The sequence below is a fragment of the Streptomyces sp. NPDC048370 genome, assembly GCF_043200825.1.
Classification (GTDB): Bacteria; Actinomycetota; Actinomycetes; order Streptomycetales; family Streptomycetaceae; genus Streptomyces.
Genome location: NZ_JBICYI010000006.1, coordinates 331,125 through 433,460 on the forward strand (window position 1 = coordinate 331,125; position 102,336 = coordinate 433,460).

At 71.3% G+C, this 102,336-nt stretch carries 94 protein-coding genes and 1 pseudogene (1 of these 95 cut by a window edge); 56 read left to right on the top strand and 39 right to left on the bottom strand.

Annotated elements, in window-relative coordinates:
• Nucleotides 1-544, top strand: the 3' portion of a protein-coding gene (locus ACGFYP_RS16590; protein WP_393493215.1) for an FG-GAP-like repeat-containing protein. The gene continues 677 nt to the left of window position 1, outside the view; only the last 544 of its 1,221 coding nucleotides appear in the window; the start codon falls outside the window, past its left edge; it ends in the stop codon at nucleotides 542-544.
• A 91-nt stretch (nucleotides 545-635) separates the two neighbouring features.
• Here the strand turns inward: ACGFYP_RS16590 and ACGFYP_RS16595 are convergent, their stop codons facing one another.
• Nucleotides 636-1,079, bottom strand: coding sequence for a subtilase-type protease inhibitor (locus ACGFYP_RS16595; RefSeq protein WP_361960811.1), 444 nt, complete (start codon nucleotides 1,077-1,079; stop codon nucleotides 636-638).
• Between the two features lie 316 nt (nucleotides 1,080-1,395).
• On the opposite strand from ACGFYP_RS16595, the gene ACGFYP_RS16600 reads away from it, so the two are divergent.
• Nucleotides 1,396-2,607 (top strand): FG-GAP-like repeat-containing protein, encoded by a 1,212-nt coding sequence (locus ACGFYP_RS16600; RefSeq protein WP_393493219.1) that lies wholly within the window; start codon nucleotides 1,396-1,398, stop codon nucleotides 2,605-2,607.
• Nucleotides 2,608-2,673: 66 nt separating this feature from the next.
• Here ACGFYP_RS16600 and ACGFYP_RS16605 read toward each other — a convergent pair whose 3' ends face one another.
• The 3 genes from ACGFYP_RS16605 to ACGFYP_RS16615 form a co-directional block, all read right to left on the bottom strand.
• On the bottom strand, nucleotides 2,674-4,305 hold the full coding sequence (locus ACGFYP_RS16605) for a transporter (protein WP_393493222.1): 1,632 nt from the start codon (nucleotides 4,303-4,305) through the stop codon (nucleotides 2,674-2,676).
• The gene (locus tag ACGFYP_RS16610; protein WP_393493225.1) at nucleotides 4,302-5,150 is read right to left on the bottom strand and encodes an ABC transporter ATP-binding protein; all 849 of its coding nucleotides are present in this window, start codon (nucleotides 5,148-5,150) and stop codon (nucleotides 4,302-4,304) included. Before ACGFYP_RS16610 ends, ACGFYP_RS16605 begins: the two co-directional genes overlap by 4 nt.
• A 73-nt stretch (nucleotides 5,151-5,223) precedes the next feature.
• Nucleotides 5,224-5,901, bottom strand: coding sequence for a bifunctional DNA primase/polymerase (locus tag ACGFYP_RS16615; RefSeq protein ID WP_393493228.1), 678 nt, complete (start codon nucleotides 5,899-5,901; stop codon nucleotides 5,224-5,226).
• 279 nt (nucleotides 5,902-6,180) lie between these two features.
• Here ACGFYP_RS16615 and ACGFYP_RS16620 point away from each other — a divergent pair, with 279 nt between their 5' ends.
• A complete protein-coding gene (locus tag ACGFYP_RS16620) occupies nucleotides 6,181-7,563 on the top strand; it encodes a transcriptional regulator (protein WP_393493231.1) in 1,383 nt (460 codons plus the stop codon).
• Nucleotides 7,564-7,566: 3 nt separating this feature from the next.
• Here the strand turns inward: ACGFYP_RS16620 and ACGFYP_RS16625 are convergent, their stop codons facing one another.
• Complete coding sequence (locus tag ACGFYP_RS16625) at nucleotides 7,567-8,331, bottom strand: helix-turn-helix domain-containing protein (protein WP_393493234.1); 765 nt, start codon at nucleotides 8,329-8,331, stop codon at nucleotides 7,567-7,569.
• A 231-nt stretch (nucleotides 8,332-8,562) separates the two neighbouring features.
• Here ACGFYP_RS16625 and ACGFYP_RS16630 point away from each other — a divergent pair, with 231 nt between their 5' ends.
• Both ACGFYP_RS16630 and ACGFYP_RS16635 read left to right on the top strand, forming a co-directional pair.
• Nucleotides 8,563-9,234, top strand: coding sequence for a DUF4097 family beta strand repeat-containing protein (locus ACGFYP_RS16630; protein WP_393493237.1), 672 nt, complete (start codon nucleotides 8,563-8,565; stop codon nucleotides 9,232-9,234).
• A gap of 165 nt (nucleotides 9,235-9,399) precedes the next feature.
• Entirely contained in the window at nucleotides 9,400-10,983 is a 1,584-nt protein-coding gene (locus ACGFYP_RS16635; protein ID WP_393493240.1) for a hypothetical protein, read from the top strand.
• Nucleotides 10,984-11,022: 39 nt separating this feature from the next.
• Here ACGFYP_RS16635 and ACGFYP_RS16640 read toward each other — a convergent pair whose 3' ends face one another.
• Nucleotides 11,023-12,318, bottom strand: coding sequence for an ABC transporter substrate-binding protein (locus tag ACGFYP_RS16640; RefSeq protein WP_393493243.1), 1,296 nt, complete (start codon nucleotides 12,316-12,318; stop codon nucleotides 11,023-11,025).
• Between the two features lie 203 nt (nucleotides 12,319-12,521).
• On the opposite strand from ACGFYP_RS16640, the gene ACGFYP_RS16645 reads away from it, so the two are divergent.
• Nucleotides 12,522-12,968 (top strand): hypothetical protein, encoded by a 447-nt coding sequence (locus ACGFYP_RS16645; protein ID WP_361960984.1) that lies wholly within the window; start codon nucleotides 12,522-12,524, stop codon nucleotides 12,966-12,968.
• A gap of 46 nt (nucleotides 12,969-13,014) precedes the next feature.
• The gene (gene purU, locus ACGFYP_RS16650) at nucleotides 13,015-13,866 is read left to right on the top strand and encodes a formyltetrahydrofolate deformylase (RefSeq protein ID WP_361960830.1); all 852 of its coding nucleotides are present in this window, start codon (nucleotides 13,015-13,017) and stop codon (nucleotides 13,864-13,866) included.
• Nucleotides 13,867-13,908: 42 nt separating this feature from the next.
• Here the strand turns inward: purU and ACGFYP_RS16655 are convergent, their stop codons facing one another.
• Nucleotides 13,909-15,210: a zf-HC2 domain-containing protein gene (locus ACGFYP_RS16655; RefSeq protein WP_393493247.1), complete on the bottom strand. Its 1,302-nt coding sequence runs from the start codon at nucleotides 15,208-15,210 to the stop codon at nucleotides 13,909-13,911.
• On the bottom strand, nucleotides 15,207-15,788 hold the full coding sequence (locus ACGFYP_RS16660) for a sigma-70 family RNA polymerase sigma factor (RefSeq protein WP_361960834.1): 582 nt from the start codon (nucleotides 15,786-15,788) through the stop codon (nucleotides 15,207-15,209). Before ACGFYP_RS16660 ends, ACGFYP_RS16655 begins: the two co-directional genes overlap by 4 nt.
• Before the next feature lie 218 nt (nucleotides 15,789-16,006).
• On the opposite strand from ACGFYP_RS16660, the gene ACGFYP_RS16665 reads away from it, so the two are divergent.
• Both ACGFYP_RS16665 and ACGFYP_RS16670 read left to right on the top strand, forming a co-directional pair.
• The gene (locus ACGFYP_RS16665) at nucleotides 16,007-16,381 is read left to right on the top strand and encodes an STAS domain-containing protein (protein WP_393493251.1); all 375 of its coding nucleotides are present in this window, start codon (nucleotides 16,007-16,009) and stop codon (nucleotides 16,379-16,381) included.
• 54 nt (nucleotides 16,382-16,435) lie between these two features.
• Nucleotides 16,436-16,948 carry an EF-hand domain-containing protein gene (locus tag ACGFYP_RS16670; RefSeq protein ID WP_361960838.1) on the top strand — a complete coding sequence of 171 codons (513 nt, stop codon included), beginning with the start codon at nucleotides 16,436-16,438 and terminating at the stop codon, nucleotides 16,946-16,948.
• Here the strand turns inward: ACGFYP_RS16670 and ACGFYP_RS16675 are convergent.
• On the bottom strand, nucleotides 16,935-18,515 hold the full coding sequence (locus tag ACGFYP_RS16675; protein ID WP_393493254.1) for a class I adenylate-forming enzyme family protein: 1,581 nt from the start codon (nucleotides 18,513-18,515) through the stop codon (nucleotides 16,935-16,937). The two genes, ACGFYP_RS16670 and ACGFYP_RS16675, sit on opposite strands and share 14 nt — an antisense overlap.
• 163 nt (nucleotides 18,516-18,678) lie before the next feature.
• Between ACGFYP_RS16675 and ACGFYP_RS16680 the strand changes: the two genes are divergently transcribed.
• The 4 genes from ACGFYP_RS16680 to ACGFYP_RS16695 all read left to right on the top strand — a co-directional run bounded on the left by ACGFYP_RS16680 (nucleotide 18,679) and on the right by ACGFYP_RS16695 (nucleotide 22,767).
• Nucleotides 18,679-19,881 carry an amidohydrolase family protein gene (locus tag ACGFYP_RS16680; protein ID WP_393493257.1) on the top strand — a complete coding sequence of 401 codons (1,203 nt, stop codon included), beginning with the start codon at nucleotides 18,679-18,681 and terminating at the stop codon, nucleotides 19,879-19,881.
• Complete coding sequence (locus ACGFYP_RS16685) at nucleotides 19,881-21,014, top strand: acyl-CoA dehydrogenase family protein (protein ID WP_393493260.1); 1,134 nt, start codon at nucleotides 19,881-19,883, stop codon at nucleotides 21,012-21,014. Before ACGFYP_RS16680 ends, ACGFYP_RS16685 begins: the two co-directional genes overlap by 1 nt.
• Before the next feature lie 8 nt (nucleotides 21,015-21,022).
• Nucleotides 21,023-21,901: an acyl-CoA dehydrogenase family protein gene (locus ACGFYP_RS16690; RefSeq protein ID WP_393493263.1), complete on the top strand. Its 879-nt coding sequence runs from the start codon at nucleotides 21,023-21,025 to the stop codon at nucleotides 21,899-21,901.
• Between the two features lie 410 nt (nucleotides 21,902-22,311).
• A complete protein-coding gene (locus tag ACGFYP_RS16695) occupies nucleotides 22,312-22,767 on the top strand; it encodes an ATP-binding protein (protein ID WP_393493266.1) in 456 nt (151 codons plus the stop codon).
• 260 nt (nucleotides 22,768-23,027) lie between these two features.
• On the opposite strand, the gene ACGFYP_RS16700 is transcribed toward ACGFYP_RS16695, so the two are convergent.
• A complete protein-coding gene (locus ACGFYP_RS16700; RefSeq protein ID WP_393493269.1) occupies nucleotides 23,028-24,050 on the bottom strand; it encodes a cyclase family protein in 1,023 nt (340 codons plus the stop codon).
• 102 nt (nucleotides 24,051-24,152) lie between these two features.
• Between ACGFYP_RS16700 and ACGFYP_RS16705 the strand changes: the two genes are divergently transcribed.
• Both ACGFYP_RS16705 and ACGFYP_RS16710 read left to right on the top strand, forming a co-directional pair.
• Nucleotides 24,153-25,067, top strand: a complete 915-nt coding sequence (locus ACGFYP_RS16705) for an SDR family oxidoreductase (protein ID WP_393493272.1) — start codon at nucleotides 24,153-24,155, stop codon at nucleotides 25,065-25,067.
• Nucleotides 25,068-25,231: 164 nt separating this feature from the next.
• Nucleotides 25,232-26,290, top strand: coding sequence for a Zn-dependent alcohol dehydrogenase (locus tag ACGFYP_RS16710; protein ID WP_361960854.1), 1,059 nt, complete (start codon nucleotides 25,232-25,234; stop codon nucleotides 26,288-26,290).
• A 38-nt stretch (nucleotides 26,291-26,328) separates the two neighbouring features.
• Here the strand turns inward: ACGFYP_RS16710 and ACGFYP_RS16715 are convergent, their stop codons facing one another.
• The gene (locus tag ACGFYP_RS16715; protein ID WP_393493275.1) at nucleotides 26,329-27,363 is read right to left on the bottom strand and encodes a GlxA family transcriptional regulator; all 1,035 of its coding nucleotides are present in this window, start codon (nucleotides 27,361-27,363) and stop codon (nucleotides 26,329-26,331) included.
• Nucleotides 27,364-27,489: 126 nt separating this feature from the next.
• On the opposite strand from ACGFYP_RS16715, the gene ACGFYP_RS16720 reads away from it, so the two are divergent.
• The 3 genes from ACGFYP_RS16720 to ACGFYP_RS16730 all read left to right on the top strand — a co-directional run bounded on the left by ACGFYP_RS16720 (nucleotide 27,490) and on the right by ACGFYP_RS16730 (nucleotide 30,459).
• Nucleotides 27,490-28,719, top strand: coding sequence for an MFS transporter (locus ACGFYP_RS16720; RefSeq protein WP_393493484.1), 1,230 nt, complete (start codon nucleotides 27,490-27,492; stop codon nucleotides 28,717-28,719).
• Between the two features lie 129 nt (nucleotides 28,720-28,848).
• On the top strand, nucleotides 28,849-30,138 hold the full coding sequence (locus tag ACGFYP_RS16725) for an MFS transporter (protein ID WP_393493278.1): 1,290 nt from the start codon (nucleotides 28,849-28,851) through the stop codon (nucleotides 30,136-30,138).
• Nucleotides 30,139-30,162: 24 nt separating this feature from the next.
• Nucleotides 30,163-30,459, top strand: coding sequence for a hypothetical protein (locus tag ACGFYP_RS16730; protein WP_393493281.1), 297 nt, complete (start codon nucleotides 30,163-30,165; stop codon nucleotides 30,457-30,459).
• On the opposite strand, the gene ACGFYP_RS16735 is transcribed toward ACGFYP_RS16730, so the two are convergent.
• The 4 genes from ACGFYP_RS16735 to ACGFYP_RS16750 form a co-directional block, all read right to left on the bottom strand.
• A complete protein-coding gene (locus ACGFYP_RS16735; RefSeq protein WP_393493487.1) occupies nucleotides 30,456-31,046 on the bottom strand; it encodes a flavin reductase family protein in 591 nt (196 codons plus the stop codon). The two genes, ACGFYP_RS16730 and ACGFYP_RS16735, sit on opposite strands and share 4 nt — an antisense overlap.
• Before the next feature lie 72 nt (nucleotides 31,047-31,118).
• Entirely contained in the window at nucleotides 31,119-31,922 is an 804-nt protein-coding gene (locus ACGFYP_RS16740) for an enoyl-CoA hydratase/isomerase family protein (RefSeq protein WP_393493490.1), read from the bottom strand.
• Complete coding sequence (locus ACGFYP_RS16745; protein ID WP_393493284.1) at nucleotides 31,913-34,144, bottom strand: acetate--CoA ligase family protein; 2,232 nt, start codon at nucleotides 34,142-34,144, stop codon at nucleotides 31,913-31,915. Before ACGFYP_RS16745 ends, ACGFYP_RS16740 begins: the two co-directional genes overlap by 10 nt.
• 187 nt (nucleotides 34,145-34,331) lie before the next feature.
• Nucleotides 34,332-35,486, bottom strand: coding sequence for a flavin-containing monooxygenase (locus tag ACGFYP_RS16750; RefSeq protein ID WP_393493287.1), 1,155 nt, complete (start codon nucleotides 35,484-35,486; stop codon nucleotides 34,332-34,334).
• A gap of 213 nt (nucleotides 35,487-35,699) precedes the next feature.
• Here ACGFYP_RS16750 and ACGFYP_RS16755 point away from each other — a divergent pair, with 213 nt between their 5' ends.
• Nucleotides 35,700-36,152, top strand: a complete 453-nt coding sequence (locus ACGFYP_RS16755; protein WP_393493290.1) for a DoxX family protein — start codon at nucleotides 35,700-35,702, stop codon at nucleotides 36,150-36,152.
• Nucleotides 36,149-36,553, top strand: a complete 405-nt coding sequence (locus ACGFYP_RS16760; protein ID WP_393493293.1) for a Zn-ribbon domain-containing OB-fold protein — start codon at nucleotides 36,149-36,151, stop codon at nucleotides 36,551-36,553. The genes ACGFYP_RS16755 and ACGFYP_RS16760 overlap by 4 nt, the downstream gene beginning before the upstream one ends.
• On the opposite strand, the gene ACGFYP_RS16765 is transcribed toward ACGFYP_RS16760, so the two are convergent.
• Nucleotides 36,542-38,530, bottom strand: a complete 1,989-nt coding sequence (locus tag ACGFYP_RS16765) for a protein kinase (protein ID WP_393493296.1) — start codon at nucleotides 38,528-38,530, stop codon at nucleotides 36,542-36,544. The two genes, ACGFYP_RS16760 and ACGFYP_RS16765, sit on opposite strands and share 12 nt — an antisense overlap.
• A 265-nt stretch (nucleotides 38,531-38,795) precedes the next feature.
• Here ACGFYP_RS16765 and ACGFYP_RS16770 point away from each other — a divergent pair, with 265 nt between their 5' ends.
• Nucleotides 38,796-39,188, top strand: coding sequence for an SSI family serine proteinase inhibitor (locus ACGFYP_RS16770; protein WP_393493299.1), 393 nt, complete (start codon nucleotides 38,796-38,798; stop codon nucleotides 39,186-39,188).
• Nucleotides 39,189-39,292: 104 nt separating this feature from the next.
• On the opposite strand, the gene ACGFYP_RS16775 is transcribed toward ACGFYP_RS16770, so the two are convergent.
• From ACGFYP_RS16775 to ACGFYP_RS16785, 3 genes are all read right to left on the bottom strand, one after another.
• Nucleotides 39,293-41,566, bottom strand: a complete 2,274-nt coding sequence (locus ACGFYP_RS16775; protein ID WP_393493302.1) for an FG-GAP repeat domain-containing protein — start codon at nucleotides 41,564-41,566, stop codon at nucleotides 39,293-39,295.
• A gap of 120 nt (nucleotides 41,567-41,686) precedes the next feature.
• Nucleotides 41,687-41,932 carry a DUF397 domain-containing protein gene (locus ACGFYP_RS16780; RefSeq protein ID WP_393493309.1) on the bottom strand — a complete coding sequence of 82 codons (246 nt, stop codon included), beginning with the start codon at nucleotides 41,930-41,932 and terminating at the stop codon, nucleotides 41,687-41,689.
• The gene (locus ACGFYP_RS16785) at nucleotides 41,929-42,792 is read right to left on the bottom strand and encodes a Scr1 family TA system antitoxin-like transcriptional regulator (RefSeq protein ID WP_393493312.1); all 864 of its coding nucleotides are present in this window, start codon (nucleotides 42,790-42,792) and stop codon (nucleotides 41,929-41,931) included. The genes ACGFYP_RS16780 and ACGFYP_RS16785 overlap by 4 nt, the downstream gene beginning before the upstream one ends.
• A 91-nt stretch (nucleotides 42,793-42,883) precedes the next feature.
• Here ACGFYP_RS16785 and ACGFYP_RS16790 point away from each other — a divergent pair, with 91 nt between their 5' ends.
• Complete coding sequence (locus tag ACGFYP_RS16790; protein ID WP_393493315.1) at nucleotides 42,884-43,333, top strand: ATP-binding protein; 450 nt, start codon at nucleotides 42,884-42,886, stop codon at nucleotides 43,331-43,333.
• Here ACGFYP_RS16790 and ACGFYP_RS16795 read toward each other — a convergent pair.
• Nucleotides 43,288-45,525 (bottom strand): FG-GAP repeat domain-containing protein, encoded by a 2,238-nt coding sequence (locus ACGFYP_RS16795; protein WP_393493316.1) that lies wholly within the window; start codon nucleotides 45,523-45,525, stop codon nucleotides 43,288-43,290. The genes ACGFYP_RS16790 and ACGFYP_RS16795 overlap by 46 nt on opposite strands.
• A gap of 227 nt (nucleotides 45,526-45,752) precedes the next feature.
• Entirely contained in the window at nucleotides 45,753-46,106 is a 354-nt protein-coding gene (locus ACGFYP_RS16800) for an FG-GAP repeat domain-containing protein (RefSeq protein WP_393493493.1), read from the bottom strand.
• 98 nt (nucleotides 46,107-46,204) lie between these two features.
• Between ACGFYP_RS16800 and ACGFYP_RS16805 the strand changes: the two genes are divergently transcribed.
• Nucleotides 46,205-46,420, top strand: coding sequence for a hypothetical protein (locus ACGFYP_RS16805; protein WP_393493319.1), 216 nt, complete (start codon nucleotides 46,205-46,207; stop codon nucleotides 46,418-46,420).
• Here ACGFYP_RS16805 and ACGFYP_RS16810 read toward each other — a convergent pair.
• Both ACGFYP_RS16810 and ACGFYP_RS16815 read right to left on the bottom strand, forming a co-directional pair.
• Nucleotides 46,405-46,884 (bottom strand): PaaI family thioesterase, encoded by a 480-nt coding sequence (locus tag ACGFYP_RS16810; protein WP_393493322.1) that lies wholly within the window; start codon nucleotides 46,882-46,884, stop codon nucleotides 46,405-46,407. The two genes, ACGFYP_RS16805 and ACGFYP_RS16810, sit on opposite strands and share 16 nt — an antisense overlap.
• Nucleotides 46,885-46,921: 37 nt before the next feature.
• Nucleotides 46,922-47,539, bottom strand: coding sequence for a LysE family translocator (locus ACGFYP_RS16815; protein WP_393493325.1), 618 nt, complete (start codon nucleotides 47,537-47,539; stop codon nucleotides 46,922-46,924).
• Between the two features lie 112 nt (nucleotides 47,540-47,651).
• Here ACGFYP_RS16815 and ACGFYP_RS16820 point away from each other — a divergent pair, with 112 nt between their 5' ends.
• A complete protein-coding gene (locus ACGFYP_RS16820; RefSeq protein ID WP_393493328.1) occupies nucleotides 47,652-48,107 on the top strand; it encodes an Lrp/AsnC family transcriptional regulator in 456 nt (151 codons plus the stop codon).
• 186 nt (nucleotides 48,108-48,293) lie between these two features.
• Here ACGFYP_RS16820 and ACGFYP_RS16825 read toward each other — a convergent pair whose 3' ends face one another.
• From ACGFYP_RS16825 to ACGFYP_RS16835, 3 genes are all read right to left on the bottom strand, one after another.
• Complete coding sequence (locus tag ACGFYP_RS16825; protein ID WP_393493331.1) at nucleotides 48,294-48,809, bottom strand: DinB family protein; 516 nt, start codon at nucleotides 48,807-48,809, stop codon at nucleotides 48,294-48,296.
• Nucleotides 48,810-48,825: 16 nt separating this feature from the next.
• Entirely contained in the window at nucleotides 48,826-49,254 is a 429-nt protein-coding gene (locus tag ACGFYP_RS16830) for a DUF1992 domain-containing protein (protein WP_393493334.1), read from the bottom strand.
• Nucleotides 49,255-49,438: 184 nt separating this feature from the next.
• A complete protein-coding gene (locus tag ACGFYP_RS16835) occupies nucleotides 49,439-49,642 on the bottom strand; it encodes a cold-shock protein (protein ID WP_008738468.1) in 204 nt (67 codons plus the stop codon).
• A gap of 270 nt (nucleotides 49,643-49,912) precedes the next feature.
• Between ACGFYP_RS16835 and ACGFYP_RS16840 the strand changes: the two genes are divergently transcribed.
• Nucleotides 49,913-50,785, top strand: coding sequence for a menaquinone biosynthetic enzyme MqnA/MqnD family protein (locus tag ACGFYP_RS16840; protein ID WP_393493338.1), 873 nt, complete (start codon nucleotides 49,913-49,915; stop codon nucleotides 50,783-50,785).
• Between the two features lie 37 nt (nucleotides 50,786-50,822).
• Here ACGFYP_RS16840 and ACGFYP_RS16845 read toward each other — a convergent pair whose 3' ends face one another.
• Nucleotides 50,823-51,884, bottom strand: coding sequence for an alpha/beta hydrolase (locus tag ACGFYP_RS16845; RefSeq protein WP_393493341.1), 1,062 nt, complete (start codon nucleotides 51,882-51,884; stop codon nucleotides 50,823-50,825).
• Nucleotides 51,885-52,177: 293 nt separating this feature from the next.
• Here ACGFYP_RS16845 and ACGFYP_RS16850 point away from each other — a divergent pair, with 293 nt between their 5' ends.
• From ACGFYP_RS16850 to ACGFYP_RS16870, 5 genes are all read left to right on the top strand, one after another.
• Entirely contained in the window at nucleotides 52,178-53,956 is a 1,779-nt protein-coding gene (locus tag ACGFYP_RS16850) for a serine/threonine-protein kinase (RefSeq protein WP_393493344.1), read from the top strand.
• Between the two features lie 68 nt (nucleotides 53,957-54,024).
• The gene (gene mqnC, locus ACGFYP_RS16855) at nucleotides 54,025-55,224 is read left to right on the top strand and encodes a cyclic dehypoxanthinyl futalosine synthase (protein ID WP_393493347.1); all 1,200 of its coding nucleotides are present in this window, start codon (nucleotides 54,025-54,027) and stop codon (nucleotides 55,222-55,224) included.
• Nucleotides 55,225-55,231: 7 nt separating this feature from the next.
• Nucleotides 55,232-55,831, top strand: a complete 600-nt coding sequence (locus ACGFYP_RS16860) for a hypothetical protein (protein ID WP_393493350.1) — start codon at nucleotides 55,232-55,234, stop codon at nucleotides 55,829-55,831.
• Nucleotides 55,832-56,159: 328 nt separating this feature from the next.
• The gene (locus ACGFYP_RS16865; RefSeq protein ID WP_361960908.1) at nucleotides 56,160-56,852 is read left to right on the top strand and encodes a demethylmenaquinone methyltransferase; all 693 of its coding nucleotides are present in this window, start codon (nucleotides 56,160-56,162) and stop codon (nucleotides 56,850-56,852) included.
• A 107-nt stretch (nucleotides 56,853-56,959) separates the two neighbouring features.
• Complete coding sequence (locus ACGFYP_RS16870) at nucleotides 56,960-58,246, top strand: geranylgeranyl reductase family protein (RefSeq protein ID WP_361960910.1); 1,287 nt, start codon at nucleotides 56,960-56,962, stop codon at nucleotides 58,244-58,246.
• Here the strand turns inward: ACGFYP_RS16870 and ACGFYP_RS16875 are convergent.
• Complete coding sequence (locus tag ACGFYP_RS16875) at nucleotides 58,212-59,207, bottom strand: helix-turn-helix domain-containing protein (RefSeq protein WP_393493355.1); 996 nt, start codon at nucleotides 59,205-59,207, stop codon at nucleotides 58,212-58,214. The genes ACGFYP_RS16870 and ACGFYP_RS16875 overlap by 35 nt on opposite strands.
• A 95-nt stretch (nucleotides 59,208-59,302) precedes the next feature.
• Between ACGFYP_RS16875 and ACGFYP_RS16880 the strand changes: the two genes are divergently transcribed.
• A complete protein-coding gene (locus tag ACGFYP_RS16880; RefSeq protein WP_393493358.1) occupies nucleotides 59,303-60,193 on the top strand; it encodes an NAD(P)-dependent oxidoreductase in 891 nt (296 codons plus the stop codon).
• 79 nt (nucleotides 60,194-60,272) lie between these two features.
• Here the strand turns inward: ACGFYP_RS16880 and ACGFYP_RS16885 are convergent, their stop codons facing one another.
• Nucleotides 60,273-61,109: a C40 family peptidase gene (locus tag ACGFYP_RS16885; RefSeq protein ID WP_361960916.1), complete on the bottom strand. Its 837-nt coding sequence runs from the start codon at nucleotides 61,107-61,109 to the stop codon at nucleotides 60,273-60,275.
• A 679-nt stretch (nucleotides 61,110-61,788) separates the two neighbouring features.
• Between ACGFYP_RS16885 and ACGFYP_RS16890 the strand changes: the two genes are divergently transcribed.
• Genes ACGFYP_RS16890 through nuoN form a run of 14 tightly spaced genes read left to right on the top strand, consistent with a single transcriptional unit; the run spans nucleotide 61,789 to nucleotide 77,548 of the window.
• The gene (locus ACGFYP_RS16890) at nucleotides 61,789-62,148 is read left to right on the top strand and encodes an NADH-quinone oxidoreductase subunit A (protein WP_030494815.1); all 360 of its coding nucleotides are present in this window, start codon (nucleotides 61,789-61,791) and stop codon (nucleotides 62,146-62,148) included.
• Between the two features lie 17 nt (nucleotides 62,149-62,165).
• On the top strand, nucleotides 62,166-62,720 hold the full coding sequence (locus ACGFYP_RS16895) for an NADH-quinone oxidoreductase subunit B family protein (RefSeq protein ID WP_010041554.1): 555 nt from the start codon (nucleotides 62,166-62,168) through the stop codon (nucleotides 62,718-62,720).
• Nucleotides 62,717-63,448, top strand: a complete 732-nt coding sequence (locus ACGFYP_RS16900) for an NADH-quinone oxidoreductase subunit C (RefSeq protein ID WP_393493364.1) — start codon at nucleotides 62,717-62,719, stop codon at nucleotides 63,446-63,448. The genes ACGFYP_RS16895 and ACGFYP_RS16900 overlap by 4 nt, the downstream gene beginning before the upstream one ends.
• Nucleotides 63,448-64,770 (top strand): NADH-quinone oxidoreductase subunit D, encoded by a 1,323-nt coding sequence (locus tag ACGFYP_RS16905; protein ID WP_393493367.1) that lies wholly within the window; start codon nucleotides 63,448-63,450, stop codon nucleotides 64,768-64,770. The genes ACGFYP_RS16900 and ACGFYP_RS16905 overlap by 1 nt, the downstream gene beginning before the upstream one ends.
• Complete coding sequence (nuoE, locus tag ACGFYP_RS16910) at nucleotides 64,767-65,510, top strand: NADH-quinone oxidoreductase subunit NuoE (RefSeq protein WP_393493370.1); 744 nt, start codon at nucleotides 64,767-64,769, stop codon at nucleotides 65,508-65,510. Before ACGFYP_RS16905 ends, nuoE begins: the two co-directional genes overlap by 4 nt.
• The gene (gene nuoF, locus ACGFYP_RS16915; protein ID WP_393493373.1) at nucleotides 65,510-66,859 is read left to right on the top strand and encodes an NADH-quinone oxidoreductase subunit NuoF; all 1,350 of its coding nucleotides are present in this window, start codon (nucleotides 65,510-65,512) and stop codon (nucleotides 66,857-66,859) included. The genes nuoE and nuoF overlap by 1 nt, the downstream gene beginning before the upstream one ends.
• Nucleotides 66,856-69,336 (top strand): NADH-quinone oxidoreductase subunit G, encoded by a 2,481-nt coding sequence (locus ACGFYP_RS16920; RefSeq protein ID WP_393493376.1) that lies wholly within the window; start codon nucleotides 66,856-66,858, stop codon nucleotides 69,334-69,336. The genes nuoF and ACGFYP_RS16920 overlap by 4 nt, the downstream gene beginning before the upstream one ends.
• Nucleotides 69,333-70,694 (top strand): NADH-quinone oxidoreductase subunit NuoH, encoded by a 1,362-nt coding sequence (nuoH, locus tag ACGFYP_RS16925; protein WP_393493379.1) that lies wholly within the window; start codon nucleotides 69,333-69,335, stop codon nucleotides 70,692-70,694. Before ACGFYP_RS16920 ends, nuoH begins: the two co-directional genes overlap by 4 nt.
• Nucleotides 70,669-71,265 (top strand): NADH-quinone oxidoreductase subunit NuoI, encoded by a 597-nt coding sequence (nuoI, locus tag ACGFYP_RS16930; RefSeq protein WP_352188842.1) that lies wholly within the window; start codon nucleotides 70,669-70,671, stop codon nucleotides 71,263-71,265. The genes nuoH and nuoI overlap by 26 nt, the downstream gene beginning before the upstream one ends.
• A complete protein-coding gene (locus ACGFYP_RS16935) occupies nucleotides 71,262-72,089 on the top strand; it encodes an NADH-quinone oxidoreductase subunit J (RefSeq protein ID WP_361960932.1) in 828 nt (275 codons plus the stop codon). Before nuoI ends, ACGFYP_RS16935 begins: the two co-directional genes overlap by 4 nt.
• Nucleotides 72,086-72,385, top strand: a complete 300-nt coding sequence (gene nuoK, locus ACGFYP_RS16940) for an NADH-quinone oxidoreductase subunit NuoK (RefSeq protein ID WP_069927518.1) — start codon at nucleotides 72,086-72,088, stop codon at nucleotides 72,383-72,385. Before ACGFYP_RS16935 ends, nuoK begins: the two co-directional genes overlap by 4 nt.
• 11 nt (nucleotides 72,386-72,396) lie before the next feature.
• On the top strand, nucleotides 72,397-74,292 hold the full coding sequence (gene nuoL / locus ACGFYP_RS16945) for an NADH-quinone oxidoreductase subunit L (protein WP_393493386.1): 1,896 nt from the start codon (nucleotides 72,397-72,399) through the stop codon (nucleotides 74,290-74,292).
• Between the two features lie 5 nt (nucleotides 74,293-74,297).
• A complete protein-coding gene (locus ACGFYP_RS16950) occupies nucleotides 74,298-75,890 on the top strand; it encodes an NADH-quinone oxidoreductase subunit M (RefSeq protein WP_393493389.1) in 1,593 nt (530 codons plus the stop codon).
• Entirely contained in the window at nucleotides 75,887-77,548 is a 1,662-nt protein-coding gene (gene nuoN, locus ACGFYP_RS16955) for an NADH-quinone oxidoreductase subunit NuoN (RefSeq protein ID WP_361960938.1), read from the top strand. Before ACGFYP_RS16950 ends, nuoN begins: the two co-directional genes overlap by 4 nt.
• Before the next feature lie 94 nt (nucleotides 77,549-77,642).
• Here nuoN and ACGFYP_RS16960 read toward each other — a convergent pair whose 3' ends face one another.
• Entirely contained in the window at nucleotides 77,643-78,173 is a 531-nt protein-coding gene (locus ACGFYP_RS16960) for a hypothetical protein (RefSeq protein WP_393493393.1), read from the bottom strand.
• A 126-nt stretch (nucleotides 78,174-78,299) separates the two neighbouring features.
• Nucleotides 78,300-79,526: a fumarylacetoacetase gene (gene fahA / locus ACGFYP_RS16965; protein WP_393493396.1), complete on the bottom strand. Its 1,227-nt coding sequence runs from the start codon at nucleotides 79,524-79,526 to the stop codon at nucleotides 78,300-78,302.
• A gap of 319 nt (nucleotides 79,527-79,845) precedes the next feature.
• Between fahA and ACGFYP_RS16970 the strand changes: the two genes are divergently transcribed.
• Together ACGFYP_RS16970 and ACGFYP_RS16975 are read left to right on the top strand one after the other, a co-directional pair.
• Nucleotides 79,846-81,123, top strand: a complete 1,278-nt coding sequence (locus ACGFYP_RS16970; protein WP_393493399.1) for an LPXTG cell wall anchor domain-containing protein — start codon at nucleotides 79,846-79,848, stop codon at nucleotides 81,121-81,123.
• 135 nt (nucleotides 81,124-81,258) lie between these two features.
• A complete protein-coding gene (locus ACGFYP_RS16975) occupies nucleotides 81,259-82,551 on the top strand; it encodes an LAETG motif-containing sortase-dependent surface protein (RefSeq protein ID WP_393493403.1) in 1,293 nt (430 codons plus the stop codon).
• A gap of 22 nt (nucleotides 82,552-82,573) precedes the next feature.
• On the opposite strand, the gene ACGFYP_RS16980 is transcribed toward ACGFYP_RS16975, so the two are convergent.
• The gene (locus tag ACGFYP_RS16980) at nucleotides 82,574-84,571 is read right to left on the bottom strand and encodes a CocE/NonD family hydrolase (protein WP_393493406.1); all 1,998 of its coding nucleotides are present in this window, start codon (nucleotides 84,569-84,571) and stop codon (nucleotides 82,574-82,576) included.
• Nucleotides 84,572-84,599: 28 nt separating this feature from the next.
• A complete protein-coding gene (locus ACGFYP_RS16985) occupies nucleotides 84,600-86,105 on the bottom strand; it encodes a peptide MFS transporter (protein ID WP_393493409.1) in 1,506 nt (501 codons plus the stop codon).
• A 175-nt stretch (nucleotides 86,106-86,280) separates the two neighbouring features.
• Here ACGFYP_RS16985 and ACGFYP_RS16990 point away from each other — a divergent pair, with 175 nt between their 5' ends.
• Together ACGFYP_RS16990 and ACGFYP_RS16995 are read left to right on the top strand one after the other, a co-directional pair.
• Nucleotides 86,281-87,291, top strand: a complete 1,011-nt coding sequence (locus tag ACGFYP_RS16990; RefSeq protein ID WP_361960952.1) for a polyprenyl synthetase family protein — start codon at nucleotides 86,281-86,283, stop codon at nucleotides 87,289-87,291.
• Between the two features lie 164 nt (nucleotides 87,292-87,455).
• Nucleotides 87,456-88,652: an outer membrane lipoprotein carrier protein LolA gene (locus ACGFYP_RS16995; RefSeq protein ID WP_393493412.1), complete on the top strand. Its 1,197-nt coding sequence runs from the start codon at nucleotides 87,456-87,458 to the stop codon at nucleotides 88,650-88,652.
• 90 nt (nucleotides 88,653-88,742) lie between these two features.
• Here ACGFYP_RS16995 and ACGFYP_RS17000 read toward each other — a convergent pair whose 3' ends face one another.
• A complete protein-coding gene (locus ACGFYP_RS17000; RefSeq protein ID WP_393493415.1) occupies nucleotides 88,743-90,059 on the bottom strand; it encodes a M28 family metallopeptidase in 1,317 nt (438 codons plus the stop codon).
• A 343-nt stretch (nucleotides 90,060-90,402) separates the two neighbouring features.
• Between ACGFYP_RS17000 and ACGFYP_RS17005 the strand changes: the two genes are divergently transcribed.
• Entirely contained in the window at nucleotides 90,403-90,927 is a 525-nt protein-coding gene (locus ACGFYP_RS17005) for a carboxymuconolactone decarboxylase family protein (protein ID WP_393493418.1), read from the top strand.
• A gap of 80 nt (nucleotides 90,928-91,007) precedes the next feature.
• Nucleotides 91,008-91,517, top strand: a complete 510-nt coding sequence (locus ACGFYP_RS17010) for a DUF1203 domain-containing protein (protein ID WP_393493421.1) — start codon at nucleotides 91,008-91,010, stop codon at nucleotides 91,515-91,517.
• A gap of 41 nt (nucleotides 91,518-91,558) precedes the next feature.
• Here ACGFYP_RS17010 and ACGFYP_RS17015 read toward each other — a convergent pair whose 3' ends face one another.
• Nucleotides 91,559-92,026 carry a VOC family protein gene (locus ACGFYP_RS17015; RefSeq protein ID WP_361960960.1) on the bottom strand — a complete coding sequence of 156 codons (468 nt, stop codon included), beginning with the start codon at nucleotides 92,024-92,026 and terminating at the stop codon, nucleotides 91,559-91,561.
• Nucleotides 92,027-92,117: 91 nt separating this feature from the next.
• Entirely contained in the window at nucleotides 92,118-92,600 is a 483-nt protein-coding gene (locus tag ACGFYP_RS17020; protein ID WP_393493425.1) for a winged helix-turn-helix transcriptional regulator, read from the bottom strand.
• A gap of 96 nt (nucleotides 92,601-92,696) precedes the next feature.
• Between ACGFYP_RS17020 and ACGFYP_RS17025 the strand changes: the two genes are divergently transcribed.
• The gene (locus ACGFYP_RS17025) at nucleotides 92,697-94,148 is read left to right on the top strand and encodes an MFS transporter (RefSeq protein WP_393493428.1); all 1,452 of its coding nucleotides are present in this window, start codon (nucleotides 92,697-92,699) and stop codon (nucleotides 94,146-94,148) included.
• A gap of 89 nt (nucleotides 94,149-94,237) precedes the next feature.
• Here the strand turns inward: ACGFYP_RS17025 and rarD are convergent, their stop codons facing one another.
• Together rarD and ACGFYP_RS17035 are read right to left on the bottom strand one after the other, a co-directional pair.
• Nucleotides 94,238-95,233: an EamA family transporter RarD gene (gene rarD, locus ACGFYP_RS17030; protein ID WP_393493432.1), complete on the bottom strand. Its 996-nt coding sequence runs from the start codon at nucleotides 95,231-95,233 to the stop codon at nucleotides 94,238-94,240.
• Between the two features lie 103 nt (nucleotides 95,234-95,336).
• A complete protein-coding gene (locus ACGFYP_RS17035) occupies nucleotides 95,337-96,197 on the bottom strand; it encodes an NAD(P)H-binding protein (RefSeq protein ID WP_393493435.1) in 861 nt (286 codons plus the stop codon).
• A gap of 108 nt (nucleotides 96,198-96,305) precedes the next feature.
• On the opposite strand from ACGFYP_RS17035, the gene ACGFYP_RS17040 reads away from it, so the two are divergent.
• The 4 genes from ACGFYP_RS17040 (at nucleotide 96,306) to ACGFYP_RS17055 (ending at nucleotide 102,105) form a co-directional block, all read left to right on the top strand.
• Entirely contained in the window at nucleotides 96,306-96,737 is a 432-nt protein-coding gene (locus ACGFYP_RS17040) for a winged helix-turn-helix transcriptional regulator (protein ID WP_393493438.1), read from the top strand.
• Between the two features lie 83 nt (nucleotides 96,738-96,820).
• On the top strand, nucleotides 96,821-97,651 hold the full coding sequence (locus ACGFYP_RS17045; protein ID WP_393493440.1) for a hypothetical protein: 831 nt from the start codon (nucleotides 96,821-96,823) through the stop codon (nucleotides 97,649-97,651).
• Nucleotides 97,648-99,888 carry a bifunctional serine/threonine-protein kinase/ABC transporter substrate-binding protein gene (locus ACGFYP_RS17050; RefSeq protein WP_393493443.1) on the top strand — a complete coding sequence of 747 codons (2,241 nt, stop codon included), beginning with the start codon at nucleotides 97,648-97,650 and terminating at the stop codon, nucleotides 99,886-99,888. Before ACGFYP_RS17045 ends, ACGFYP_RS17050 begins: the two co-directional genes overlap by 4 nt.
• A gap of 3 nt (nucleotides 99,889-99,891) precedes the next feature.
• A complete protein-coding gene (locus tag ACGFYP_RS17055; RefSeq protein WP_393493446.1) occupies nucleotides 99,892-102,105 on the top strand; it encodes a bifunctional serine/threonine-protein kinase/ABC transporter substrate-binding protein in 2,214 nt (737 codons plus the stop codon).
• 51 nt (nucleotides 102,106-102,156) lie between these two features.
• Here ACGFYP_RS17055 and ACGFYP_RS17060 read toward each other — a convergent pair.
• Nucleotides 102,157-102,336: pseudogene (locus ACGFYP_RS17060) on the bottom strand (2-oxoacid:ferredoxin oxidoreductase subunit beta); the annotation flags it as partial.

Genomic DNA, 102,336 nt, shown 5'->3' on the forward strand with positions numbered 1-102,336 from the left:
CACGCGCAAGCTGATCGGCAGCGGCGGCTGGAACGCGATGAGCCGCATCGTCGCGTTCGGTGACCTCTCCGGCGACGGCCGCGGCGATCTCGTCGCGGTGGAGAAGTCCACCGGGAAGCTGTGGCTGTACCCGGGCACCGCCTCCGCTGGCCTCGGCGCCCGGAAGCTGCTCGGCAACGGCGGCTGGAACGGTATGAACGCGCTCGTCGGCGCAGGTGACATGAACAAGGACGGCCGGGCCGACCTGGTCGCACGCGAGGCGTCCACCGGCAAGCTCTGGCTCTACCCGGGCAAGGCCGGCTCCTTCGGGCCCCGCGTGATGATCGGTTCTGGCGGCTGGAACGGCATGCACACCATCCTCGCCGTGGGCGACTACGGGGGCGACGGCAACGTCGATCTCGCCACCACCACCCAGAGCAGCTTCGTCGGCGAAGGCTGCCGGGGCGCCGGCTGCCTGGTGCTCTACCCCGGTACCGGCACCGGCGGCCTGCAGGGCGGGCAGCCGCAGGGCTGGGACTGGTGGCACCTCAACGGCGCCTTCTGACCGGCGGGAGGGCCTTCGTTCCGAACTGTCGGACGAAGGCCCTCCCTCTTGGCGCTCACTCAGAGCCCTCAGAGCGTGCTCTTCCACACGCTCAGAACGCGAACACCGTGCTCTTCCACATGCCGACGCTCATCTCGCAGCTGTTGCCGTACGTCGCCGACCACGTCACGCGCTTGCCCTTCCAGACGCCCTCGCCGGTGACCGTGACCGGGTCCCAGATGCGCGTGCAGGGGGCGGCGGCGCTCACCCTGGACAGCCGGCCGAAGTCCCCGTCCACGGCGCTCAGCTCCTCGCAGGCCGCCGCGGGCGCCGGGTGGGTGCCGCCGGCCGTGGGGGCGCAGCTGAGGGTCACCGCCCGGTCGACCCACGCCGTCGTCGCGGACTCGCCCTTGGCGACGGCGAGCACGAGCGCCGACGGCGGGTACAGCCCCGCGGGCTCGGCCTGCGCGGGTGCCGGGGTCGCGGCGACGCCGACCAGGGCGAGGCCGGTGGCGAGCGCGGTGGTGAGGGCGGTGTCACGGAGCAGGTGACGCATGAGAATGTCCCTTCGAGGCGGGTGCGACGTGATTGCGCGCTGGAGTCTTGTCGATGCGGAGGGTGATCGCACATCCGTCGCCACTTTCCGGTCACGACCGAACGTTCGGGCAGTTGGGAAGGGGTGCGCCCGCTCCCTGAGAGCGCTCCGAGCGCAACTGGTCCAAGGTCGAACGACCAACTGACCTGCGAACATAAAGAATTGGTTCGATTTGGTGCGACATCCGGCGAGGGCGGTTCGGCCGGAAGCCCGTGCAGGCGGGGGAACACCGCGCGTTCCCTGCCGTACTCTCGTCGCCAAAATCGGGAGGGGATCGATGCGCACCACCATTCTGAGAGGCCTGGCCACCGTCCTCGGCCTCGCCTCCGTCGCCGTACTCGGCGCGGGCACGGCTCCCGCGCGGGCCGCGGCCTCCGACTGCCCCAAGGGCTACTTCTGCGCCTGGAAGAACGAGTCCGCCACCGGGACCATGTTCAAGGCGAACACGGACCAGGCGACCCTGGGGAGCTGGGACAACGCGATCCGTTCGTTCACCAACCGCACGTCGATGTACGCCTGTCTGTACGACGAGAAGGACCACGCGCCCATGGGCGGGTACGCCTCGCTGCGCCCGGACGGGCCTGGCGAGTGGGGCGCGTGGCCGACCTCGCCGACCAGCTCGATCAAGTTCGTCCGCACCGAGCGGGAGTGCAGCCAGCCCCCGTACCCCCGTTGGGACGTCCTGTCGTCGGCCGCGGCGCCCTTCGGCGACATGAACGGTGACCGCCGGGCCGATCTCCTCACGCGGGACACGGCCGGGCGGCTCTGGTTCCTGCGCGGCGACGGCCAGGGCCGGCTCGTCGGCACCGGTGGCTGGAACGCGATGAACGCGCTGACCCGCCACGGCGACTTCGACAACGACGCCTGGGAGGACCTCATCGCCCGTGAGGCCTCCACCGGCAAACTGTGGCTCTACCCCGGCGTCGGCAGCGGCTTCTTCTACGAGCGCAAGCTCATCGGCAGCGGCGGCTGGAACGGCATGGCCCGGGTCACCGCCTTCGGCGACCTCTCCGGGGACGGCCGCGGCGATCTCGTCGCGGTGGAGAAGTCCACCGGGAAGCTGTGGCTGTACCCGGGCACCGCCTCCGGTGGCCTCGGCGGCCGGAAGCTGCTCGGCTCCGGCGGCTGGACCGGCATGAACGCGCTCGTCGGCGCGGGCGACATGGACCGCGACGGCCGTCCCGACCTGGTCGCCCGCGAGGCGTCCACCGGCAAGCTCTGGCTCTACCCCGGCGGCACCTCGACCCTCAAGGCCCGCAAGCTCATCGGCACGGGCGGCTGGAACGCGATGGACACCTTCATCGCGGTCGGCGACACCAACGGCGACGGCTATGCCGACCTCTCCACGATCACCAACGAGCAGTACCGGATCGACGGATACCCCGGCCACCTCGGCTGGCTGCTCTCCTACCCCGGTCTCGGCAACGGCTCGCTCGCGAGCGGGCAACGCGTCGACGGCGAGTGGTGGGGCCTGAACGGCGCCTTCTGACAGCGGTGCGGGCGGCCGGACCGAAAGGCCCGACCGCCCGCACCACACCGAATCACGGGACCGCCGTCACCCCTTGCTGACCGCCGCCAGGATCTCCGGCAGCCGTCGCGCCGTGCGCGGGGCCGCCAGCTTCAGGCCGCCCCACAGCAGCAGCGCGCCGTACAGCGTCCCGAGCGGCAGCAGGATCCACAGCAGGGACGTCTCGTCCTGGACGTTGAGGTAGATCGCCGCCCCGATCACCGGGGCGCACAGCAGCCCCGCCGCGAACATGCCGCCGAAGATCGAGATCCACGCCAGGCCACCCTGCCCGGGTGCCACGTTCTTGTACGCGCTGTCCTGCGGGATCGAGTACGGGAAGAGCGCGGAGGACAGCGCCCCGACCCCCAGCATCGCGCCGAGCAGCGCGAAGGCCACGCCCAGCGCGTCCGGCAGCGACGACCAGGCACCGGACACCATCGCCGTGCCCGTCGTCACCAGGACCGTGAACGGCAGGGTGATCAGCAGCAGCGTCAGCGCCCGCGCCCGCAGTTCGGCGTACGCGTCCGCCGGCGTCGAGATCGTCTGCGCGACCATCCAGAACGCCGAGGTGTCCTGCCCGAACTGGTTGTACATCAGCATGCCGAGCATCCCCGAGGCGAAGCAGGCCCAGTAGACCGAGCCCGCGCCCTGGAGGGCGTTGAACATCGGCACGATCGCGCCGAGCACGAGCGAGGTGGTCCACGCGGCCTTCGTCTTCGGGTCGCGCCAGATGTAGCGCAGGCTGCGCTCCATCACCGTTCCCGTACGCCCGCCGGGCAGCAGTCGCCCGAGGAGTCCCGTACTCGCCCGGCCGCTGCCGCCCGAGTCCGAGGCCGCGCCGATCGTCGAGCCGTCCGGCGTCGTCATCAGCTTCACCAGGCTCCGCTGCCACCAGTACAGCAGCGCCCCGAGAGCGACGACCGTCAGCAGCAACTGGGCGCCCGCGAGCGCGTAGTCGCCCTCGCTCGCCGAGTCCACCGCGGCGATCGCCGAGGCCGGCGGCAGCCAACCCACCACCGCGGCCGCCGGTTCGAGTGCCTCCAGGCCCCCGGCGCGGCTCAGCCGCTGCGCGCCGAAGTTGACCGCCTGGATCCCGACCGCGATCACCAGACCGCTCAGGACCGCCAGGTCACGCCCCTTGCGCGAGGTCAGCAGCCGTACGTTGGCGGCGGCGAAGGCCCGCGAGAGCGCCACGCACACCAGGACCACCAGCGGCACGGCGAGCACGGACACGACGACACCGGCCGAGCCCCGCGCGAGCGCGAGGGCCGCGCCGACGGCGACGATCAGGGTGAACGCCGGGCCGCTGCCCACCAGCGAGGCCACGAGCAGCGCCCGCACCAGCGGACGGGGACGCAGCGGCAGCATCACGAGCCGTGACGGGTCGAGCGTCTCGTCGCCGCCGGGTACGAAGAGCGGCATGACGGCCCACGACAGGGCGAGGAACCCCGCGAGCAGGATCGCGATCGAGTCGGCGTCCGCGTTGCCCCGCAGCAGGACGAACCCGAGCAGCACCAGCGCGCCGAAGAGCACGGAGATGACGATCGACGTCACATAGACGGCGGTCCGCCCGGCCGACTGCCGCAGCCCGTTGCGCAGCAGCGACAGCTTGAGCCGTACGAAGACCGAGGTCAGCGAGTCGGGAGTGGAGACGGGTGGCGCGGGAGTGGCCGCGGTCATCGGGCCGTCCCCCCGCCGAGCCAGTCCAGGGAGTCCCCGGCCGCGTCCCGCCCGTTCGCGCCGACCAGTTCGAGGAACGCGGCCTGCAGCGACGGCGCGTCGCCTCGTACGGCGGCGAGCGGGCCCTGCGCGCGGATCTGTCCCGCGGCCATCACGGCGACCCAGTCGCACAGCGACTCCACCAGCTCCATGACGTGGCTGGAGAAGACGACGGTCGCGCCGGAGCCGGTGTACCGCTCCAGGACGCCCCGGATCGTCTGCGCGGACACCGGGTCGACGCCCTCGAACGGCTCGTCCAGGAAGAGGACTTCCGGGTTGTGCAGCAGGGCCGCGGCGAGCCCGATCTTCTTGCGCATGCCGGTCGAGTAGTCCACGACCAGCTTGTTCTGCGCGCCGGCCAGGTCCAGGACGTCGAGCAGCTGCGCGGCCCGCTTGTCGACCTCGGCACCGGGCAGCCCCCGCAGCCGCCCGGTGTACGCGAGGAGTTCGCGGCCCGAAAGCCGCTCGAAGAGCCGCAGGCCCTCCGGCAGGATCCCGATCCGGGCCTTCACCTCGGCGACCGACTCCGGGTCGCGCCACACGTCGTGCCCGGCGACCAGCACCCGCCCGGCGTCCGGCCGGAGCAGGCCGGTGATCATGGAAAGGGTGGTGGTCTTGCCGGCGCCGTTCGGCCCGACGAGCCCGATGAACCTGCCCGCGGGCAGCACGAGATCGATGCCGTTCACGGCGATCTGCTGCCCGAAGCGCTTCCACAGCCCCTCGACACGAACGGCGGGCACCGCGCCCGGTCCCCCGGGGGCGGTGCCCGCCGTTTCATAGATTCCGTCAGATGCCTGGTCAGGCATGGTCCGTCAGCCCTTCGGTCGTCCCCGTACTGCGTACGAGGTCACCCTAGGCCGTGCTCCTGGAGAGCACTTGTCACGGGCGTCGCGCCCGAGCCGCCGCCGCTTCCCGCCCGCAGGCGTACGCGAGGGGGCTGATCAGCTCCTCGGCGTCCGGCAGCCAGCGGTTCGCGGGGGTGGGCCGCCTCGCCCACTGCACCGCGCCGTGCCCGCCGACCCGGGTGGGGGGCGCCGCCACGTAGAACCCCTCGCCGCGCGTGGTCAGATCGATGGAGGCCGGGGCCCAGCCCAGCTTCCGTACGAGATCGGGGACCTTGGCCGCGGCGCCCGGCAGGACGAAGAAGAACATCCGGCGGTCCGGCGTACACGTCACCGGGCCGAGGGTGAGCTCCATGCGCTCCATCCGCGCGAGCGCCAGGAAGCCCGCCGACTCCGGCACCTCGATCGCGTCGAAGGTACGGCCGGTCGGCAGCAGGATCGACGCCTTGGGCTGCTTCGACCACATGCGCCGCGCCCCGACCGCGCTGCCGGTCGCCTGGGTCGACCAGTCGGGCCTTGCCGGGTGGGCGCCAGGCGTGACGCACGCCTCCGCGCCGCAGGAGCACCGCTCCCTGCCCTCGACCGCTTCCAGCCAGGTCCCCGGGAACACGTCCCAGTGCCGCTCTTCCGCATACCGCACGGCGCTGTCCAGCAGCTGCTCGCCTCGCTGCTTGGGGATCTGTGCGGCTTCCGTGACTCCGATGGTCTCTTCCACGGTGAACTCAACTCCCGCCGTCACCTGGGGTTACGGGCGGCGGGCCGCGCGGTGTGGAGCATCGATCCTGCACGACGGGGCGCACAGGTGCACGGACGGGGGCGCGCGTGGGGCCGGGGAGCGGGGGTGGGGTAGCCAGAGGTGGGGGGTGTCGGCCGTGCCCCGCACCGGGGTCCGTGGCCGATGCGTCCGGTTTCGCGTGTTCACATCGGCATTGACCGGATATCCGCCGGGCAGTGATCAGTTCTCATCGATCACTCACGGCCTCAGGGGGTAGTCATGTCAGCCAGGCCACTCGTCGCCCGCCAGCCGAACGAACGGCTGCAGGCGCTCATTCAGGAGGCCGCGTGTTCCAACGCGGGCCTCGCCCGCAGGGTGAACATGGTCGGGTCCGAGCGCGGTCTCGATCTGCGGTACGACAAGACGTCGGTGGCGCGTTGGCTGCGCGGGCAGCAGCCGCGCGGCCGGGCTCCGGGGATCATCGCGGAGGCGCTGGGCCGCAAGCTGGGCCGGACGGTCACGATCGACGAGATCGGGATGGCGAACGGCAAGAACCTGGCGGCAGGTGTCGGGCTGCAGTTCGCGCCGACGGTGCTCGGCGCGATCGAGCAGGTCTGCGAGTTGTGGCGCAGCGACGTGGGGCGCAGGGACTTCCTCTCCGGGTCCACGGTGGCGGCCTCCGCGCTTGTGGAGCCGAGCAGGGACTGGCTGATCACGGGCGCGGACGCGCACGTGGCCCGGTCGGCCGGGGCGCGGGTCGGGGTCTCGGACGTGGAGGCGGTCCGGGCGATGACGGCGTCCCTGGTCGACCTGGACCGACGGTTCGGCAGCGGGCATGTGCGGCCGGTGGTCGTGCACTATCTGAACAGCGTGGTGGCGGGGCTGCTTTCGGGTTCGTACCGGGAGACGGTCGGCCGGCAGCTGTTCGCGGCGGTCGCGCGGCTCACGGAGCTGGCCGGGTACATGGCGGTGGACACCGGGCAGCCGGGGCTCGCCCAGCGGTACTACATCCAGGCGCTGCGGCTCGCGCAGGCCGCCGGGGACCGGGCGTACGGCGGGTATGTGCTCGCCGCGTCGATGAGTCATCTTGCCGCCGAGCTCGGAAACCCCCGGGAGATCGCGCAGTTGGCGCGGGCGGCGCAGGAGGGCGCGCGGGGGCGGGTGACGCCGAGGGCGGAGGCGATGTTCTTCGCGGCGGAGGCCCGGGGGCACGCGCTGCTCGGGGACGCCCACTCCTTCGAGGTGGTCGCGGGGCGTGCCGTACGGGCCCTGGAGCGGGCGGAGCCGGAGTCGGGCGACGACCCGTCGTGGATCGCGCACTTCGACCAGGCGTACCTCGCCGACGAACTGGCCCACTGCCACCGGGACCTGGGGCAGGCGGAGGAGGCGGCGCGGGCGGCCGAGGCGTCGCTCGACGGCCACCCGGAGACGCGGGCCAGGCGGCGGGCGATCGGCCTGGTGCTGCTGGCCTCCGCGCACGTGCAGCGGCGCGAGGTGGAGCAGGCCTGCCACACGGGCACGCGGGCCCTCGAACTCCTCGCGACGCTGCGGTCCTCGCGGGGGGCGGAGTATCTGGACGACCTGAAGGACCGTCTGGACCCGTTCGCGGGGGAGCCGGTGGTACGGGAGTTCGGGGCGCGCCTCGCGCTGTACGCGGCGTGACGGTCAGGGCCTCCAGGGGCTGTCCGGAGAGGGTGTGTCGGCGTCGCCGCGGGGCGGTGCGGGCTTGGTGTAGAGGACTTCGCGGGCCTGTTCGGCGGCGCGGGTGATGCTCTCGGCGACGAAATCGACGAAGCGGGCGATGTTCTCCAGGCGGGCGGCGGCGGGGGTGTCGGAGCCGAGGACGCGGACGCCCTCCCGCGCGGTCTCGGCGAACTCCGCGTTGGACCGGGCGGCGGCGACCATCGACTGGTACCAGACGTCGGCGTCGGCGAAGTAGCGTTCGCGGCGGCGTTCGTCGCGTTCCCGGCGGACGAGGCCCTGGCTTTCGAGGAACGTGATGGCCTTGGAGATGGACGCCGGGCTGACCTGGAGGCGCTGGACGAGTTCGGCCGCCGTGAGGCTGCCCGAGTCGGTGGTGAAGAGGCAGGTCAGCACCCCGGCCGTCATCTTGGGCAGGCCCTGCCGCATGAGGAGGGTGGTGAACTGCTCCTCGTACGCGCGCACCTCCTCGGCGTCGCGGCCGTAGGGCTGCGGGGGCGCCTCCGGCCCCTTGGGGGTGGTCGGCCTCCGCCGGTGGGCGCGGTGTTCGGTGGCGCGGTGGGCCAGGTCGGCGCGGTACGCGGTGGGGCCGCCGTTGCGCATCACCTCGCGGGTGACCGTCGAGGTGGGCCGGTCGAGGCGCCTGGCGATCTCCGCGTAGGCGAGGTTGTCGGCCAGACCCAGCGCGATCTGCTGGCGTTCCTGCTGGGTGAGTCTGCCTCCCGGCATCGCGATCTCCCTTCGATCTTTCTCGCTGCGGCCGTCAGCATAGCGTTCACCTGTCACCCAATGCAACGCAAGATGGGATGTCTGTTGCGTTAGATGGTGGGTCGTTGCAATGAATTGAGGGCTCTCACCTGCGCTGATGCCTATTCAGTGCAACGACTGTGTTGCGTGATCAGTGAACACAACGTAGCGTTTGCGATGTCAGAAACACGAAGCGCAGACCAGGAGAGCATCATGCAGAAGTTCGCCACCACCGCCCCGATCGCCGCCGTCCTCGACATCACCGCGGGCCGCGTCCAGGTCATCGCCGCCGACCGGGCCGACGCCACGGTCGAGGTCCGGCCCGCGAACCCCTCGAAGGGCCGCGACGTGAAGACGGCGGAGGAGACCACCGTCACCTACACGGACGGCGTCCTGCGGATCGAGACCCCGCCGGCGAAGAACTCGCTCCTCGGCAACGTCGGATCCGTCGAGGTCACCGTCCAGGTGCCCGTCGGCTCCCGCGTCGAGGCGAGGGCGGCCGCCGCCGAGTTCCGGGTCGTCGGGCGGCTCGGGGACGTCGTCTTCGACGGCGCGCGCGGCGCGATCAAGATCGACGAGGCCGCGAGCGTCCGCCTCACCGCCCTCGACGGTGACGTCACGGTCGGCCGCCTGGGCGGCCCCGCCGAGATCACCACGCAGAAGGGCGACATCCGGATCACCGAGGCCCACGGCGGCACGGTCGTGCTGAGCACCCAGTCCGGCGACGTGTCGGTCGACGCCGCACGCGGGGTCTCCGCCTCCCTGGACGCCGGTACCACCCTCGGCCGGATCCAGAACGCCCTCAAGAACACCGAGGGCGCCGCCGCCGAACTGGCCATCCACGCGACGACCGTTCACGGCGACATCACCGCCCGATCCCTCTGAACGGTACGAACGGGGGCGATCACGGGCCTGAGGTACGGGAGTTGACGGTGAGACCGGTACGGGTCCGTTGTGCGTCTGTTACCGGTCTCACACGCGTGTGCGCCGCCCTGGACGCACCCGGTAGCGTGAGCCGACGATTCCGTAGGTCCATCAGTAGGAGTCCCGGTGACGCAGAGCGGACAGGGGCCGGAGCCGCAGTATCCGGCGGTACGGCCCACGCACGAAGGTGTCGTGCTGCCCGCGGAGGGCGGCGTGGAGACCGGCCAGGGCGCGGGCCCGGCCGGAGGCCGGCCCTGGGGCGGCGCCTGGGGCCCCGACGGGGGACCGCACGGACAGCAGCAGCCCCCTCAGCCGTCCGCGCAGCCACTGCCCCCCGCCCAGCCGCTCCCGCCGGAGGCCGTGCCGGGCGGGGCCTCGGACATGCAGGCGACGCAGTACATCGCGCCGATCCCGCCGCAGGGCGCGCCGCCCGCCGCGGGACCGGGACCGATGCCCGGACCGATGCCGGGCGCGATGCCAGGGCCGATGCCGGGCGCGATGCCCGGAACGCAGGGGCGGATACCCTCCGACACCCCGCCGCCGGGCTACGGCTACCCGGCGACCGCGCAGCCGCACACCCGGCCCGGCTACGGCTACCCCCCGGCGGCTGCCACCCCGCCAGGACCCCAGCCCGGCGGGCCCGGCTACGGCTACCCGCCCGCCGCGCCCACGCCCACGCCGTCCGCCGGCGACATGCAGGCGACCCAGCACATCCCGCCCGTCGCCGCCCAGGGCGCCGGTTCGGAGACGCAGTTCCTCGGCACCGGCCCGCTCGGGCGGCCGCAGCAGCCCGCGGGAGCGTCCGACGCGACCCAGTACATCGCCCCCGTACCGGCGCAGACGCCCGGTGAGCGGCAGCCGCCCGCCGAGTTCGACAACCTCTTCCGCAGCGACGCCACGCAGCACATGCCGCAGCCGCAGCAGCACCACGCGCCGCAGCAGCCGCAGCAGCAGTTCCAGCAGGCGCCGTACACCCCGCACACCCCGCCGCAGCAGCAGTTCCAGCAGCAGCCGCCCGTGCCGCCCGCCTTCCAGGGCGCGTACCAGGACGACTACGACGACGAGCCCGAGCCGCGCCGCAAGTCGCCCGTCGCCCTGATCGCCGCCGTCGTCGTCGGCTGCGCGGTCGTCGGCCTCGGCGCCGGCGCGCTGCTCAGCGGTGGGGACGAGGAAAAGGACAAGGGCCCCGGCCAGAACGTGGCCGCCAGCTCCGGTGCTCCGTCGACCGCGCCGAGCGGAAAGGCGGCCGACCCCGCCGAGCCGCAGGCGCAGGCGCTCGACAAGCTCCTCGCGGACAGCAACAACAGCCGTGACGCGGTGATCCGTTCGGTCGAGGCCATCAAGCAGTGCAAGAACCTCGACCAGGCCGCCGTCGACCTGCGGGACGCCGCCGGGCAGCGGCGCGCCCTGGTGACCCGGCTGCAGGGGCTGACCGTCGACAAGCTCCCGGACAACGCCGCCCTGAACGCCGCCCTCACCGAGGCGTGGCAGGCGTCGGCGTCCGCCGACGACCACTACGCGGCCTGGGCGGACCAGGTCAAGGGCAACAAGAAGCTCTGCAAGGGCGGCAAGGCCAAGGGCACCTCGCACACCGTCGAGGCGGGCAAGAAGAGCTCCGACGCCACGATCGCCAAGCGCCAGGCGGCGGCCCTGTGGAACCCCACCGCCGAGAAGTACGGCCTCTCGAAGCGGACCCCCACCCAGCTGTAGGACGGGGGCCCGGCCCGGGGCGCTCGATGCTCCGGGCTGTTACGGAGCGCTGAGGACGGTGTCGCCGACGTCGACGAAGCCGGGCTTCTGCGCCACGAGCTGCCCCCTGCGCACCACCTGGAACGTCACCTCGTGGTTGACGATCCGGGGGAAGAGGGGAGCGCCGAGCATGTCCTCGTAGCGCCAGCGCAGCGGCGGGGTGAGGCCGCCGGTGTCGATCTGGACCCCCTGGTCCAGGGCATGTGCGACGGCGGCCGCCGAGATCGAGTCGCTGTCGAGCGATTCGATCACCTTCTTCAGGACGGTGTACGCGATCCAGGTCGTCTGGACGCCCGAGTCGGTCGGGTCGACCCGGTTGTCGACGAACGCGTGCTCCTTGATCACCTTGCGCATCGGCGCCCAGCGCTCGTCGTTCGCCTCCGGGTACCAGCCGGTGACGTACGCGCCCTCGAAGGGGCTGTGCGCGCCGCCCGTGCGGTCGATGACGGGCTGGCTGACGCTGCCGAGCACGGAAGAGATCCGTGCGTTCTCGGGGTTCTTGCCGTTGTCGGAACCCTGGTCGTCGCCCCGGTCGTCCTCGTCCGCCGGGAGGCGGCGGAAGGAGTCGAAGAAGGTCTGGGTGCGCTCGCCGAGGACGGCGGCGACGCAGCCGTCCTCGCCACCGGCCTTGGCGCGGGCGCTCTCGGCGGGCGCGGTGTACTCGGCGGCGTCCTCGACGGCCGGGATGTCGATCGCGCCGTCCCGACTGCTCTTGCGCAGGCCGGAGTTGAGGAGGTCCGGCAGCTTGTCGCCGGCGAGGGTGTCGGGCCGGACGAGGGAGACCTTGTCGCAGGACTCGGCGAGCTGCATGCCGTGACCGGCCATGAGCGAGGCGAGCCCGCCGTTGACGGGGTAGGAGAGCGGGCTGGTGAACTCGTCCTCGGAGACGCCGTAGCCGCCGATGTACGGGATCTCGGCCGCCTCCAGGGGGGCCATGAAGGCCCGTCCGTTCTGGCTGTACGAGCCGACGACGGCGACGACCTTCTCGCGGACTGCCCGGCGGGCGCAGGCGGCGGCACCGGAGGAGGTGTTCTGCTCGTTGCAGGTGAGGATCTTGAGCTCGTGGCCGTCGATCCCGCCGGAGGCGTTCACCCAGCGGGCGAAGGCCTGGGCCATGGCGGGCATGCCCGGCTGGTTGGTGGCGCGGGTCCCGTCCGGGGCCCACGTCATGACGGTGACGGGCTCCCTGGATCCCCCCGAGGTCCCAGGGATCACGCCACAGCCGGTGAGCAAGGACGCCCCCGCCGCTGCTGCAGTGGCGTACACGAGGAGTGAGGTCAGTCGCCTACCGGTCATGGACACGCACAATTCCGCCTCACGGGTAACGCAGAAGTGTGCAGGGTTCAACGACGGGTGACATGGCGGTGAATTGCCGGGGTCACGGTGGGGGTGAAGGGGGACTGTCCGTCGATCTTGACGGGGGAACGTACGATCGAACGGTGTCCAGTCCAGTCTCAGGTTCGGTGAACTCTTCCCGTCGCGGCCGTCGCTCCTCCACCATGGGCGGCATGCCGCTCAACGACTTGCCGTGGTGGCGCTGGCGCAGCAACGTGCGCTCGGCGCTGCACATGCTCTCCGACCCCGGGTTCCACGAGACCACCTGGCTGGCCGGCCAGGAGGGGTACGGCGACGTCACCGACGCCGTCTACCGCCTGGTCGAGGACACCTGGCTGGACAACTGGTCCGCCGAGAAGTACGTCGGGACGATCTTCCGCGACTCGGGCGAGGCCGCCCTGGTGGACGTGGCCGTGCTGCGCGTGCTCCGGATCATGCACCAGGTGGGCCCCGACGCGCCGTTCTCCGCGTACATGGAGCACCACGGGTGGCCGGAGGCCGTACGGGCCGCCCGCGAGGCACACGTACGGATGGCGTCCTCGGACGGCGAGGACCCGGACACGCCCCCGCGCTCCCTGGACGTGCTCCGTATCATGACCGGGTCCGCCTGACGGACGCGGACCGTGCCCGCCCGGCGGGGTGTGGCACCCTACGGGGATGACCGACCAGTACGTCCTCACGCTCTCCTGCCCGGACAAACAGGGCATCGTGCACGCCGTGTCGAGCTACCTCTTCATCACGGGTTGCAACATCGAGGACAGCCAGCAGTTCAAGGACCGGGACACCGGCCTCTTCTTCATGCGCGTCCACTTCTCCGCGGAGGAACCGGTGACCGTGGAGAAGCTCCGGGCGAGCTTCGCGGCGGTGGGCGACTCGTTCACGATGGACTGGCACATCAACCGGGCCGACGAGCGGATGCGCGTCGTGCTGATGGTGTCGAAGTTCGGCCACTGCCTCAACGACCTGCTCTTCCGCTCGCGGATCGGGGCGCTGCCGGTCGAGATCGTCGCGGTCGTCTCCAACCACACGGACTTCTCCGAGCTGGTGGGCTCGTACGGCATCCCGTTCCGGCACATTCCGGTCACGAAGGACAACAAGCCGGAGGCGGAGGCCGAGCTGCTCGACCTCGTCCGCGAGGAGAACGTCGAGCTGGTCGTGCTCGCCCGCTACATGCAGGTGCTCTCCGACGACCTGTGCAAGCAGCTGTCGGGCCGGATCATCAACATCCACCACTCCTTCCTGCCGAGCTTCAAGGGCGCGAAGCCGTACCACCAGGCGCACGCGCGCGGTGTGAAGCTGATCGGCGCGACGGCCCACTACGTGACGGCCGACCTCGACGAGGGCCCGATCATCGAGCAGGAGGTCGAGCGCGTCGGCCACGAGGTCACCCCGGACCAGCTGGTCGCCGTCGGCCGCGACGTCGAGTGCCAGGCGCTCGCCCGCGCGGTGAAGTGGCACGCCGAGCGCCGCATCCTGCTCAACGGCCGCCGCACGGTGGTCTTCGCGTAACGCTCCGCAGAGCCTGCTGAGCTTCGCGGGCCCGCGGGCCCTTCAGAGCCTGCTGAGCGAGGCCGCCGCGAAGAGGACGTCGCGGATGGCCTCGCGGTCGCCGTCCTGGCCCGCCGCGGCCTCCTCCGGCGGGACATGGCCCGCCACAAGCTGGCAGAACTCGACGCCGTCCATCGCCACCTGGGCCACCGCGTGGTCCGGGGAGCCGACGGCCGCGGGGGAGTCCAGGGCGATGTACCAGTGGCCGCCGCCCGAGCCCTCGACCTCCAGATGGAGCGAGCGGCCGGGCGCGCCCGCCGCGACCAGATGGCGCGGCGGGGAGGCCAGGCCCGCGCGGCGCCGGTCGGCCAGGGCCGCCGGAAGCAGCCGGGCCGCCAGGTCGATCATGCCGTGCAGGTGCGTGCCGCTCGGCGGCTCGTACGGGTACGCCACCGCGTTCGCGATGTCGTCGGCGTGCACCCAACACTCGAAGGCCCGCTCAAGGAGCGAGTCCCGCATCGGCAGCGCGAAGTCGCCGTACGTCACCGTCAGGTCGGCGACGCCCCGCCCCGCGAACGACACCGTGCGGATCAGGGCGTGGCTCTGCTCCCGCCACGGCTCGCGCACCCCGCGCGTCGGCGGATGGTACGAGCCCCGCCAGTACGCCTCCGTACGCTCCGCCGGCGTGACCTCCGTGGCCTTGGGGCCCAGCGGGTCGTCCAGGCCGAGCGCGGTGGAGACCAGGCCGTCCACCGTCAGCAGATGACCGATCACCCCGGCCACCGTCGTCTTGCGGGTGACCGGCCGCTCGCCCTCGAACCACTTCAGCCGTACCGGCGCGTGCCACTCCGATTCGCCGATGTCCCGCAGCAGCGCGTCGAGCCTGGCCGTCTCCGCGTCGTACGGAGTCGCCCAGTTGGGCACCGGGATACGGGCGGGGCGGCGGCCCAGACAGTTCTCCAGGACCCGGGAGCGCAGCAGCGGGTCGAGGTCGAGGTCCCGCTCGGAGTGCAGCAGCCCGACCGCGTCCCGCAGCCGCAGCGCCTCGTCCGCGCAGGGGGCGCACTCGGTCAGGTGGTCCTCGACCGCCTGGGTCTCCTCGGGCGAGCAGGCGGAGAGCGCCCAGGCACCGAGGAGCGACTTCAGGACACTGTGCGGCGGGGGAGACGGCGGCGGAGGGGGCAGGACCGGGATCGGCTCCTCCGGCGCCCGCGCCGGACCCTCCGCCTGGCTGCCGGTCGCGCCTTCCGCCGCGCCACCCTTCGGCTCTCGCGTCAGGTCCGCGTGGTCGTCGGCCGCCGCGCGCGGGCCCGGTATGCGGGGAGCGCGCGCCACCTCGTCGGGCGTGTCGTCGGGGCCGTTCACAGCGAACGTCCGTACCCGGGAGGCGAGGAGCCCTCCAGCGGGCGGGTGTTCGCCGTCGAAAGCAGCTGCAGCCCGAGCCGCAGCCGGCGCCGCGCCTCGTCCTCCGTGACGCCCAGGTCGGCCGCGGTCTGGCGGTAGTCGCGGCGCTGGAAGTACGCCAGTTCAAGGGCCGCGCGCAGCGGCGCGGGCATCGAGGTCACGATGTAGTCGGCGCGGGCCGCGACCGAGGCTCTGCGCACCTTCTGCTCCAGCTCCTCCGTCGAGCCCTCGCCGGTCTCCGCGTACGCCGTCGCCTCCGTCTGCCGCAGCCGGTACACGGCCTGGCGCTGGGTCAGCTTGGCGACCCAGGAGCGCATGTTGCCCTGCTTGGGGTCGTAGGCGTCGGGGTTCTCCCAGATGTAGCCGAAGACCTCGCGGGTGACCTGGTCGGCCGCCCCGTCGTCGTCGAGGACCCGGTGGGCGAGGCTGTGGACCAGGGAGGCGAACCGGTCGTAGAGCTCGCCGAGCGCGGCGGCCTCACCGCGCGCCAGCCGCTGCTGCATCCTGCGGTCCCAGCGCGGTGGTGTGTCCTTCGCCATGCGTCGACCTCCCGACCCGAGTTCATACTCCAAAGTAATGGGCCGTCCCCCAGCGCACGCCCCTTTGTGACAAGTAGGCCCACCCGGCCGGGCCGGATGGTAAGGAATGCGTCGTCCTCGATCCAGGGGGTTTCGAGTCGCGGTCGCGGGGCAGCGGGAGGGGATGGGAACGACCGCCTCCGCTTGAAACCACCGCTTCCTCCCGAAGGGCGCGACGCGTGAACCTCCACGTCGACGAAGAAGAGCAGGGCCCCTGGACCGTACTGCGGATCCAGGGCGAGCTGGATCTGCTGACCTCGCCCATGGTCAGGAGACGCGTCCACGACGCGGTCGCGGGCGGCCGCCACGACGTCGTCCTCGACCTCGCGGGCGTGGTCTTCTGCGACTCCAGCGGCGTCGGCGTGCTGATCGCCTCGCGCCGGCTGATGCGCTCCTGCCAGGGCCGGCTGCGGGTCGTCCTGCCCGCGCGCGGCTCCGAGGACGCCTCGCACGTCAACAGGGTCCTGGCCGCGCTCGGGGTGCGCCGCCTCTTCGACGTGTACGGGGACGCGGCCGAGGCCGTCGACGAGGAGGCGCACCCGCTCTCCGCGTGACCGGGGCGCCGCCGCTCTCGGCACGGCGGCCCGGATCGTCGTACCCTCCCTGGAATGGAGCCCATGGAACCCGAGCAGGACCCCGGACAGCTCTTCGAGCACCGGATCGCCCGCCGTTTCGCCGCCTTCGACCAGGACGGCGACGGGACGATCTCGCGCGAGGACTTCAGCACGGCGGCGAAGCGCCTCCTCACGGAGTTCGACGTCTCCTTCCGATCCGACCGGGGCCAGGCGCTGTGCGACGGCGCCGAGGCGTTCTGGCAGGGCATGGCGGGGATGGCCGACGTCGACGGCGACCAGAAGGTCAGCCGCGAGGAGTTCCTCGGCGGCGCGGTGAAGCGGCTGCACGACCACCCGGAGCGGTTCGCCGAGATCGCCCGGCCCTTCCTGCACGCCGTCCTCACCATCGCCACGACCCCCGCCGACGTGGAGCGCGCCCTCCTCGCCCTCGGCATCCCGCCGGTGCCGGCCGCGCTGAGCGCCCGTACGCTCCCGACCGTCGCCTCCGGATCGGTCGACGAGCAGGCGGCGGTGAGCGCCTTCGCCCACTACTTCATGACGGAGTAGCCGAGCCGGAACCGGTGCCGTAACGCTCCCTGAGCTTGTACTTCAGCACCTTCCGCAGCGTCTCGTTGCGGGGCAGGGCCTCCACCACCTCCAGCTGTTCCGGCAGCTTGTGGACGGAGAGGCCCTGCGCGCGCAGGAACTCCGTGACGACCGGCAGGGTCAGCGGGGCCGCGCCGGGGGGCTGCTCGATCACCGCGCAGACCCGTTCCCCCCGGTCGGCGTCCGGGAGCCCGACGACGGCCGCGTCGCCGACCCCCGGGTGCTCGTGGAGGAGGTCCTCGATCTCCTTGGCCGAGATGTTCTCGCCCTTGCGGATGATGATGTCCTTGATCCGCCCGGTGAGCACGAGGTGTCCGCTCGCGGTGAGGTGTCCGACGTCGCCGGTGATCAGGAAGCCGTCCTCGTCGAAGGCGGCGGCGGTCTGCGCCGGGTCCAGGTAGCCCTGGCAGACGGCCTCGCCGCGCAGCCGGACCTCTCCGTCCCCGGAACAGCCCCCCGAGCCGCCCCCCGAGCCGCCCCCGGATCCGTCGTGGGCGATCCGTATCTCCATGCCCTCGGGCGGCCGCCCCTCCGTGGTCGCCAGGTTCTCCGCCGTGTCGTCCGGCGACCCCATCGTGATCATCGGGACCTCGGTCATGCCGTAGCCGTGGGTGAGCCGGCAGCCCATCTCCCGTACGACCGCGTGGTAGACCTCCGGCGGCTTGGGCGCCCCGCCGCCCGCGAGCAGCCGTAGCGTCGGTATCAGCTTCTCGCCGGGCTGTTTCCGCTGCTCGGCGAGGAACATCGAGTAGAAGGCGGTGGATCCGCCGGCCACGGTCACCCCGTGCCTGCGGTACTCCGCCAACGCGTCGGGCAGCGCGAACTGTTCGAACATCACGGCGGGGAATCCGTACAGCAGGAGCATCACCGTGTAGTCGGGCCCGGCGATGTGGGCGTACGGGAAGGCCATCGAGCCGATGTCGTCCTCGGTCAGGTGCAGCGCGTGCGCGAGGCAGGAGCCGCCCGCGATCAGGGAGCGGTCGGTGTGCAGGACGCCCTTGGGGTCGGAGGTCGTGCCGGAGGTCCAGTAGATCCACCGCACGTCGGTGCCGGAGGCGGGCGGGGGCGGCAGGACGGCCGGGTCCCCGTCGGGCAGAGACTCGGGGCCGTACGCCTCGAAGATCCCGCGCGCGCCGAGCCGGCGGGCCATCTCCGTGTGGTCGAAGCCGCGCCACACGCCCGGTACGGCGAAGAACTCGGCCTTCGACTCGCGCAGCGCGAAGCCGACCTCGCGGTCCCGGTAGAACGGGATGACCGGGGACTGTACGGCGCCGAGGCGGGCGAGGGCGAAGGAGAGGACCGCGGTCTCGATCCGGGTGGGCAGCTGCCAGGCCACGACGGTGCCGGGCCGCACCCCCATGGCGTGAAGCCCGGCGGCGCACCGCTCGGCGCGGTCGCGGAGTTCGCCGAAGGTGAGGGTCCTGTCCTCCTGGAGCAGGACGGGCCGGCCGGGAGTGAGGGCGGCCCGGCGCTCGACCAGCTCCCACAGGGTGCGGGAGGCGCCCAGGGCGTGTGCGGTGTCGGTCATGACGGTCCCCTCCGCGTCCATCTGCGTCCCACCACTTCCGTAGCTGACGACCAGTCAGATTGATTGGAGAGCGTAGAGGTCCGCTCCTTGTCGGTCCAGGGGTGCGGAGCTAGCCTGAGACCGATCGGTATCTGACGGGTCATCAGAAATGGGAGAGGGTCTCATGGCGGAGCTTCCACGGATCATCAGCGTCGACGACCACGTGATCGAACCGGCCCATCTCTTCAAGACCTGGCTGCCGGCCAAGTACCGCGACCGCGGGCCCCAGCCGCTCACCGCCGGGATCGGGGAGCTTGCGTACGTCGGGGGCAAGTACCAGATCACGATGGACCCGGACGGGCCGCCGGCCGACTGGTGGATCTACGAGGACCTCAAGTTCCCGTACAAGCGCAACATCGCCGCCGTCGGCTTCGACCGGGACGACATGACCCTGGAGGGCATCACCCGCGAGGAGATGCGGCGCGGCTGCTGGGACCCGGTCGCGCGGCTCAAGGACATGGACCTCAACCACGTCGAGGCGAGCCTCTGCTTCCCGACCTTCCCGCGCTTCTGCGGCCAGACCTTCGCCGAGGCCAAGGACAAGGAGGTCGCCCTCGCCTGCGTCCGCGCCTACAACGACTGGATGGTCGAGGAGTGGTGCGGCGACAGCGGCGGCCGGCTCATCCCGCTCTGCATCATCCCGCTCTGGGACATCCGTCTGGCCGTCGAGGAGATCCGGCGGAACGCGGCGAGAGGCGTCAAGGCGGTCACCTTCTCGGAGATCCCGACCTACCTCGGCCTCCCCTCGATCCACTCCGGCTACTGGGACCCCTTCTTCGCGGTCTGCCAGGAGACGGGCACGGTCGTCAACATGCACATCGGCTCCAGCAGCCAGATGCCCGCCGCCTCCCCCGACGCCCCGCCCGCCGTCCAGGCCTCGCTGAGCTTCAACAACGCGATGGCCTCGATGATGGACTTCCTCTTCAGCGGGGTGCTCGTGAAGTTCCCCCGGCTCAAGCTCGCCTACAGCGAGGGCCAGATGGGCTGGATCCCGTACGCCCTGGAGCGCGCCGACGACGTGTGGGAGGAGCACCGGGCGTGGGGCGGGGTGCGGGACCTCATCCCCGAGCCCCCGTCGACGTACTACTACCGGCAGATGTTCTGCTGCTTCTTCCGCGACAAGCACGGCATCGCCTCGCTCGACGTCGTCGGCCGGGACAACGCCACCTTCGAGACCGACTACCCGCACGTCGACTCGACCTTCCCGCACACCAAGGAGGTCGCCCTCGACCACGTCCAGGGACTCGACGACGAGACGATCTACAAGCTGATGCGGGGCAACGCCATCCGCATGCTGGACCTCGACTTCGACCGGGGCACCGTCTGATGGACCTCGCGGACGGTGCCGAGGAGGAGGAGTTCCGGGCGCGGCTGCGGGAGTGGCTCGCGGACGTCCTGCCGACGCTGCCGCCGAAGCCCGATCCGCTGGACTGGCCGGGGCGGCGCGCCTACGACTGCGGCTGGCAGCGCCGGTTGTACGACGCGGGGTACGCGGACGTGCACGGGGGCGCCCCGCCGACCCAGCGGCTGATCTTCCTGGAGGAGACCGAGCGCGCCGGCGCCCCGTACGTCGGCGCGAACTTCGTCGGGCTGCTGCACGCGGGGCCGACGATCGCCGCCGAGGGGACGGCCGAGCAGCGGGAGCGCTGGCTGCCGCCGGTGCTGCGCGGCGACGAGGTGTGGTGCCAGGGCTTCAGCGAGCCGGACGCCGGTTCGGACCTGGCGGGGCTGCGGACGCGGGCGGTACGGGACGGGGACGCGTACGTCGTCTCGGGCTCGAAGATCTGGACCTCGCACGCGGAGGTCGCCGACTGGTGCGAACTGCTCGTGCGGACGGACGCGCAGGCCGTGAAACACCGGGGGATCACCTGGCTCGCGATGCCGATGGACGCGCCCGGGATCACCGTACGGCCGCTGCGGACGCTGGCCGGGTCGACGGAGTTCGCGGAGATGTTCCTCGACGAGGTCCGGGTGCCGGTCGCCAACAGGGTCGGGGACGAGAACGACGGCTGGCGCGTCACGATGGTGACCCTGTCCTTCGAGCGCGGCACGGCCTTCGTCGGCGAGGTCGTCGCCTGCCGGCGCGTCCTGGCCGAACTCGCGGGGGCGGCGCGGAAGAACGGCACCTGGGACGACCCGGTGGTGCGGCGCCGCCTGGGGCGGTTGAGCGCCGAGTTCCGTGCGTTGTGGCGGCTGACCCAGTGGAACGTCAGCGAGGCGCAGGCGGTGGGGGGCGTGCCCGGCATCGGGGGCTCGGTCTTCAAGCTGCGGTACTCGCACGCGCGGCAGGAGCTGTACGACACGGCGGCCGAGGTGCTGGGTCCTGACGCGCTGGACCTGGGGAGGGAGTGGAACCGCGACCGGCTGTCCTCGCTCTCGTACACGATCGCGGCGGGAACCAGTCAGATCCAGCGGAACATCGTCGCCGAGCGGATACTCGGCCTGCCGAAGGGGCGGTGAGGGCGGCCGTGGACTTTCGGCTGACGGACGACCAGAGGGCGCTGAAGGCGGGGGTACGGGAGCTCCTGGAGGGGCGGTTCGGACGGGAGGCGCTGCGGGCCGCCGTCGAGGCCCGGGCCCTTGACCGGGGGCTGTGGCGGGAGCTGGGGGCGGCCGGGTTCTTCGCGCTGAGGCTGCCGGAGGCGGACGGGGGTGTGGGTCTCGGGCTGCCGGAGGCGGTTCTCGCTTTCGAGGAGGCGGGGCGGGTGCTGCTGCCGGGGCCGCTGGTGGCCGGCCACCTCGCCGCGGGGGCGGTCGAGGGCGCCGCCGAGGGGGAGGTGGTGGTGACCGCGGTCGACGGGGCGCTCGTGGAGTGGCTGGACGAGGCGGACGTGGTGCTCGGCGACGTCCAGGGCGCGGTGCCCGTGCGGTCGGTGGATCCGCTGACGCCCTTGCACCGGCTGCCGGGGGCGGCGGGCGCGGGAGGGACGGCGGGGCGGTTGTCCGCGACGGGCGTGCTGCTCACCGCCGCCGAGCAGCTCGGCAGCGCCGGGCGGACCACCGAGATGGCCGTCTCGTACGCCAGGACCCGGGAGCAGTTCGGGCGGGCCATCGGGTCCTTCCAGGCCGTCAAGCACCTGTGCGCGGAGATGCTCGTACGGACGGAGGTCGCCCGGGCGGCGGTCTACGGGGCCGCCGTGACCGGGGACCCCGTCGAGATCGCCGGGGCCAAGCTGCTCGCGGACGAGGCGGCGGTGGCGTGTGCGCGGGACTGCCTGCAGGTGCACGGCGGCATGGGGTTCACCTGGGAGGCGGACGTGCATCTGCACCTGAAACGGGCCTGGGTGCGGGCCGAGCGCGGGTTGACGAGGGCGCTGGCGGAGGAGGCGGAGGCGGCCGCGCTGTAGGCGACCGGTGCGCGGGCGCTCACGGAGCGTCGATATCGGGTTGTGTCCTTCGGGCGGGCCGTCACGGCCCGGAGTCGGGGTCCCGCTCCGGTACTCTCCGTGGGATGCGAGTGGTTGTGAGCCCGGATCGTCCCGGTGTCGCCGAAGCGGTGACCCCGGATCGGGCGATGCCCACCGCTCGTACCCCGTGGAGGCGCTGGACGACCTCCTGTTCGACTCCCCGCAACGTGCGTCGCACAGTATGGACCATGCGTACTCCTTCGCGCTGGAATATGCCCGAAGCGCTTGTTGCGGTGACTGTACGTCAACCATGCTGTCTCACAAGGGAATCACGTTCCGTGAGTACGTCGCGGAGGCTGATGGCTGTGAGGCGCGAGGCGATGTGTCCGCCGGTTCGGATGGTGTGAGCGGTGCAGGTGCTTCAGGTTCAGTTGGAGGTCGGGCCGGACCCGGCGGAGGTGGGACGGGCCCGGCGATGGGCGCGTTCGAGGCTCGCCGGATCGGGCATAGGGGATGACGAGCCGCTGGCCGAGACGCTGGTGCTGCTCATCTCCGAGCTCGTGACCAACGCGGTGGTGCACACGGGCTGTCCGGCCGTGCTGCGGATGCTGTTCGGCGCGGGCTGTCCGGAGGCCGGGACCGTACGGGTGGAAGTCGCCGATTCGAGCGACCGGCCGCCGCGGCCCCGACACGCGCAGGGCGAGGACACCAACGGGCGCGGCCTGGAGCTGGTGGACGGCCTGGCCGACCGGTGGGGATGGCAGCGCGAGGGCGCCGGCAAGAGCATCTGGTGCGAGGTGGACCGGGGGGTGCCGATGGCGCCTCCGACGCCCGCGGCAGGCCCCACGGCCTCGGTGCACTGTTGACGGTTCGTGGCGGTTTGTTCACTCTGGGGTGAGCGATTCGTTGCGAGGGGACGACGAGGGTGGGCCGGGCCGGTGTGCCCGAAGCCCTCGACGAGTGCGGGTCGTGGCCGGGTGGCGGCGATCGTGCCGTGCTCGGGGCGCGCGCGAGTGCGCCGCCACCCGTGTAGGACTTCGGTGCAGGCCTTCGGCGTAGGCCTTCCGTGCCGTCCTTCCGTGCCGTCCTTCGGTGCTGGATGTCGGCGATAGGCGCACGACCTCGCTCAGAGGACTGCCACCGGGGCGACCGGTGTGCCCGTACCGCCCACGAAGGGCTCGGGCATCGCGGAGAGCAGGAAGGCGTACCGCTCGCGCTGTGCACAGGCTGTGGACAGACTTTCCAGATTCCAGTTCTGCCCCTGGAGCATCCCCATCTCGACCAGGTCGAGGGCGTGCACGGGCAGCCAGAGGTTCTCGATCTCGGGCGGGAAGATCTCGAAGGTGAGCGTGTCGTTGGCGACGGCGGCGACGTCGCGGGCGTGGAACCACTCGGGCGTACGGATGGAGAGGCCGGGTGAGGGGAACGCGTAACCGTGCTTGTCCCCGGCGAGGTACTGCCGTATCTGCCCGGTCCGTACGAGCACGATGTCGCCGGCCCGGACGGTGACGCGACCGAATTCGGCGGCCTCGTCGAGGTCTTCGGGGGTGACGGCGTGGTCGCCGGGCAGCCGGTCGAGGCCCTTGGCGGCGGCGACGTCGAGGAGGACGCCCCGGCTGACGATGTGGCGGGCGGTGTGGATGCCGCTGTACGCGGAGCGGCCGTGCGGGGTGATGGTGGCGGCGGGGCGGCCGTTGTAGATCTTGCCGGAGTGCGAGACGTGGGTGAGGGCGTCCCAGTGGGTGGCGGCCTGGAGGCCGAAGGTCACCGCGTCGTCGCTGGTGGCGACGGTGCCGGGGCCGAAGAGCTCCTGGTTGATCTGGACCATGACGTGGAGCGGGTTGACCCGGCCGGGGATCATGCCGGTCTGCACGCCGTCCTGTTCGAGGGCGAGGGCGAGGGGGACGCGGTGGCCGGAGCGGACGGTCGCGACGGCGGCCCGTACGACGTCGTCGGTGATCAGGTTGAGCGTACCGATCTCGTCGTCCTGGCCCCAGCGGCCCCAGTTGTTGACGCGCTTGGCGATGTCATGGAATTCGGGAGGGAGTTGGGAGGGGCCGGGCACGTGGTCGGACGGGCGCTCGGGCTGGCGCCGGGATGCGCGGTCGGGCTCGTGATCGGATGCGGGATCGGACGCGGGATCTGACATCGGGGCCTCCGCGGGTCTTGTTCTCCGGTATCTGACGGGTCGTAGAATCCAGCTGACGAACGAATCTAACGGACCGTCAGAAAGTGCGGGAAGGGGCCGGGCGTGGGGAACTTCTTGGCAGGCAAGGTCGTGGCGGTGACGGGCGCGGGGCGCGGGATCGGGCGCGCGGTGGCGCTCGCGTGCGCGGCGGAGGGGGCGAAGGTCGTCGTCAACGACTACGGGGTCTCCATCGAGGGCGGGGAGCCCACGTCGGAGGTCGCGCTGGGGGTGGTGAAGGAGATCGAGGCGGCCGGGGGTTCGGCGGTCGCGGTCGCCGACGACATCTCGACGATGGCGGGCGGGCAGCGGATCGTCGACGTGGCGCTCGCGGAGTACGGGCGGATCGACGGGGTCGTCTGCGTGGCGGGGATCCTGCGTGAGCGGATGCTCTTCAACATGTCGGAGGAGGAGTGGGACCCGGTCGTCGCGACGCATCTGAAGGGGACGTTCACGGTCTTCCGGGCGGCTTCGGCGGTGATGCGGAAGCAGGGCGGCGGCACGCTGATCGGCTTCACGAGCGGCAACCACCAGGGGTCCGTGGCGCAGGCGAACTACTCGGCGGCGAAGGGCGGGATCATCTCGCTGGTGCGGTCGGCGGCGCTCGGCCTGCACAAGTACGGGGTCACGGCGAACGCGGTGGCGCCGGTTGCGCGGACGCGGATGTCGGCGAACGTCCCGATGGAGCTGAAGGAGATCGGGGAGCCGGAGGACGTGGCGGCGCTGGTCGTCTACCTCCTCTCGGACCGGGCGAGGGAGGAACGGATCACCGGTCAGGTCTACACGATCGCGGGCCCGAAGATCGCGGTCTGGGCCCAGCCGAGGGAGCTGCGGGCGGGATACGCGGAGGGCGGCGCCTGGACCCCGGAACGCATCGCGGACTTCCTGCCGGGGACGGTCGGCGTGGACCCGATGCCGATGCTGACCCGCCTGGAGGAGATGGCGAGAGCGGCGGCGGAGGGGGCCAGGCCGAACGGGTAGCGGCGGGCGGGGGCGGGCCCCCGCCGGCGGGCGGGGGCGGGCCCCGGGGCAGAGCCGCCTACAACGCGCGTGGTCCGGGGCCGCGCCCCAGGCCCCGTCAGGGTTTCGGGAAGGGGTGGGGTGGGGGGATCCCCCCGCCCCCGGACAATGGGAGGAGCACGCAGATGAGAGGTGTCGTCTACGACGGCAAGCAGGTCCAGGTCGTGCACGACCTGGAGGTCCGCGACCCCGGTCCCGGTGACGTGCTCGTGCGCGTCGTCGCCGCCGGGCTCTGCCACAGCGATCTCGCCGTCATCGACGGCACGATCCCCTTCCCCGCCCCCGTCGTCCTCGGACACGAAGGCGCCGGAGTCGTCGAGGCCGTCGGCCCCGGGGTCACCCACGTCGCCCCCGGCGACCACGTGGCACTCTCCACGCTCGCCAACTGCGGCGCCTGCGCCGACTGCGACCGCGGCCGGCCCACCATGTGCCGCAAGGCCATCGGGATGCCCAAGCAGCCCTTCTCCCGGAGCGGCACCGGGCAGCCGCTCTACCAGTTCGCCTCCAACTCCTCCTTCGCCGAACGGACCGTCGTCAAGGCCGTCCAGGCCGTGAAGATCCCCGAGGACATCCCCCTCACCTCCGCCGCGCTCATGGGCTGCGGCGTCCTCACCGGCGTCGGCGCCGTCCTCAACCGCGCCAAGGTCGACCGCGGCGAGACCGTCGTCGTCATCGGCACCGGAGGCATCGGGCTCAACGTCCTCCAGGGCGCCCGGATAGCCGGCGCGCTCACGATCGTGGCCGTCGACACCAACCCCGCCAAGGAGGAGACCGCCCGCCGCTTCGGCGCCACGCACTTCCTGAACTCCACAGAGAACGTCCGGGACATCCTCCCCACCGGCGCCGACCACGTCTTCGAGTGCGTCGGGCACGTCGGTCTGGTCCGGCAGGCGATCGACCTCCTCGACCGGCACGGCCAGGCGATCCTTCTCGGCATGACCGCGCCCACCGCGGAGGCGACCTTCCCGCCCGCCGCGATGTTCCTCGACAAGTCCATCCTCGGCTGCCGCTACGGCTCCTCCCGCCCGCAGAAGGACATCGCCCTCTACGCCGACCTCTACCGCGAGGGCCGCCTCCTCCTCGACGAACTCGTCACCGCCACGTACCCCGTGGAGGAGTTCGCCCGGGCGACGGAGGACGCCGAGCAGGGCAAGGTCGCACGGGGCGTGCTCACCTTCGAGTAGGACCAGGACCCCCGGAGGGCGCGAGGGCGGCGGCGCCGCTACCTGGCCGGAGCCGCCGCCCCCGTCCCCGCCCCCGCCCCCGTCCCCGCCCCCGTCCCCGTCCCCGCCCCCGCCCCCGTCCGGAACGTCCGCCGGTACGTCGTCGGTGTGACGCCGATCGCCGACTGCAAGTGGGACCGCAGCGACTGCGGCGTGCCGAAGCCCGCGTCCCGGGCCACCTGGTCGACCGGCAGGTCCGTGGACTCCAGGAGGTGGCGGGCCCGTTCGACCCGCTGCTGGGTCAGCCACTGGCCGGGGCTGATGCCGACCTCGTCCCGGAAGCGGCGCGTGAACGTCCGTACGCTCATCGACTCCCGTACCGCCAGGTCCCGCAGCTGGATCGGCTCGTGCAGGTGCGCCAGCGCCCAGGCCCGCGCCGCCGTCGTGGTCGCCGTCCCCGCCTCGGGGACCGGCCGCGCGATGTACTGGGCCTGCCCGCCGTCCCGGTGCGGCGGTACGACGGTCCTGCGGGCCACGTCGTTGGCGACGGCGCTCCCGTGGTCCCGGCGCACGATGTGCAGGCACAGGTCGATCCCGGCCGCGACGCCCGCCGAGGTCAGGACGTTCCCGTCGTCGACGAACAGGACGTCCGCGTCGACCCGCACCTTCGGGAAGAGCCGCTGGAAGTGCTCGGCCGAGGCCCAGTGTGTGGTGGCGGGCCGCCCGTCGAGGTACCCGGCGGCGGCGAGGACGTACCCGCCCGTGCAGATGGAGACGAGCCGCGTCCCGGGCCGGATGCGCGCGAGCGCGCCCGCCAGCTCGTCGGTCAGCCGGCCCTCGTCGTACACGGGGCCCAGTTCGTACGAAGCGGGAACGACGACCGTGTCCGCCGTGGCGAGCGCCTCCGGGCCGTGCTCCACCTGGATCGCGAAGTCCGCGTCCGTCCGGACCGGGCCCGCGACCGGGGCGCAGGTCACGATCTCGTACAGCGGCCGGCCCTCGGCGTCCTTGGCGCGGCCGAAGATCCGGTGGGGAATGCCCAGCTCGAAGGGGAGGAGGCCGGGCAGGGCCAGGACGGCGATACGGTGCGGCACGAGAATTTCCTTTGTGGTCCAGACCACTTGGTGCTAGAAGTCGGATCCGTGACGGACAAGCAGACGGACATACCGTCGGACAGGCACGCCGAGCGCTACTCCTACAAGTCTGAGCCCCGCGAGCGCATTCCCGAAGGGGTCGGTTCCCCGGGCGCCCCGGGCACCCCAGGCCTCTGGAGCCGTGACTTCCGGCTCTTCTTCGTGGCCCGCGCCGCCGCCGTCTTCGGCGAGGGCATGGTGCCCGTCGCCCTCGCCGCGGGACTGCTCGGCGCCGGACACCCCGGCTCCTCCGTCGGCTACGCGCTGGGCGCCTGGATCGGGCCCTTCGCCCTGTTCGTCGTCGTCGGCGGGGTCCTCGCGGACCGGTTCACCGCCCGCCGGATGATGGTCCTCGCCGATCTGATGCGGCTGCCGGGCGCGGCCGTGCTCGCCGTCGCCTTCGCCCTCGGCAGCCCGCCCCTGTGGGCGGTGTACGCGCTCAGTGCCCTCAGCGGCATCGGCGCCGCGCTCTTCCAGCCCGGAGTCGCCTCCACGATCCCGCGCATCGCCCCCGACGTGCAGCGCGCCAACGCCGTGCTGCGGGTCGTCGAGGCGCTGATGACGATGGCGGGTCCGGCCGTCGCGGGCGTCCTCGTCGCACTCACCGGCGGCGCGGGCGCCGCCTTCGGCCTCAACGGCGCGACCTTCGCCGTCAGCGCGGTCTGCCTCACCCTGATGCGGCTCCCCGCCCGGCCCGCCGACTCGATCCGACGCGGCTCGCTGCGGGCCGAAATGATCGTCGGCTGGCGGGAGTTCACGGCGCGGAGCTGGCTGTGGGGCGTGATCGCGATCTGGACGGTGTACGGACTCACGGTCGCCGGGCCGATGGTCCCGCTGACCGCGACCCTGGTGACCGGCGACCACGGCTCGGCCACGTACGGCTGGCTGATGGCCGTCGCGGGCGCGGGCAACGCGGCCGGCGGGCTGCTCGCCCTGCGGCTTCGGCCCCGCCGCCCGCTCGCGGCGGGCGCGATCGCCCTGCTCGGCCTGCCGGTGAACCTCACCCTGCTCGGTGTCGGCGCGCCCGTCGTCCTGCTCGGACTCGGGCAGTTCCTGGGCGGCGCGGCCTTCGCGTTCTGGCTGGTGATGTGGTCGACGTCGGTCCAGACCCACGTGCCCCAGGACGCCCTGAACCGGATGCACGCCTACGAAGTGGCCGGGTCGCTCCTGATGATGGCGGCGGGCCGGGCGCTGGCGGGACCGGTCGCGGAGGCGGTCGGCACGGAGGAGGTCCTGCTGGCGGGGGCCGTGATCGCGGTCCTAGTGGCCGTGGCGCTGCTGGCGGTCCGCCCGATCAGGAGACTGCCCCGGGCGTGAGCGGGGTGCGACTACCGGTGCGGGTGTCGGTGCCGATGCCGGTACGGGAACGGCTGATGTCCCGATCCTTGCGAAAGCTGTCATTCGGGCCAGTGGTGGGGAGGGTTTCGGGCCACGAAGCTGTGTGACGTGACCCAGACAACCGAGAGCGCGGCCTCCGCGCCGCCCGTCCCCACCCGTACGCCCCGAGTCCACCGCGCCTGGTTCGTCGCGGTCGTCACCTTCGTGACGATCATCGGGGCGGCGGCCTTCGCCTCGCTTCCGGGGCTGCTGATCGAGCCGCTGCACGGGGAGTTCGACTGGTCGCGCGGCACGATCGGCTTCGCGGTCTCGGTGAACCTCGCGCTCTACGGCCTGACGGCGCCGTTCGCCGCCGCGCTGATGGACCGCTTCGGCATCCGGAAGGTCGTCGCCGTCGCGCTGAGCGTGATCGCGCTCGGCTCGGTGCTGACCGTGTGGATGTCGGAACCGTGGCAACTCGTACTGTACTGGGGCATCCTGGTCGGTCTCGGCAGTGGCTCGATGGCGCTGGCGTTCGCGGCGACGGTGACGAACCGCTGGTTCGTGGCCAGGCGCGGACTGGTGACCGGCATCCTGACGGCGGCCGGTGCGTCGGGTCAGCTGGTCTTCCTCCCGCTGCTCTCCTGGCTGGTCGAGAACGAGGGCTGGCGCCCGGCGGCCGTGACCGTCGCGCTCTCCGCGCTCGCGGTCGTCCCCTTCGTCTGGCTGCTCCTTCGTGACCACCCGGCGGACGTGGGCCTCGCCCCGTACGGCGGGGAGTTCGTCCCGAAGCCCGCCCCGGTCACGGGCGCGGCGCGGCGCGCCGTGACGGTCCTCCTCAAGGCGGCCCGCACGGGCCCGTTCTGGCTCCTCGCGGGCACGTTCGCGATCTGCGGGGCCTCGACGAACGGCCTGGTGAAGACCCACTTCGTACCGGCCGCCCACGACCACGGCATGCCGATCACCGCGGCGGCAGGCCTGCTCGCCGTGATCGGCGTCTTCGACGTCGTCGGCACGATCGCCTCCGGCTGGTTCACGGACCGCTTCGAGGCGCGCCGCCTGCTGGCCGTGTACTACGCGCTGCGGGGCGTGTCCCTGCTCTTCCTGCCGATGCTGCTCGCGCCCACGGTCCAGCCGCCGATGATCTTCTTCATCGTCTTCTACGGCCTGGACTGGGTGGCCACCGTCCCGCCGACGATCGCCCTGTGCCGCGAGCACTACGGCGAGGACAGCGCGATCGTCTTCGGCTGGGTCCTCGCCTCCCACCAGGTCGGCGCGGCGGTCGTCGCCTTCGCGGGCGGCGTGGCCCGCGACGTCTTCGGCTCCTACGACGTCGTCTGGTACGCCTCGGGCGCCCTGTGCGCGGCAGCGGCCCTGATGGCCCTGGTCATCCGCCGCCGCCCGACTCCGATCACGTAACAGGGTCCCGATACAGTGCGCGCCGTGGACATACCCGACTGGCTCGTCTGGATCGCCCTCGGCCTGACCGCCCTCCAGGCCCTCGCTCTCGTCCCCACCGTGCGCCGACTGCGCGGACCCGACCCCGCGGTGCGCTCCAAGGCACGTCTCGACCTGGTGGAGAGCGTCGGCAACATGCTGCTCTTCGTCGGCCTGATGCTGAGCCTCGTGGTGGCGGACCACTGGCTCTGGCTCGGCCTCGCCGGCATCGCGCTCATGGCCGCCGTCTACGTGGTGAAGGGCGTCCACCTGCTCCGAGCCCGCCGCCGCCCCACGGCCTAGGCGTCGAACCGCCCGAACCGCCCGAACCGCCCCCGGTGGAACAGCAGAGGCTCCCCCTCCGGGGCGGCGCCGAGGGCCTCCACGCGGCCCACCACGATCAGGTGGTCGCCGCCCGTGTGGACGGTGGTGATCGTGCAGTCGATCCAGGCCGGGGCGCCGGTCAGGCGGGGGGAGCCCGTCGCCGGGGCCGCGTCGTAGGGCACCCCCGCGAACTTGTCCGCGCCGCTCTTCGCGAAGCCCAGGCACAACTCCCTCTGGTCCGCGCCCAGGACGTTCACGCAGAAGACGCCGGCACGGGCGAGCCGCGGCCAGGTCGTCGACGTACGGGCGACCATGAAGGCCACCAGGGGCGGGTCGAGGGAGAGCGAGGCGAACGACTGGCAGGCGAAGCCCGTCGGCCCGTCCGGGTCGAGGGCCGTCACGACGGTGACGCCGCTCGCGAAGTGCCCCAGTACGCGCCGGAACTCGGCGGGATCGACGGACAGTCGCTCGTCCTCCCCGACCGCCCGCAGTCGGGGTCGCGGGAGCGCTTCGACGGCCGTCGGCGACCCGGCCGACCTGAGGTATCGGACGGCGGTGGCCGCCATCCCAGCATGTCCCATCACATCTCCCATTGAAGCTGACGGTTCGTCAGATGAGAAGGGTCGGTACGAGGCGGCTCAACGCCCCTCGTACCGAGCCGTCCGCCGTTCCACGAAGCTCGCGACGCCCTCGTTGGCGTCCCGCGTCGTCATGTTGATCTCCTGGGCCGCTGCCTCCGCCGCGAAGGCGCTCGCGCGGTCGGAGTCCAGTGAGGCGTTCACCAGCTGCTTGGTCAGCGCGAGCGCCCGCGTCGGGCCCTGGGCCAGGCGTTCCGCCCATTCCCGCGCAGTCTTCTCCAGCTCCTCCGCCGGCACCACCCGGTTCACCAGGCCCAGTTCCTTGGCCTCGGGGGCCGTCACCGCGTCGCCGAAGAACATCAGCTCCTTCGCCCGCCGCGGCCCGATCAGCCGGGGCAGCAGATACGCCCCGCCGCCGTCCGGTACGAGGCCCCGCCGCACGAAGACCTCGATGAACTTCGCCGACTCGGCCGCCAGCACCAGGTCGCACGCGAACGCCAGATGCGCCCCGATCCCGGCCGCCGTCCCGTTCACCGCCGCGATCACCGGCTTCTCGCAGTCCATGACCGCCGCGATGAACCGCTGCGCGCCGAGCCGGATGGTTCGAGCCACATCCCCGGGGACACGATCGCCCGAGGACGGGGCCCCGCGCAGGTCCGCGCCCGCGCAGAAGCCCCGACCGGTCGCCGTCACCACCACCGCCCGTACGTCCGGATCGGCGGACGCCTCGCCGAGCAGCGCGATGATCCGCTCCCGCTGGTCCCAGGTGACCGAGTTCATCGCCTCGGGCCGGTTGAGCGTGATCCACGAGACGCCGTTCTCGACCGCGTGCAGCAGGTCTTCCACCAGGGCTCCTATCGGCAGACCGCGAGCGCGTCGAGCGCCACCGCGCCCTGCCCCCGAGGCAGCACCATCAGCGGGTTGATGTCCAGTTCGGCGAGGTCGCCGTCCAGCTCGAGGGCCATCCGCTGCACCCGCAGCACGACCTCCACCAGCGCGTCCACGTCCGCCGGCGGAGCCCCCCGTACGCCCTTCAGCAGAGCCTGCCCGCGCAGTTCGCCGAGCATGTCCCTGGCCTGCGCCTCGCCGAACGGCGGCACCCGTACGGCCGCGTCGTTCAGGACCTCCACGAGGACGCCCCCGAGGCCCACCGTGACCGTCGGCCCGAAGAGCGGGTCGCGGGTCACGCCCACCACCATCTCGATGCCCCGCCCCACCATCTGGCAGACCAGGATCCCGTCGAGGTCGACGCCCTCGTAGCGTGCGATGTCGGTGAGCTCCCGGTACGCGTCCCTGACCTGGCTCGCCGAGGTCAACCCGACCTTCACCAGGCCGAGTTCGGTCTTGTGGGCGAGCTGTGCGCCCGAGGCCTTCATCACCACCGGATAGCCGACGAGCCCGGCCGCCCGGACCGCCGCCGCCGCGCTCGTCACCAGCTGCTCGCGCGGCACCCGGATCCCGTACGCCCGCAGCAGCTGCTTCGCCGCGTGCTCGCTCAGCTGCCGGCCAGGCCGCATCAGGGCCTGGGCCTTGCGGAAGGAGGGCGAGGGGGTGCGCGGGGCCTCGTCGAAGGGGGAGCGGTAGGCGGTGGTGAAACGGTGGTGGTCGAGGTAGGCCTTCACGGCCCCGATGCAGTTGGAGAACGTACGGAAGGTGGCGACGCGGGACGAGCCGAGGAGGGTCTCGCGGTAGGCCGCCTCCGTACCGACCGGCGAACCCCACACCACGCACACCAGCTTGTCCGTGGCCTCCGCCGCGTCCACGAGGTCCTGTGCGAGCTTGTCGCTCATGGGCGGGAAGGGGCCGGTGATGGGGCAGATCAGCACCCCGACGGCAGGGTCGGCGAGGATCGCGTCGATGATCTTCCGCCCGCGCCAGTCGCCCACGGGGTGGCCGCCGTTGTCGACGGGGTTCGCGACGTTGAGGTAGTCGGGGATCCACTGGTGCAGCTCGTCCTGCTTGGCCTCGGGGAGGGTGGGCAGGTGGAGCCCGGCGGCGGTGGCGAGGTCGGAGAAGTGTGCGCCGGTGCCGCCGGAGATCGAGTACACGACGACGCCGTCCGTGACCGGCTTGCGGGCGCGGGCCAACAGGGCGGCGGTGTCCTGGAGTTGGTCGAGCCCGTCGACGCGTATCACTCCGTACTGCCGCATCGCCGCGTCCACGACCTGGTCCGCGCCCGTCAGCTTCCCGGTGTGCGAGGCGGCCATCCGCGCCCCGGTCTCGGTCCGCCCGACCTTCACCGTGACGACGGGTACGCCCTCGCGGGCGGCGCGGTCGGCGGCGAGGAGGAAGGAGCGGCCGTCCTTGAGACCCTCGACGTAACAGGCGATGGCCCCGACCTCGGGCCTGGTCGCGAAGTACGAGATGAAGTCGGCTGTCTCCAGGTCGGCCTCGTTGCCGGTCGGTGCCCAGTGGGAGAGCCGTACCCCCAGCTCCTGGAGGGTGTGGACGGGCCTGCCCTGGTGCCCGGACTGGGTGATGAGCGCGATCGCGGGGCCGTCGAGGTCGTCCCGGAAGCGCTCGAAGGCGTTGAGGTTGGTGTTCGGGCCGAGGAGGCGGATCCCGGAGCGCCGGACGGCGTCGGCGAGACGTTCCTGCGCGGCGGCCCCCTCGCCGCCGGTCTCGGCGAACCCGGAGGCGAAGGCGACGGCGAACCTGACCTTCGCCTCGGCGAGTTCCTCGATCACGGGGAGCGGGTCGGCGACGAGCAGGACGGCGAGGTCGACGGGTTCGGGGAGCGTGCCGACGGACGGCACGCAGTCGATCCCGAAGACGGTCGTACGGGTCGGGTGCACGGGCACGAGCCGGGCGCCGACCCGCTCGGCCCAGGCGATCAGCTGCCGCGTGATCCCGGTGTTCGGCCGCCCCTCGGCGTCGGAGGCCCCGACGACGGCGACGGACCCGGGCCGGAAGAACCGGTCCAGGTCCGGCACGGGCGTGTGCAACGCCCGCCCGCTGACGTCCACGTCGCCCTCGACGGCGGCCACACCGTGCACGACGGCGGTGGCCGGCCCGGGGTGCTCGCCGCAGGCGACGACGCGGGCGCGGAGATCGGTGGTGAAGGTGCCGTGAGTCGATCCGAGCATCGTTCCGCTCCACCTTCCGCCCATGACGATTTACCTGACGCCTAGTCAGATTACAGAACTGACGGCAAGTCAGGAATGGTCGTGCGTAGATGGGTTGTCGGACAGGCGGAACCGCGGGTCGGGAGCCACCGGGCGTCCGGGGCGGGGAGAAGGCCCCGCCCCGCGGCCCGGCCCGCCCCATCACCCCTCAGCGCGCCGAAGCCTTCCCGATCGCCCGAGCGATCCGCTCCGCGTCGATCGCCATCTCCCGGAACATCCCGCTGATGGGGTTGGTGAACCCGGTGAAGTACAGCCCCGGCGCCTCCCGCGGCGTGCGCGCGCCGTGGGCCACCGGGCGGCCACGGTCGTCCAGGACGCCGAGGTGGCCGAGGAGCGGCTCCAGGGCACGGTGGTAGCCCGTCGCCGCGATGACCGCGTCCGGGGTGATCGTCGAGCCGTCCGCGAGGACGACCTTGTCGCCGTCGAAGGACGCGACCGCGCCCACGATCTCCACCTTCCCCCGCCGCACGGCGTCGATCAGGCCCACGTCCTGCACCGGGATCGCCCCCTCGCGCACCCGCGAGTACAGCCCCGTGTCCGGCCGGGGCAGCCCGTGCTCGGAGAGGTCGGGTACGGAGATCCGGGCCACCAGCTCGCCCGCCTTGTCCACCAGGCGTACCGGAAGCCGCCGCACCAGGATGCCCGTGCGCTGGGCGGGCCACCCGGCCGTCGAGCGGCGCACGATGTGCGGGACCGTGCGCACCGCGAGCCGTACCCGTGCCGCCCCGCCCTCGACGAGGTCGGCGGCGATCTCGGCGCCCGTGTTCCCCGCGCCGACGACGAGGACGTCCCGCCCGGCGTACGGGGCGGGGTCGCGGTACGCGCTCGCGTGCGCGATCTCGCCGCCGTACGTGTCCAGGCCCGGCCACTCCGGCAGGCGCGGCGTGTGGTTGTACCCCGTCGCGACGACCACCGCCCGCCCGGTCAGCCGGCGCCCGCCGGTCGCGTGCAGCAGCCAGTCGTCGCCGGCCCGCTCGACGCGCGTCACCTCGACGCCGGTCACGATCTCCAGCTCGTGCGTCTCCGCGTACTTCTCCAGGTACCGCACCACGTCCGCGCGCGCGACCCAGCGCCCGAAGGAGCGGGGCATCGCGAGGCCCGGGAGCGCGGAGAGCCGGCGGGTGGTGTGCAGCCGCAGCCGGTCGTAGTGCGAGCGCCAGGAGGCGCCGACCGCGTCGGACTTCTCCAGGACGACGGCCCGGACGCCCTTCGCGCGCAGCGAGGCGGCGACGGCGAGTCCGCCGGGCCCGCCCCCGATGACGTATACGGGGTGATCGGGTCTGGATTGGGGGGTGTTGGCCATGAGTGCTCAGCGTAACGAGCTGCTCACTTGTTGGGTCTCGGTCAAGAGGGGGTTCGGTTGCGAAACGGTCACGCATGGGTGGGATGCATGCGCGGCTGGGTGGGGTGCATGGAGGCGTGCGGGGGTCTTGCGCAGCCGGAGCCCCATCCGCTGAACTGGCATCCATAACTGACGTACCGTCAGATCAGATCTCGGGAGGGGCAGGTACCGCCGATGCAGACCGTCTGGCTCACCGGCGCCGAATGGCTCGCCGTCCTCCGCATCGGCCTCGGCCTGTGGTGGCTGGAGAGCTGGCGCCACAAGGACAGGAAGGGCTGGTTCGAGCGCGGCACCGGCATAGCGTGGGCGGCCGACGTCGCCGGCAAACACCGGTGGCCGTTCGTGAAACGCGGCTTCGACTCGGTCGTCGCCCCGCGCCCCAAGCTGATGGCGTACGTCGTCGTCTACGCCGAACTCGCCCTGGCCCTCGGCCTGATCGCCGGCTTCCTGACCCCGATCGCCCTGGTCGGCGGCCTGCTGCTCAACCTCCTCTACCTCGTCCTGATGATCCACGACTGGGCCGAGCAGGGGCAGAACGCGATGATGGCGCTGATCTCGCTCGTCGCCCTCTTCGCCATGTCCTGGCAGACCTGGTCCCTCGACCACGCGATCGGACTCTTCCTGTGACGGCCGCCGACCCCGACATCGACACCTTCACCCGCCCCTACTGGGAAGCGGCGGGCCAGGGCCGCCTGCTGCTCCGCCGCTGCGCCGGCTGCGCCCGGGCGCACCACTACCCGCGCGAGTTCTGCCCGCACTGCTGGAGCGAGGACGTGACCTGGGAGCCCGCGAGCGGCCGGGCCACGCTCTACACGTGGTCGGTCGTCCACCGCAACGACCTCCCGCCCTTCGGCGAGCGCGTTCCGTACGTGGCGGCGGTGGTCGACCTGGCGGAGGGGCCTCGGATGATGACCGAGGTCGTCGGGGTGGCGGAGGCGGACCTCCGGATCGGGATGGACCTGGAGGTCACCTTCCGCCCGGAGGGGGAGACCCGAGTCCCCGTCTTCCGCCCGTCCTCAGAGCGCTGAGATGTTCCGCCAGAGCTGAGCCCGGTCGCCCGAATCGCAGGCGTACGTGGTCAGGAACGGCGGTCCGACGATCATGCACTCCCCGTTGCTCACGTTCATGATCGTCCGACCGGAGGACGTCGTGGTGTGGATCTTCCACGACTGCTTGCTGGTGCCGTTGCAGGTCTCGACGCCGACGCCGCCGGGGTTCCCGCCCGCCTGGAGGCAGCGCCCGGTCTTCTTGTTGACCAGCCGGAAGGTGCCGTTCGCCCCCGCCGAGTAGGTCCAGGCGTACGAGGCGGTGCCACTGTTGTTGGGCACGGAACCGCACTCGTGGGTGTTGGCGAAGATGCCGTACCCCGGGTTGTACTCGACCACGCACTCGCCGCTCGAGACGTTCTCCAGGGAGTACGTCCCCGAGGGCGTCGAGCCGCCGCCGGAGGGCGGGGGCTCGGGGCGCGTGGTCTTCGGGGTGGACGGGTCGGAGCCCCCGCCGCCCGAGGGGTTGGAGCCGCCGCCCGACGCGGCGCCCCCTCCGCCGCCCGGTACGGTGCCGGTGCCACCCGCCGCCGCACCGCCGCCTGCCCCACCGCCGGCCGCCGCACCACCGGCGCCCGCACCGGAACCGCCCGGCCCCGACGGCTGCCCCGAGGGCGACCCCGGCGCGGACGACCCCGACGCGGAGGGCGACGTGGAGGAGGACGGGTTCACGTTCGTCGGCGCGGAGTTGCCGGGCGCCGGTTGCGAGGAGGTGGCGGACGGCCCCGCCGCCGAGGAGTCGGGCCCGCCGCCCTGCCGGCCGATCTGGTACGGGCCGAGGGCGACGACCAGGGTGGTGCTGGTGGCCACGAAGACGGGGACGGCGAGCATGACGAACCGATTGCGTCGCTCCGGCCGCCGGCCGGCGGCGCTGGGGCCGGTGACGGCCGCCGCGTCGGCGCCCGCGGTCGACGGCTCCTTCGAGTCGCGCTGCACGAGCGCCACGGTCCCGATGTCCTGGACGGAATCGGCGCCCCCGGCCTCCTCGCCGGCCGTGGGGTCCGCGAGTTCGGCGAGCTCCTCGGCCGTGGGCGCGGTCGCCGCGAACGCGGCCCGCTCCTCGACCCGCGCCATGACGGCCGCGGGCCACGGGGTGTCGTCCGCGTAGTCGTCCGCGAGCTCGACGACCTCGGCGGCGGTCGGCCGGGCCTCGGGATCCTTGGCGAGGCAGGACCGTACGAGATGGGCGAGGGCGGGGGCGGTCTCCGTGAGCTGCCCGAAGTCGGGCTCTCCGTGGACGACGCGGTAGAGCAGGCCGGGCCCGGACCCGTCACCGAAGGGAGGGCGGCCGGTCGCCGCGTACAGCAGCAGGCTGCCGAGCGCGAAGACGTCCGCCTGGCCCGTCAACTGCGGGTCCGCGACGGCCTGTTCCGGCGCCATGTACGCGGGCGTTCCGATGACCATGCCGGTCCTGGTCAGCCGGCTCTGGTCCGCCGCGCGCGCCACACCGAAGTCGATGAGCGAGAGGCCGTCGGAGGTGAGCATGACGTTGGACGGCTTGAGGTCCCGGTGCACCATGTCGGCGGCGTGCACCGCCCGCAGCCCGACCGCCGCCTCCCGCAGCAGCCGCCACAGGGCCTCGGTGGGCAGCGGACCGCGATGGAGCCTGAGTGCTTCGTTGAGGGTGATCCCCGGGATGTACTCGGTCGCGAACCACGGCGGCTTCGAGGTGCGGTCGCTCGCGAGCAGCCGCACACTGGCTCCGCCGGGCAGCCGGGCGAGGTTGTCGAGCTCGTGCCCGAAGTGGTTCAGGAAGTCCGCGTCCTCGGCGAGCACGGGCAGGACGCGCTTGACCGCCGCGAACTTCCCGGGCACCGCACCGAGATAGACCCGCCCCATGCCACCGGAGCCGAGTACGCCGAGTAGTTTGAAGGCGCCGATCTGCCGGGGGTCTCCCGGCTCCAGCGGTATGGCTCCGCTGCCGTTCAGGCGCGCGTCGATGTCCGGTTCCCCCTGCATGATCCACAGGATAGCCAAGCTATCCTGCCATCCGCATCGCTCTTCAAGTCACAGAATTGTACGGAAAGTTGGCGCGAGCGAGCGCTTTCTGTCGAGGCCGACGTCGACACCGACACCGACACCGACACCGATCAACACCGGGCCGGTCGACGACGCCGCCCGGCCACTCGCCCATCAGGGTGCGCCACCTCGAAGCGGAGTGAACTTCCCGGGGCATGCGGGTGGAGCCCGGTGACCCCGGACGGCACCCCTCGTTGCCCGGATCATGAAGAGCACCCTCGCGTTCACGCTGGCCACGGCCACCCTCACCGGCCTCGCCCTCACCGGGACGGCCGACGCCGCCGCCCCGACCCCGGCCACCCGGATCCTTCTCACGGTCACCTCAGAGGCGACCGGCGACGCCACGGAGGTCTGGCTCGGCTGCCGCCCGACCGGCGGCAACCACCCCGAGGCCGAGGCGGCCTGCGACGAGATCCACGTCGCGGCCGGCGACTTCGACCAGCTCGTGGGCAACCCCGCGGCCATCTGCCCGATGGTCTACGACCCGGTCACGGCCACCGCCGAGGGGACGTACAACAAGAAGCCCGTCACCTGGAAGAAGACCTTCTCGAACGCGTGCCTCCTGCAGGCGGCGACGGGCAAGGTCTTCGCGTTCTGACCCCTGCTGCCGGGTCGCGGAGGACGGGTCCCGGAACGACCCGGTGCCCGGGCTCGCGAGGAGCGCCGGGCACCGGGGCGGGGTCATCGGACGAGGGGCACCGGTCAGAAGATGGTGGAGTTCCCCTCGAAGACGGGGTCCCACGACTCGCTGCGGGGGCGGAAGGGGGCGCGCCAGTCACCCGTGCTCTCGTAGACGTACAGCTTCCCCTTCGGGTCGCCCGTATCGGGGTTGTTGTCGCTCTTCCCCGGGATGTACGCGAACAGGTCGGGGCGCCCGTCCCGGTTGGCGTCGCCGACGCCGACGACCTGCTTGTACGCGTTCCAGCCGCCGCCGATCCTCGCGCGCGTGGCGAAGGTGCCGTCGCCCTTGCCGAGGTAGAGCCAGAGGACGCCGGCGGAGTCACGGGCGACGAGGTCGCCGGCCGGAGCGCCTGCGATGTTGCCCACGGCGGTGATCTGGTTGTAGATCCCCCAGCCGCCGCCGATCTTCTTGCGGTCGCCGAGCGGCGCGCTGACGTTGCCGGTGCCCGGGTAGAGCCACAGCACGCCCGCCTTGTCGGTCGCCAGCAGATCGGGCTTGCCGTCACCGGTCAGGTCGCTACCGCCGACGATCTTGTCGTAGATGCCCCAACCGGTGCCGATCTTCTGACGGGGCAGGAGATCGAAGGCCTTCTCCCCGTCCTTCGGGTAGAGCCAGAGCCCGCCGCTCCTGTCCCGGGCCACGAGGTCGGCGTCGGGCGAGCCTCCCAGGTTGCCGGGGGTGACGACGCGGTCGTAGATGTTCCAGCCCTTGTACGCTCCGCCGTACTGAGGCCAGGTCACCATGTTGTGGTTGTAGTCGCTGTCGTAGATGACCAGTTGGCCGGCGGAATCGACCGCTGCCAGGTCGGGCGAGCCGTTGTCGGTGAAGTCGTGCGTGGCGGGTTTGCGGACGACCTTGAACGTGCCGGTCGCCTCCACCACCGGGCCGACGCCGTCCGCGGACCCGGCCCGCAGACGCCATTCGTAGTCGCCGTTGTACGCGGCACCATTGGAGTTGGACCCCCCGTACCCGTCGTGACGGCTGCCGCTCCAGGTGATGGCGACGGTTCCGGGACCGGTGGGCCCGCCCTTGATCTTCTCGTACGACACGTACTCGTCGTACTCGTCGAGGCGGCCGGGGCGGGCGATCTCGATGGACAGGCCGATGTCGTTACGCCGGTTCAGCTCCAGCTCCAGCTGCACGATGCCCCGGTTCTTGTCGAGGTCGATGACCTCGGGCACGTGGTGACCGAGCAGCCTGAGCCCGGTGTCCTCGCCGGTGCTCGCGACCAGCTCCGTAGCGGGGGTCTCGCCGCCACCGTCGGAGACGCGATACAGGCCTTCGCCGTCCGCCACCGAGCCACCCCGCACCAAGAGGCTGCCGTCGGGCGCGGTGGTGATGCTCGTGACGTGGGCGAGAATCTCCTTCTTGGCTGCGGACCCCAGGGACTGAGCCGTGAACGGGATCCGGCGGTTGTCCGGGGTGCTGGAGTCCTCCCCGTACGTCACCCAGCCGCCGACCAGACCGAGCTGGATCCCCTCCGCGTCGCCCACGATGTAGCGCTTCGTCGTGCCGGTGCTCCGGTCGACGACGACCACCTCTGGGGGCTCGGCCCACGCGGTGGAGGACTCCAACCAGGCCACATGGGTGGCCGAGAGGGCGGCGGCAGTCTCCCCAAGGATCGGCCTGGTCTTCTCGTACGTGTGGGTGACGGCGCCCGCGGCGATGTCCACCACGGCCACGTACGTCTTCTTGACGCCTTCCACCGGCCCGGCGGTGTACGTCAGCAGCGCGCTTCCCGGCACGGCGGACGACAGGGCGAACCCGTGGGCATCGGAAGGCAGACCGGTGACCGCGCGGTTGGAGACCGTGCCGTCGACGGAGCCGATGAGGTGGACCCCTTGGACGCCCGGCCCCCTCGGGGTCGTCGCCAGAAGCGTCGAGCCGACCGCGCCGAACTCGCTGTACGTGCCCCCCAGCGCCGTCATGTCGATCTCGACGGGCGCCGCGTTCGTGGCCATGTCCTGAAGCTTGACGACCTCGCCGGCCCGGGTCACGACCACGTCCGAGACCGTACCGAACGCGCGGCCCTGCGACACGAGGGTCGACCTGCCGTCCGCGTACCGGGTCCACCGGTATCCGTCGGCCTTCTTGCTCAGGAACCCGGTGGTGCCCGCACCGGCGATCTCGGCGCCGGCCGGGAACGGCACGACGGCCTGTTCCTGCTCCTGCGCCGCTGCTGCGGTCACCGGCGTGGCGAAGGCCGGGGCGGCCGGCGTGCCGATGGTGACGGCCAGCACGGCGGTGATCGCCGCGCCGAGCCGCCGACGGTTCGAACGACGTGCGTGGGTCAAGATGTGTTCCTCCCCCAGTGGTACCGGGCGCAGAATGCGCCACGCCCGGTTCGACCACCGACGATGCCGTTCGGTTGTACGGAGAACGACATCCAGGTGGCGGGGAGGCGCCGCCGCCCGCTAGCCCCGGTACGCGAACCCGACGAACGCCGCCCAGGCACCGGGGGCGACGGCGAGCTGGGGGCCGTGGGGGTTCTTGGAGTCGCGGACGTGGATGGTGGTGGGGTGGGCGGCTACCTCGACGCACTCGCCGCCTTCTGCTCCGCTGTAGCTGGACTTGCGCCAGTCGTAGGCGACCTCGATGCACTCGCCGCCCTCGCCACTGCTGTAGCTGCTCTTGAACCAGGCCAGATCCGTGGTGCTCATAGCTCTCCCAGCATCTTCTCGATCAACTCCAGGGACTCGCGGGGCGTGAGCGCCTGCGCCCGGATGATCCCATAGCGCTCGGTGCACTGGCGTACGAGTTCGGGGTCGGTGATCAGGCGCGCGTGTCCGTAGATCTCGGTGTACCCGACCTCGCGCCGCCCCTTGGGGGTGAGGAGCGTGAACGAGCCGTCGAGTGAAGGGTGTTCCGTGCGGCTGAGGGGCATCACCTGGAGGTGGATGGTGCGTCTACTGCCGACCTCCAAGAGGCGGCGCATTTGCTCGCGATGGACCTCCAAGCCGCCAGTCGGGCGGTGCAGGATCGCCTCTTCCAGGACGAAGCTGATCGTGGGAGCAGGCCACTTGTCGAGGAGCACCTGACGGGCCAGGCGGTCCGTCACGCGCTTCTCGATGGTCTCCTCGTCCCACATGGGGCGGCGATGGCCGTACACCGCTCGGGCGTACGCTTCCGTCTGCAGAATTCCAGGCACTGCCTGAACCGCGTAGTAGTGCAGCGCCACCGCCTCCGCCTCCGCCTTCGCGAAGTCCTGGAACCAGTCCGGATGCCGCGTCCGCGCCCGCGCCAGCGCCTCCCGTACGTCGTCCACCGCGGCCGTGAGCACGCCCCCCGCGCCCAGCGCCCGTTCCGCCCGCTCAAGGAAGTCCGGCTGAGGCGTCCGTACCCCGCGCTCCACCGACGAGACCAGGTCCTCGCTGCAGTGCGTGGCCGTCGCCAGTTCCGCCTGACTCAGGCCCGCGTTCTTCCGCAGCACCTTGATGATCTTTCCGATCGCACTGAACAAGTGCGCCGTACCGTCGACTTCGGACGGCCGTTCCGGCCGTTCCTCCTCGTTCCCCGACATCCGTACCGCCTTCTTGGCGTGCCCGTACAGTCACTCAGCGTCGTACCGTCGCTGCTGGTCAGGGTAGGCCCGGAGGCTCAAGATCGGGGACATGAAGTCCGAAAACGCCACTCCAACCGGTGAGTTCACGCTCCGGCTCTCGGCCACGCGCCGGGGCGCACGTCTCGCGCGGTTACTCGCCGTGCAGCAGCTCCACGACTGGGGCGTCACCGGCTCCGCCGCCGAGGCGGCCGAACTGGTCGTCGCCGAACTCGCCACCAATGCCGTCCGCCATGGCCGGGTGCCCGGTCGGGACTTCGAGGTGCGGATGGCGCGCGATGACGACCACGTACGGATCGAGCTGTCCGACGCGCGGGGCGAGCGGCGGCCCTCGCCGGTCCGTAGACCCGACGAGGGCGGATACGGGCTGTTGCTCGTATCCGCCCTCACCAGTGCCTGGGGCGTCAAGGACCGCTGCGTCGGCAAGACGGTCTGGGCGACCGTGCCGATGTCACGTCAGAACAGGGTCACGGAACCTGTTCCGAGCTCCTCCGGGTTGTAGGCCTTTTGGCGGTTGCCGAAGGGTCTGCGCCAGTCGCCGGTGCCCTCGTAGTGGGCGAGGGTGTCGTTCGTGCCACCGGCGACGCCCTGGACGACCAGGTCGGCATGGCCGTCCCTGTTGGTGTCGCCGACGCCTACGATGTCGGTGTACTGGTTCCAGCCCGCGCCGAGCCTCGTGCGCGCGGCGAACGTGCCGTCGCCCTTGCCGAGGTAGAGCCAGAGCACTCCGGCCTTGTCGCGGGCGAGGAGGTCTCCGGCGGGGGCTCCGCCGAGGTCGCCGGTGGCGGTGAGCTGGTTGTAGATGCCCCAGCCTCCGCCGATCTTCTTGCGGGCGGCGAAGGGGGCTGCCGCGTTGCCCGTGCCCTTGTAGAGGTACAGGTCGCCGGCCTTGTCGGCGGCGACCAGGTCGGGGCGCCCGTCGCCGGTCAGGTCGCTGCCGCCGGTGAGCTTGTCGTAGATCTGCCAGCCGCCGCCGATCTTCGTACGCGGCGCGAAGTGCTTTCCGGTGCCCGTGTAGAGCCACAGGTCGCCGGCCCGGTCCCGGCCGATCACGTCGGCGTGCACGGAGCCGCCGAGGTTGCCGGGGGCCGCCACGCGGTCGTAGATGTTCCACCCCGTGCCCAAGGCGACCTGCTCGCGCTTCGACGGGAAGACCCACTTCCCGGTCTGGTACAGCGTCTGGCGGGCGTCGTAGCCGATCAGCCTGCCCGAGCCGTCCTTGACGAGCAGGTCGGGGGCGCCACTGTCGGAGAAGTCGTGCGGGGCGGGCTTGTTGGCGACCTTGAGCGTGCCGGTCTGCTCCACCGCCGGCCCGATGCCGTTGCTGGGCCGTAGGGTCATGCGCCAGGTGTAGTCGCCGTTGTACGCGGAGGTGTAGTCGCTGAACAGACCTGTCCAGATGACTCCGCTGACGCCGGGTCCGGCGATCCCTCCGGGCTCGGAGGTCCATTGCTTCCCGGACGCGGTGTGGGTCAGCTGGAGCTGCAGCTCCGTGTGTTCCCGATTGGTGAGCCACCAGAACTTCGCGTCACCGCTGCCGAAGTCGACGACGTCAGGGAGCGGCTTGTAGACCTCGGCGGTGATCGCCAGGGACTCACCCGTGCTCGCCACGAGGGTGGCGACGGGGGTGCCGTCGGTGCCGACGGAGATCCGGTAGACGCCCTTGCCGTGCTCGACCGTGCCGCCCTGCACGAGCTGCCGCCCGTCGGCCTCGCGCATGACGTGCTGCACGCTGTCCAGGAGCTTGACGGTCTTCCCGGTCGTCAGCGAACGTGCCGTCAGCCCGTAGAGGTGATTGGGGTAGTACTGCATCCTTTCGTCCACCCCGTACGTCACCCAGTCGCTGCCCAGCAGCTCGGCCTGGACGCTCCCCCACCCCAGGCCGATGCGTTCGGGTCCGGTCGAGGTGTCACCACGCCGGGCCACAACCAAGGTCACGGTGTCGGTGTCGGAAGTCTCCGTCCAGGCCACGTGCGTGGCGGACGTGCTCGTGTCGCCCTGGTTGCCGACCCCGGAGATGACACGGTCCTCGATGACCGCACCGGTGGCGACGTCCACGAGGGCGAGATGCTTCCCGGGGGCGCCCACCGTGTTGTAACTGAGGATCAGGGTGTCCGGCGAGGACACGCCGTACCGGTAGACCCAGGCGTTCTCGGGCAGCCCGGTCACCTTGCGGTCGAGGACGGTGTCCGCCGGCTTGCTGACGAGGTGGACTTCGGTACCGCCGGTGGAGTTGGGCTTCGACATGACGAGGGTGGAGCCGACCAGCCTGTGGAGGTCGGCGTCGGGGCCGAGACCGGTGGAGTCGATCTCCACGGGGTCGGCACCTGTGGCCAGGTCGTGCAGCGTGTGGATGCCCTCGTCCGACGTCACGGCGATGTCCGTCTGGGCGCTACCCAGGTACAGGTTCGGGGGCAGTGGGGTCGTGACGCCGTCCGAGTGCCGCGTCCAGCTGTACGCGGTCGCCGTATCGCTCGACTGGTAGGTCAGGAATCCCGAAGGGCCGACGCCGATGAGGTACGAGCCGGGCGGCAGCGAGATGACGTCCTGGTCCGCCGCCGAAGCGGTGGCCGTCGTCTCTGCGCCGTACAGCGGCGTCGCCACCGCCGGAGTGGCCAGACCCGCTGCCGTGACGGCGAGTACGGCCGTGACGGCGGCGGCGAGACGTCGACGGGGCGTACGAACGTGGATCAAAGGGGTCCCTCCCCCAGAAAACGCTGGTGCGGCGGTGATCCGCCGTTGCGGGTGGGACCCGTGAGGTGGGTGAAGGGTTGTACGGGAAGCGGAGGTTCCGGTGGGGGTCGGTCGGGCGGGCCGGCCGCGCGAGGGTTCGTCGGTCTTCGCGTGGCCGGCCCGGGCCGTTCGTCGTCCTGCTGGAACACCGTCCTGCCGGACGACCGGGTTCCTGGAACACCGTGGTGCTAGAACACCGTGTGGTTGAACCGGTGGGCGTTCACGTTCACCGAGTTGGCGACGCGCGGACCGAACGGGGTGCTCGCGCTGCCCGTGCCCGGGTAGAGGAACGAGCCGCCCGCGCCGACGGCGTAGAGGTCGGCGCGGCCGTCGCGGTCGGCGTCGCCGACGCCGACGAGCTGGGTGAACGTGTTCCAGCCCGCGCCGAGCCGCACCCGCGTGGAGAACGCGCCGGGGCCGGAGCCCTGGTACAGCCAGAGGACGCCGGCCGCGTCGCGGGCGACCAGGTCGGCCGCGCCGGCACAGCGATCTCCACGCCGCCGTCCTGGCCCGCGCCGCGCAACCGCAGGAGGGCTCCGCAGGCCCCAGGGTCAGCCAGCAGTCGCTTCTGGCCGACCTCGCCAACCTCACCGATCGCAGCACCCGCCAGACCCAGCACATCGCCCACCTCGAACGACGGTTGTCCCACGCGCTCGGCCAGGACGCCTGGCGCGCCACCGGGCTCGGAGCTCCCACCGACATCGACGCTTTTCAGGAGAGGATCGCCCATCTCGAACAGCAGGTCGCCGATCTTGCCGCGCAGCTCGGTGAACGCGACGAGGACCTGGTGGCCGCTCGGGCCACCAACCGCGAGTTGATGAACCAGCTCAACAGCCGCCCTCACCGATCCCGCTGACCTGCCTGGCCGGGGGTCATGTCCACCCGGATCAGGGTCTGCTGGCCGTTGGCGACGAGCTTCCGGTCGCCGTCGCTCTGGACGCCGTACACCTCCAGCCGGCACACGGTCAGGGTGCGTCCGGGCTTCAGGACGGTGCCGATCGCTTCGAGGTGGTCGCCCGCGGCGGGGGCCAGGAGGTTGATCTTGTACTCGACGGTGAGGACCTCGGATGCCTCGTCGAACAGCGTGAGTGCCGCGTAGCCGCCGGCGGTGTCCGCGATGGCGCTGGTGGCGCCGGCGTGAACGTAGCCGTGCTGCTGGGTCACCTCGGGGCGGGCCGGGAGCACGATGTGCACCCGGCCGGCGCCGATGTGGGCGAGGCGCGCTCCAAGGTGGGCCATGAGCCCTTGGCGGTCGAAGCTGTCCTGGACGCGCTTGCGGACCGCAGGGCTCGCCTGCTCCTGCCGCGTCTGGTCTTCCACGTGTCTCTCCTTCGGTCCGTGTGGGGGGACAGCTTCCTCAGCCGGCCAGGCGTTCCACCAGCAGGAAGGCACCGATGGCGATCATCATGGCACCGCTGATACGAGTGACGATCCGGGCGGCCGAGGGCCGGGTTTTGAGGACCGTGCGGGCCAGGACGCCAACGGCGAGGTAGACGACGGTGCACGCGACCAGGTGCATCGTGCTGAGCAGCCCGGTCTGCGCGGCCACTGGCCAGCCGTGGGCGGAGTCTATGAACTGCGGGAACAGCGCGAAGTACAGCAGCAGCGCCTTGGGGTTGAGGCCGCTGATGCCAGCCCCCTTGAGCATGACCTGCACGCGCGAGGCCCCTGAGGTCTCCGCGGCCGCCGCCGGTACGGCCGACTGCCGCACAACGCCCCACCCCAGCCACAGCAGGTAGCCGGCGCCCGCCACCGTCAGGGCGGTGAGGGCGGTCGGTGAGCTTGCCACGATCACCGCCAGGCCCGCGACGGCCACCAGCGCGTAGGCCGCGTGTCCGGCGATCAGCCCGGTGACGGCCGGGACGACCGAGCGTTCCCGCAGCCCTGCGGAGATCGCGTAGGCCCAGTCCGCGCCAGGGGTGAACACCAGGAGCAGGTCCACCGCCAGGAAGGCCACCAGCGTCGTCGTATCCATCGATCGATCCCTCTCACATCTTCTCGCCGTGGAGGGAACGTTAGGCCGGATTTGCCCGAAAGTGTTTGCGTCTTTACTCCATGATCGCGTGATTGGAGGGAGAATCTTCTCCATGGATGCCCTGGACCGGAAGATTCTCACCGAGCTGCAGCTCGACGGCCGTCTGACCATCACCGAGCTGGCGGCGCGGGTGAAGCTCAGCGTCTCGCCCTGCCACCGTCGGCTGCGCGACCTCGAACGCGAAGGGGCGATCCGCGGCTACCGCGCCGTGGTCGACCCGGCCGCCGTCGGCCTGCACTTCGAAGCGCTCGTCTTCGCCACCCTGCGCTGGGAGAGCCCCGACACCGTCACGGCCTTCGAAGAGGCCGTGGCCACCGTTCCCCACGTGCTCCAGGCGCAGCGCCTCTTCGGCGAACCCGACTACCTCCTGAGGGTCGCAACCGCCGACCTGGCCGCGTTCCAGGAGCTGTACGACCAGCGGCTCGCCCGGCTGCCTGGGGTGCAACGCCTGACTTCCACCCTCGTCATGAAGAACGTCATCGACGACCGGCCCCTGCCGGAGAGCTGACCCTCGCGCACCACTGCGCTACTGGGGCTCACCGTTGTCGGGAGCCGGCCCTGCACGACATCTGTCGCACACCGATCCGGCGTCCCGCGAGGCCAATGGCCAGTAGAGGCACCGATCGGCTGACAGGCACTTACGCCGCCAACCCAACAGAAGCGACGTGTCGCGCGCCCGTCGAGGGCCCCCGCGTCACGCCCCTGCGCGCCGCTCCACCACGCCCCGTACGTACGCCGCCTGGCCCGCGTGCTGGTTGTCCTCCGCGATCACGCTCACCAGCCGTACGCCGAGCGTGACCGGCGGGTCCCAGGCCTCGTCGACGACCCGGTCGAGGTCCGCGTCGGTCAGGCTCCCGAGGTGTTTCAGGCTCTGCTCGTGCACGGCGTCGTAGTAGCCGAGGAGGAGCTCCGCCGGGGCGCGGACGGCGGCGACCTGGCTGCTGGAGTGGCCGTAGCCGGTGGCGCGGGCGGAGAAGGGCAGCCCGAAGCGGGCCTTCCAGCCGTCGGCCGTCCAGACCTGCTCGGCGTCGAACACGCCCGCGACATGATCGTCCTGGATCCGGGTGAGGTGCCAGACCAGCCAGGCGATCGAGTTCGCGTCCTCGTCGATCCTGGCCGTCAGTTCGTCCTCCGACAGCCCCTCGACGGCCCCGTGCACGGCCTCCTGGACGCGCCCGAACGCGTCCACCAGCAGGTCGGCGCTCCTCATGTCATCCAACTCCTCGCTAGCCGTGCGTGCCGTGCTCGCCCTCCTGGCCGGGGCGCGACGTCCGCCACTCCGCCACCGTCGCCTCCACGTCGAAGGGCCGCAAGTTCAGCGGCGGGCCCGCGGGCGGGCGGCGGACGGCCTCCGCGATCTTGGTGTTGATCTCGCCGAGGATCCGGCGCACCTGCGCCTCGGAGACGGCCTCGTCGATCGCCGCCCGCGCGTCCTCGGCCTCCTTGCGGAGCGCAAGGGCGGGCGGGAGGACGGACGCGCCCTCGCGGTGCATCTTCCGCTTGATCCACCACAGCTCGTCGTACGGCGCGGTGTCGTCCTCCAGCGGTCTGCCGAAGCCGGCCAGCTTCCGGAATTCGCCGCGTTCCGCGGCTTCGCGGATCTGCTTGTCCACGAATGACTCGAAGCTGACGCCGGGCGGTTTCCGTTCGGTCATACGTCCAGACTAAGAGGCGCCGGGACAGGCGGGCAGGCGTCCGGACGGACCAGAAAGTGGCCGGACGGATCGGTCCGCGAAACGGCGTCCGGACCAAAGGCAGGAGCCCCGCTCGTGCCCGAAGGCACGGAGCGGGGCTCCTTGGGTACTTCTCTAGCCGTGCGCGATCGCCGACCCGGGCAACTTAGGCCGGGGTGACGTTCTCCGCCTGCGGGCCCTTCGGACCCTGCGTGACGTCGAAGTTCACGAGCTGGTTCTCCTCGAGGGAGCGGAACCCAGACGCGTTGATCGCGGAGTAGTGGACGAAGACATCCGGGCCGCCGCCGTCCTGGGCGATGAAGCCGAAGCCCTTTTCAGCGTTGAACCACTTGACGGTTCCGGTAGCCATAAGCCCTCCTTGGGCCAAAGGGTTGCCCTGCTCCAGAACCTGCAAACAAGTCTGAAAACTACAAAAGCCTGCGGGTCACATGCTCCGCAGGCTCTGTACTGCAAGGGAAACCAAACTGCAACTTGCGAGGAGCGTAGCACGCAGGGTGGGCGACGCACTAGAGGGAAAGATCACGTCACCCACACGTTTGACGACCTTCTGACGTGCTGACGTGAGCGCCACGCGCGCCCCGGCGATGTCCACCGTACGAGACGGGTCTAGCCTCGCGATGTGGACAATGCAACCGATGACCACCAGCGCAGCCGGCCCCGCGTCGGACACATCCAGTTCCTGAACTGTCTGCCCCTCTACTGGGGGCTGGCCCGCACCGGAACGCTCCTCGATCTGGAGCTGACCAAGGACACCCCGGAGAAGCTCAGCGAGCGCCTGGTGGGCGGCGGCCTCGATATCGGCCCCATCACGCTCGTCGAATACCTCCGCAACGCGGACGACCTCGTCGCCCTGCCCGACATCGCCGTGGGCTGCGACGGCCCCGTCATGTCCTGCGTGATCGTCTCCCAGCGGCCGCTGGAGCGGCTCGACGGGGCGCGGGTGGCGCTCGGCTCCACCTCCCGTACCTCCGTACGGCTCGCGCAGCTGCTGCTCGCCGAGCAGTACGGCGTACGGCCCGACTACTACACGTGCCCGCCCGACCTCGGGCTGATGATGCAGGAGGCGGACGCCGCCGTCCTCATCGGCGACGCCGCCCTGCGGGCCTCGCTGCACGACGCCCCGCGCCTCGGGCTCCAGGTCCATGACCTGGGTCTTATGTGGAAGGAGTGGACGGGCCTTCCGTTCGTCTTCGCGGTGTGGGCGGCGCGCAAGGACTTCCTGGCCCGCGAGCCGGAGACCGTGCGCGAGGTCCACGAGGCGTTCCTGGCCTCGCGGGACCTGTCGCTGGTCGAGGTCCACAAGGTCGCGGAGCAGGCGGCGCGCTGGGAGTCCTTCGACGCCGAGCTGCTGGAGCGGTACTTCCGGACCCTGGACTTCCGGTTCGGCCCGGAGCAGCTGGCGGGGGTACGTGAGTTCGCCCGCCGGACCGGTCCGACGACCGGCTTCCCGGCGGACGTACGGGTCGACCTGCTCGGCGCCCACCGGCGCTGACGCGCCGGAGGGGCGGGGGCAGCGGTGTGGGTAGGGGTCAGGAGGACGGGATCGGGCCCTGCATCTGCTTGCTGATCCAGGCGATCGAGCCGTCCCCCATCCCCCGGACGTACCCCTTGGCGTTGTGCCCGCCGCCCTGGATGACCTGGAGGCGGGTCTTCACCGGGCCCTTCGTGTAGTTCTTCATGAAGGTCTTCAGGGTGCCCATGCCGGACTCCTCCGTCCCGATCTGGAACGCGAGGTAGACCCGGTTCTTCTCCGTGTCCGGCTTCGCGCCGAGCGCCTTGGCCAGCTTCTCCGGGTTGTTCGCCTGCCGCTGCGCCTCGTGGCCGGCCCAGAGCGGCGAGTCGGGCACGGTGTCGGGGCCCGACGCGATCACGGCCTTGAACCGGTCCGGGCGCTGGAGCACGGCCTTGAGTCCGGCGAAGGCGCCCGAGGACGAGCCCATGAATGCCCAGCCGTCACGGGACGCGAAGGTACGGAAATTCGCCTGTACAAACTCTGGCACGTCCTCGGTCAGCCAGGTGCCCATTTTCGGCTGCCCCGGGATATCGCTGCCGTCGTAGTAGAACTTGTCGTCCGGGTTGAGGACGGGCATCACCACAATGAACGGAAGGCTCTTTCCCTCCTGTGACCACGTGCTGATGCGCGACTGGAGTTTGAGGTCCGTGCCCATCCAGTAATTCATCGGATACCCGTTTCCGCCCGGAAGCGCCATGAGGACCGGGAAGCCGCTCTTCGCGTACTTCGGGTCGAAATACTGCTTCGGCGCCCACACCCACACCTTGCCCGTGAAGCCGGACTTCGCTCCGGCGAGCGTGGTGACACCGATCTTGGTGCCGTCCTCCAGGGTGTTGGCCGTCGTGAAACTCGCCTTGGGGCCGGTGGGGAGAACCGTTTCGGGACCGCTGCCGGTGCTCTTGCCCGCGCCGTCCTTCCCCGTGCCCTTCCCGGGGTCCTTCGCCTGTTGCGTCGTGCTCGTGTCGCTCGTGGGGGTGTCGAACGAGAGTGGCGCACCCTCGTCGGAGCAGCCGGTCACCAGTGCGGCCGCGGTACCGAGAGCGAGGGCGGTGGCGAGGAACCTGGGGAGGCGGTTCATGGGGCGACTCCGGATGTTTCAGACACTGTGGTCGATTACGGAAGGGGCTACGGAAGGGAGGAGGGGCGTGGTGGGAGATCGGTTGGCTGGGTACGGTTCCGAATCGTGGTGATCCGGCCCACGGTTCGGGCCACGACGGCCACCGACAGGCAACCCACCGAGCCGCCGACCGGACCACGACCGGGCCACCGACCGGCCACCAGCCGGTTCACCGACCGGCTGCCGGCCGGAGCCACGACCGGCCACCGACAGGGCCACCGACCGGGCCACGTCCGGGCCACCAAGGGGGAGACATGCAGCCGCTCGACGCGGGGGAGCCCAGGACCATCGGCGCGTACCGGATCCTCGGCCGGCTCGGTGCCGGCGGGATGGGTCGCGTCTATCTGGCCCGAACGGAGGGCGGCCGGACCGTCGCCGTCAAGATCGTGCACCCGCACTTCGCCCTGGACGAGCAGTTCCGGGAGCGTTTCCGGCGCGAGGTGGCGGCCGCGCGCCGCGTCGGCGGCCGGTGGACGGCGCCCGTCCTGGACGCGGACCCCGAGGCGCCCGTCCCCTGGGTCGCGACCGGTTACGTCGCCGGGCCGACGCTCACCCGGGCCGTGGAGGCGGTCGGCCCGCTGCCCGAGCACACCGTACGGGCCCTGGGCGCCGGTCTCGCCGAGGCCCTCGCGGGCGTGCACGGGCTCGGCCTGGTCCACCGCGACGTGAAGCCGTCCAACGTGCTTGCCACCCTGGAGGGCCCCCGCCTCATCGACTTCGGTATCGCGCGGGCCACGGACGGCACCGCCTCGCTCACCGCGAGCGGGGTCTCCGTCGGCTCGCCCGGCTACATGGCGCCCGAGCAGATCCTCGGGCACGGCGCGACCGGCGCCTCCGACGTCTTCTCGCTCGGTGCGGTCCTGGCGTACGCGGCGACCGGCGCCCCGCCCTTCCCCGGAGACACCTCGGCGGCCCTGCTCTACAAGGTGGTCCACGAGGAACCCGAACTGGGCGCGCTCTCGGGGGAGCTGCTCGATCTGGTGAAGGCCTGCCTCGCGAAGACCCCGTCGGCCCGCCCGACCCCGACCGCCCTCGCCGCCGCCCTCGCCCCGGCCGGCGCGGCGGCCCTGGTGGCGTCCGGCTGGCTGCCGCCCCGCCTCCTGGAGGAGATCAGCCGGTCCGCCGTACGCCTCCTGGACTTCGACGCGGACGCGGACGGGGCCCCCGGGAACGAGTACCCGCATCTGTCTGGCCCGGTGCCCTTCACGGCCCCGTCGGTGGACGGGGGCATGACCGGCCCGCCGTCGGGCGTCTTCGGCCCTCCGGCGACCCTGGCGCCGTACAGCTCGAACACCCCGAACAGCCCGAACAGCTCGGCCCACCCGGCCCATCCGGCCCCCGGCGTGTACGGCCCCCCGACCGCTGCGCCCGCCCCCGCCCCCGTACCCACCCCCGCCCCGGCCGGTGAGCGGCGGGCGACCTTCGCCGTGGCGGGGCGGCGGGTGAGCTGTACGGTCGCGCTGGCCGTGGCGGGGGCGCTCGCCACCGTGACGCTGGGGGCCGGGTTCCTCTACGACCTGCTGCCCGGCGGCGGCAGGAAGGCCGACGCGGGCAAGACCGGCGGCAGCTCGTCGACCCCACCGGCGGCCACGGAACCCACGGACCCGACCACCAAGGCGCCCACCACGAAGCCGCCCACCACGAAGCCGCCCGCCACCCCCACCGGCTCTGTCCCCGCCCCCTTCCTCGGTACCTGGACCGGGCCCACCACCGAGGCCAACGGCTCCCCGCACGGCGACTTCACCGCCGTCGTCACCAAGGGCCGTACCGGCGAGGACGTCGTCCGCACCACGCACACCATCAGCCTCCTCGGCACCACCGTCAGCTGCCACGGCATCGGCAGCCTCACCTCCGCCACCCCCACCGAACTCCGGGTCGCGGACCGCACCGACCCCGACCGCCCCGGCACCGCCGGCCTCTGCACCACCGGCGCCTCCTCCTTCACCCTCACCCTCGCCGCCGACGGAACCCTGGCCTACCGCTCCCACGAAGAAGCGGCGGGCCGACCGACCGGCACCCTGCGGAAGTCCTGAGAAGTGCTGGCGTAGGCTGGTTCGGCCCGCCAAGAAGCCCAAGAACCCCTCCGAAAGGGACGCACCCGGTGACCGAGAAGGCCGACCTTCAGTCCGTGCTCGACCGCGCCGCCGAGGGTGGCCGGATCACCCCCGAGGAGGCGCTCGACCTCTACCGCTCCGCGCCGCTGCACGCGCTGGGCGCTGCGGCCGACGCGGTGCGCCGCCGCCGGTACGCGGGGACCGAGCACATCGCGACGTACATCATCGAGCGGAACATCAACTACACGAACGTCTGCGTGACGGCGTGCAAGTTCTGCGCCTTCTACGCGCCGCCGAAGGACACCGCCAAGGGCTGGACCCGCGACCTCGACGACATCCTGCGCCGCTGCGCGGAGACCGTGGAGCTCGGCGGCACGCAGATCATGTTCCAGGGCGGACACCACCCGGACTACGGCGTCGAGTACTACGAGAAGCACTTCGCGGCCATCAAGAAGGACTTCCCGCAGCTGGTCATCCACTCCCTCGGCGCGTCCGAGGTCGACCACATGGCCCGGATCTCGGGCGTCTCCGTCGAGGAGGCGATCACCCGCATCCACGCGGCCGGTCTCGACTCCTTCGCGGGCGCCGGCGCCGAGCTGCTGCCGGAGCGGCCGCGCAAGGCGATCGCCCCGCTCAAGGAGAGCGGCGAGCGGTGGCTGGAGATCATGGAGATCGCGCACAAGCTGGGCGTCGAGTCGACGTCCACGATGCTGATGGGCACGGGCGAGACGAACGCCGAGCGCATCGAGCACCTGCGGATGATCCGTGACGTGCAGGACCGGACGGGCGGCTTCCGGGCCTTCATCCCGTACACGTACCAGCCCGAGAACAACCACCTCAAGGGCCGTACGCAGGCCACGCTCTTCGAGTACCTGCGGATGATCGCGATCGCGCGGCTCTTCATGGACAACATCGCCCACATCCAGGGCTCCTGGCTGACCACGGGCAAGGAGGTCGGCCAGCTGTCGCTGCACTACGGCGCGGACGACCTGGGCTCGATCATGCTGGAGGAGAACGTGGTCTCCTCCGCGGGCGCGAAGCACCGCTCGAACCGCATGGAGATCATCGACCTGATCCGCAAGGCGGGCCGCGTCCCGGCGCAGCGCGCGACGACGTACGAGCACCTGCTCGTGCACGACGACCCGGCGAACGACCCGGTCGACGAGCGGGTCGCCTCGCACATCTCGTCGACGGCGATCGAGGGCGGTACGGCCCACCCGGAGCTGAAGCTCCTCGACGCCAACTGACGCCCCCGTGCTGACGATCCACGTCGCCGAGGCGTCGCCCGAGATCGCGGTCCTGGTCGACGGCGCGCACCTCGCCGCCGTCGGCCCGTACGAGGACCTGGTCGCCGTCCGGCCCGAAGCACGGGTGCGGCGGTGGCCGGGCATCCTCACGCCCGGCCTGCTCAACCCGTACGCGCCCGAGCTGCTCGAAGGCGCCTACCACCCGGATCCGCGGGAGGCCGAGGGGTTCGGCACCGAGCCGATCACGGGGGAGCGGGCGCAGCGGATCTTCCGCGCCGACCCCTCGCGGCGGAGCGCCTCCGCGCGGCGCGGCGTGCAGCGGATGCTGGCGCACGGGACGGTCGCCGTCGCGGGTGAACTGCGCGGCCGGGCCGCCGTGGACGCGGTCCGCCGGGCCGGACTCGCCGTCGGCCGACGGCCCGAGGTGCTGCCGGGGCCCCCGTCCTTCTCCCCGGTGCCGCTCGTGCTGCTGCCGCGCCTGGCCCCGGGCGGCCCGGCCCGCTTCGCCGTCTTCGACGTCCCCGACCCCGCGGCCCTCGTCCGCCTCGGAGCCTCGACCTGCGTGGCCACCGTCATCGAAGGCCGCCTGGTCCACCGCCGCCGCTAGGGTCTTTCGTTTGGATCAGGCCGGATCAGGGAGCGGGGTCTGGTGCCGTGCATCGCAAGGCGGAGGAGGGCGTCATGGCGGAGCCATGGCAACCGACGACAACGCGGCGAGGCGCGGTGCCAGGCCCCGCGAGCCCGGCATGATCCAAACGAGAGGCCCTAGGGGGTGCGCGGCGGTGTCTTCCGGTCGGTGGAGACATGGACGCCGCGGCACGGTCGGCGCCCGCTCGGCATGCCCCCGGCCGAGGGTGCGGAGGGGCCTGCGAGAATGGGCCCGTACCCCCGTACCCCCGTACCGCCCGTACCCGAGTCTGCGAGGCCGAACGCCAGTGACCCGCGCATCCCTGGACAAGCAGCCGAACGAAGTCGCCTCGATGTTCGACGACGTCGCGGCGAACTACGACCTCACCAACGACGTGCTCTCGCTCGGGCAGGACCGGCGCTGGCGCAAGGAGGTCGCCAAGGCGGTCGACGCCCGCCCCGCGCAGCGTGTCCTGGACCTGGCGGCCGGGACCGCGACCTCCTCGCAGCCCTTCGCCCGCGCGGGGGCGTACGTCGTCCCCTGCGACTTCTCGCTCGGCATGCTCCGGGTCGGCAAGAAGCGGCACCCGTGGATGCCGTTCACGGCCGGCGACGGCATGAACCTGCCCTTCCGCGACGACGTGTTCGACGCCGTCACCATCTCCTTCGGGCTGCGCAACATCCAGGACACCGAGGCCGCGCTGCGCGAGCTGTACCGGGTGACGAAGCCCGGCGGCCGCGTCGTGATCTGCGAGTTCTCGCACGCCACCTGGGCGCCGTTCCGCACGGTGTACGAGGAGTACCTGATGCGCGCGCTCCCGCCGGTGGCCCGCGCGGTCTCGTCCAACCCGGACGCGTACGTCTACCTCGCCGAGTCCATCCGGTCCTGGCCGGACCAGCCGACCCTGGCCGGCCTGCTCCAGAAGGCGGGCTGGTCGAAGGTCGCCTGGCGGAACCTGTCGGGCGGCATCGTCGCCCTCCACCGCGGCTTCAAGCCGTAGCTCGTGTCCGGGCCGCCGGGCGAGCCCGGGCCTGCCCGGATGCCCGAAACCGCCCGCCATAGACTGCAACCGACCGCCCTCGCCCTAGACCTTCGGGAGACACCGCCGTGACCGAGCAGCCCCTCTCCGAGCACAGCGCAGATGTGATCGTCGTCGGGGCGGGCCCGGCCGGTTCGACGACCGCGTACTACCTCGCCAAGGCCGGACTCGACGTCCTGCTCCTGGAGAAGACCGCGTTCCCCCGCGAGAAGGTCTGCGGCGACGGCCTCACGCCCCGCGCCACCAAGCAGCTCGTCTCCATGGGGATCGACATCTCCGAGGAGGCCGGCTGGCTGCGCAACAAGGGCCTGCGGATCATCGGCGGCGGCGTCCGCCTCCAGCTCGACTGGCCGGACCTCGCCTCGTACCCGGACTACGGACTCGTCCGTAAGCGTGACGACTTCGACGAGCAGCTCGCGCGGCAGGCGCAGAAGGCCGGCGCCCGGCTGTACGAGCGCTGCAACGTCGGCGCCCCGATCATCGACGACCGCACCGGCCGGATCACCGGCGTGACCGCCAAGCTCGGCGAGGAGAAGCGCGAGGTCAGCTTCCACGCGCCGCTCGTCGTCGCCGCCGACGGCAACTCGACCCGGCTCTCGCTCGCCATGGGCCTGCACCGGCGCGAGGACCGGCCGATGGGCGTGGCCGTACGGACGTACTTCACCAGCCCCCGCCACGACGACGACTACCTGGAGTCCTGGCTGGAGCTGTGGGACCGGCGCGGCCCGCAGGACCGTCTGCTGCCCGGCTACGGCTGGATCTTCGGCATGGGCGACGGCACGTCCAACGTCGGCCTCGGCATCCTGAACTCCTCCTCCGCGTTCCGGGAGCTGGACTGGCGCGAGGTCCTCAAGGCGTGGTGCGCCTCGATGCCGGAGGACTGGGGCTTCACCCCGGAGAACATGACGATCCCGATCCGCGGCGCCGCCCTTCCGATGGCCTTCAACCGCCAGCCGCACTACACCAAGGGCCTGCTGCTCGTCGGTGACGCGGGCGGCCTGGTCAACCCGTTCAACGGCGAGGGCATCGCGTACGCCATGGAGTCGGGCCAGATCGCGGCCGACGTCATCGTCCAGGCGCACGCCCGCGCGACCCCGGCCCAGCGCGAACTGGCCCTGCACAACTACCCGAAGATCCTCAAGGACACCTACGGCGGGTACTACACGCTCGGCCGCGCCTTCGTGAAGGTCATCGGCAACCCGAGGGTCATGAAGATCGCGACCCAGCGCGGTCTGACCCACCCGGTCCTGATGAAGTTCACGCTGAAGATGCTGGCGAACCTGACCGACCCGACGGGCGGCGACGCCATGGACCGCATCATCAACGGCCTCTCGAAGGTGGCCCCGAAGGCCTGAACGCCCGGCGGTAGTCCGAAGGGGAGACCCCGACGGTACGGGTGAAGTGGCGGCGCAGATTGGCCGCCGTACCGAGCCCGCTGTGGTCGCCGATCTGCTCCACGGGCAGATCGGTCGACTCCAGGAGCGTCTGGGCGCGTGCCACCCGCTGCTGGAGCAGCCACTGCAGCGGGGTGGTCCCGTACGCCTCCTGCACCCGGCGGTGGAAGGTGCGCGGCGACATCCGCGCGCGCAGCGCGAGCCCTTCCACGGTCAGCGGCTCGGCCAGGTGCTCGGTCGCCCACTGCAGTACGGGCCCCAGGCTGTCGGCGTCGCTCGGCGGGAGCGGCGCCTCGATGAACTGGGCCTGTCCGCCGGTGCGGTGGGCCGGGACGACGAGGCGGCGGGCGAGCTGTCCGGCGACGGTCGCGCCGAGGTCGGTGCGGACCAGGTGCAGACAGAGGTCGAGCGCGGCGGTGGCCCCGGCGCTCGTGAGGACCGTTCCCTCGTCCGTGTAGAGGACCGAGTCGTCCACGATCACCCCGGGGTGCCGGGCGGCGAGCTGTCCGGTGTGCTGCCAATGGGCGGTGGCCCGGCGGCCGTCGAGCAGCCCGGCGGCGGCGAGCGCGAACGCACCGGTGCACAGGGAGACCATCCGGGCGCCGCCCGCGGCGGCGGCGCGCAGCGCCTCGACGAGGTCGGCCGGCACCTCCTCGCCGTCGTCCACGACCGCTTCGGGCACGGACGGCACGATCACGGTGTCCGCGCCCACGAGCCCGTCGAGACCGTGGTCGGTGCGGACGGAGAAGACGCCCGTGCCGCCCGAGTCGCCGCACAGCCGGAGCTCGTACCAGGGGTCGGCGAGGTCGGGGTGGGGGACGCCGAAGACGGCGGCGGCGATGGAGAGTTCGTACAGCTCCCACAGCGAGGTGCCGACCCGCTGGTCCGGTACGACGGCGATGGCGACGGTCCCTGCGCTCATGCCGCCGACCCTACGTGAGGCCCCGGCAGGAATCGTGCGGTCGTGGTCAGTCCTGCCACTGTCGGCCGGATTCCGCCGCTGCGAGCGTGGAGCCCATGAACGCACGGCACACGAACCAGCAGAACAACACCACCGTCACCGTCATCGGCCTCGGGCAGATGGGCTCCGCCCTCGCCGACGCCTTCCTCGCCGCGGGCCACCCCACCACCGTCTTCAACCGTACGCAGGCCAAGGCCGACGCCCTGGTCGCCCGGGGCGCCGCCCGCGCCGCGACCGTCGCCGAAGCCGTCGAGGCGAGCGGGCTCGTCGTGGTCTGCGTCCTCGACTACGCGGCGGCGCGCGAACTCCTCGCCCCGGTGGCGGCGATGCTCCGGGGCCGGGTCCTGGTCAACCTCACCAGCGGCTCTCCGGAGCAGGCCCGCGCGGAGGCGGAGTGGGCGGCGGCGCACGGCGTCGGCTATCTGGACGGCGGCATCATGACGACCCCGCCGGGGATCGGCGACAGCGCCAACATGATCCTGTACGCGGGCTCGCCCGCCCTGCTCGCCGCACACCGGGCGACCCTGGAGGTGCTGGGCGACCCGGTCGACCTCGGCCCGGACGCGGGACTCGCCTCGCTGTACGACGCCGGGCTGCTCGGTCTCATGTGGTCGGTCTTCGGCGGCTGGCTGCACGCCACCGCCCTCGCGGGCGCGGACGGGGTCGCGGCCGAGGACTTCACGGCGCTCGCGAACCGCTGGCTGAAGACGGTCTCCTGGTTCCTCTCCACGTACGCCGAGCAGATCGACGCGGGGGAGTACCCGGGCTCGGACGCCACCATCGACGTCCAGGTGGCCACCATCGGGCATCTCCTTGAGGCCGGAGAGGCGCGCGGGGTCGACGGGCGGTTGCCGCGCCTGCACCTGGAGCTGATGCGGGAGGCCGCGGCGGCGGGGCACGGCGGCGACAGCTACGCCCGCCTCATCGAGACCTTCCGGGGCAAGTAGGGCGAAAGCGGCGAAGAGCCGTCGCTCCCCCGAGGAGTGACGGCCCTTCGTCGTGTCTTCGTCGTGCGAGAGGTACGGATCAGAGGATGCGTACGGCGCCGGAGGGGGTGTCCCAGTCCAGGGAGCGCTCGACGACACCGGTCGACGGGTTCTGCGCGCCGACGTACTTGCCGCCGCCCACGTAGATGGCCACGTGGTACGAGCCGCTGCGGCTGCCCCAGTAGAGGATGTCGCCCGGCTGGAGGTTGCTCAGCGAGACGGACGTGCCCATGGACGACTGGTCGCCGGAGATCCGGGGCAGGTCGATGCCGGCCTGGCGGTACGCGGCCTGGACGAGGCCGGAGCAGTCCCAGGAGTTGGGACCCGTGCCGCCACGGACGTAGGCGTCGCCGACCTGGGCGCGGGCGAAGGCCACGATGGCGGCGGCGGAGCCGGTGGGCGCCTGGGTCTCGCTGCTGGACGAGGAGCCGCTGTCGGAGGACGACGAGGAGCCGGAGTCGGAGAGCGTGGTGCGCGTCTGGGTGCGGGAGGCGCGCTCGCGGGCCTCCTCGCGGGCCTTCTCGGCCCTCTCCGCCTTCTCGGCCTCCGCCTTGCGGTCGGCCTCGGCCTTGGCCTTCTTGGCGTCCTTGGCGGCCTTCTCCAGGGCGGCCTTCTCCTGGGCCTGCAGGCTCAGGTCGAGGGCCTCCTGCTGGGACGCCTCGGCCGAGGCGGAGACGGCGCTCGCCAGGTCGGTGTCGAGCGAGCCCAGCGTGGGCATCTCGATGGTCTCGGTCACCGGCTCGGCATTCGCCGGCCCGGCAGCACCCGCCACCGCGATGGTGCTGAGGACGCCACCGGCAACTCCGGCACGGAGCGCGAGCTTCGAGGCGCTACGGCGGGGCTTCCGGTGGCTGGGTATGTGAGCGGTCTGGGACATGAGTACAACCGCTATCAGGGCTTCACGGTTCCCATCAAGAAACGTGGGTTGCGCCACAGTTACGTTCGGAACTACCCAATCCGCTTATCTGGCGACCTTATTGACGCCGTAACGGACAATCCGGGCATGGCTCATCTGGCCCTTGATCACGGGTTTTCCGCGAAACGTCCTAATTGACCGCCGCTTACCACCTCTTCACACCGATGGCCAAGCCCCGATTTCTCCGGGCCGGTGCGCATGTGGCGCAGGTCACATCCGGGGTCCATCAGGCGGGCGGACGGTTCGTGAATCGGCGCACACGTCCACTTCGCTCCGGCCGACCCCTCGACCGGGCGAAGGCCCGCTCCTTTACCACCGGCCGCGAGTCCATCGCCAATTTGCTTGTACCCACCACCTCTTGATAGTGCGGCACCCCTCCGACCAGCGCTTTCCGGTCCGGATGTCACATCTGGTGATCACCTGGGCGCTTCGAGTGCCAAGATCACCGCTCATCCGACTTCATGATCCTTCGTCAGGTGGTGGAGATCACAAAGTCGTTGGTGTACCCCGTGTCGCAGATCACAGAGGGGCGGGCATAAGATGCGGGGCAGTCGGGCTTGTGAACTGCCTCACATGGGGGCGATCTTTGCGCCCGACAGTGCGGTCCAACGGTCAAGGACGACTGGAAGGAGCGAGGAGCGTGAATGCGTACGCGCCCATCCTCGTGCTCGGTGCCCTGGGTGCGGGGTTTGCGATCTTCTCCGTGGTCATGGCCACGCTAATCGGCCCAAAGCGGTACAACAGGGCAAAACTTGAGGCATACGAGTGCGGCATCGAACCGACGCCCACTCCGGCCGGAGGCGGCCGCTTCCCCATCAAGTACTACCTGACGGCGATGCTCTTCATCGTCTTCGACATCGAGATCGTCTTCCTCTACCCCTGGGCCGTCACCTTCGACGCCCTGGGGCTTTTCGGGCTCGTGGAGATGCTGCTCTTCGTGCTCACCGTCTTCGTCGCCTACGCCTACGTGTGGCGGCGCGGCGGCCTGGAATGGGACTGAGGGGCTGAGGGGCACCTATGGGACTCGAAGAGAAGCTGCCGAGCGGCTTTCTGCTGACGACGGTCGAACAGGCCGCGGGTTGGGTGCGCAAGTCATCCGTCTTCCCCGCCACCTTCGGCCTCGCCTGCTGCGCCATCGAGATGATGACGACCGGCGCCGGCCGCTACGACCTGGCGCGCTTCGGCATGGAGGTCTTCCGCGGCTCGCCGCGCCAGGCCGATCTGATGATCGTGGCGGGCCGGGTCAGCCAGAAGATGGCGCCGGTCCTGCGGCAGGTCTACGACCAGATGCCCAACCCCAAGTGGGTCATCTCCATGGGGGTTTGCGCATCTTCAGGCGGAATGTTCAACAATTATGCGATTGTGCAGGGCGTTGACCACATTGTTCCGGTTGACATCTATTTGCCGGGTTGCCCGCCGCGCCCGGAGATGCTGATGGACGCGATTCTCAAGCTCCACCAGAAGATCCAGACCTCCAAGCTCGGCGTGAACGCCGAGGAGGCGGCCCGCGAGGCGGAGGAAGCGGCGCTCAAGGCCCTGCCGACGATCGAGATGAAGGGTCTTCTCCGGTGAGCGACGAGACACCCAATCCCGAGAAGGAGCTCTCCGAGCAGAACCTGCCCGGACAGCGCGGGGAGCACGGTGAGGAGGTCCGCGTCCAGCGCGGGATGTTCGGCGCCGACAACGGCGGCGACACCTCCGGCTACGGCGGCCTCGTCCGCTCCGTACGCCTGCCGGGCCCGGCCACCCGCCCCTACGGCGGCTGGTTCGACGAGGTCGCCGACGAACTCGAAGGCGCCCTCGACGAGCAGGGACTCCTGCCCGAGAACGCGATCGAGAAGACCGTCGTCGACCGGGACGAGCTCACCTTCCACATCGCCCGCGAGCACCTCGTCCGCGTCGCCCGCACCCTGCGCGACGACCCGGCCCTGCGCTTCGAGCTCTGTACGGGCGTCTCCGGCGTCCACTACCTCGGCGACAAGGGCCGCGAGCTGCACGCCGTCTACCACCTGCGCTCGCTCACCCACGGACGGCTGATCCGCCTGGAGGTGTCCGCCCCGGACGCCGACCCGCACATCCCGTCGCTCGTCGCGGTCTACCCGACCAACGACTGGCACGAGCGCGAGACGTACGACTTCTTCGGCATCGTCTTCGACGGCCACCCCGCCCTCACCCGGATCATGATGCCGGACGACTGGCAGGGCTTCCCGCAGCGCAAGGACTACCCCCTCGGCGGCATCGCCGTCGAGTACAAGGGCGCCCAGATCCCGGCTCCTGACCAGCGGAGGTCGTACAGCTGATGAGCACCGAACACGCCTCCGCCCGGGAGACCACCGAAGGCACCGTCTACACGGTCACCGGCGGCGACTGGGAAGAGGTCGTCCAGTCCGCCGCCAAGGCCGACGACGAGCGCATCATCGTCAACATGGGTCCCCAGCACCCGTCCACGCACGGCGTGCTCCGGCTGATCCTGGAGATCGACGGCGAGACCGTCACCGAGGCCCGCTGCGGCATCGGCTACCTCCACACCGGCATCGAGAAGAACCTCGAATTCCGGAACTGGACGCAGGGCACCACCTTCGTCACGCGCATGGACTACCTCACCTCGTTCTACAACGAGACGGCGTACTGCCTGGGCGTCGAGAAGCTGCTCGGCATCACCGACCAGATCCCGGACCGCGCCACCATCATCCGCGTGCTCCTGATGGAGCTCAACCGGCTCTCCTCGCACCTGGTGTGCATCGCCACCGGCGGCATGGAGCTGGGCGCCACCACGATCATGATCTACGGCTTCCGGGACCGCGAGATGATCCTGGACCTGTACGAGCTGATCACCGGACTGCGCATGAACCACGCGTTCATCCGCCCCGGCGGCCTCGCCCAGGACCTCCCGCCCGGCGCCGTCGACGCCGTGCGCGAGTTCGTGAAGACCATGAAGAAGAACCTGCCGGAGTACGACAAGCTCGCCACCGGCAACCCCATCTTCAAGGCCCGCATGCAGGACGTCGGCTACCTCGACCTCACCGGCTGCATGGCGCTCGGCGCCACCGGACCGATCCTGCGCTCCGCGGGCCTCCCGCACGACCTGCGCAAGACCGACCCGTACTGCGGCTACGAGAACTACGAGTTCGAGGTCCCGACCGCCGACACCTGCGACTCCTACGGACGCTTCCTCGTCCGCCTGGAGGAGATGCGGCAGTCCCTGCGGATCGTCGAGCAGTGCCTCGACCGTCTGGAGCCGGGGCCGGTCATGGTCGGCGACAAGAAGATCGCCTGGCCCGCGCAGCTCGCGCTCGGCCCGGACGGACTCGGCAACTCCCTCGACCACATCAAGAAGATCATGGGCACCTCCATGGAGGCCCTGATCCACCACTTCAAGCTGGTCACCGAGGGCTTCCGGGTCCCGGCCGGACAGGCCTACGCGGCCGTCGAGTCGCCCAAGGGCGAACTGGGCGTGCACGTCGTCTCCGACGGCGGCACCCGCCCCTACCGGGTCCACTTCCGCGACCCGTCCTTCACCAACCTGCAGGCCATGGCGGCGATGTGCGAGGGCGGCCAGGTCGCCGACGTCATCGTCGCCGTCGCGTCCATCGACCCCGTGATGGGAGGCGTCGACCGATGACGGACGGACAGACCAGTCTCGGGATGCCCCAGCTCCCCGCCCCCGACTACCCGGCCGAGGTACGCGCCCGGCTGGAGGCGGACGCCAAGGAGATCATCGCCCGCTACCCGGGGTCCCGCTCCGCGCTCCTGCCGCTGCTGCACCTCGTGCAGTCGGAGGAGGGCCATGTGACGCGTACCGGCATGAAGTTCTGCGCCGAGGTCCTCGGCCTGACCACCGCCGAGGTCACCGCGGTCGCCACCTTCTACACGATGTACCGCCGCAAGCCCTCCGGCGACTACCAGGTCGGAGTCTGCACCAACACGCTCTGCGCGGTCATGGGCGGCGACGCCATCTTCGAGGAGCTCAAGGAGCACCTCGGCGTCGGCAACAACGAGACGACCGAGGACGGCAAGGTCACGCTGGAGCACATCGAGTGCAACGCGGCCTGCGACTTCGCGCCCGTGATGATGGTCAACTGGGAGTTCTTCGACAACCAGACGCCCGAGTCCGCGAAGAAGATCGTCGACGACCTGCGGGCCGGCCACCCCGTCGAACCGACACGCGGCGCGCCCCTGTGCACGTACAAGGAGACCGCCCGCATCCTGGCCGGTTTCCCCGACGAGCGCGAGGGGGCCGTCGAGGCCACCGGTGGGGCCGGCCCGGCCTCGCTCGTCGGGCTGCGCCTGGCCAAGGGCGAGACCCCGCACCACAAGATCGTCCACCCGCGCGGCGAATCGGCCAGTGGGGAGGGGGAGTGATGACCTTGGCAGCCGAGATCAACAACAGCAGCCCCGAGAAGCTTCTCGCGCCGGTCCTTTCGGCGTTCTGGGACCAGCCCGACTCCTGGACCCTGGAGACGTACAAACGACACGAGGGGTACGAGGGTCTGCGGAAGGCCCTCGCCATGTCGCCCGACGAGGTCATCGCGTACGTCAAGGACTCCGGTCTGCGCGGCCGCGGCGGCGCCGGCTTCCCCACCGGGATGAAGTGGCAGTTCATCCCGCAGGGCGACGGCAAGCCGCACTACCTCGTCGTCAACGCCGACGAGTCCGAGCCGGGCACCTGCAAGGACATCCCGCTCCTCTTCGCCAACCCGCACTCCCTCATCGAGGGAATGATCATCGCCTGCTACGCGATCCGCTCCGAGCACGCGTTCATCTATCTGCGCGGCGAGGTCGTGCCCGTCCTGCGCCGCCTCCACGAGGCGGTGCGCGAGGGGTACGAGGCCGGCTTCCTCGGCCAGAACATCCTCGGCAGCGGTCTGAACCTCGAACTCACCGTGCACGCGGGCGCCGGCGCGTACATCTGCGGCGAGGAGACCGCGCTGCTCGACTCGCTCGAAGGACGGCGCGGCCAGCCCCGGCTGCGTCCCCCCTTCCCCGCGGTCGCCGGTCTGTACGCCTGCCCCACTGTGGTGAACAACGTCGAGTCCATCGCGTCCGTTCCCGCGATCATGAACCGGGGCAAGGACTGGTTCAAGTCGATGGGCAGCGAGAAGTCCCCCGGCTTCACCCTCTACTCGCTCAGCGGGCACGTCACCACGCCGGGCCAGTACGAGGCCCCGCTCGGGATCACGCTGCGCCAGCTCCTCGACATGAGCGGCGGGATGCGGGCGGGCCACCGGCTCAAGTTCTGGACGCCGGGCGGCTCCTCCACCCCGATGTTCACCGACGAGCACCTCGACGTCCCGCTCGACTACGAGGGCGTGGGCGCCGCCGGCTCGATGCTCGGCACCAAGGCGCTCCAGTGCTTCGACGAGACCACGTGCGTGGTCCGCGCGGTGACCCGCTGGACCGAGTTCTACGCCCACGAGTCCTGCGGCAAGTGCACACCCTGCCGCGAAGGCACGTACTGGCTGGTGCAGTTGCTCCGTGACATCGAGGCCGGCAAGGGCGTGATGTCCGACCTCGACAAGCTGAACGACATCGCCGACAACATCAACGGCAAGTCGTTCTGCGCGCTCGGCGACGGCGCGGCCTCCCCGATCTTCTCCTCGCTGAAGTACTTCCGCGAGGAGTACGAGCAGCACATCACCGGCCGGGGCTGCCCCTTCGACCCGGCCAAGTCGACCGCCTGGGCGGACAACCACAAGGAGGTGACGGCATGACGGTCACCACGGCCGGCCCCGCCGGCGGCGGTTCCCCCGCCGTACCGCCCGAGGACCTCGTCACGCTGACCATCGACGGCGCCGAGATCTCCGTCCCCAAGGGGACCCTGGTCATCCGCGCCGCCGAGCAGCTCGGCATCGAGATCCCGCGCTTCTGCGACCACCCGCTCCTCGACCCGGCCGGCGCCTGCCGGCAGTGCATCGTCGAGGTCGAGGGCCAGCGCAAGCCGATGGCGTCCTGCACCATCACCTGCACCGACGGCATGGTGGTGAAGTCCCAGCTGACCTCGCCGGTCGCCGAGAAGGCCCAGCACGGTGTGATGGAGCTGCTGCTCATCAACCACCCGCTGGACTGCCCGGTCTGCGACAAGGGCGGCGAGTGCCCGCTGCAGAACCAGGCGATGTCCCACGGGCAGTCGGAGTCCCGCTTCGAGGGCCACAAGCGGACCTACGAGAAGCCGGTACCGATCTCCACGCAGGTGCTGCTCGACCGCGAGCGGTGCGTGCTCTGCGCGCGCTGCACCCGGTTCTCGAACCAGATCGCCGGCGACCCGATGATCGAGCTGCTCGAGCGCGGCGCGCTCCAGCAGGTCGGCACCGGCGAGGGCGACCCCTTCGAGTCGTACTTCTCCGGGAACACCATTCAGATCTGCCCGGTCGGCGCGCTGACCTCGGCCGCGTACCGCTTCCGCTCCCGCCCCTTCGACCTGGTCTCCTCGCCGAGCGTCTGCGAGCACTGCGCGGGCGGCTGCGCGACCCGCACCGACCACCGGCGCGGCAAGGTCATGCGCCGGCTCGCGGCGGAGGACCCGGAGGTCAACGAGGAGTGGGTGTGCGACAAGGGACGCTTCGCGTTCCGGTACGCCCAGCAGCGCGACCGGCTGACCACTCCGCTCGTACGGAACGCGGAGGGCGTCCTCGAACCCGCCTCCTGGCCCGAGGCCCTTGAGGCCGCGGCACGCGGACTCGTGCGGGGCCGTACCGGCGTCCTGGCCGGCGGCCGGCTGACCGTCGAGGACTCCTACGCGTACGCGAAGTTCGCCCGGGTCGCCCTCGACACCAACGACGTCGACTTCCGGGCCCGGGTCCACTCCGGCGAGGAGGCCGACTTCCTGGCCTCGCAGGTCGCGGGACGCGGACGCGACCTGGACGGCAGCGGCGTCACGTACACCTCCCTCGAAGCCGCCCCCGCCGTGCTCCTCGTCGGCTTCGAGTCCGAGGAGGAGGCGCCCGGCGTCTTCCTGCGGCTGCGCAAGGCCTGGCGCACGAAGGGCCAGAAGACCTACGCGCTGGCCGCGTTCGCGACCCGGGGCCTGGAGAAGGCGGGCGGCACGCTGCTGCCCGCCGCGCCCGGCACCGAGACCGAGTGGCTGGACGCGCTGACCTCCCGGGTCGGCCTCGACGAGGCCGGTACGCGGGCGGCGGAGGCGCTCCGCCAGGACGGCGCGGTCATCGCGGTCGGCGAGCGGCTCGCCGCCGTACCGGGCGGGCTCACCGCCGCCGTACGGACGGCGACGGCGACCGGCGCGAAGCTGGTGTGGATCCCGCGCAGGGCCGGAGAGCGCGGCGCGCTCGAAGCCGGCGCCATCCCCACGCTGCTGCCCGGCGGCCGCCCCGCGACCGACCCACGCGCGCGTGAGGAGGTCGCGTCCGCCTGGGGCGTACGCGACCTGCCGCACGGCTACGGCCGCGACACCGGCCAGATCGTCGAGGCCGCGGCCATCGGCGAGCTGGGCGCGCTGCTCGTCGGCGCCGTCGAGGTACGCGACCTGCCGGACCCGGCACGCGCGCGTGAGGCCCTCGACGCCGCGTTCGTGGTCTCCCTGGAGCTGCGGCCGAGCGAGGTCACCGAGCGGGCCGACGTGGTCCTGCCGGTCGCCGCGGTCGCCGAGAAGCCCGGCACGTTCCTCAACTGGGAGGGCAGGGCACGGCTCTTCGAGGCCGCGCTCAAGCCCGAGCAGATGACCCGGACGCTGCCCCCGGCGGACGCGCGCGTGCTCCACATGCTCGCCGACGCCCTCGACGCGCACCTGGCCCTGCCCGACCTGCGCTCGGTCCGCCGGGAGCTGGACCGGCTCGGCGGCTGGGACGGCGAGCGGGCCTCCGAGCCCACCGAGCCCGCACAGCCCGCGGCCCGCCCGGGCGAGGGCGAGGCCGTCCTCGCCGGACACCGGCTCCTGCTCGACCAGGGCCGCCTCCAGGAGGGCGACACGGCGCTCGCGGGCACCCGCCACGCGGCGGTCGCCCGGCTCTCCGCCGCCACCGCCGCCGAGACGGGCGTCAAGGACGGCGACCTCCTCGCGGTCACAGGACCGGCGGGCTCGACCCACTTCCCGCTCCAGGTCACCGAGATGCCCGACCGCGTGGTCTGGCTCCCGCTCAACTCCGCGGCGGGCGGCGTCCTCTCCGACACGGGCGCCCACCCGGGCGACCTGGTGCGCATCGGCGCGGCGACCTCGACGGAGGTGCAGGCATGACCACGCTGCTCGCCGCGGAAGACCTCTCCATGTTCGGGACCGACCCCTGGTGGCTCGTCGCGATCAAGGCCGTCTTCTGCTTCGCCTTCCTCATGATCACCGTGCTCTTCTCCATCGTGTGGGAGCGCAAGGTCGTCGCCTGGATGCAGCTGCGCATCGGGCCCAACCGGCACGGACCCTGGGGATTCCTCCAGTCCCTCGCGGACGGCATCAAGCTGATGCTGAAGGAGGACCTCGTCGTCAAGCGCGCCGACAAGGTCGTCTACATCCTCGCGCCGATCATCGCCGCCGCCCCCGCGTTCATGGCGATCGCCGTGATCCCGTTCGGCCCGGCGGGCAACGAGGTGTCGATCTTCGGCCACCGCACCACGATGCAGCTCACCGACCTGCCGATCGCGATGCTGTACGTCCTCGCGATCGCCTCCGTCGGCATCTACGGCATCGTCCTCGCCGGCTGGTCCTCCGGCTCCACGTACCCGCTCCTCGGCGGCCTGCGCTCCTGCGCCCAGATGATCTCCTACGAGATCGCCATGGGCGCCGCGTTCGCCTCCGTCTTCCTCTACTCCGGGTCGATGTCGACCTCGGCGATCGTCGAGGCGCAGGCGGACCGCTGGTTCATCATCCTGCTGCCGGTCTCGTTCATCATCTACATCGTCACGATGGTCGGCGAGACCAACCGCGCCCCCTTCGACATGCCGGAGTCCGAGGGCGACCTCGTCGGCGGCTTCAACACCGAGTACTCCTCCATCAAGTTCGCGATGTTCATGCTCGCCGAGTACGTGAACATGGTGACGGTCTCCGCCGTCTCCGTGACGCTCTTCCTCGGCGGCTGGCGCGCCCCGTACCCGATCTCCACCTTCTGGGAGGGCGCGAACCACGGCTGGTGGCCGATGCTCTGGTTCATCCTCAAGGTGCAGCTGCTGCTCTTCTTCTTCATCTGGCTGCGCGGCACGCTGCCCCGCGTCCGCTACGACCAGCTGATGAAGCTCGGTTGGAAGGTCCTCATCCCGGTCTCGGTGCTCTGGCTGATGCTGGTCGCCACCGTCCGGGCCCTGCGGAACGAGAACTTCGAGTTCCAGACGATCGTGCTCTACGTCGCCGGAGCCGTGATCGGCGTCCTGTTGATCTCCTTCGTCGCCGACATGTTCCGCGACAAGAGGGCCAGGGCCGGCGAGGAGCTGCCCGAGGACGAGCTCCCCTTCGACCCGATGGCCGGCGGATTCCCCGTACCGCCCAAGCCAGGACAGTCCCTGCCGCCCGTGCCTCGGCGCAGGTCGCGGCAGGACGGCGACCTCGTTGTCAGTGGCGCCCCCGATACTGCTACTGCGAGTGATGGAAAGGAGACGGACGGTGTCTGATTTCCAGAATCCGGTGGCCGGCTTCGGCGTGACCTTCAAGGCCATGTTCAAGAAGCGGTTGACCGAGCAGTACCCGGAGGAGCGCAAGACGACGGCGCCGCGCTTCCACGGCCGGCACCAGCTCAACCGTCATCCGGACGGACTTGAGAAGTGCGTGGGCTGCGAGCTGTGCGCCTGGGCCTGCCCCGCCGACGCCATCTACGTGGAGGGCGCGGACAACACCGAGGAGGAGCGCTACTCCCCGGGCGAGCGCTACGGCCGCGTCTACCAGATCAACTACGCCCGCTGCATCCTGTGCGGGCTGTGCATCGAGGCCTGCCCCACGCGGGCGCTGACGATGACGAACGAGTTCGAACTGGCCGACTCCTCCCGCGAGAACCTGATCTACACCAAGGAGCAGCTCCTCGCGGGCCTGGAGGAGGGCATGGTCGACTCCCCGCACTCGATCTTCCCGGGGACGGACGAGCAGGACTACTACCGGGGGTTGGTCACGGAGGCCGCCCCGGGCACCGTCCAGCAGGTCGCCACGTCCAAGGGGGAGAAGGGCGAGCCGGAAGAGGTGGACGCATGAGCGCCACACTCGCGGCGTACGAGACGTCCGGCGGCGAGGCTTTCCAGTTCTGGGTCCTCGGCACCGTCGCCGTGATCGGCGCCCTCGCCACGGTCCTGATGAAGAAGGCCATGCACAGCGCGCTCTCGCTGGCCGGCACGATGATCATCCTCGCGGTCTTCTACCTCGCCAACGGCGCGTACTTCCTCGGCATCGTCCAGATCGTCGTCTACACCGGCGCGATCATGATGCTCTTCCTCTTCATCGTCATGCTGGTCGGCGTCACGGCCGCGGACTCGCTGAAGGAGACCATCAAGGGCCAGCGCTGGTGGGCCGCGGCCTGTGGGCTCGGCTTCGGCATCCTGCTGATCGCCGGCATCGGCCAGGCCTCCCTGACGGAGTTCAACGGCCTCGGCGCGGCCAACGGCGCGTACGGCGGGAACGTGGAGGGTCTGGCGGCCCTCATCTTCACCAAGTACGTCTTCGCCTTCGAGATCACCGGCGCGCTGCTCATCACCGCGGCCGTCGGCGCGATGGTCCTCACCCACCGCGAGCGCACCGAACGGGCCCGCACCCAGCGGGAGCTGTCGGAGCAGCGCGTACGGGAAGGCAAGCACGTTCCGCCGCTGCCCGCGCCGGGTGTCTACGCCCGGCACAACGCGGTGGACATCCCCGGCCTGCTGCCCGACGGCACCCCCGCCGAGCTGACCGTGATGCAGACCCTGCGCAGGCGCGGCCAGGTCCGCGACGTGTCCGGCGAGGCGCTGGCCGACCTCAAGGCGCTGGAGCAGCGCTCGGAGGAGCGGCTCGGCCGCGACCGGGACGATGAGGAGGCCACGCGATGAATCCCGTCAACTATCTGTATCTCGCCGCCCTGTTGTTCACCATCGGCGCGGCCGGGGTGCTGATCAGGCGCAACGCGATCGTGGTCTTCATGTGCGTCGAGCTGATGCTCAACGCCTGCAACCTCGCGTTCGTCGCCTTCTCCCGGATGCACGGCAACCTCGACGGCCAGATCATCGCCTTCTTCACGATGGTCGTCGCCGCCGCGGAGGTCGTGGTCGGGCTCGCGATCATCGTGTCGCTGTTCCGTTCCCGCCACTCGGCCTCGGTCGACGACGCCAGCCTGATGAAGCTGTAAGGGGCTGAATTGTGGACAATCTGATCGCTCTGCTCGTCGCGGCGCCCCTGCTCGGCGCGGCCGTCCTGCTGTGCGGCGGGCGGCGCCTGGACAAGGTCGGGCCCCTGCTCGGCACGGTGCTCGCGGCCACCTCCTTCGTCATCGGTGCCGTGCTCTTCGCCGACATGCTCGGCAAGAGCGCCGACGACCGGGCCCTGCACCAGAACCTGTGGACGTGGATCCCGGTCGAGGGCTTCCAGGCGGACATCGCCTTCCAGCTCGACCAGCTGTCGATGACGTTCGTGCTGCTGATCACCGGCGTGGGCTCGCTCATCCACGTGTACTCGATCGGGTACATGGAGCACGACGAGCGCAAGCGCCGCTTCTTCGGCTATCTGAACCTGTTCCTCGCGGCGATGCTCCTCCTGGTCCTCGCCGACAACTACCTGCTGCTCTACTTCGGCTGGGAGGGCGTCGGCCTCGCCTCGTACCTCCTGATCGGCTTCTGGCAGCACAAGCCCAGCGCGGCCACCGCCGCGAAGAAGGCCTTCCTGGTCAACCGGGTCGGCGACATGGGCCTCTCGATCGCCATCATGATCATGTTCACCACCTTCGGGACCTTCACCTTCGGGCCGGTCCTGGAGGCGACCGGTGAGACGAGCGAGGGCACGCTGACGGCGATCGGCCTGATGCTGCTGCTCGCCGCCTGCGGCAAGTCGGCCCAGGTGCCGCTGCAGTCCTGGCTCGGGGACGCGATGGAGGGCCCGACGCCGGTCTCGGCCCTCATCCACGCGGCGACCATGGTCACCGCCGGTGTCTATCTGATCGTCCGCTCCGCCGACATCTTCAACGCCGCCCCGGACGCCCAGCTCGTGGTCGTCGTGGTCGGCGCGGTCACGCTCCTCTTCGGTGCGATCGTCGGTTGCGCGAAGGACGACATCAAGAAGGCGCTGGCCGGCTCGACGATGTCGCAGATCGGCTACATGATCCTGGCGGCGGGTCTCGGCCCGATCGGCTACGTCTTCGCGATCATGCACCTGGTCACGCACGGCTTCTTCAAGGCCGGGCTCTTCCTCGGCGCCGGCTCGGTCATGCACGGCATGAACGACGAGGTCGACATGCGGCGTTACGGCGGCCTGCGGAAGTACATGCCGGTCACCTTCATCACCTTCGGCCTCGGCTATCTGGCGATCATCGGCTTCCCGGGTCTGTCCGGCTTCTTCTCCAAGGACAAGATCATCGAGGCGGCCTTCGCCAAGGGCGGCACCGAGGGCTGGATCCTCGGCGCGGTCACCCTGCTCGGCGCGGCCATCACCGCGTACTACATGACCCGCGTGATGCTGATGACCTTCTTCGGCGAGAAGCGCTGGCAGCCCGACGACAAGGGCGAGCTGCCGCACCCGCACGAGTCGCCGAGGTCCATGACGGTCCCGATGATCCTGCTGGCCGTCGGCTCCGTGGCCGCGGGTGGCTTCTTCTCCATCGGCGACCGGTTCATCAACTGGCTGAAGCCGGTGACCGAGTTCGAGCACGGCCACCCGCCGATCAGCGCCGGGGCCATCACCTCGGCCACGGTCGCCGTCATGGTGATCGGCGTCGGACTCGCCTACCTCCAGTACGGACGCAGGCCCGTCCCGGTCACCGCCCCGCGCGGCTCGCTGCTCACCCGGGCCGCCCGCCGCGACCTGCTCCAGGACGACTTCAACCACGCCGTCTTCGTCACGGGCGGCACGCACCTCACCCGCTCGCTCGTCTACGTCGACCACAGCCTGGTCGACGGGGTCGTCAACGGCACCGCGGCCTCGGTCGGCGGTCTGTCCGGCCGGCTGCGCAAGCTGCAGAACGGCTACGCCCGCACCTATGCGGTCTCCATGTTCGGAGGTACGGCGGTGCTGATCGCCGCGACCCTGCTGATGAGGGCGGTGTAACTGCCATGTCGCAAGTAGTGAACGCAGGGTTCCCGATCCTGACGGCGACGGCAGCGGTGCCGGCGGTCGGTGCGATCCTCACCGCCGCCGTCCCCGCCGCCCGTCGCGCCGCCGCCAAGTGGCTGGCGCTGACCGTCTCGCTCGTCACACTCGTCCTCGCCGTGGTCGTCCTCGTGGACTTCGAACCCGGCGGCGACCGGTACCAGTTCGTCGAGTCCTACTCCTGGATCAAGGACTTCGGGGTCCGTTACGAACTGGGCGTGGACGGCATCGGGGTGGCGCTGATCGCGCTCACCGCGCTGCTGATCCCCTTCGTCATCCTGGCCGGCTGGCACGACGCCGACCCCTTGGAGACGAAGTCGAGCCGCTGGCGGCCGACGCAGGGCTTCTTCGCCCTGATCCTGATGGTCGAGGCGATGGTGATCCTCTCCTTCGAGGCCACCGACGTCTTCCTCTTCTACATCCTGTTCGAAGCCATGCTCATCCCGATGTACTTCCTCATCGGCGGCTTCGGTGACCGCGCCCACGCGGGCTCGGACGAGAACGCGGCGGCCCAGCGCTCCTACGCGGCCGTCAAGTTCCTGCTCTACAACCTCGTCGGCGGACTGATCATGCTGGCCGCCGTCATCGGGCTCTACGTGGTCGCGGGGAACTTCTCCCTCACCGAGATCGCCGCCGCCCGCGCCGACGGCTCGCTGGAGATGGCGACCAACACCGAACGGCTGCTGTTCCTCGGCTTCTTCTTCGCCTTCGCGGTGAAGGCGCCGCTCTGGCCGCTGCACACCTGGCTGCCGAACGCGATGGGGGAGGCGACCGCCCCGGTCGCCGTGCTCATCACGGCGGTCGTCGACAAGGTCGGCACGTTCGCGATGCTCCGCTTCTGCCTCCAGCTCTTCCCCGAGGCCTCGAAGTGGGCGACGCCCGTGATCATCGCGCTCGCGCTGGTCAGCATCGTCTACGGCGCGCTGGTCGCGGTCGGCCAGCGGGACATCAAGCGTCTGGTCGCGTACGCCTCGATCTCGCACTTCGGCTTCATCATCATGGGCATCTTCGCGATGACCAGCCAGGGCCAGAGCGGCGCGACGCTGTACATGGTCAACCACGGGATCTCGACGGCTGCCCTGATGCTGGTGGCCGGCTTCCTGATCTCCCGGCGCGGTTCGCGGCTCATCGCGGACTACGGCGGTGTGCAGAAGGTCGCCCCGGTGCTGGCCGGCACCTTCCTGGTCGGCGGTCTGGCCACGCTCTCGCTGCCGGGGCTCGCGCCCTTCGTCAGTGAATTCCTGGTCCTGGTCGGCACGTTCGCCCGCTACCCGGTGGCCGGCATCATCGCCACCACCGGCATCGTCCTCGCCGCGCTCTACACCCTCGTCCTCTACCAGCGGACGATGACAGGACCGGTGAAGACGGAGGAGGTCCGGACGATGCCGGACCTGCGGGTGCGCGAACTGGTCGTGGTCGCCCCGCTGATCGCCCTGCTGATCTTCCTCGGGGTCTTCCCGAAGCCGCTGACGGACATCGTGAACCCCGCCGTCTCGCACACCATGTCCGACGTCCAGCAAAAGGACCCCCAGCCCGAAGTGGAGGCGGCCAAGTGAGTGCATCCGCCGTCGCGCCTTCTGTCCACAGCCTGTGGACGACGGCTGCCGAGCCGTTGACGAAGATCCCCGCACCCCACATCGAGTACGTCCAGCTCTCGCCCGTACTCATCGTGGTCGGCGCAGCGGTCCTCAGCGTTCTCGCCGAGGCCTTCGTGCCCCGCAAGGGCCGTTACCACGCCCAGGTGTTCCTGACCGTGCTCGCGCTGGTCACCGCCTTCGCCGCGATCGTCGGCCTCGCCGCCGGCGGCTACGGCTCCACCAAGGCGCACATCGCGGCCATGGGCGCCATCGCCGTCGACGGCCCGGCGCTCTTCCTCCAGGGCACGATCCTGCTGGCCTCGCTCGTCGCCGTCTTCACCTTCGCCGAGCGCAGGCTCGACCCGGCCGACCACGGCCACAAGGTCGACTCCTTCGCCGCCGAGGCCGCCGCCGTTCCCGGCAGCGACCAGGAGAAGGCGGCGGTCAAGGCCGGGTTCACCACCACCGAGGTGTTCCCGCTGGCGCTGTTCGCCATCGCCGGCATGCTGGTCTTCCCGGCCGCCAACGACCTCCTGACGCTCTTCATCGCCCTCGAGGTCTTCTCCCTCCCGCTCTACCTGCTCTGCGCCGTCGCCCGCCGCAAGCGGCTCATGTCGCAGGAGGCCGCGGTCAAGTACTTCCTCCTCGGCGCCTTCTCCTCGGCGTTCCTGCTCTTCGGCATCGCCCTGCTCTACGGCTACGCGGGCTCCGTCTCGTACGCCACCATCGCCAACGTCGTCGACGGCACGGTCGCCTCGGTCGACCCGGCGCTCGCCCAGACCATGGGCAACGACGTGCTGCTGCTCATCGGCTTCGCGCTGGTGCTCATGGGGCTGCTCTTCAAGGTCGGCGCCGTGCCGTTCCACATGTGGACCCCGGACGTCTACCAGGGCGCGCCGACCCCCGTCACCGGCTTCATGGCGGCCGCGACGAAGGTCGCCGCGTTCGGCGCGCTGCTTCGCCTGCTGTACGTGGTGCTGCCGGGCCTCACCTGGGACTGGCGGCCGGTCATGTGGGGCGTCGCCATCGTCACCATGCTGGGCGGCGCGATCGTCGCGATCACCCAGACCGACATCAAGCGGCTCCTCGCGTACTCCTCGATCGCGCACGCGGGCTTCCTGCTCGCCGGTGTCATCGCGGCCACGCCCACCGGCATCTCCTCGGTGCTCTTCTACCTGGGCGCGTACTCCTTCGTGACGATCGGCGCGTTCGCCGTCGTCACGTTGGTCCGGGACGCGGGCGGCGAGGCGACGCACCTGTCCAAGTGGGCGGGGCTCGGCCGCCGTTCGCCGCTCGTCGCGGCGGTCTTCGCGGTGTTCCTGCTCGCCTTCGCCGGCATTCCGCTGACGTCGGGCTTCTCGGGCAAGTTCGCGGTCTTCAAGGCGGCGGCGGAGGGCGGCGCGGGCGCGCTGGTCGTCGTCGGTGTCGTCTCGTCGGCGATCGCCGCGTTCTTCTACATCCGGGTGATCGTGCTGATGTTCTTCAGCGAGCCGAAGGCGGACGGCCCCACGGTCGCCGTGCCCTCGGTCTTCACGGCGGCCACGATCACGGTCGGTGTCGCGGTGACGCTGGTGCTCGGCCTCGCGCCGCAGTACTTCCTGGACCTGGCGGGCCAGGCGAGCGTGTTCGTCCGGTAGCCGAGGTGCTCCAGGGCCCGGTCTCCGCCCAGGCGGGGGCCGGGCCCTCGTGCGTGCGGGGCGTGGCTGCACGTGCGTGGCCAGGGGTGCGCGGCTAGGGGTGCGTGGCCGCCCCGTTCGGGCAGGTCACCTTCGGGTTCCACCGGTTGAACAGCCCCTTGGGGTTCTTCTTGAAGAGCCATACGTGCCGGTCGTAGGCCGGTCCCAGCTCGGGGATCGGGTCCGGCCCGTCGAAGGCCCGGCCGAAGAGCTTCGGGGCGGGCTGGCCGGTGTACGGGACGACGTACTCGACCGCGACCAGTTTCCGCTTCCCGCCCTTGCCGTCCTCGTACAGGATCGCGGCGGGGGTCCTGGGGTCGACGGAGCCGATGTACTTCGGGTTGACGTAGTGGTAGCCCATGCCGCCCTCGGGGGAGGCGACGCACACGTCGGTGCGGAGGTAGCCGTCCTTGATCGCCAGCGCCTCGGAGGCGTACTTCGCGGTGGCGGCGGTCGCCGTGGCCAGTTCGCGGACGACGGAGGCGGTGTCGTCGGCGGCCTGGGAGGCCGGTGCCGTGGCCAGGGCCACGGAGGTGAGCGCGGCGAGGCCGAGGGCGGCCGTGAGGCGACGGGATCGTGCGGGCATCTGCGTGCTCCTCGGATGAGGGGTGAGTCCGGCCCCCCACCGTCAGCCAGCATGGGCCGCCGGTGAGGGGCACCGCACGCGGGGTGACCCATTGGGCTGACACCTGCCGGTGCCGGCCCTTGGGGGTCAGGACGCCGGAACGATCCGCCCGGTGACCTCGCCGAGCGCCACCTGCGTACCGTCGGGGCCCGGGGCCCACGCGGTGAGGGTGACCTCGTCGCCGTCCTCCAGGAACGTCCGCTTGCCGTTGGGCAGTTCGAGCGCGTCGCGGCCGTTCCACGTCAGTTCGAGGAGCGAGCCGCGCTGGTGGACCTCGGGCCCGGAGACCGTGCCGGAGCCGTACAGGTCGCCGGTGCGCAGCGAGGCGCCGTTGACCGTCATGTGGGCGAGCTGCTGGGCGGGGGTCCAGTACATGGTGGCGAACGGCGGCTCGGAGACCACCTCTCCGTTGATCTCGACCGTGATCCGCAGGTCGAAGCCGCCGGGCTCCTCGTCGGCGGAGTCGTCCAGGTAGGGCAGGAGCTCGAACTCCCGGGCCGGCGGGTCCGTTCGGGCCGCGTCGAGGGCCTCCAGGGGGGTCACCCAGGCCGAGACGGACGTCGCGAACGACTTGCCGAGGAAGGGGCCGAGCGGGACGTACTCCCAGGCCTGGATGTCGCGCGCCGACCAGTCGTTGAGGAGCGTCAGGCCGAAGACGTGCTCGCGGAAGTCGGCCAGCGGGACCGGGGTGCCGAGCGCGGAGGGGGTGCCGACGACGAAGCCGACCTCGGCCTCGATGTCCAGCTTCACCGAGGGCCCGAAGACCGGGGCCGGGTCGGTGGGCGCCTTGCGCTGCCCGGCGGGGCGTACGACGTCCGTGCCGGAGACGACGACGGTGCCGGCGCGGCCGTGGTAACCGATGGGCAGGTGCTTCCAGTTGGGGGTGAGCGCGTCGCCGTCGGGGCGGAAGATCCGGCCCACGTTGGTGGCGTGGTGCTCGCTCGCGTAGAAGTCGACGTAGTCCGCGACCTCGAACGGCAGGTGGAGCGTGACGGTGTCGAGCGCGTACAGCAGCGGCTCTATGACCGGCCGGTGCGCGGGTACGGTCACCCAGGCCGTCAGGGCCCTGCGGACGTCGCGCCAGGCGGTGCGGCCCGCGGCGAGCAGCGGGTTGAGGTTGGGCTGCGCGAGCAGCGCGGCGTACGGCGAACCGAGCGCGGACGCCGCGGCCCCCGCGTCGAGGACATGACCGCCGATGCGGACGCCGACCCTCCGCCGGTCGGGCTCGTCGGCGGGGGAGAAGACGCCGTACGGAAGGTTGTGCGGGCCGAAGGGATCGCCCTCGACCAGGTCGAGCGGGGACTGCTCGGGCATCGGTGCTTGCCTCGCTTTCCACGGGTGTGGGGGACACGTTACGGGGCGGGCCGCCAGGCGCGGATGACATGGATCACAGAGAAACTGTGGCCTCCGTGCACAACTGTCCATGTATGCGCGCTTTATTCGTCCTGTGGTCGAGCTGTGTGCGCGACGGGTGACTGAGCGCGTTCAAATCCTGCTTCCCGAGGCCCTTATTCCGGTCATACGATCCTGGCACTGTCGCGCCGCGTGAGGTTCCCGCAGGAGCGACTCCCCATTGCTCTGTCTTCGCCCGACCGCTCCTGACCAGAAAAGGTCCACCTTGAAGATTCGCCGCATGCTCGCGACGGCCGTGGCCGCCGCCGTGACGACGCCCGTCGTCTTCCTGTCGGCCGCCCCCGCCTTCGCCGACACCAAGCCGGCCGCTCCCGCGCAGACGCAGGAGCAGAAGAAGACCATCGAGCAGCTGAAGAAGGACGTCGAGGCCGCACAGACGGCGTACGACGCGTCCGTTCTCGCTGCGGAGGACGCCAAGAAGGCCGTCAAGGCGCTGGAGCAGGCCGATCACCCGCTCCAGGTCGCCGTCACGGACGCGAAGAAGGTCGCCGAGGCGGCCGCCACGGCCAAGACCGCCGCTGACGCGAAGGTCACCGAGGCGGAGGCCGCGCTCGCCGCCCTGGAGCTGAAGCCCGACGCCACGGAGGCGGAGAAGGAAGCCGCGAAGACGGCCGTCGCCGACGCGAAGACCGCAGCCGGGACGGCCGCCACCGCGAAGACCGCCGCTGACGCGAAGGTCACCGAGGCCAACTCCAAGCACAGCGAGGCGGAGGTCGCCGCCTCCAACAAGGCGCGCGAGGCCCAGAAGACCCGGGACGAGGCCCTCAAGACCCTCGACTCCGCCAAGGAGGCGCTGAAGAAGGCCGAGGAGGAAGAGGGCGAGGAGGAGCCGCCGCCGCACGAGGACTGCTTCCCCGAGGACAGGTTCACCTCCGTGGTGACCGGTCTGCCCTCGAAGGTCGTCGCCGGCACCACCGTCGACTTCAAGCTGCGCCTGACGAACGGCACCGACCGCACGCTGGACGAGGCGTACGCCTTCGTCTCGCTGCACGCCTTCGACGAGAAGGGCCTCAAGCCGCTCGACACGTACCTCGACCTGGAGTGGTACACGGCCGACGAGAAGAAGTGGAACGACGTTCCCGTCGCCGAGGAGCTCTTCGTCGGCACCCTGAAGCCGAAGGCCTCCGCCGACATCAAGCTCCGCCTGAAGGTGGACGCGAACACCCCGGCCGGCCAGGGCCTCACCTTCGCCGCGGGCGACTTCTGGAACGAGGACGGGACCTGCGGCGGTACGCCGGACCTGACCGAGTACAAGTTCGACATCCTCGCCAAGGGCAGCAACCCGGGCAAGGTCGACGACGCCAAGGGCACCCCGGGTGGTAAGAACACCACCACCCAGGGCGGCACCTCCACCACCGCGGTGACCACCGGCCAGCTCGCCAAGACCGGTTCGAACGACGCCATGCCGCAGATCGCCCTCGCGGGTGGCGCGGCCGTCGCCCTCGGCGCCGGCGCGATGTTCGTCGTCCGCCGCCGCAAGGCCGGCGCGGACGCCTGATCCGAGCAGTACGTGAAGGGCCCGCGTTCCGAGAGGAGCGCGGGCCGTTCCGTTTCGGGGGCAACCATTCACACGGTCCGTGGGTCGAACAGACGTCATATGCCACGCCTGGACCGACGGAACAAGGTGCACCCGATGAAGACCAGCAGAACTCTGGCAGCCTGTGCGGCGCTCGCCGTGACGATGTCGCTGTCCCTGCTGTCCGCGACCCCGGTGCTCGCGGCGGGTACGTCGTCGTCGCCGTCTCCGTCCCCCTCCTCGTCGAAGCCCGGAAAGCCGACGCTTGAGGAGCTGTTGGCGGCCCTTCTGGCGGCCGACAAGGCGCATGACGAGGCGAAGGCCGCCGCAGGCAAGGCCACCGCGAGGCGCGAGGCGGTCATGAAGGGCGACAGCGATCTCGCCAGGGCGGCCGTCGGGGCGAAGACCGCTGCGGAGACGGCCACCGCGGGGAAGACCGCCGCCGACGAGAAGCTCACGGCCGCCAAGGCCGCCCTGGCGGCTCTGCCCGCCGAGGCGACGCCCCAGGAGCGTGCGGCCGGGGAGAAGGCCGTGGCGGATGCCCAGAAGGTCGCGGAGGACGCCGCCGCCGCGAAGACGGCGGCGGACACCGCACTGGTCACGGCCGAGCAGGCACGCGACGACGAGCGAGTCGACGTCGTACGCCTGGAGAAGGAGGCGAAGAAGGCCGAGAGTGAAGCTCTGGTGGCGTCTCACGATGCCAGCTACGCGTACCACATCGCAGTGGCTCAGGCGAACGGTCAATGTCATGGGGTGCGCGACAACGACGTCACGGCGAAGCTGAGCGGGCCCGAGGAAGTGAAAGCGGGGACCAGCGTCGACGTCACGCTGCGGCTGACCAGCAACCTGCCGACGTCCTTCGACAGTTTCCACCTCTTTTCGTCCACCGCCTGGTACCAGCTCGGTGCTTTCGACAATCCCAACGACAAATATCTGACGGTCCGCTGGTTCAACGAGGCGACCGGACGGTGGGAGAAGTCCAAGAACAACGTGAACCCGCCCGCAGGAAAGCCGAAGAAGGGTGTTCCCGCCGACATCAAGCTGCGCCTGACCGTGGACGCCCGAGCGGAGGTCGGCTCTGTGTACGTGATGGCAATCGGCAAATTCAAGTCGGCGGACGACTGCGTCGTCACGGACACCGAGCTCCTCACCATCAATGTGGAGCCCAAGGGCGCGACACCCGGCCCGGGCACCGGCGGGAGCAGCGGCAGCGGTGGCGGGACCGGTAACCCCGGCACCCCGCAGGGTGGCTCGTCCACCGCACCGGTGAGTACCGGCGGCGGCCCGCTCGCCGAGACCGGCTCCGACTCGGCCCTTCCGCAGCTCGCCCTCGCGGGCGGCGCGGCCGTCGCCCTCGGCGCCGGCGCGATGTTCGTCGTCCGCCGCCGCAGGGCCGGCACGGACGCCTGATCGCTCGGACTCTCCCGTCCGCTCAACCCGCCGTGCGCGGAATCCTCTTCTCCCATGTGCGGTGGAAGAGGACTTCGCCGCTCTCCTTGCAGACCACCTCGTTCGTCGTCATGAACGCGTCCGCGTCGCAGGTGATCTCCGAGCGGGAGTCGATCGTCACGTCCCAGGCCAGTTCCGGGCGGTGGAGGCGGATCGTCCAGGTCGAGTGGGTGCGGGCCGACAAGGGGTCGTTCTCGGTGATCGTGTAGGTCTCCAGGGCGTCCTCGGTGAACTCCAGGCCGTCCGGGTAGACCCGCGTGCCGCCGTAGCGGGGGTCGACCTCCAGGCGCCATTCGCCCTTGGCCACGTCCCGGACGACCAGGCGCTCCGGGCGGGGTTCCTCCAGGGTGGCCGGGAAGCTCACGCCGAGCGGTTCGGACTGTTCCGGTTCCTGCCATTCGACCGCGTCGGTCGTGGGCCGGCGGATCGGGAGCGTCAGGTTCGAGGCGGTCGGGGTGAGGGTGAAGCCCGCGGCGTCCGGTTGCGGCCAGATCCAGGGCCAGTACGCGGAGGAGATCGCGAGCCGGACCCGGTGGCCGGGCGGGAAGGTGTGGCCGATGCCGTTCAGGTCGAGGACGAGGTCCTCCGGCTCGCCCACCTGCGCCTCCACCGACCGGTCCCGGCCGTAGCGGGCGGAGAGGTTCAGCGCGCCCCGGGTGACCAGCGTGGACGAGCCGTCGGGCGCCACGTCGCACAGGCGGGCGATCACCTGGCCGGTGGGGGCCCAGGGTGTCAGGGAGAGGCTCACCCTCGGGCGGCCCAGGATCTCGATCGGCTCGCCGTCCTCCGGGACCACGAAGTCGAAGCAGGCCCCGTGCGCGTCCTCCTCGCGCTGGTCCGGAGGCAGGTCGCCGTCGTTGCCGAAGGGGAAGAAGCGGCCCGCGTCCAGGCCCGTCTGCTGGGGGGAGTCCACGACCACCGGGGCGCCCTGGAAGGCGTACGTGACCGGTGTGACGTTCGGGGACGGCCAGGCCGGGTCGGTGACCCAGCGGCCCGGCAGCTCGTCGTAGACGGTCGCCGGCGGGTGCGACTCGCTGATCCAGGAGCGCAGCAGCGGCTCGGCCATCACGTCGTTGTCCTCGTCCCGCAGATGGTGGTCCCACCAGCGGAGGGTCTCCTGGAGGAAGCCGATCGCCGGGCCCGGCGGAAGGCCCCGGTCCGGGTACTGGTGCGACCACGGGCCGATGATCCCGCGCACCCGGTCCTGCGGGAGGTGCTCCACGAGCCGCAGCACGGTGTCCCGGTACGGGTCGTGCCAGCCGCCGACGGCCAGGACGGCCGCCCGGATCGCCCCGTAGTCCTCGCAGACGCTGCCGTGCCTCCAGTACGCGTCCCGGGTCTGGTGGGCGAGCCAGGTGTGGATGAAGGGGTCCACGTCCTCCAGGCGCCGCAGCCACATCTCGCGCCACTCCTCGCCCACGTGCAGCGGGTCAGGCGGCCGGCAGACGAAGGCGAGCATGGTGGCCGCCCAGGCGTGCATGTCGACGGCGAGGACGGATCCGCCCATGTAGTGGACGTCGTTGTCGTAGCGGTCGTCGGTCGAGCAGACGGTGACGATCGCCTTCAGCGGCTCGGGGGCGAGCGCGGCGATCTGGAGCGAGTTGAAGCCGCCCCAGGAGATCCCGAACATGCCGACCTTCCCCGTGCACCAGGGCTGCTCGGCGAGCCAGTTCACCACCGCCACGCCGTCCGCCAGCTCGACGGCGTCGTACTCGTCGCCCGGCAGCCCCTCGCTGTTGCCGTGCCCGCGCACGTCGACGCGTACGGAGGCGTAGCCGTGCCCGGCGTACCAGGGGTGGCGCTGCCAGTCGCGGGGCGCCGTCCAGTCGCTCAGGCGGTACGGGAGGTACTCCAGGAGGGCCGGGACGGGCTCGTCGGTGACCGGGCGCCAGATCCGGGCGTACAGCTTCGTCCCGTCCGGGAGCGGGATCCGGACATCCTCGTGGGTCGTCTCGTACGGGAACTCGGTACGGATGCGCATGACGGATCTCCGCGGAGCTCGGTGGACCTCAGTGGACGGGGTGCATGGTGCGGCGCAGCCAGGGCGCCATGGCGATCACGACGAGGCCGGCGACGACGGCGATGGCTCCGTTGACGCCGAAGTACGCGGGCTTGGAGACGTCGTCGTACAGCTTCACGGTCTGCGCCTGGATGCCGTTGGCGAGCGCGAGGGAGAGGAACCAGAGCGACATCGTCTGGCTGGAGAAGGCCTTCGGCGCGAGCTTGCTGGTCGCCGACATCCCGGAGGTCTCCAGGAGGACGTCGCCGAGGCCGAGCAGCAGGTACGAGCCGACGATCCACCAGGCCGCCATCTGGTACGTGTCGTCCGCGTGCCCGGACGTCGGCAGCACCATCAGGAGGAACGAAAGGCCGCCGAGGATCACGCCGAAGGCGATCTTGTTGGAGGCGTGCGGCTGTTTGTGGCCCATCCGGGCCCAGACGCCGGCGACGACGGGCGCGAGCGCCACCTCGAAGGCGCCGAGGGCGGAGGCGTACCAGCTGGCGGGGAAGTCGAAGCCGAGGATGGTGGTGCGGGCGTTGGTGGAGGCCAGCAGGATCATCGTCGAGTACGCCTGGAAGAGGATGAAGTTGAAGACCACGGAGGCCAGGAAGAGCACGATGTACGGCTTCAGCCGGCCGCGCTCCTCCGCGGTGACCCGGGGGCTCTTGAACATCACCCAGAAGTAGACGACCGGGGCGATCACCGAGATGAGCGTGAGGAGGTCGACGAAACGGTCCATCGTCAGCCGGCCGAGCCCGGCCAGCAGGGCTCCCAGGGCGCCCACGACGACGATCCCGAGGACGATCAGCCGGACCGCCCGGCGCATCGCTTCGGGGGCGAGGGCGAATTCGGCGGAGTGCTTGCGCCCGGCCAGGTGACGCCGGCCGAGGACGTACTGGAGGAGTCCGAAGGTCATGCCGATGGCCGCCGCGGAGAAGCCCCAGTGGTAGCCGCGGTGGTCGGCGAGCCAGCCGGTGATCAGGGGTCCCGCGAAGGCGCCGATGTTGATCGCCATGTAGTAGAGGGCGAAGCCCGCGTCACGGCGGTCGTCGTCGGTGGCGTAGAGCTTGCCGACCATCGTGGCGACGTTGGGCTTGAGCAGGCCGGTGCCGGCGCTGATCAGACCGAGCCCCACCCATGTCATGGCGGCCGTCGGCACGGCCATCGAGTAGTGGCCGAGAGCGATCAGGACACCGCCCCACAGGACGGCCCGGTACGAGCCGAGGATGCGGTCGGCGAGCCAGCCGCCGGCCACGGACACCAGATAGACGAGGGTGCCGTACGCCGCCGCGACGGAGGCGGCGGTGCCAGGATCCATCCCGAGGCCCTCGTTCGCGACGGTGTCGGCGAAGTAGAGGACGAGGATCGCCTGCATGCCGAGGAACGAGAACCGCTCCCAGACCTCCAGACCCGAGAGGGTGAGAAGGCCCTTCGGGTGGCCGAAGAAGGCATGATCGTCCTCGGGGGGCGGCTGCTCCCCGTCGGCGTCGATATCGATCGCTGTTCGGGACAAAACGGCTACTCCTGGTCGTATGAGCTGATCACGAACATACCGGGGGTGGCGGGAAGGCGCCCATGGTGATCGAAACGCGACCGGATACGCTGACTTGAGTGAATCGAGCGACACATCGACAATCCGTGTGATCGTCGGCAGCCAAAGCAGGCGTCAGCAGACAGGAGACCCCCTCGTGACCGTCGTCGGGCCGTTCGGTCTTAGCGTGCGGGACCAGGCTCTTGAGGCCGATGTCCAGACCGGGTTGGCGGCCGTGGAGGCAGGGCTCCTCGACGCCACCAAGAGCGAGATCCCGTTCATCACGGAGGCCGCGCAGCACCTCGTCCTCGCAGGTGGCAAGCGTTTCCGGCCGCTGCTCGTGATGCTCGCCGCCCAGTTCGGCGACCCGTACTCCCCGGGTGTCGTGCCCTCGGCCGTCGTCGTCGAGCTCACCCACCTGGCGACGCTCTACCACGACGACGTCATGGACGAGGCGGACGTGCGGCGCGGGGTCGACAGCGCGAACACCCGATGGGGCAACTCCATCGCCGTCCTCACGGGTGACTTCCTCTTCGCCCGCGCCTCGCACACACTGGCGGACCTCGGCCCCGAAGCCGTACGGATCCAGTCGGAGGCGTTCGAACGTCTGGTCACCGGTCAGATCCTGGAGACGGCCGGCCCGCAGGGCGACCGCGACCCGGTCGACCACTACCTCGACGTGCTCGGCGGCAAGACCGGCTCGCTCGTCGCCGTCTCCTGCCGCTTCGGCGCGATGATGTCCGGCGCGGACGAGAGCGTCGTCGACATCCTCACCCAGTACGGGGAGCGGCTCGGCGTCGCCTTCCAGCTCGCCGACGACGTCCTCGACATCGCCTCCGACTCGCACGAGTCCGGCAAGACCCCGGGCACGGACCTCCGCGAGGGCATCCCCACCCTCCCGGTCCTCCACCTGCGCGCCGCCGCGGCGGCCCACGGGCGCCCCGAGGACGTGGAGCTCGTCGAGCTGATCGACGGCGACCTCACCGACGACGCCCGGCACGCGGAGGTCCTGCGCCGGCTGCGCGTCCACCCGGCCCTGGAGCAGGCCCGGCGGGACACCGTGCGGTTCGCGGAGGAGGCGCGGGCGATGCTGGCGCCGCTGCCGGAGGGGTACGCGAAGTCGGCCCTGGAGGAGCTGTGCGACGCGGTGGTCCACCGCGCGGGCTGACCCACCGGGCCGGCGTTTCCCGGCCGGGGGTTCCCCCGGTCGGGGCAGAGGCCCTAGGGGTCTGTCATCCCATAGCAGTACGTGAGGTTGATTCCGGAGTCTGACGATTCCGAGCCGCCGGTTTGGTCAGATGGAGTCATCGACCACGGAGGTTAGGACAGACCATGGCAGAGACCCGTAAGGCGAGCCGCTACGTCGTCCCGTTCGCGGTGGCCGGCGTGGCCGCGGCGACGATCGGACTCGTACCGGCGCTGGCGGCGTCGGGCGACCCCGATCTGCCCGAGATCACGGCGCAGCAGCTGATCGAGAAGATCGCCGCGTCGGACACGCAGACGCTGTCCGGCACGTTCAAGGTGAGCACCGACCTGGGCCTGCCGTCGGTGGCCGGTCTCGCCGACAGCTTCGCGTCCGGCGGAGCGACCGGCGGCACCCCGTCCACGGACCCGACCGAGATGCTGACGAAGCTGATCTCGGGCACGCACACGCTGCGCGTGGCCGCGGACGGCCCCGACAGGCAGAAGCTGACGATCCTGGACGGCTCGGACGAGTACAGCCTGATCCACAACGGCGACGACGTCTGGGCGTACGACAGCAAGTCGAACGAGGTGTTCCACGAGAAGGGCGAGGCCGCGGACCGCCCCGCCGAGGAGAAGGAGCTCCCGGGCACGCCCAAGGAGCTCGCGGACGAGGTCCTGAAGGCGGCCGGCGACACGACGTCGATCACGGTGGGCGGGACGGCCACGGTGGCAGGCCGGGACGCGTACCAGCTGGTGATCAAGCCCAAGCAGAGCGGCTCGACGGTCGAGTCGGTGAAGATCGCGGTGGACGCGAAGACCGGTACGCCGCTGAAGTTCACGCTGGCGTCGGTCGAGGGCGGCAAGCCGGTCCTCGACGCGGGCTTCACGAAGGTCGACTTCGCCAAGCCGGCGGCCTCGACGTTCGACTTCAAGGCGCCCAAGGGCGCGAAGGTGACCGAGGGCATGGGCGAGGGCCCGGCGGAGCACGGGAAGTCGCCCGAGGACGTCGAGAAGGACCTGGAGAAGGAGTTCGGCGGCCTCGACGGCCTCTTCGGTGGCATGGCTCCCGGCGCCGGCGAGGGCAAGGGCATGAACGTCATCGGCGAGGGCTGGACGACGATCGCCACGTACGACACCGGCGCCAAGGCCCCGAAGACGGACGAGGCCCCGAAGGAGATCCAGGGCTTCCTGGACTCGCTCGGGGACGAGGTCGACGGGAAGTTCGGCTCCGGCACGGTCTTCAAGACGAAGATCGTGAACGCGCTGATGACGGACGACGGCAAGGTCTACGTCGGCGCGGTGACGAAGCAGGCGCTCGTGGACGCGGCGAACGCCGCGAAGTAGGGCGCGGGGAGAGCGATGTGACCCCGGGTGGGTCGGGGGCGATGGTCACCGGCCCACCCGGGCGTCTCTGTGAGGGCCTGTCGGCTCTTCCTACGGGAACGTCAGCTTGAAGCTGTTGATGTACCCGGTGTCGACCGAGGCCTTGTCCTGGGCGCGGAGCTTCCAGGCACCGTTGGCGACCTCGGAGGAGGCGTTCACGGTGTAGGCCTGCACGAGGTTGTCGGCGCTGCCGCCGCTCTGGTTGTGCAGGTTGTAGACCGAGCCGTCCGGGGCGACGAGGTCGACGACGAGATCACCGCGGTAGGTGTGGACGATGTTCACGTCCACCTTGAGGGCGGCGGGCGCGTTGCCGGTGATGCCGGTGACGTTGACCGTCGAGGTCACCGCGGCGCCGTTGTCCGGGATGGACACGTCGGCGGTGTTCTCGAAGACCGTGCCGGTGGGCGGCGTGGTCGTACCGGCCGACAGGGTCCAGATCGCGTGGGCGACGGCGTCGCTGTTGCGGTCGAGGGCCGTGTCGTTGATGTTCGAGGTCGTGTCGCAGGAGGAGTGGTAGCAGCGGTCGAAGGCCGTGGCCGTACCGCCCCACTTCTGCACCTGGGCACTGGACTTCACGCGGCTGGCGCCGGTGAACAGACCGCCGACGGGGATGCCCACGTTCTTGAACGAGGCGTGGTCGGAGCGGCCGTCGCCCTCGGTCTCGATCTCGGTGGGGACGCCGATGCCGGCGAAGTAGCTCTTGAAGGTCTGCTCGATCGTGGGGTCGTCGTCGTAGACGAAGTAGCCGGGGTTGGGCGAGCCGATCATGTCGAAGTTCAGATACCCGGAGACCTTCGAACGCTCCGTGCTGGGCAGCTGGTTGACGTAGTACTTCGACCCGACGAGCCCGAGCTCCTCGGCGCCCCACCAGCCGAAGCGCAGGTGCTTCGTGGGCTGGAGGTTGGCCCGTGAGACGGCGAGCGCGGTCTCCAGGACGGCGGCGGAGCCGGAGCCGTTGTCGTTGATCCCGGCGCCGGAGGAGACGGAGTCGAGGTGCGCTCCGGCCATGAGGACCTGGTTGGGGTCGCCGCCCGGCCAGTCGGCGATGAGGTTGTAGCCGGTGGCGCCGCTGGAGGTGAACTGCTGGACGGTGGTGGTGAATCCGGCCGCGTCCAGCTTGGCCTTCACGAAGTCGATCGACGCCTTGTAGCCGGTACGGCCGTGGGCGCGGTTGCCGCCGTTGGCGTTGGCTATGGACTGCAGGTCGGCGAGGTGCTGTTTGACGTTGGCGAGCGGTATGTCGGGCGCGGCGGTGGGCGCGGCGGGCGCGGCGGGTGCCGCGTTCGCGGAGGCACCGGTGAAGCCGGCGAGCGCCAGGGCTGTCACGGCCGCGAGTGCGGCGGCGCGTCTGGGAACGGAGAGGTTCATGTGGGGGCTCCGGATTCCGAACGGGGATGGGACGGAACGTGCGAGACGCCCCGGGGCGTGGGTGCCACGAGGCGCTGGAGCTGTGCGGGTGGTTCGTGGGCTGAATGTTCGGCGAGAATTTGACTTCCCGTCAAGAGCGGAAACCGGTCAGAACTGTTCGCTCACCGGACGAGCGTTGTCACGGACGTTCAGGTCCTGATCGAACGCCAACTCCCGTACGTGATCGGCGACTCCGGGAGCCCCCGGCAAAAAACTTCTTCGGATACCTGTCACACGTCCGTGCGCGCTTCCGTCAGTGCTGTGAAGACGCAGACAAGGCAAGCCGATACGAAGGAGCACAGCCATGACGAACGTGAACCCGACCTCGAACCCGACCTCCGCCCCGAAGCCCTCCATCTCCCGGATGCCGAACCCGGGCGAGTTCGTGCCCGAGATGGCGGACGTCAGCGCCGCTCTCTTCCGGGCCACGGGCAACCGCTCGGTGCCGCGCGCCACGATGAGCCTCGTCCACCTGCGTGCCGGTCAGATCGTCGGCAACACGTACCTGACCGTTCTGAACACCGCCTTCCTCCGCAAGGCCGGCGTGTCCGAGGACCGCATCACCGCCGTCTCCTCCTGGCAGGACGCCCCGTACTTCACCGACGCCGAGCGCGCCGCCCTCGCCCTGGTGGAGGCGACCCTCCAGCCCGCGCCGCACGGCAAGGAGCGCGTCTCCGACGAGCTGTACGCCGAGGTGGCGAAGCACTACGACGACAAGGCGCTGGCCACCCTCACCATCGCGATCGGCCAGATCAACTTCTTCATCGCCCTGGCCGTCATCGGCAAGCCGAACCCGGTCACCTCCCTCGCCGACCAGCAGTGGGACTGACCCGGACGACCCGGACCGAGGAGAGCGCGGCGTCCGAATTCCGCCAGCGCGGTCGGGGGCGGGCGCGTGAGGCTGGGGGCATGACCACGTACACCGCACGCCCCATCGAGCCCGCCGTCCTCGCCGAGCTTCGCGTCGGGGACGACGCCGGGCGGCCCTGTCTCCCGTTCACCGCCACCGACGCCGAGGACGGCAGCCCGCTGCGCTGCTGTCTGCGGAACATCGTCGAGGGGGACAGGATCGCCCTGGTCTCGTACGCCCCGCTGCGCCGCTGGGCCGCCGTGACCGGCGCCGCGCCCGGGGCGTACGACGAGCAGGGGCCGGTCTTCGTCCACGCCGGGGAGTGCGGCGGGCCCGTCGCCGAACCGGAGTCGTACCCCTTCGACCGCCCCGGCGCGCTGCGCACGCTCCGGCGGTACGACGCCGAGGGGCGGATCGTCGGCGGGCGGCTCCTGGAGATCCCGGCGGAGGCGACCGCCGGCTTCGACGAGGGCTTCGCGGAGGCCTTCGCCGACCCGCGCGTCGCGCTCGTGCACGTCAGGGCGGTCGAGTACGGCTGCTTCCAGTTCGAGGTGCGGCGCGAGGCCTGACGGCGCGACGTCGGACGGCGGTGAGGGCCGCCGTCCGAACGTCACTCCACGCAGAACTCGTTGCCCTCGGGGTCGGTCATGACCACCCACGTCATCCCCCACTCCGACACCCGGCGCAGGACCGAGGCGCCCAGGGACTCCAGGCGGGTCACCTCCGCGTCGCGGGCCTCGGGGCCCGGGTGGAGGTCCAGGTGGAGGCGGTTCTTGACGGTCTTCGCCTCGGGGACGCGCTGGAAGAGGATGCGGCGCCCGAGGCCGGTGCCCGACTCCTCCTCGAACGGGTCGTCCGGGTGCCGGACGGCGGCCAGATCGCGCCAGGCGCTGCGCCCGTCCGCGAGCGTGACCGTCAGCTCGGGCGGCGCGGCGCCCGCGCCGAGGAGCCGTCCGATGAGCGCGCTGTGGTCCTCGTCCACGTAACCGAGCGCGGCGGCCCAGAAGCCGGCCTGCGCGTGCGGGTCGGCGGTGTCGATGACGACCTTCCAGTGGAGGGGCGTTGTGGGTGCTGTCATGGGACCAGTCGTACAGGTTCGGCCGGTCCCGCGCCCGTAGCCGCCCCTCGCCGCGCGTCGGCCCGCGTCAGTGAGAGCGCGTCGGCCCGCGTCAGACCGACGCGGCAGCCGGCTCCGGCGCCGGCTCCGGAGCAGTCTCCGCCGCCTCCCTCGCGTCATACTCCTCCCGCGCCGCCGCGATCTCGTTCTGGTGCAGCTCCGTCCACGTCACCAGCGAGCGGATCGTCGTGTGCAACGTCCCGCCCAGCGGCGTCAGTTCGTAGTCCACGCGCGGCGGGACCACAGGATGGACCGTCCGCTTCACCAGGCCGTCCCGCTCCAACTGCCGCAGCGTGACCGTCAGCATGCGCTGGCTGACCCCGTCGATCTCCCGCTTCAGCTCCGAGAAGCGCAGCTTGCGGCGGTCGAGCAGGGCGATGACGAGCAGGGACCACTTGTCGGCGACCCGGTCGAGGATCTGCCGTACCTCGCAGTCCTCCCGGGTGTCCCACTGGAAGGGGTCCGCGTCCCCGGACCGGCCGTCGGTGTAGGTCACTTCGCAGTGACTCGGTGACTTCAAAGTGCCTTCTTCCATGGCATCGGATCCTGCCGCAGGATCGAGGTGGTTACAAGAGAGAACCGACCCAATGGCCGGTAACCACCCTTCCCCCTCCCTGCCTTGGAGACAGCCGTGTCCACATCCGCATCCGCGTCGACATCCGGATCCGCGCCCCTTCCCGCACGCGCCTGGGCCCTCCTCCTCGTCCTCTGCGGGACGATTTTCCTCGAAGGCATCGACGTCGCCATGCTCGCCGTCGCCGTGCCGAGCATCAGATCCGATCTGGACCTGTCCACCGGTTCCGCGGCCTGGGTGATGTCCGCGTACGTCCTCGGCTACGCCGGCTTCACCCTCCTCGGCGGACGCGCCGCCGACCTGCTCGGCCGCCGCAGGATGTTCCTCGGCTGGCTCGTCGTCTTCCTGCTCTTCTCCGGGCTAGGCGGCTTCGCGACCGAGGGCTGGATGCTGATCACGGCCCGCTTCGTGACGGGTGTCGCCGCCGCCTTCATGACTCCCGCCGCGCTGTCGATCATCACGACCTCGTACGAGGAGGGGCCGCAGCGCAACCAGGCGCTGCTCGTCTTCGCGGGCACCGCCGCCGGAGGCTTCTCCCTCGGCCTCGTCATCGGCGGGCTGCTCACCCAGCTCGACTGGCGCTGGGTCTTCTTCGCGCCCGTCCTCCTCGCGGCCGCGATCCTGCTCGCCGCCGTGCGCCTGGTCCCGAAGGAGTCGCGCCCGGAGCGGGTGGCCGGCGGCTTCGACCTGGCGGGAGCGCTGACGGCGGCCGGTGCGATGCTGCTGCTCGCCTTCGCGATCGTCCGGCTCGAGCACGGTCTCGACGGCTGGCCGCTGACCGCGCTCGTGGCCGCGGCGGGCGTGGTCCTCGTCGGGGTGTTCGTCGCCGTCGAGCGACGGGCGGCCTCCCCGCTCGTACGCCTCGGGCTGCTGCGCAAGGCGTCGACCGTCCGGGCCGACCTCGGGGCGCTGCTCTTCGTCGGCTCCTTCTTCGGTTTCCAGTTCGTCGCCACGCTCTACCTCCAGGAGCTGCGCGGCTGGTCCTCCCTGGAGACGGCGTTCGCGCTGATGGTGATGGGCGTCGACGCGATCCTCGCCCCGACGCTGACGCCGAGGCTGGTGGCGCGGTTCGGCAACGGCCGGGTGATCCTCGGCGGGTTCGTGCTCGCGATCGTCTCGTACGCGCTGTTCCTGCCGGTCGGCCCCGACTGGTCGTACGCGGCGATGTTCCCGACCCTGCTGCTGACCGGGCTCGCCTTCTCGCTCGCGTACGGTCCGCTGACGATCGCCGCGACGGACGGCATCGCGGAGGAGGAGCAGGGGCTCGCGAGCGGGCTGCTCACGACGGCGACGCAGTTCGGCTCCGCGGTCGGCATCTCACTGGTGACGGCGGTGTACGGGGTCGTCGGCGGCGGCCTCGACGGCTTCCGGGCGGCGCTGGCCGTACCGGTGGCGATGGTGGCGCTCGGCGCGGTGATCACGGCGACGGGCGTACGGGGGCGGAAGCGGACCCCGGAGGCCGCGGGGGCCCTGGACGAGACGCTCAAGCCCAAGGCCACCGTCTCCTGAGCCCGGTCCGGGTGCCTGCCCCCCCCACGACGGAGCCCCGGCTCGGAGTCTCCTCCGAGCCGGGGCTCGTGGCCGCCGTCGAGCGCCTCCTACGCGGGCTGCGCGGGCTGCGCCGGCTGGGAGGACGGGGCGGAGGGGGCGGTGGCGCCGGACTCCGTGGCCGCCGTCGCCGCGCGCTCCGCCGCCGCCAGTTCCGCCCGGCTCCGGCGGTTCGTGCGCAGCGCGTCCCACGTCAGGATCGTCAGCGCCAGCCACACCAGCGAGAAGCCCGCCCACCTCTCCGGCGGCATCGCCTCGTGGAAGTACGCGATCCCCAGCACGAACTGGAACATCGGCGCCAGGTACTGCAGCAGCCCCAGCGTCGACAGCGGTACGCGGATCGCCGCCGCGCCGAAGCAGATCAGCGGCACCGCCGTCACCACGCCGGTCGCGGCGAGCAGGGCCGCGTGCCCGGCGCCCTCCGCGCCGAAGGTGCTCGTGCCCTGCGAGCCGAGCCAGAGCAGGTACGCGAGGGCGGGCAGGAACTGGACCGCCGTCTCGGCCGCGAGCGACTCCAGGCCGCCGATGTTGACCTTCTTCTTCACCAGGCCGTACACGCCGAACGAGAAGGCCAGGATCAGCGAGATCCACGGCGGCTCTCCGTACCCGACCGACAGGACGAGGACGGCCGTCGCCGCGACGCCGACCGCCACCCACTGCGCGGGCCGCAGCCGCTCCTTCAGGAGCAGGACGCCGAGCGCGATGGTGACGAGCGGGTTGATGAAGTAGCCGAGGGACGCCTCGACGACGTGGCCGGTGTTGACGGACCAGATGTACACACCCCAGTTGACGGTGATCACCGTCGCCGCGAGCGTGATCAGGCCCAGCTTGCGCGGGCTGCGCGCCAGTTCGCGTATCCAGCCCCAGCGGCGGACCGCGAGGAGCGCGACGACGACGAAGGCCAGGGACCAGACCATCCGGTGGGCGAGGATCTCGACCGCCCCGGCCGGCTTCAGGAGCGGCCAGAAGAGCGGGACCAGTCCCCACATCCCGTAGGCACCGATCCCGTAGAGGAGACCTGTCCGTCCCTCGTTGTCCGTCTTCACCGAACCTCCTGCCCCGCGCCGCGCCGTCCTGATGAAGGTAGCGCCGCACGGGGCAGGCTGTCATGTCCGTACCGCGATACGGTCATGACCCTTGAGGTGGGGGCTACGCGAGCGCCGCCGCGATCGTCTCGGCCAGCGGGGTCGTCGGGCGGCCGATGAGGCGGGAGAGGTCGCCGGTCCGCCGTGCCAGCGCCCCGCGCTCGATGGCCTTGTCGACGTCCACGAGGATCGCGGCGAAGAACGGCGGGACGCCCGCGCCGGTCAGGATCTCCTCGTGCGTCTCCGCCGGGACGTTGCTGTACGCGATCTCCTTGCCGGTCTGGCGGGCGACCTCGGCCGCGTACTCGGCCAGCGACCAGGCGACGTCACCGCTCAGCTCGTACGCCGTGTTCACGTGCTCCTCGGCAGGGCCTGCCAGGACGGCGGCGGCCGCGGCGGCGTAGTCGGCGCGGGTGGCGGAGGCGACGCGCCCCTCACCCGCGTTGGCGACGACGGCGCCGTGGGCGAGGACGGGGGCGAGGTTGGCGGTGTAGTTCTCGGTGTACCAGCCGTTGCGCAGGAACGTGTACGGCAGCCCCGAGTCGAGGATCAGGGTCTCCGTCGCCCGGTGCTCGGCGGCCAGGTCGAAGTCGGCCTCCGGGCCGCCGAGGACGCCGGTGTACGCGAGCTGCGCGACGCCGGCGGCCTTGGCCGCGTCGATGACGGCGGCGTGCTGGGCCACGCGCTGCCCGACCTCGCTGCCGGAGATCAGCAGGACCCGGTCGCCCGCCTCGAAGACGCCCGCGAGGGTCTCGGGCTCGCTGTAGTCCGCGACCCGCAGCTCGACACCGCGCTCGGCGAGGGCGGCGGCCTTCGCCTTGTCGCGGACGACGGCGACGACGGACTCGGCGGGGACCCGCGCCAGCAGCTCGTCGACGACGAGACGGCCGAGCTGTCCGGTGGCTCCGGTGACGACGATGCTCATGGGGTGGTTCCTATCCATGGGGTGCGGTGGGGTGCGGTGGGGCGATGCACTCACCGTACGGCGGACACTAACCTTCCGAAAGTACCCACTTTGAAGTAAGGTACTGGCATGGGAGTAAGTGCGGGAGTGAGTGGCGAGCGCGAGCCGCAGAGCCTGCTGGCCGACGTCGAGGGCGCCATGTGCCCGTCCCGGCTCGTCCTGGAGCACGTCACCAGCCGATGGGGCGTCCTCGTCTTCATCGCGCTGAGCGAGCGTTCGTACCGGTTCAGCGAGCTGCGTCGCCGGGTCGGTGGCGTCAGCGAGAAGATGCTGACGCAGACGCTCCAGACCCTGGAGCGCGACGGCTTCGTCCACCGCGACGCCAAGCCCGTCATCCCGCCCCGCGTCGACTACAGCCTCACCGCCCTCGGCGAGGAGGCCGCGGGCCGGGTCAGGGAGCTCGCCCGGTGGACCGGCGACCGCCTCCCGGCGGTCGAGGAGGCCCGCGCCCGCTACGACGTGGCGCGGGCGGAGGCGGTGGCCACGAGATCGTCTCAATGAGGCGGTAAACAGGGCCCGTTGGACCTCTGCGTCGTACGATCTGCTCACCACTGGGGGCAAGTGTGAGCGTGCGTGGGGGAAACGTGACGTACCGGTACGGAAGAGTGCTGCGCGCGTGCGGGGGCCTGCTGGCCTGCGGGCTGATCCTGACCGGCTGTTCGGACGACGGCGGTGGTGGCAAACAGCCGGAGGGCAAGGGGAGTTCGAGTACGTCTCCAGGGGCGTCCGCACCCGCGTCCACGCCTGCACCCACACCCACGTCCACACGGCTCGCATTCGTCGCGGACCCGAAACGGGCCCCGAAGAACGAGGCCGACGCCAAACGGCTCGCCCTCGCGGTCGTCGCAGGACCCGACTCGTGGGGCTCGGACTACACCAAGCGCACCCCGCACCTCAGCGGTGACACCTACTGGCCCGTCCTCGACGCCCGGTGCACCTGGGAGGCCGGCACCCGGCCGCAGACCGTGCTCTACAGCGTCACCGCCTACAGCGAGGTCCCCGCGACGGCGGAGCGGGGGCTCCTGCAGGTCTCCGCCACCGTCACCGTCCACCGCACCGAGTCGGACGCCGACTGGGAGATGGCCCAGACCCTGGAGGAGGCGCTCCGCTGCCCCTCCCAGCAGCTGCGCGACGGCGAGCGCATCACCGCACTCATGTCCCTCGGCAGCCCCTTCGGCGTCGGCGGCAACTACACCTCCGTGGACTCGCTCCGCGAGGCGGGGACGTACCTCAACGACGCGGTCAAGGGCGAGCAGACGTACTCCTGGTACCAGTCCCGCGTCGGGCAGCTCACCGTCGCGGCCGTCGTCAAGGGCGCGCCCGGCCACATCGCCAAGGAGCTCGACAGGGCCCAGATCCAGGCCCTGGTCACCATGGTCGGGCGGGCCGAGGACGCACTGGAGGTCCAGTCATGAGCCCCACCACCCCCCAGCCCGAGCCCAACGGCCGACCGGACCCCGGCGCCCTCCAGCCCCTCCTGCGTTCCGACCCCTCGTCGATCGCCGGCTACCGACTCCTCGGGCGGCTCGGGGCCGGTGGCATGGGTGTCGTCTACCTCGGCCGCACGGACCACGGCGAACTGGCCGCCGTGAAGGTCACCCACGCCGACCGCGCCGAGCAGGCCGACTTCCGCGCCCGCTTCCGCCGCGAGGTCGAGGCCGCCCGCCGGGTCGTCAGCCCCTGGGCCGTCCCCGTCACCGGCGCCGACCCGGACGCTCCCGAGCCGTGGATGGCGACCGCCTTCGTCCCCGGCCCCTCCCTCGGCGAGGCCGTCGCCGCGCACGGCCCGCTGCCCGAGCGGAGCGTACGGATCCTCGGCGGCGCCGTCGCCCGCGCGCTCGCCGCCGTCCACGCGGCCGGGATCGTCCACCGGGACGTCAAGCCGGGCAACGTCCTGCTCGCCGTCGACGGCCCCCGCCTCATCGACTTCGGCATCGCCCGGGCGACCGGGGAGACCGCGCTCACCTCCACCGACATGGTCGTGGGCACCCCCGGCTTCCTCGCGCCCGAACAGGCCGAGGCCCGCTCCGCCGAGATCGGCCCGCCCAGCGACGTCTTCGCCCTCGGCTGCCTCCTCGCCCACGCGGCGACCGGCCGCCCGCCCTTCGGTACGGGGGCGGTGGACGCCCTGCTGTACCGCACCGTCCACGACGAGCCCGACCTCACCGGAGTACCCGACGGGCTCCTGGACCTCCTGCGGGCCTGCCTCGCCAAGGACCCGGCCCGGCGGCCCACCGCCGAGGAGATCGCCGTCCGCCTCACCGAGGACACCCCCGGCGCCGCCGCCGACTGGCTGCCTGCCCCCGTCGTCCGGACCATCGCCGAACGCTCGGGCGCGATGCTCGCCCTCCCCGAGATCGACTCCACCCGGCTCGGCGCGTCGGAGGCCGAGGGCCAACCGGTGACCGACAGACGGAAGTTCCTGCTCCTGGCGGCCGGGGGAGCCGTACTCGCCGCGGGAGGGGGCATCGCCGCCTACGCCGCCCTGCGCGACGACGACAACGGCAAGGACGGGAAGACGGCCGCACCGCCGCCGAAGGAGCGGCGCTGGATCGTCGGCGTCCAGGCGGACCTGACCGGCCCCGCCAAGGACATCGGCCGCGCCCAGGAACGCGGCGCGCGCCTCGCGGTCGAGCTGTTCAACTCCCGTAAGGACAAGCCCTTCACCCTCGAACTGAAGGTGTCCGACGACGCCGGCGACAAGGACAAGGCCCTCGCCGCGGCCCGCGCCCTCACCGGCGACCCCGACGTCCTCGGCGTCCTCGGCCCGACCTCCGACTACACGGGCCTGAACGCGCTGCCCGCGTACGACGAGGCCCTCGTGCCCCTCATCACGGTCTCCGCCGGCCTTAACCTGCTGAGCAACCAGCCGGGCGGCCAGGGACTTTCGGTGCTCCAGGCCTGCCCGCAGCATGCCATCGCCGGTACCAGCCTCGCCTACTACGTCCTGACGAACACCCGGAGCGTCCGGCCGGGCATCCTCCAGGAGCGGACGGACGACACCTACGCCTGGCAGTACATCGGCGGCGCGAACTTCGCCTTCCGGCAGGGCAAGGTGACCCCCGTTCCGCGCGTGGTGCCCGCGGGCACCACCGAATTCAAGCGGGTGCTCGGCGCGATGATGGAGGAGGGCATGGACGCGTACGTCCACTGCGGCCTCACCCCGAGCGCCGTCCTCGCCGCCCGTGCGCTCGACGAACTCGGCTTCACCGGCATGAGGATCAGCGGCCAGCACGTCTTCGAGCCCCGGTTCCTTGCGGAGGCGGGAGACGCCGCGGAGGGCTGGGTGATCGGCGCCCCGGTCGTCGACCCCACGACCGTCAAGGGGGCGTCCGCCTTCGTCGCCGCGCACCGCAAGCGGTACGGCGCGGCCCCCGCCTTCTACACGGGCGAGTCCTTCGACCTGGTCAACCTCCTGGCCCAGGAACTGGAGAAGGCCGCCAAGGCCGGGAAGCGCCCCGACCGCACCACGCTCGCGCCCCTTCTGCGCAAGGCGAAGTACGACGGCGTCATGGGCGAGTACGTCTTCGACCCCGAGACCGGCGCGCTGGGAACAGGAGTGGTCGGCACCTTCATGTACGTCGTCGAGAACGGCCGCTACAAACCCCTGGACTTCGCCCCCGCAGGGCCGCCGAAGACCAGACGGACCTGACGCGTGCGGCCCCTCCGCCCCGCCGATCCCTCGTCGATCGCCGGATACCGCCTCCTCGGCCGGCTCGGCGCCGGCGGCATGGGCGTGGTCTACCTCGCCCGTTCCGCCGGCGGCGCGCTCGCCGCGCTCAAGCTGATCCTCGCCGAGCACGCCGCCGACCCCGGGTTCCGGGAGCGGTTCCGGCGCGAGGCCCAGGTCGCCGAGCGGATCACCGGCCGCTGGGTGGTCCGGGTCCTCGGCTCCGACCCGGAGGCCCGGGAGCCCTGGCTCGCCACCGAGTTCGTGCCGGGGCCCTCGCTCGCCGAGGCCGTCGGCCTGCACGGAGCCCTGCCCGAGCCGACCGTACGCGCCCTGGGCGCCCGGCTCGCCGACGCGCTCACCGACATGCACGAGGCCGGGCTCGTCCACCGGGACGTCAAGCCCGGCAACGTCCTCCTCGCCCTCGACGGGCCGCGCCTGATCGACTTCGGCATCGCCCGGTCGGCCGGCGCCACCGCCCTGACCGCCACCGACGCGATGATCGGCACACCCGGCTTCCTCGCCCCGGAGCAGGCCCGCGTCAGCGGCGCGGGCGAGGTCGGCCCGCCGAGCGACGTGTTCTCGCTGGGGTGCGTGCTCGCGTACGCGACGACCGGCCGCCGCCCCTTCGGTACGGGCACGGTGGCCGCGATCGTGTACCGCACGGTCCACGAGGAGCCCGACCTCGACGGCGTACCGGAGGCGCTGCTCCCGCTGGTGACCGCCTGCCTGGCCAAGGACCCGGCCGACCGGCCGACGGCGGAGGAGGTACGGGCACGGCTGGGGGCCGCCGAAGGACCGGCGGGGGACTGGCTGCCGCCGGGGCTGCCCGCGCTCATCGCCGAACGCTCCACCCGGGTCCTCGGCCTGCCCGTCGCGGAACCGACCGTCCTGGTGCCCTCCGCCGACCAGGCCGCCCGCACCTCGCCGTCCCGGCGGCGCTTCCTGGCCCTCGGCTCGGCCGTCGCCGTCGCCGGGGCGGGCGGACTGACGGTCTGGCTCGTGAACCGGACGCCCGGCGGTACGGGCACGGGCTCGGGCGGCGGGCCGCCCGCGGACCTGCCCACGTACACGATCGGGGTCCAGACCGACCTGAGCGGCCCCCGTAAGGCGGACGGACGCGCCCAGGAGCGCGGGGCGAGGCTGGCCGCCGAGACCTTCAACGCCCGTGCCGACCGGCCCTTCGACCTGGCGGTGAAGGTACGGGACGACGAGGGCGACCCGCGCGGGGCCGGCGCCGTGGCGCGGGAGTTCGCGCAGGACAAGGGCGTCATGGCCGTGATCGGCGCCACCACCCGCGAGACCGTGCTGGCCGCCGCCGCCACGTACGAAGCGAGCATGCTGGTCTTCGCGACCGTCGCCGTCGGCATCGAACAGGGCGACCTCACCGGTCAGATCGTCAACCCCGCCTACCGCGAGCTGCGCGTCCACCAGGACATGCTGCAACTGCCCGTCACCAGCGTCGCGATCGTGCGCGGCGCGAAGCGGACGGCCGTGGTGCAGGACAAGGCGGCGGGGGACTTCGCCTGGCGGATCGCCAACTCCGCGAAGAACACCATGAGCGCGGTGAGCGAGTCAGTGACGGTCCATCAAATACCCGCCGAGACGGATGACTTCATTGCGGTGGTCCGCGAGGTCATCGCCGCTCGCCCCGACGCCGTGCTCTACGGGGGCGTCTCCGAGCGCCGCGCCGGCCTGTGCGCCAAGGAGCTGAAGCGGCAGGGCTACGACGGTCTCTGCGGCGGTGTCGAGTACGCGCTCGGGCCGGAGTTCCTCTCCGTCGCGGGCCCGGCGGCCGAGGGCTGGTACTTCGGCACCACCTACGTCGATCCGGCCCTGGTGCCCGCGGCCAAGGCGTTCACCGCCGCCTACCGCAAGCGCTGGGCGCTGTCGGGCACGGCACCGGTCGACCGGTTCGCGGTGGAGGCGTACGACGCGGTGATGTGCGTGGCCGAGCGCATGAGCGGCCTGGTGTCGAGCCAGCGGCTGGACGTCGCGCGGGTCGCCGTGCGCGGGGTGATGCGGGCGTTCACGTACCAGGGGCTCACGAAGAAGTACGGGTTCGACGAACAGAACGTGATGATGTTCAAGTACAACGAGGAGCTGTTCCTGTACCGCGTCGAGCAGGGCGCACCGCGGTTCCTCGGCCAGTTCGAGAAGGCGTCGGACGACGAGAAGAAGCGGTGGAAGAAGGGGTGAGGGGCACGGCCGCCCTCGCGAAGGCCGCGCCCCTCATTCCTCTCCGCAGTGTCAGCCGACGACGGTCCAGGTGTCGTTGCCGGCGAGGAGTTGTCCGAGGTCGCCCTTGCCGTGTTGTTCGATGGCGGTGTCGAGTTGGTCGGCCATGAGGGTGTCGTAGACCGGGCGTTGGACGGAGCGGAACACGCCGATCGGTGTCTGGTGGAGGGTGTCGGGGTCGGCGAGCCGGGA

What these genes read in the sequence shown, in the direction of transcription:
- ACGFYP_RS16875 (WP_393493355.1), bottom strand. Translation starts at nt 59,207, where the DNA reads ATGAGCGCAGGGACCGTCGCCATCGCCGTCGTACCGGACCAGCGGGTC.
- ACGFYP_RS16830 (WP_393493334.1), bottom strand. Translation starts at nt 49,254, where the DNA reads ATGACCGAACGGAAACCGCCCGGCGTCAGCTTCGAGTCATTCGTGGAC.
- ACGFYP_RS16850 (WP_393493344.1), top strand. Translation starts at nt 52,178, where the DNA reads ATGCAGCCGCTCGACGCGGGGGAGCCCAGGACCATCGGCGCGTACCGG.
- nuoI (WP_352188842.1), top strand. Translation starts at nt 70,669, where the DNA reads ATGGAAAGGAGACGGACGGTGTCTGATTTCCAGAATCCGGTGGCCGGC.
- ACGFYP_RS16610 (WP_393493225.1), bottom strand. Translation starts at nt 5,150, where the DNA reads ATGCCTGACCAGGCATCTGACGGAATCTATGAAACGGCGGGCACCGCC.
- ACGFYP_RS16960 (WP_393493393.1), bottom strand. Translation starts at nt 78,173, where the DNA reads ATGCCCGCACGATCCCGTCGCCTCACGGCCGCCCTCGGCCTCGCCGCG.
- ACGFYP_RS16670 (WP_361960838.1), top strand. Translation starts at nt 16,436, where the DNA reads ATGGAGCCCATGGAACCCGAGCAGGACCCCGGACAGCTCTTCGAGCAC.
- ACGFYP_RS16790 (WP_393493315.1), top strand. Translation starts at nt 42,884, where the DNA reads ATGAAGTCCGAAAACGCCACTCCAACCGGTGAGTTCACGCTCCGGCTC.
- ACGFYP_RS16700 (WP_393493269.1), bottom strand. Translation starts at nt 24,050, where the DNA reads ATGTCAGATCCCGCGTCCGATCCCGCATCCGATCACGAGCCCGACCGC.
- ACGFYP_RS16885 (WP_361960916.1), bottom strand. Translation starts at nt 61,109, where the DNA reads ATGTCCCAGACCGCTCACATACCCAGCCACCGGAAGCCCCGCCGTAGC.
- ACGFYP_RS17050 (WP_393493443.1), top strand. Translation starts at nt 97,648, where the DNA reads ATGAGCCCCACCACCCCCCAGCCCGAGCCCAACGGCCGACCGGACCCC.
- ACGFYP_RS16645 (WP_361960984.1), top strand. Translation starts at nt 12,522, where the DNA reads ATGGGCGGCATGCCGCTCAACGACTTGCCGTGGTGGCGCTGGCGCAGC.
- ACGFYP_RS16920 (WP_393493376.1), top strand. Translation starts at nt 66,856, where the DNA reads ATGACGGTCACCACGGCCGGCCCCGCCGGCGGCGGTTCCCCCGCCGTA.
- nuoK (WP_069927518.1), top strand. Translation starts at nt 72,086, where the DNA reads ATGAATCCCGTCAACTATCTGTATCTCGCCGCCCTGTTGTTCACCATC.
- ACGFYP_RS16980 (WP_393493406.1), bottom strand. Translation starts at nt 84,571, where the DNA reads ATGCGCATCCGTACCGAGTTCCCGTACGAGACGACCCACGAGGATGTC.
- ACGFYP_RS16685 (WP_393493260.1), top strand. Translation starts at nt 19,881, where the DNA reads ATGGACCTCGCGGACGGTGCCGAGGAGGAGGAGTTCCGGGCGCGGCTG.
- ACGFYP_RS16995 (WP_393493412.1), top strand. Translation starts at nt 87,456, where the DNA reads ATGGCAGAGACCCGTAAGGCGAGCCGCTACGTCGTCCCGTTCGCGGTG.
- ACGFYP_RS16975 (WP_393493403.1), top strand. Translation starts at nt 81,259, where the DNA reads ATGAAGACCAGCAGAACTCTGGCAGCCTGTGCGGCGCTCGCCGTGACG.
- nuoF (WP_393493373.1), top strand. Translation starts at nt 65,510, where the DNA reads ATGACCTTGGCAGCCGAGATCAACAACAGCAGCCCCGAGAAGCTTCTC.
- ACGFYP_RS16660 (WP_361960834.1), bottom strand. Translation starts at nt 15,788, where the DNA reads ATGGCGAAGGACACACCACCGCGCTGGGACCGCAGGATGCAGCAGCGG.
- ACGFYP_RS16735 (WP_393493487.1), bottom strand. Translation starts at nt 31,046, where the DNA reads ATGGCGGCCACCGCCGTCCGATACCTCAGGTCGGCCGGGTCGCCGACG.
- ACGFYP_RS16950 (WP_393493389.1), top strand. Translation starts at nt 74,298, where the DNA reads ATGTCGCAAGTAGTGAACGCAGGGTTCCCGATCCTGACGGCGACGGCA.
- ACGFYP_RS17000 (WP_393493415.1), bottom strand. Translation starts at nt 90,059, where the DNA reads ATGAACCTCTCCGTTCCCAGACGCGCCGCCGCACTCGCGGCCGTGACA.
- ACGFYP_RS16745 (WP_393493284.1), bottom strand. Translation starts at nt 34,144, where the DNA reads ATGCTCGGATCGACTCACGGCACCTTCACCACCGATCTCCGCGCCCGC.
- ACGFYP_RS17035 (WP_393493435.1), bottom strand. Translation starts at nt 96,197, where the DNA reads ATGAGCATCGTCGTCACCGGAGCCACCGGACAGCTCGGCCGTCTCGTC.
- ACGFYP_RS16625 (WP_393493234.1), bottom strand. Translation starts at nt 8,331, where the DNA reads ATGCCGGGAGGCAGACTCACCCAGCAGGAACGCCAGCAGATCGCGCTG.
- ACGFYP_RS16620 (WP_393493231.1), top strand. Translation starts at nt 6,181, where the DNA reads ATGTCAGCCAGGCCACTCGTCGCCCGCCAGCCGAACGAACGGCTGCAG.
- ACGFYP_RS16710 (WP_361960854.1), top strand. Translation starts at nt 25,232, where the DNA reads ATGAGAGGTGTCGTCTACGACGGCAAGCAGGTCCAGGTCGTGCACGAC.
- ACGFYP_RS16905 (WP_393493367.1), top strand. Translation starts at nt 63,448, where the DNA reads ATGAGCACCGAACACGCCTCCGCCCGGGAGACCACCGAAGGCACCGTC.
- ACGFYP_RS16820 (WP_393493328.1), top strand. Translation starts at nt 47,652, where the DNA reads ATGGATGCCCTGGACCGGAAGATTCTCACCGAGCTGCAGCTCGACGGC.
- ACGFYP_RS17020 (WP_393493425.1), bottom strand. Translation starts at nt 92,600, where the DNA reads ATGGAAGAAGGCACTTTGAAGTCACCGAGTCACTGCGAAGTGACCTAC.
- ACGFYP_RS16750 (WP_393493287.1), bottom strand. Translation starts at nt 35,486, where the DNA reads ATGGCCAACACCCCCCAATCCAGACCCGATCACCCCGTATACGTCATC.
- ACGFYP_RS16640 (WP_393493243.1), bottom strand. Translation starts at nt 12,318, where the DNA reads ATGACCGGTAGGCGACTGACCTCACTCCTCGTGTACGCCACTGCAGCA.
- ACGFYP_RS17040 (WP_393493438.1), top strand. Translation starts at nt 96,306, where the DNA reads ATGGGAGTAAGTGCGGGAGTGAGTGGCGAGCGCGAGCCGCAGAGCCTG.
- ACGFYP_RS17010 (WP_393493421.1), top strand. Translation starts at nt 91,008, where the DNA reads ATGACCACGTACACCGCACGCCCCATCGAGCCCGCCGTCCTCGCCGAG.
- ACGFYP_RS16600 (WP_393493219.1), top strand. Translation starts at nt 1,396, where the DNA reads ATGCGCACCACCATTCTGAGAGGCCTGGCCACCGTCCTCGGCCTCGCC.
- ACGFYP_RS17005 (WP_393493418.1), top strand. Translation starts at nt 90,403, where the DNA reads ATGACGAACGTGAACCCGACCTCGAACCCGACCTCCGCCCCGAAGCCC.
- ACGFYP_RS16605 (WP_393493222.1), bottom strand. Translation starts at nt 4,305, where the DNA reads ATGACCGCGGCCACTCCCGCGCCACCCGTCTCCACTCCCGACTCGCTG.
- ACGFYP_RS17015 (WP_361960960.1), bottom strand. Translation starts at nt 92,026, where the DNA reads ATGACAGCACCCACAACGCCCCTCCACTGGAAGGTCGTCATCGACACC.
- ACGFYP_RS16770 (WP_393493299.1), top strand. Translation starts at nt 38,796, where the DNA reads ATGAAGAGCACCCTCGCGTTCACGCTGGCCACGGCCACCCTCACCGGC.
- ACGFYP_RS16675 (WP_393493254.1), bottom strand. Translation starts at nt 18,515, where the DNA reads ATGACCGACACCGCACACGCCCTGGGCGCCTCCCGCACCCTGTGGGAG.
- ACGFYP_RS16895 (WP_010041554.1), top strand. Translation starts at nt 62,166, where the DNA reads ATGGGACTCGAAGAGAAGCTGCCGAGCGGCTTTCTGCTGACGACGGTC.
- ACGFYP_RS16765 (WP_393493296.1), bottom strand. Translation starts at nt 38,530, where the DNA reads ATGCAGGGGGAACCGGACATCGACGCGCGCCTGAACGGCAGCGGAGCC.
- ACGFYP_RS16970 (WP_393493399.1), top strand. Translation starts at nt 79,846, where the DNA reads ATGCTCGCGACGGCCGTGGCCGCCGCCGTGACGACGCCCGTCGTCTTC.
- nuoE (WP_393493370.1), top strand. Translation starts at nt 64,767, where the DNA reads ATGACGGACGGACAGACCAGTCTCGGGATGCCCCAGCTCCCCGCCCCC.
- nuoH (WP_393493379.1), top strand. Translation starts at nt 69,333, where the DNA reads ATGACCACGCTGCTCGCCGCGGAAGACCTCTCCATGTTCGGGACCGAC.
- ACGFYP_RS16680 (WP_393493257.1), top strand. Translation starts at nt 18,679, where the DNA reads ATGGCGGAGCTTCCACGGATCATCAGCGTCGACGACCACGTGATCGAA.
- ACGFYP_RS16755 (WP_393493290.1), top strand. Translation starts at nt 35,700, where the DNA reads ATGCAGACCGTCTGGCTCACCGGCGCCGAATGGCTCGCCGTCCTCCGC.
- ACGFYP_RS16780 (WP_393493309.1), bottom strand. Translation starts at nt 41,932, where the DNA reads ATGAGCACCACGGATCTGGCCTGGTTCAAGAGCAGCTACAGCAGTGGC.
- ACGFYP_RS16595 (WP_361960811.1), bottom strand. Translation starts at nt 1,079, where the DNA reads ATGCGTCACCTGCTCCGTGACACCGCCCTCACCACCGCGCTCGCCACC.
- ACGFYP_RS16815 (WP_393493325.1), bottom strand. Translation starts at nt 47,539, where the DNA reads ATGGATACGACGACGCTGGTGGCCTTCCTGGCGGTGGACCTGCTCCTG.
- ACGFYP_RS16630 (WP_393493237.1), top strand. Translation starts at nt 8,563, where the DNA reads ATGCAGAAGTTCGCCACCACCGCCCCGATCGCCGCCGTCCTCGACATC.
- ACGFYP_RS16845 (WP_393493341.1), bottom strand. Translation starts at nt 51,884, where the DNA reads ATGAACCGCCTCCCCAGGTTCCTCGCCACCGCCCTCGCTCTCGGTACC.
- purU (WP_361960830.1), top strand. Translation starts at nt 13,015, where the DNA reads ATGACCGACCAGTACGTCCTCACGCTCTCCTGCCCGGACAAACAGGGC.
- ACGFYP_RS16785 (WP_393493312.1), bottom strand. Translation starts at nt 42,792, where the DNA reads ATGTCGGGGAACGAGGAGGAACGGCCGGAACGGCCGTCCGAAGTCGAC.
- ACGFYP_RS16835 (WP_008738468.1), bottom strand. Translation starts at nt 49,642, where the DNA reads ATGGCTACCGGAACCGTCAAGTGGTTCAACGCTGAAAAGGGCTTCGGC.
- ACGFYP_RS16935 (WP_361960932.1), top strand. Translation starts at nt 71,262, where the DNA reads ATGAGCGCCACACTCGCGGCGTACGAGACGTCCGGCGGCGAGGCTTTC.
- ACGFYP_RS16880 (WP_393493358.1), top strand. Translation starts at nt 59,303, where the DNA reads ATGAACGCACGGCACACGAACCAGCAGAACAACACCACCGTCACCGTC.
- fahA (WP_393493396.1), bottom strand. Translation starts at nt 79,526, where the DNA reads ATGCCCGAGCAGTCCCCGCTCGACCTGGTCGAGGGCGATCCCTTCGGC.
- ACGFYP_RS16825 (WP_393493331.1), bottom strand. Translation starts at nt 48,809, where the DNA reads ATGAGGAGCGCCGACCTGCTGGTGGACGCGTTCGGGCGCGTCCAGGAG.